Genomic DNA, 111,143 nt, shown 5'->3' on the forward strand with positions numbered 1-111,143 from the left:
GTAATCGACGACTCATGAAGAAGCCCCCGCTTGCGGGGGCTTTTTTATTGGGTTGACACTCTGTGGGGCCGTCTATAGAATTGCGCCTCCTTTTAACGGGCGTATTGCGCCCGGTGGGAATAGCAGCCTGGAGTCTGAAATCCAATGCAAAATCAGCAAATCCGTATCAGGTTGAAGGCTTTCGACCATCGCCTGATCGACCAATCCACCCAGGAAATCGTGGAAACCGCGAAACGTACTGGTGCTCAAGTGCGTGGTCCAATTCCACTGCCTACCCGTAAAGAGCGGTTCACCGTTCTGGTCTCCCCGCACGTCAACAAGGACGCGCGTGACCAGTACGAGATCCGTACTCATAAGCGCGTACTGGACATCGTCCAGCCAACGGATAAAACCGTTGATGCTCTTATGAAGCTTGATCTTGCGGCAGGTGTGGAAGTGCAGATCAGCCTCGGCTAAGACTCGGTCTTAGTCGTGTAACGCTCTGAAATGGGCGGCCATAGCGGGTGAAAGCCCCGTACACTCATGAGGTTTACAACATGACTATTGGTGTAGTCGGTCGTAAATGCGGTATGACCCGTATTTTCACCGAAGAAGGTGTCTCCATTCCGGTCACGGTCATTGAGATCGAGCCGAATCGCGTCACCCAGTTCAAAACTGAAGAAACCGATGGCTATCGTGCAGTGCAAGTCACTGTAGGTGAGCGTCGTGCTTCGCGCGTGACTGCTGCTCAAGCAGGTCACTTCGCTAAAGCGAACGTTGCTGCCGGTCGTGGTGTTTGGGAATTCCGTCTTGAAGAAGGCGAGTACCAAGCTGGCGATCTGATCAATGCAGAAATCTTCGCTGCTGGCCAGCTGGTAGACGTTACCGGTCAGTCGAAAGGTAAAGGCTTCGCCGGTACCATCAAGCGTTGGAATTTCCGCGGTCAAGATAACACCCACGGTAACTCCGTTTCCCACCGCGTCCCGGGCTCTATTGGCCAGTGCCAGACTCCTGGTCGTGTATTCAAGGGCAAAAAAATGTCCGGTCATATGGGCGCTGAGCGCGTGACCGTGCAGTCCCTGGAAGTAGTGCGCGTCGACGCTGAACGCAATCTGTTGTTGGTCAAGGGTGCTGTTCCTGGCGCTACTGGCGGCAACCTGGTTGTACGTCCGGCGGCCAAGGCTCGCGGTTAAGGGGAAGCTGACATGCAATTAAATGTAAATGACGCTCAAGCGATCGAAGTTTCCGAACTGACATTTGGCGGCGAATTCAACGAGACGCTGGTTCACCAAGCAGTCGTGGCCTACATGGCCGGCGGCCGTCAAGGTAGCAAGCAGCAAAAGACCCGTTCCGACGTTTCCGGTGGCGGCAAGCGCCCATGGCGTCAGAAAGGTACTGGCCGTGCTCGTGCCGGTACTATCCGTAGCCCAATCTGGCGTGGCGGCGGTACCACTTTCGCAGCTCGTCCTCAGGATCACTCCCAGAAGCTGAACAAGAAGATGTACCGCGCAGCAATGCGTTCCATCCTTGCTGAGCTGGTGCGTACTGATCGTCTGGTCGTGGTTCAGGATTTCGCTGTTGAAACTCCGAAAACCAAAGATCTGCTGGGCAAACTGAACAACATGAGCCTGACCGACGTTCTGATCGTGTCGGACGCTGTTGATCAGAACCTGTACCTGGCTGCTCGTAACCTGCCACACGTTGATGTTCGTGACGTGCAAGGTTCCGATCCAGTTAGTCTGATCGCATACGACAAAGTGTTGATCACTGTGTCGGCCGTGAAGAAATTCGAGGAGCTGCTGGGATGAACCAGGAACGCGTATTTAAAGTTCTGCTTGGCCCGCACGTTTCCGAGAAGGCTACGGTTCTGGCAGACAAGAAAGGCCAGTTCGTTTTCAAGGTTGCTACTGACGCAACCAAGCTGGAAATCAAGAAGGCCGTCGAAAGCCTGTTCAGCGTGAAAGTGGAACGCGTTACTACCCTGAACGTTCTGGGTAAGAGCAAGCGTACCGCTCGCGGTCTGGGCAAGCGTAATGACTGGAAGAAGGCAGTTATCTCCCTTCAGCCAGGCCAAGATCTCGATTTCAGCAGCAGTGCTGAGTAAGGAAGGGGTGCATCATGGCAATCGTTAAATGCAAACCGACTTCCCCTGGCCGCCGTTTTGTGGTCAAGGTGGTCAACCAGGAGCTGCATAAAGGCGCTCCTCACGCACCGCTGCTCGAGAAGAAATCGAAGTCTGGTGGTCGTAACAACAATGGCCGCATTACCACTCGTCACGTTGGTGGTGGTCATAAGCAGCATTACCGTCTGGTCGACTTCCGTCGCAACGACAAAGATGGCATCGCTGCCACTGTCGAGCGTATCGAATACGATCCAAACCGTACTGCTCACATCGCTCTGCTGCTGTACGCAGATGGCGAGCGTCGCTACATCATCGCCCCTAAAGGCGTGAGCGCTGGCGACCAGCTGATCGCAGGTGCTCTGGCGCCGATCAAGCCGGGCAACGCTCTGCAACTGCGCAACATTCCAGTTGGTAGCACCGTACACGGCATCGAACTGAAGCCAGGTAAAGGCGCGCAAATCGCTCGTTCGGCTGGTGCTTCGGCTCAGCTGGTCGCTCGTGAAGGTGTCTACGTGACCCTGCGTCTGCGTTCTGGTGAGATGCGTAAAGTGCTGGCTGAATGCCGTGCGACCCTGGGCGAAGTCTCGAACTCCGAGCACAGCCTGCGTTCGCTGGGTAAAGCTGGTGCCAAACGCTGGCGTGGCGTTCGCCCAACCGTTCGTGGTGTTGCCATGAACCCGGTTGACCACCCACATGGTGGTGGTGAAGGTCGTACCTCTGGTGGTCGTCATCCGGTATCGCCATGGGGCTTCCCGACTAAGGGCGCGAAGACTCGTGGTAATAAGCGTACCGACAAAATGATCGTCCGTCGTCGCAAGTAAATAGAGGGATACGACAGTGCCACGTTCTCTGAAAAAAGGTCCTTTTATTGATCTTCACCTACTGAAGAAGATCGAAGTGGCGGCGGAAAAGAACGATCGCAAACCAGTTAAGACCTGGTCGCGCCGTTCCATGATCCTGCCACAAATGGTCGGTCTGACCATTGCTGTGCATAACGGTCGTCAGCATGTTCCAGTTCTCGTGAACGAAGACATGGTCGGCCACAAACTGGGCGAGTTCGCCGGTACCCGTACATATCGCGGGCACGTGGCTGACAAGAAAGCCAAGCGTTAAGGGGTAAGGAATGATGGAAGTAGCCGCTAAGTTGTCGGGCGCTCGAATCTCCGCCCAGAAAGCCCGCTTGGTCGCCGACCAGATCCGCGGGAAGAAGGTGGGCGAAGCGCTCAACCTGTTGGCTTTCAGCAGTAAGAAAGCCGCCGAGATCATGAAGAAAGTGCTGGAGTCGGCCGTAGCCAACGCCGAGCATAACGAAGGCGCAGACGTTGATGACCTGAAGGTCTCCACCGTTTTCGTCAACGAAGGGCGTTCGCTGAAGCGCATCATGCCACGTGCCAAAGGCCGTGCTGATCGCATCGTCAAGCGGTCTTGCCATATCACTGTCAAGGTTGCTGACAAGTAACGGAGTCGAAGAGATGGGTCAGAAAGTACATCCCATTGGCATTCGCCTGGGAATCGTCAAGGAGCACACCTCCGTCTGGTACGCAGACGGTCGGACTTATGCGGACTATTTGCTCGCAGATCTGAATGTGCGTGAGTATCTCCAAGACAAACTAAAAAGCGCGTCCGTAAGCCGTATCGATATCCATCGTCCGGCTCAAACTGCACGCATCACCATCCACACCGCTCGTCCCGGCATCGTGATCGGCAAGAAAGGTGAAGATGTTGAGAAGCTGCGTCAGGACCTGACCAAGCAAATGGGTGTGCCTGTGCACATCAATATCGAAGAGATCCGCAAGCCGGAGCTCGACGGTATGCTGGTTGCGCAGAGCGTAGCTCAGCAGCTGGAGCGTCGCGTAATGTTCCGTCGTGCTATGAAGCGCGCCGTACAGAACGCCATGCGCATTGGTGCCAAAGGCATCAAAATCCAAGTGAGCGGTCGTCTCGGCGGTGCTGAAATCGCACGTACTGAATGGTATCGCGAAGGTCGTGTGCCACTGCACACCCTGCGTGCCGATATCGACTATGCCACCTACGAAGCTCACACCACTTACGGTGTGATCGGTGTGAAGGTTTGGATCTTCAAAGGCGAAGTAATTGGTGGTCGCCAAGAAGAGCTGAAGCCGCAAGCACCTGCGCCTCGTAAAAAAGCTGCTAAGTAAGGGGTACGCCAAATGTTGCAACCAAAGCGTACGAAGTTCCGCAAGCAAATGACCGGCCACAACCGTGGTCTGGCATTGCGCGGTAGCAAAGTCAGCTTCGGCGAGTTCGCGCTGAAGTCTGTTGCTCGTGGTCGTCTCACCGCTCGTCAGATCGAGTCAGCGCGTCGTGCTCTGACCCGTCACGTAAAACGTGGTGGCAAGATCTGGATCCGTGTATTCCCGGACAAGCCTATTTCCAAAAAGCCTCTCGAAGTTCGGATGGGTAAAGGTAAGGGTAACGTCGAATACTGGGTAGCCCAGATTCAGCCAGGCAAAGTCCTGTATGAAATCGAGGGTGTTTCTGAAGAGCTGGCGCGTGAGGCTTTCGCCCTGGCTGCTGCAAAGCTGCCGCTCGCCACCTCCTTTGTTAAACGGACGGTGATGTGATGAAAGCGAATGAACTTCGTGAAAAATCCGCACAGCAGCTGAACGAGCAACTGCTCGGCCTGCTGCGCGACCAGTTCAATCTGCGTATGCAGAAAGCAACTGGCCAGTTGGGGCAGTCTCATCTGCTCTCGCAAGTTAAGCGTGACATCGCTCGCGTGAAGACTGTGCTCAACCAGCAGGCAGGTAAGTAATCATGGCTGAAGCCGAAAAAACTGTCCGTACGCTGACTGGCCGTGTTGTCAGCGACAAGATGGACAAGACCATCACCGTTCTGATCGAGCGTCGCGTTAAGCACCCTATCTACGGTAAATACGTTAAGCGTTCGACTAAGCTGCACGCGCACGACGAAACCAATCAGTGCCACATCGGCGACAAAGTCACTATTCGTGAAACTCGTCCGATGGCCAAGACCAAGTCTTGGGCCCTGGTTGATGTTCTCGAACGCGCTGTGGAAGTCTAAGGGCTAGGGGTCGGAGAAATTATATGATTCAGACTCAATCCATGCTCGATGTGGCCGATAACAGCGGCGCTCGCCGCGTTATGTGCATCAAGGTGCTGGGTGGCTCCCATCGTCGTTACGCTGGTATCGGTGACATCATCAAAGTTACCGTCAAGGAAGCAATTCCTCGCGGCAAGGTGAAAAAAGGCCAAGTGATGACTGCTGTTGTAGTCCGCACTCGCCATGGTGTTCGTCGCGCAGACGGCTCCATCATCCGCTTTGATGGCAACGCTGCTGTTCTGTTGAACAACAAGCAAGAGCCGATCGGCACCCGTATCTTTGGGCCAGTGACCCGTGAACTTCGCAACGAGAAGTTCATGAAGATCGTCTCGCTCGCCCCAGAAGTGCTGTAAGGAGATCCGACATGCAAAAGATTCGTCGTGACGACGAGATCATCGTGATCGCCGGCAAAGACAAAGGTAAGCGCGGTAAGGTGCTTAAGGTTCTGGCTGACGACCGTCTGGTCGTCGGTGGCCTGAACCTGGTCAAGCGTCATACCAAGCCTAACCCGATGTCGGGCGTACAGGGCGGTATCGTCGAGAAAGAAGCGCCACTGCACGCTTCCAACGTCGCCATTTTCAACAGCGAAACCAACAAGGCTGACCGCGTTGGTTTCAAAGTAGAAGATGGCAAAAAAATTCGTGTCTTCAAGTCGACCCAAAAAGCGGTTGATGCTTGAACACTGCTAGGTAGAAGACCATGGCACGACTAAAAGAGATTTACCGGAAGGAAATCGCTCCGAAACTTAAGGAAGAGCTTAAGCTTTCGAACGTGATGGAAGTTCCGCGCGTTACCAAAATCACCCTGAACATGGGTCTGGGCGAAGCAATCGGCGACAAAAAAGTCATCGAGCATGCTGTTGCTGACCTGGAAAAGATCACCGGCCAGAAAGTCGTTGTGACCTACGCTCGTAAATCCATCGCTGGCTTCAAAGTCCGCGAAGGATGGCCGATCGGCGTCAAAGTGACCCTGCGCCGTGAGCGTATGTACGAGTTCCTGGATCGTCTGCTGTCGATCTCCCTGCCTCGGGTTCGCGACTTCCGCGGCCTGAATGCCAAGTCCTTCGATGGTCGTGGCAACTACAGCATGGGCGTTAAAGAGCAGATCATTTTCCCGGAAATCGATTACGACAAGATCGATGCTCTCCGCGGTCTGGACATTACCCTGACCACCACTGCTAAGAACGATGACGAAGGCCGCGCTCTGCTGCGTGCTTTCAAATTCCCGTTCCGCAACTGATTGGAGTAGGAAAATGGCCAAGAAGAGCATGAAAAACCGTGAGCTGAAGCGTCAGCTCACCGTTGCCAAGTACGCCACCAAGCGTGCAGCGCTGAAAGCTATCATCGTGGATCTGAACGCAAGTCCAGAAGCTCGTTGGGAAGCTACCGTAGCTCTGCAGAAGCAGCCACGTGATGCAAGCGCTTCGCGCATGCGTAACCGCTGCCGCCTGACTGGTCGTCCGCACGGCGTTTACCGCAAGTTCGGCCTGGGCCGTAACAAGCTGCGTGAAGCTGCAATGCGTGGTGACGTACCAGGTCTGGTTAAAGCCAGCTGGTAATAGCTATCAAAGTCTCGGTGTTCGGGCTCGCAAGATCCCGATCACCGGTGGCCTTGAACGTGAATCAAGCCCCTTTTGGGGCTTGATTCATTTCTGGGGTGTGTCTAGAATGACCGGCTCGCCTGAGCCCGTGTTTTTTGCCCGGAATTTCTCGGCGACAGTTGTAGCCGCAAGGCTAATTCTTTTTGTATCAGGAGCATCTAGCCCATGAGTATGCAGGACCCGTTAGCGGACATGCTAACTCGAATCCGTAATGCCCAGATGGCTGAAAAGTCCGTCGTAAGCATGCCGTCTTCCACGCTGAAGGTGGCTGTAGCAAAAGTCCTGAAGGACGAAGGTTACATCGCGGGTTATCAGATCAGCAGCGAAATCAAACCTCTGCTGTCCATCGAGCTGAAGTACTTCGAAGGCCGTCCGGTTATCGAAGAAGTGAAGCGCGTTAGCCGTCCAGGCCTGCGTCAGTACAAGTCCGTTGAAGAACTGCCGAAAGTACGTGGCGGTCTTGGCGTGTCTATCGTCTCCACCAACAAAGGTGTGATGACTGATCGTGCTGCGCGCGCTGCCGGTGTCGGCGGCGAAGTTCTTTGCACTGTGTTCTAAGGGGGGATAAGCATGTCTCGCGTCGCTAAGAACCCCGTTAAGCTGCCAGCTGGTGTCGAAGTTAAATTCGCCGGCCAACAGCTTTCGGTGAAGGGTGCCAAGGGCACTCTCGAACTGAACGTACACTCGTCCGTTGAAATTGTTCAGGAAGCTGGTGAGCTGCGTTTCGCTGCTCGCAACGGCGACCAACAAACTCGCGCAATGGCCGGTACCACTCGTGCTCTGGTAAACAACATGGTCCAAGGCGTAAGCCAAGGCTTCGAGCGCAAGCTCCAGCTGGTCGGTGTTGGTTACAAGGCACAGGCAAAAGGCACAGTGCTGAACCTGGCCCTCGGCTTCTCGCATCCAGTGGATTACGAACTGCCGGAAGGCATCACCGCTGAGACTCCTAGCCAGACCGATATCCTGATCAAGGGCATCGATAAGCAGCTGGTAGGTCAAGTGGCCGCTGAGATCCGCGACTTCCGTCCACCAGAGCCTTACAAAGGCAAAGGTGTGCGCTACGCGGACGAAGTCGTCCGTCGTAAAGAAGCCAAGAAGAAGTAGGGCATAGCAAATGACCGACAAAAAAGTTACTCGACTGCGTCGCGCTCGCAAAGCACGCCTGAAAATGCACGAACTCGAAGTCGTGCGTCTCTGCGTGTTCCGCTCTTCGCAGCACATCTACGCCCAGGTCATTTCGGCCGACGGCAACAAAGTCCTGGCAAGTGCCTCGACTTTGGATAAAGAACTGCGTGATGGCGCCACTGGCAACATCGACGCGGCCACTAAGGTTGGCCAGCTGGTCGCTACGCGTGCTAAAGCCGCTGGCGTCTCGCAGGTGGCTTTCGACCGCTCTGGCTTCAAGTACCACGGCCGCGTCAAGGCGCTGGCTGATGCTGCTCGTGAAGCTGGGCTGGAGTTCTAAGTTATGTCAAATAACGACCAAAAGCGCGACGAAGGCTACATCGAGAAGCTGGTTCAAGTTAACCGCGTAGCCAAAACCGTAAAAGGCGGCCGTATCTTCACTTTCACCGCGTTGACCGTGGTTGGTGATGGTAAGGGCCGTGTTGGCTTCGGCCGTGGCAAGTCGCGTGAAGTGCCTGCTGCGATCCAGAAGGCAATGGAAGCTGCTCGCCGCAACATGATCCAAGTTGACCTGAACGGCACCACTCTGCAGTACGCAATGAAGTCCGCCCACGGCGCTTCCAAGGTGTACATGCAGCCTGCTTCTGAAGGTACCGGTATCATCGCTGGCGGCGCTATGCGTGCTGTCCTCGAGGTAGCTGGCGTTCAGAACGTTCTGGCCAAGTGCTACGGCTCGACTAACCCAGTAAACGTGGTTCACGCCACTTTCAAGGGTTTGAAAGCAATGCAGTCCCCTGAATCCATTGCCGCCAAGCGTGGCAAAAGCGTCCAGGAGATCATCTGATCATGGCTACCGTAAAAGTAACGCTGATCAAAAGCATGACCGGCCGTATCCCTAACCACAAACTGTGCGTTAAGGGTCTGGGTCTGCGTCGCATCGGTCACACTGTAGAAGTCCAGGATACTCCCGAGAATCGCGGGATGATCAACAAGGCTTACTACATGCTGCGTGTCGAGGGTTAATCGATGAAACTCAATGATCTGAGTCCAGCGCCGGGTTCCCGTCGCGAAAAGCATCGTCCGGGCCGTGGTATCGGTAGTGGTTTGGGTAAGACTGGTGGCCGTGGTCACAAAGGTCAGACTTCCCGCTCCGGTGGCACCATTGCTCCAGGCTTTGAAGGCGGTCAACAGCCGCTGCATCGTCGCCTGCCGAAGTTCGGTTTCGTTTCCCTGAAGGCCATGGATCGCGCAGAAGTGCGTCTGTCCGAGCTGGCTAAAGTGGAAGGCGACATCGTCACCGTGCAGTCCCTGAAAGATGCCAACGTGATTAACCAAAACGTTCAGCGTGTGAAAATCATGCTGTCCGGCGAAGTTACTCGCGCTGTGACCATCAAGGGTATCGCCGCCACCAAAGGTGCGCGTGCGGCTATCGAAGCAGCTGGCGGCAAGTTCGAGGAATAAATGGCTAAGCAAGGTGCTCTCTCTGCGCTCGGCAAAGGCGGTATGTCTGAACTTTGGGCTCGTCTGCGTTTTCTGTTCTTGGCGATTATCGTCTACCGAATAGGCGCACACATCCCGGTTCCAGGTATTAACCCTGACCGACTCGCAGACCTGTTTCGACAGAATGAGGGGACCATTCTTAGCTTGTTCAACATGTTTTCCGGCGGCGCGCTGGAACGGATGAGCATCTTTGCACTGGGGATCATGCCGTATATCTCGGCATCGATCATCATGCAGCTGATGACAGCCGTCAGCCCGCAGTTGGAGCAGTTGAAGAAGGAAGGTGAAGCTGGCCGTCGCAAGATCAGCCAGTACACCCGCTACGGCACTGTCATCCTGGCCCTGGTTCAAGCTATCGGCATGTCCGTTGGCTTGGCAGGTCAGGGTGTTGCGTTCACTGGTGACTTTGGCTTCCATTTCGTCGCGGTATCCACTTTTGTGGCTGGTGCGATGTTCATGATGTGGCTGGGTGAGCAGATTACTGAGCGTGGTGTTGGCAACGGTATCTCGATGTTGATTTTCGCAGGTATCGTCGCCGGTCTTCCGAGAGCGATCGGGCAGTCTTTCGAGTCTGCGCGTCAGGGTGATATCAACATTTTTGCCCTGGTTGCGATCGGTTTGCTGGCAGTAGCGATTATCGGTTTTGTGGTGTTCATTGAGCGTGGTCAGCGTCGTATTGCTGTTCATTACGCCAAGCGTCAGCAGGGCCGCAAGGTATTTGCTGCGCAGACCAGCCACTTGCCGCTGAAAGTGAATATGGCCGGTGTTATTCCTGCTATCTTCGCGAGCAGCATTTTGCTGTTTCCGGCTTCGTTGGGTGCCTGGTTCGGTCAGTCTGAAGGTATGGGCTGGTTGCAGGACATCTCGCAGTCGATCGCTCCTGGTCAGCCGTTGAATATTCTGCTGTTTAGTGCAGGGATTATTTTCTTCTGCTTCTTCTATACGGCGTTGATGTTCAATCCGAAAGACGTAGCGGAAAACCTGAAGAAGTCCGGTGCCTTTATTCCGGGCATCCGTCCAGGTGAGCAGTCGGCGCGCTACATTGATGGCGTTCTGACTCGTTTGACCATGTTCGGTGCTCTATATATGACGGCCGTCTGCCTGTTGCCCCAGTTCCTGGTGGTTGCTGCAAACGTTCCGTTCTACCTTGGCGGGACCTCGTTGCTGATCGTGGTCGTGGTTGTTATGGACTTTATGTCGCAAGTACAATCGCACCTCGTTTCCCACCAGTACGAATCCCTGATGAAGAAAGCCAACCTGAAGGGTTACGGCAGCGGCATGCTGCGCTAATCCATAAGGTTCGAGGAGTTGGTGATGAAAGTTCGTGCATCGGTGAAAAAGCTGTGCCGTAACTGCAAGATTATTCGCCGCGAAGGTGTTGTTCGAGTAATTTGCAGCGCGGAACCGCGTCACAAACAGCGCCAAGGCTGAGTGTGATTGTGCTTCAAGCCCGGCAGCTAGTGCGCTGCCGGGTTGATTATTTGTTATTACAGCGATATTATCTCGCGCCCTATTTCTTGGCTTCCGGGGCGTAGGTAGCTGTCAATTGGAGTCCCACTGAATGGCCCGTATTGCAGGCGTTAACATTCCAGATAACAAGCATACTGTTATCTCGCTGACCTACATCTATGGTGTTGGTCGCACTACTGCGCAGAAAATCTGCGCGGTGACTGGGGTCAACCCAGCTGCGAAGATCAAGGATCTGAGCGACGAGCAAATTGAACAGCTGCGTGGCGAAGTGGCGAAGTTCACCACTGAAGGTGACCTGCGTCGCGAAATCAACATGAAAATCAAACGCTTGATGGATCTGGGCTGCTACCGCGGTCTGCGCCATCGTCGTGGTCTTCCAGTGCGCGGTCAGCGTACCAAGACCAACGCGCGTACTCGCAAAGGTCCGCGTAAGCCGATCCGCAAGTAATCGCACCAGCGAATCGACAGGAATTTAGTCATGGCAAAACCTGCTGCTCGTCCTCGTAAAAAGATTAAAAAGACAGTGGTTGATGGCATCGCCCACATCCACGCGTCTTTCAACAACACCATCGTGACCATCACCGACCGTCAAGGTAACGCTCTTTCCTGGGCAACCTCCGGTGGTTCGGGTTTCCGCGGTTCTCGCAAGTCCACCCCGTTCGCTGCTCAAGTAGCTGCTGAGCGTGCTGGTCAAGCTGCGCTGGAATATGGCCTGAAAAACCTCGACGTCAACGTCAAGGGTCCAGGTCCAGGTCGTGAATCCGCAGTCCGCGCTTTGAACGGCTGTGGCTACAAGATCGCCAGCATCACCGACGTGACGCCAATCCCGCACAACGGGTGCCGTCCGCCGAAGAAGCGCCGCGTGTAATCCAGGAGATTGTAAAGAATGGCTCGTTACATTGGTCCAAAATGCAAACTGGCTCGTCGCGAAGGCACCGATCTCTTCCTGAAGAGCGGCGTGCGCGCTATCGAATCCAAGTGCAACATCGAAGCAGCTCCTGGCATCCACGGCCAGCGTCGCGGTCGTCAATCCGACTACGGCACCCAGCTGCGTGAAAAGCAAAAAGTTCGTCGTATCTACGGCGTACTCGAGCGTCAATTCAGCGGCTACTACAAACAAGCAGCTGGCAAGAAGGGCGCAACCGGCGAAAACCTGTTGCAACTGCTCGAATGCCGTCTGGACAACGTTGTGTACCGCATGGGCTTCGGTTCTACTCGTGCCGAATCCCGTCAGCTGGTATCGCATAAGTCGATCAGCGTAAACGGTCAGACCGTTAACGTTCCGTCCTACCAGGTTCGTGCTGGTGACGTGGTCTCTGTTCGCGAGAAAGCAAAAAACCAACTTCGCATTGTCCAAGCTCTCGATCTGTGTGCTCAACGTGGCCGCGTAGAATGGGTAGAAGTAGACACTGAGAAGAAGTCGGGCGTTTTCAAGAACGTTCCAGCTCGCAGTGATCTGTCCGCCGACATCAACGAAAGCCTGATTGTCGAGCTCTACTCCAAGTAAGGGCTAGAAAATAGGTGCATCCATGCAGATTTCGGTAAATGAGTTCCTGACACCCCGCCACATTGATGTGCAGGTTGTCAGTCCAACCCGCGCCAAGATCACCCTCGAGCCTCTCGAGCGTGGTTTTGGCCACACCCTGGGCAACGCGCTGCGCCGCATCCTGTTGTCCTCAATGCCCGGCTGTGCAGTAGTCGAGGCCGAGATTGACGGTGTGCTCCACGAGTACAGCGCCATCGAAGGTGTACAGGAAGACGTAATTGAAATCCTGTTGAACCTTAAAGGTCTGGCTATCAAGCTGCACGGCCGTGACGAAGTTACGCTGACCTTGTCGAAGAAGGGTTCGGGGGTGGTTACCGCTGCCGATATTCAGCTGGATCATGATGTCGAGATCGTTAATCCCGATCACGTAATCGCTAACCTGGCGTCTAACGGCGCCCTGAACATGAAGCTCGTAGTAGCTCGTGGTCGTGGTTATGAACCGGCCGACTCGCGTCAGAGCGATGAAGACGAAAGCCGCAGCATTGGTCGCTTGCAGCTCGACTCTTCGTTCAGCCCGGTTCGCCGTATCGCATACGTGGTGGAAAACGCCCGTGTCGAGCAGCGTACTAACCTGGACAAGCTGGTTATTGATCTGGAAACCAACGGTACTCTGGATCCTGAAGAGGCTATCCGTCGTGCTGCAACCATCCTGCAACAGCAGTTGGCTGCGTTCGTCGACCTCAAGGGTGACAGTGAGCCAGTGGTAGTCGAGCAGGAAGACGAGATCGATCCGATCCTGCTTCGCCCGGTTGACGATCTGGAACTGACTGTACGTTCGGCTAACTGCCTTAAGGCGGAAAACATTTACTACATCGGCGACCTGATTCAGCGTACCGAAGTAGAACTGTTGAAGACTCCGAACCTGGGCAAGAAATCCTTGACTGAAATCAAGGACGTTCTGGCCTCCCGCGGTCTGTCCCTCGGCATGCGCCTCGACAACTGGCCGCCTGCAAGTCTTAAGAAGGACGACAAGGCGACTGCCTGATCGTCGTAATCACCGAACGTTGTGTTTGGTAAGGAATGAACCATGCGTCATCGTAAAAGTGGGCGTCACCTGAGCCGCACCAGCTCGCACCGCAAGGCCATGTTCCAGAACATGGCGGTGTCGCTGTTCGAGCACGAGCTGATCAAAACTACACTGCCGAAAGCTAAAGAACTGCGCCGCGTTGCCGAGCCGCTGATCACTTTGGCCAAGACAGACAGCCTGGCTAACCGCCGTCTGGCTTTCGACCGTACTCGTTCGAAAGCTATCGTTGGTAAGCTCTTCAACGACCTGGGCAAGCGCTACGCTACCCGTGAGGGTGGCTACCTGCGCATCCTCAAGTGCGGTTTCCGCGCTGGCGACAACGCTCCTATGGCGTACGTTGAACTGGTTGATCGTGCTGTCGGCGGTGAAGCTGTATCCGCTGAGTAAGACGTCAGTCTGAAACAAGGAACCGGGCCTAGTGCCCGGTTTTTTGTGCCTGCATATATTGGATATTTCTATCGTTAGCTAATGTGTAATGCATTGGATCTTGTAACACTGGTGGTCAATACTCTTTGTCAGCCGATTAGCCGGCAGTTTCACAGACTGACAGAGGAAGATTGAGCATGAGCCAGACCAAAACTCTTACTACCGCAAGTGGCGCTCCTGTCGCTGATAACCAGAACTCTCGTTCCGCCGGCCCTCGGGGCCCTCTGCTTCTCGACGATTTTCACCTGATCGAAAAGCTCGCCCATTTCAACCGCGAGAATATTCCCGAGCGTCGCGTGCACGCCAAAGGTTCGGGTGCGTATGGCACTTTCACCGTTTCTCGCGATATCACCGAATACACCAGCGCCAAGCTGTTCGAGGCGGTAGGCAAGAAGACCCCGACCTTCCTGCGTTTTTCCACGGTCGGCGGCGAGCGTGGTTCGGCGGACACCGAGCGTGACCCACGCGGCTTTGCCCTCAAGTTCTACACCGAAGAGGGCAACTGGGACATCGTAGGGAACAACACCCCGGTGTTCTTCATTCGCGACCCGCTGAAGTTTCCCGACTTTATCCACACCCAGAAGCGCCTGCCCCAGAGCAATCTGAAAAGTGCCCAGATGATGTGGGATTTCTGGTCCCATTCGCCCGAGGCGCTGCACCAGGTGACCATTCTGTTTTCCGATCGGGGCATTCCAGATGGCTACCGCCACATGCATGGCTTTGGCAGCCACACCTACAGCCTGATCAACGCCAAGGGTGAGCGGCACTGGGTCAAGTGGCACTACAAGACCAAGCAGGGCATCAAGAACTTGGCACCGGCTGACGCAGCGCGCCTGGCCGGTACCGATCCTGATTACGCCCAGCGCGACCTGTTCAATGCGATCGAGCGCGGCGATTTTCCGAAATGGAGCGTGTGCATCCAGGTCATGACCGAAGCTCAAGCCGCCGCGCATTACGAGAACCCCTTCGATGTGACCAAGACCTGGTCGCAGAAAGAGTTCCCGCTGATCGAAGTGGGGGAGCTGGAGTTGAACCGCAACCCGCTGAATTACTTTGCAGAGGTCGAACAGGCTGCATTCGGGCCTAGCAACATGGTACCTGGGGTAGGCCTCTCGCCGGACCGCATGCTGCAGGGCCGGGTATTCGCATACGCCGATGCGCATCGCTACCGTGTGGGCACCAACCACCAACAGCTGCCGGTGAACGCTCCATTGAGCCCGGTGAACAGCTATCAGCGCGACGGCTCCATGGCTTTCGGTACCAATGGTGGTGCGGCGCCTAACTACGAGCCCAACAGCTATGGCGATGCGCCGAAGCAGGCTCCACGTTATGCCGAGCCGGCCCTGGCACTCAGCGGTGCTGCGGACCGCTACGATCATCGAGAAGACACCGACTACTACAGCCACGCTGGAGCGTTGTTCCGTCTGATGAGCGATGAGCAGAAGGCATTACTGATCAACAACATCGCGGGCGCCATGGCTGGGGTGACGGCTGATGTGGTTGATCGTCAGCTGCAACATTTCTACAAGGCTGACCCGGCTTACGGCGAAGGTATCGCCAAAGCTTTGGGCGTATCGCTCAAGTAAGTCTAAATAAGAAGCAGAACCGCCCTCATTAGGGCGGTTTTTGCGTTATTTCTACTGGTTTTCTCAGATATTCTTCACTTTTCTGGCTTTTTATAAGTGACCTGGAAGTCAGCTTGGTTCAAACTATCGGCTTTCAAGCAGGGAGATGTAGGGCGATGCAAGGTCACCCGGACGTAATCGATTACCTCAACACGTTGCTGACGGGCGAACTGGCAGCACGCGACCAATATTTCATTCATTCGCGGATGTACGAAGACTGGGGCTTTACCAAGCTCTACGAGCGTATCAACCATGAAATGGAAGAAGAGGCGCAACACGCCGATGCCCTGATACGCCGCATCCTGATGCTCGAAGGCACACCGCGCATGCGCCCCGATGATCTCGACACTGGGACCACCGTGCCGGAGATGCTGGCCAGCGACCTGCGCCTGGAATACAAGGTCCGCGCCGCGCTGTGCAAAGGCATCGAGCTGTGCGAGCTGCACAATGACTATGTCAGCCGTGACATTCTGCGTATTCAGCTGGCAGACACCGAAGAGGATCACACCTACTGGCTGGAGAAGCAGTTGGGCCTGATCAAATCCATCGGGTTGGAAAACTACCTACAGTCGCAGTTCTGACTGCAGAAGGGCGGTGATGCCGGTTCGCGAGCAAGCTTGCTCCTACGGTAGATGCGTCAAATCTGAGATGTAAAAAAGCCCCTGTCACCTCACGGTGACAGGGGCTTTTTCATCGGCCTCAGGCGCGGTCGCGGGTCAGCAACGGCTTGAGGTAGTGCCCAGTGTGGGATTGCGGCATGTCCGCAACCTGCTCCGGGGTGCCCACGGCAATGATCTGGCCGCCCTTGGAGCCGCCTTCCGGCCCCAGGTCCACCAGCCAGTCGGCGGTTTTGATCACATCCAGGTTGTGTTCGATCACCACCACGGTGTTGCCGTGGTCGCGCAGGCGGTGCAGTACGTCCAGCAACTGCTGGATATCCGCAAAGTGCAGGCCCGTGGTCGGCTCATCAAGGATATACAGGGTCTTGCCGGTGTCCCGCTTGGACAGCTCGCGAGACAACTTGACCCGCTGCGCTTCGCCGCCGGACAGGGTCGTCGCCGACTGCCCCAGCTTGATGTAGGACAGGCCTACATCCATCAGGGTCTGTAGCTTGCGCGCCAGGGCAGGCACCGGGTCGAAGAACTCCCGGGCTTCCTCGATGGTCATCTCCAGCACCTCGTGGATGCTCTTGCCCTTGTACTTGATTTCCAGGGTTTCGCGGTTGTAGCGCTTGCTCTTGCACACGTCGCAGGGCACGTAGATGTCCGGCAGGAAGTGCATTTCCACCTTGATCAGCCCATCGCCCTGGCAAGCCTCGCAGCGCCCACCCTTGACGTTGAAGGAAAAGCGCCCGGGCCCGTAGCCCCGGGAGCGTGACTCGGGTACCCCGGCGAACAGCTCGCGGATCGGGGTGAACAGCCCGGTGTAGGTCGCCGGGTTGGAGCGCGGAGTACGGCCGATCGGGCTCTGGTCGATATCCACTACCTTGTCCAGGTGCTGCAGGCCGTTGATGCTGTCGTGTGGCGCGGCTTCCAGGGTGGTGGCGCCATTCAGCGCAGTGGCGCTCAAGGGGAACAGGGTGTTGTTGATCAGGGTCGACTTGCCCGAGCCCGATACCCCAGTGACGCAGGTCAGCAGGCCGATGGGGATCTCCAGGTCGACATTGCGCAGGTTGTTGCCCCGAGCGCCCTTGAGGGTCAGGGAGAGCTTCTTGTTGCGCGGCGTACGCTTGGCCGGCACCACGATCTTCACCCGGCCCGAGAGGTATTTGCCGGTCAGGGAGTCCGGATGGGCCATGACCTCTGCGGCGGTGCCTTCGGCAACGATTCGCCCGCCGTGCACACCGGCCCCTGGGCCGATATCGACGACATAGTCGGCCAGGCGAATGGCGTCTTCATCGTGTTCTACCACTATCACGGTGTTGCCGATGTCGCGCAGATGTTTCAGGGTTCCCAGCAGGCGATCGTTGTCCCGTTGATGCAGGCCGATGGACGGCTCGTCGAGGATGTACATCACCCCCACCAGGCCGGCGCCGATCTGGCTGGCCAGGCGGATACGCTGGGCTTCGCCGCCGGACAGGGTGTCCGCGCTGCGGTCCAGGGTCAGGTAGTCGAGCCCGACGTTGACCAGGAACTGCAGGCGCTCGCGGATTTCCTTGAGGATCTTGTCGGCGATTTCGCCACGGCGCCCGGTGAGTTTCAGGGTGCCGAAATAATCGGTGGCGTCGCCGATGGGCAGGCTGGTGACTGCCGGCAGGGTTTTCTCGCCCACCCACACGTGCCGCGCTTCGCGACGCAGGCGGGTGCCACGGCAATCCGGGCAGGGCTGGGTGCTGAGGAACTTGGCCAGCTCTTCACGCACGGTGGCCGACTCGGTTTCCCGGTAGCGGCGTTCCAGATTCGGCACTATCCCTTCGAACGGGTGGGAGCGCTTGACGATGTCGCCCCGGTCGTTGAGGTACTTGAAATCGACGTTCTGGGTGCCGCTGCCGTGCAGGATGACCTTCTGCTGATCCGCCGGCAGTTGGTTGAACGGTACTTCCAGGCTGAAGCCGTAATGAGAGGCCAGCGAACCGAGCATCTGGAAGTAATAGACGTTGCGCCGGTCCCAGCCGCGTATCGCCCCTTCGGCCAGGGTCAGTTCGCCATTGACCAGGCGCTTGATGTCGAAGAACTGCTTGACCCCCAGACCGTCGCAGGTCGGGCAGGCACCGGCCGGGTTGTTGAAGGAGAACAGCTTGGGTTCCAGTTCGCTGATGGCATGGCCGCAGATCGGGCAGGCGAAGCGCGCGGAGAAGATCATCTCCTCTCCCGGCTCGTCGTCCATCGGCGCCACCAGGGCAATCCCGTCCGCCAGCTTCAAGGCGGTTTCAAAGGATTCGGCCAGGCGCTGCTGCAGGTCGGCGCGGACCTTGAAGCGGTCGACCACCACATCGATGGAGTGCTTCTTCTGTTTATCCAGCTTGGGCAGCTCGTCCAGCTCGAACAGCTTGCCGTTGACCCGGGCGCGAACGAAGCCCTGGGCTCGCAACTCTTCGAAGACCGACAGATGTTCGCCCTTGCGCTCGCGGATCACCGGGGCCAGCAGCATCAGCTTGCTGCCTTCGGGCTGGGCCAGCACCAGGTCGACCATCTGGCTGACGGTCTGGGCTTCCAGCGGGATGTCGTGGTCCGGGCAGCGTGGAGTACCGACGCGGGCATAGAGCAGGCGCAGGTAGTCGTAGATCTCGGTGATGGTGCCGACGGTGGAGCGCGGGTTGTGGGAGGTGGATTTCTGTTCGATGGAAATCGCCGGCGAGAGGCCTTCGATGGTGTCGACATCGGGCTTTTCCATCATCGACAGGAACTGTCGGGCATAGGCCGAGAGCGACTCGACATAGCGGCGCTGGCCTTCGGCATACAGCGTGTCGAAAGCCAGTGACGACTTGCCGGACCCAGACAGCCCGGTGATGACGATCAACTTGTCCCGCGGCAGGGTCAGGTCGATGTTCTTCAGGTTGTGGGTGCGGGCCCCACGAATCAGAATCTTGTCCAAAAGTGGCCTCGATCGGCGGGCGTAAAGGCAGGAGTATAAAACCAAACACTGGATGGATGCACACTATCGTTCGGCGCTTTTTTGATCGCTGGCATGGGCTGCGCGGCAAAGCGTCGCCATATACCCCCTCAATCGATCCGACTGGTAGAATCGCCGCCGGTTCACATGAGGTTTATCCATGCACGATCCCCACAACGAACGCATGAGTGGCAGCGAGACCCGCGCGGCAAGCGGGCTGGCCCTGGTGTTCGCCTTCCGTATGCTTGGCATGTTCATGGTACTGCCGGTCCTGGCGACCTATGGAATGGATCTCGCAGGAGCGACCCCGACCCTGATCGGGCTGGCGATTGGTGCCTATGGCCTGACCCAGGCAGTGTTCCAGATTCCCTTCGGGATCATTTCCGACCGTATCGGTCGTCGTCCGGTTATCTACCTGGGGTTGATCGTGTTCGCCCTGGGCAGTGTGCTGGCGGCCAACGCCGATTCGATCTGGGGGGTGATCGCTGGGCGTATCCTGCAGGGCGCCGGCGCAATTTCCGCGGCGGTGATGGCGCTGCTTTCCGACCTGACCCGCGAACAGCACCGGACCAAGGCCATGGCCATGATTGGCATGACCATCGGCCTGTCCTTTGCTGTGGCCATGGTGGTGGGCCCGCTGCTGACCCGCAGTTTCGGTCTTTCGGGGCTGTTCCTGGCCACCGGGGCCATGGCTCTGGTGGGCATTCTGATCATCGCCTTCATGGTGCCGCGTTCAACCGGGCCGCTGCAGCACCGGGAATCCGGAGTGGCGCGCCAGGCGCTGATCCCGACCCTCAAGCACCCCGATCTGCTGCGCCTGGATCTTGGTATCTTCGTGTTGCACGCGATGCTCATGTCGAGCTTCGTGGCCTTGCCCCTGGCGCTGGTGGAAAAAGCCGGCCTGCCCAAGGAGCAGCACTGGTGGGTCTACCTCACCGCACTGCTGATTTCGTTCTTCGCCATGATTCCGTTCATCATCTACGGCGAGAAGAAACGCAAAATGAAACGAGTTCTGTTGGGCGCGGTCAGTACGCTGCTGCTCACCGAGCTATTCTTCTGGGAGTTCGGCGACAGCCTGCGGGCGCTGGTGATTGGTACCGTGGTGTTTTTCACCGCGTTCAACCTGCTGGAAGCGTCCTTGCCGTCGCTGATCAGCAAGGTTTCGCCGGCAGGTGGTAAAGGAACGGCGATGGGGGTGTATTCCACCAGCCAGTTCCTTGGTTCGGCACTGGGCGGCATCCTAGGCGGCTGGTTGTTCCAGCATGGCGGTTTGTCGGCTGTGTTCCTTGGATGCGCAGTCCTGGCTGCACTCTGGCTGGCCTTTGCTGTTACCATGCGCGAGCCCCCGTATGTGACGAGCCTGCGCTTGCCGTTATCGCCCGAAGCGATCCGCGAAGCCGGCCTGGTCGAGCGCCTGAAGGCCGTTGTTGGGGTAACAGATGCCGTAGTGGTGGCCGAAGAGGCCGCCATTTACATCAAATTGGACACCGAATTATTGGATCGCACGACCCTCGAGCAACTGGTCAATCCAGCGCCGTCGGCGAGCGAAGCCTAGGAGAACGTTATGGCCCGTGGGGTTAACAAAGTCATATTGGTCGGCACTTGCGGCCAGGATCCCGAAGTTCGCTACCTGCCTAACGGTAACGCCGTGACCAACCTGAGTCTGGCCACCAGCGAGCAGTGGACCGACAAGCAGACCGGTCAGAAGGTCGAGCGCACCGAGTGGCACCGCGTGTCGATGTTCGGCAAGGTCGCGGAGATCGCCGGTGAATACCTGCGCAAAGGTTCGCAGGTCTACATCGAGGGCAAGCTGCAGACCCGCGAGTGGGAAAAAGACGGTATCAAGCGCTACACCACCGAAATCATCGTCGACATGCAGGGCACCATGCAGCTGCTGGGTGGCCGTCCACAGGGCGACCAGCAGGGCCAGGGCGGCATGTCCAATTCCGCACCGCGTCCTCAGCAGTCCCGTCCTGCTCCGCAGCCGCAGCGTGAGTCGCGTCCAGCGCCACAGCAGGCCGCTCCGCAGCCGGCTCCGGACTTCGACAGCTTCGATGACGATATTCCGTTCTGATCGCGTTGTTTCGCGTTCAGCATCGATGAAAAAGGGGCCCCGTATGGGGCCCCTTTTTTATGCCGGTAGACTTACAGCTCGACCCGGCGCAATCGTCCGCTCAGGGCAACCACCTGCTGATCCGCAGTGGGAATCGGCCGCCCACTCAGGCCCATGCCTTCACTCACCAGCACCGCGTCTCCGACGCAGCACAGGTTGGAAGGGGTATCCAGCCCCTTGGCCAGCACCTGCACACTGCGTTGCGGCAAATCACAGCGCAGCAGGCGGCCGCTGAAGCGGGCGAAGCCGCCGTGCAGCACTTCGCCGGACCACTCGGGCGGCAAGGGCTGCAATAGCCGGTCGCACAGCTCCAGCACCAGGATCTGGCCCTGGGCCGTGATCGCGAGCCCGGTGGGCAGTTGCAGCCCGCGAATCAGCACCTCGATCCTGCCGCTCTCGGGCCAGACCCGGATCACCTGGCCCGCCTTGTCGGCGAAGTCGATACCCATCCGCGCCGGGTCGCGGCGCAGCTCGCCGGAGAACAGGCTGATCAGCACGGCATCGGTCTGCGGCTCGTGCACCAGGGTCACCGGCACGGCTTCCTGGCCCTGATCCAGATCAGGCAGTTGCGCCAGGACCTGTTCGCCGCCTTCGGTGAATTCCACCAGTTGGTTGCTATCGGGCTTGACCGCCAGCCAGCTGCGGCGCGACGGGTGATAGCACAGCGAGTTGAGGTTGCCGCGACTGTGAAACAGGGGCTCGGGTGGGCTGTATTGCAGGTCCAAGAGCTTGGAACCGGCGACGTAGTCGGTTTGGCTGGCCAGGCAGAGCCCGCCGCCCAGGGCGATGTCCGACAGGCCCATGATTTCGTCGCGAAGCATGCGCGATTGCATGTTCATCGAACGAAAACCCTGGGCCAGGACCTGCGGTGGCAGATAAGCGCCCGGCTGTTCCGGGTCCGGGCGCAGGCGGCTGATGCGGCCACTGAATGGCTGGTCCGGCAGGCCTGAGCCGGCTTCCGCCAGCAGCAGGCTGCCATCGACTTGCAGGCAGAGGCCGCGGGGGTTCAGCAAGCCTTCGGCGACCACCTGGCTGGGGCGCAGGTTTTCCTGCGCTTGGCCGGGGATGAGAAATGCAATTGGCATACGGATTCTCCCTCGCGATTGGCGCGAACCCATCACTGCAGTGGCTGCCAGGGCTCATTGGTGAACCAGCACTTGAGCAAGGCTCTCTGGCTGGCGGACATCGAGCGCACCACCGGCATGTACAAGGTCGTGCCGAGGTATTGCGAGGAGGTGCGGGCCAGGATCATCTGGCGAGCCCCCCAGACCGCGTCCTGCTGATTGAGTGCGATGTAGCGGGACATGGCGGGGAAGGCCAGGTAGTGAAAACGCAGCACGTTCTTGTACACCTGGTCCCAGGTGACGGTGCTGCCCGGCGCGATCCCGAAATCGGTGATGGCGTATTTGCGCAGGTTGATGAAAAAACCGTTGGATTTTCCGTGCTCGACTGCGCAGGTCAAGGTGACAAATCCAGCCTGTGCTGCCGAGCCGGGCTTGAGGCTGACCTTGAAGCTCACGCTGGATTGGCCGGCCTTGACTGTTTGTCTGGGCTCGAACTCCAGGAAGTCCCAGAACTGAGGATCTTTGTAAGGGGCATCCGTGCTGCCGTTTGAGGGGCCGGAGCTGATGGTGATCACGGTGTCTTCGGTGACGGGTTGTCCATGCTGGCTCAAGTTCAGGGTGATCTCGAGGCCCTTGGGGTAATCCTCCAGATACAAATTGCGTTGATCGGACGTCAGGCGATAGGTCTGTTCAATGGCGTTGATATTGATCGGTTTGGGCTCGGGGTCGGAGGGGTAGTAGCGCGTCAGCGGTGCCTTGATGGCAATTGGCTCCTGATTGGCCAACTGGCGTTGTGTGGGCGTCAGCGGCAGGTCAAGGATGCCGCCATACACGTAGTAGTCCGACAGCGGAGTCTTGAGCGGATCCAGGGTCGTCAGTGTCGTCGAGCCAAGGTTGATCGAGACATCGCCGAAGTTCGCATTGGGGCCGATGGGCGAGGTGTTGTCGGTTCGAACGCTGCGAAACGCCTGCTTGGGAATGATATTGAGCATGTCGATGCTCAACAGATTGTTCTCGAGCACACTCGCGTAGCCTGCGCTACGTGACGATGGATTGATGAGCTGGCGCCCGCCGGTGACGATCAGTGGTTCTCCGGCAAAGGCCGGAGCCAGGGTGCCGACCACGCGGCCAATGCTTGGGTTGGAGGTGTACTGGTGGGCGGCGTAGTCGGCGTCCAGTTGCGCCGTGGTCATTTTCGGGCACATCTCGAACATGACGAAGCGCACGACGATGCCGGTCGCACCGGGGGCCTCGATGATGGAGCGCAGGAGCGGATTGTCCTTGTTGTAGCTGACGATCTGCTCGCGAGGAAAAGTGACCTGGAAGCTGCCGCTGATACGGTTGGACCCCGGTGCATCCAGCTCCGGGTCGAGAATCCGGATGGTCACGTCATAACTGCTGCACACCGTATTGCCCTTGACCAGCAACTGCGGGGGCGTGCTATTGCCGATCTGCAGGCCACCGAGAAAAATCTGCGAACTGATACTGCCGGTGGGGTCCAGGTCGACCATCATCGGCCCGGTCACTGGCGGGGCGCCGGTGATCGGGTCCGTCGAACCCAGCAGGTAGAAAGGTTCGCCGACGAGATCGCCCTGGGTGCTGATGTTGCCGGGCGTGCCCTGGGAACTGATGGCGACGCTGTCCAGGGTGACGACATGCTGCCCGTAGTGGTTCCAGCCACCGGCGGTGTAGTAGTGGCCTGTCGGCGCATTGATCATCTCGGTCAGTTGCTCGTCGCTGTAGACCTCGGCCTCGGGGTACAGGGTCGAGGTGGTCAGGTCGAAGAGTGAAAGTGTCTCTTTGCTGTGGGGATTTGTGGGGTCGCTGGGAATGGTGGGCGAGTTGTTGGGCAGGCTGACGTTGGCCTCGATCCCGCCCCAGAAGTTCAGCCGTGGGCCATTGAGAATACTCATGATTCACTCCTTGCTCTTGGTGGTTGGGCTGCTGGGGGACCGGGCGAACTTGAACAGGTAGGAAAAATCGGCCTTTTGCAGGCTGTTGATCGGCGTTGCCATGGAGTGGCAGTTGGTGCAGCTGCTGTTGGGTTGGATGTAGCTTTCCATGGTCACGTTGGCCGACAGTTCTGGGGTCGTCTGACCCATGGGCGCGCCAGGGTTGGACGGGGTACTCCATTGGGTGGTGATCAACTGGTAGTACTTGAATACGGAGGCCTGTACCTGCGGCAGCGCCTGGTACTCGCTGTTGAGCTTGTTGGTGGCTTCGGTCAAGGGCGTGAAGCGATCCAGGGGGTTGGGGGTGGTGAAGCTCATCCCCGGTTTTGGCGTGCAAGTCATGTGGCCATTTTGCAGGGTCCAGTTGCAGGGGGTCTGATTGACCTTGTCGGCAGGCGCCTTCGCGTCGAAGTAGGAGTACGCGACCCCTTGTTGCGGCTGATTGACCCACTGGTTCCCCTGCTTGACCTTGGGCGGCACGTTGTCGACCTGCTCGAAGGTCGACCAGATCCACTGTGGAAACCCCTCGACCTTGTTGATGATGTGCAGCCCCACTAGGCCTAGCGTCGCTTGAGCCGTACCGTTGGCCACGCCTTGGGCGTCGAACGTGGTGATCTGGGCCTGCATGTGCAGGTAGCGGCTGGGGTCATCCTTGGCGGTGAGTATCCGCCAGCTGGATTTGATCTCGTTGGTCGCGTTGGGGAAGTTGATGTTGCTGGCCTTGGCCACGACATCGGCGTTGTAGAACTGGTTGCTGACGATGTAGTCGTAGGAGACCTGGTTGGCGGCAATCTGGTAATAGGTCGGATTGCCGTTCTGGTCGATCAGCCAACCGCCCACGGCCTGGTTGTCGTTGGCCGTTGCGGTGTTCTTGCGCCCTGCGATATTGATCAGCTTGAGGACCTTGGCCATGGGTGCCGAGTCCCACGGCCCCGGGTCTTGCCCCTGGGGCAGGAAAACCTCATTCACGCCTTTGTAGCTCTGCCACACGGTATCGCCAGGGCTGCCCAGAGGCTTGCTGCAATCGGCAACCCCGCGCTGGCCCGCCTTGGCCGGCCAGTTCAGGTTGATGAACATCTGCCAGCTGTACTGATCGAAAGCCTGTTGGGAGGCGCCGGCAGCAGGCACCACGGCATTGGGCGGGCAAGTGGTCTGCGCTTCCGGCGTGCTGGGCTGCAGGGCGCTGGCTTGCTGGCTGCCCAGGCCAAGCAACAACAGGGCGGTGAAACGGCTCCAAGTGTTCATGAGGCGGCTCCTGTCATGGCGAGGGAGGCGAAAGTTGGTTCCACTGCGGCCGCGCACCGTTCTTCAGCGATGGCGGTGGCGTGAAGAGCTGGCAGTCCGGCGGGTTGGCCGGGCACATCTTCGCCACCTGGTCCCAGGTCTTGGCCGGATCCGGTTTCTCGGTGCGCCAGTTGAGGTAGTTCTGGCTGACGATTGGCGCGTTGGCGACGCTGGCATCGCCGGAAAAGTAGAACGACTGCGGATGCTGATAGGCCGGCTGGCCCGGGCCGTCGCTGCTGGCCTTCTTGTAGAACGCATAGCCGAACAGAATCGGGCTCGGCTTGACCGGGATCTCCAGTGCGTAGGCCTGCACGCTGCCATCCAGATGCTGGCTGCGGGCGGCGCTGTAGGGCAGGTGCTTGATGAAGTCCCGGCGCGGCGGATGGTTCATGGGCGAGAACATGCAGCAGGCCGGCATGTCCTTTGGCCTGTCCTCGGGGTAGGTGAGGAAGTAGGCCTTGTTGCCCAGGGAAACGAAGGAGCAGGTGTAGTTGTTGTCCTTGATCGGGAAGATCGGCAGGCAGTACTTCTCGTAGTGCTCCATCATCGCCCCGGTGCCATCCTTGTCGGCGGGCACATAGTCGTTGTCGTAGTAGCTGGTGCCCCGGGACACGGTGTAGTCGGCGGGTTTCAGAGTGCTGGGCGGGCTGCTGTAGGGCGGTGGGCTCTTCACGTAGTTGGCGGTGACCCGATACATGATCCAGTCGCTGACCCAGGTTGTCGGGTAGAGCGGATCGGCCGGCTCGCCGGGTTTGCGCTTGGCGATGCAGTTGTTGGTCTTGGCGTCGCAGCCCTTGTCGTTGTGCACGCCCATGTTGAAGTAGACGTTGTCGGGGTATTCCTGGGCCCACAGTGTCTGGCCGGCACCCAACAGCAGGGCCGCCAACAGCAGGCGCTTGAGGAAGCTGGTATTCATCTGACTCTCCTTTGCAAAAGCCGGGCGCCGTTGAGCGCCCGGGGTTCCATTGCAGGGCCGTTGCGGCTCAGCCTTGCTGATAGTCGTCGAGGTTCAGTTGGATCGGCGGGTAGCCGGTGCTCACCAGGTCCTTGGCCCAGATCTCCAGCACCTGGCGTCGGCTCTGGGGCAGGTCCCGGGTGATGGGCATGGCCAGGGTGCTGGCCTCCTGGTACTCCTTGCTGATCAGGGTGATGAACTGCTCGATCGCGCCCTCGATGCGTTGCAGGGAGTTGAGCGGCATGTACTTGTTCATGATCGGGTAGAGGTAATAGAAGGGCTGGAGGATTTGCGGAAAGATGAAGCCGTTCCAGATCCGCACGTTGGCGTCGTCGAACTTGCAGACACCGTTCCAGTAGGTGATGAAGTCCTTGAGCATCTGCGGCTCTTGCGGCAGCACCCGTAACGGCGAGAGGAAGTCGGTGAAGGCGTCGGTGTAGGAGAAGCTGAACGGAATGCCCGCCGGATCGTCCTGAATGAAAAAGCGCAGGGTGGGGAAGCCCGGCGCCACGGCCTGCACCGTCAATTGGGCAATGCCGTCGGCATTGGTCGTGATGCTGGTCAGGCTGTAGTTCACGGTGGCGCCCAGGCCGGCGTCATTGTCCAGTGTCCCGGTCATCGGTTGCGGGTTGTCGAATTTCAGGCAGGGCCTCAGATCGACAGCGGCCGGTGTTTTCAGGAACTCCTGATAGGTGATGGCGTTGCTGACCGGCTCATCGCACGCGCTGCTATCCCTCACCATCATGGCGCTCAGGCGCCTGCCGCTGCCCTCCCTGAGCAGGCTCGGATGCTGCGAGCCGTCGCTGAACTGGGGCATGCCCGGCTGGTTATTCGCTCGCGCATCGGGATAGTCGGTGATCAGCACGAAATCCGCCGGATTGCTGAACGCCAGGTAGTAGTTGCTGGTGGTCAGCATGAAGGCGTTGTTGTACTCGGCGACCCACAAGGTGGTGCCGGCCGGTGCCGGTTGGCCGTTGCTCTGCACCATGATGTTCAGCGTCCGTCTGTCACCGACGTCGATGAAGCTGCCGCTCTCGATCACTTCCGCGGTCCACATCTGCTGTTGGGCGGCGATGGTGTCGGTGCCCTTGAGCCGCAGCGCCAGGTTGCCTTTTTTCAGCAGTGCCTGGGCGCCGGCGTCCAGGGGCAGGTCCAAGAGGCCGGAGCGCTTGTCGAAGGCCGATTGCTGATACTGGTCGAAGCCGATGCTGGTCAGGGGTTCGAAGTTGCTGCCCTGCTGGACCCCCAGCTCGTAGTCGCCGACATGGAACTTGGCGGCGACCGGAATAGCATTATTGCGGCCATCGAGATCGGGGGCGGCCGGGCCGTCATGGACGGCCGGGTAGATCGGAAAGGTATTGCCCAGGTCCAGCGATAGCGTACTGCCGTTGAGCTGGGCACTGAGCACGCCCAGGTTGACCCGCTGGTCTTTTTGGTGGATCACCGTATCGCCCGGAACCTTCTTGTAGAAGGGCACCGGATCCTTGGGCGCCAGGCGCTGGCCGCCCGGCGCGGTGGGGAACTCGTTGGCGAACCACAGGCCCAGGGTGCCAGCAGTGCGGCTGTAGGCCGGGTTGAAGAAGGTTTCGGTCGGGTTGTCCAGGCCCATTTGATAGAGCATCTGCAGCCTGGACATGTCCCAGGGCGCCTTGGAATGGCTGTCGACGTTCTTGAAGTCGTTGAACAGGCCGTTCTGGTCATAGACCGTCAGGTAGGTGGTGAACCTGATCATCAGGCCCTGGGCGTTCTGGCTGAGCATTTCATCCTGCAGGTTTTTCAGCAGTTTTGAGTCGCCGATGACCCATTCCAGCTGGTCCTTGGGAAAGCAGGTCTGCCAGGTGGCCGTGACGTAGACCAGGCCGCCAAAGGCGCCCCAGTTGAAGTCGAGAAAGCGGTTGAGCATGCGGTAGGTGTGTTTCAGGGTCAGGCCACAGGTGGCGTCGCCGAGCACCAGCTTGTCGAAGTACAGGGCGGTGAAGGTGTTCTGCCAGGGGCTGACATCGACAAAGCGTGCGGCGGTCGGGCTCGGGTTGCCGAAGGGATTGCCCAGCAGTTGGTAGGACTTGTTGATCAGCGGGTCGCTGTCGATGTAGCTGTCGACCTTGGATTCCCCGCCGATGATCACCGAGCGCAACTGCTGGTAGTTCACGGTGCCGCAGGCGTTGTCACCGAACAGATCCCATTCGGCGGGAATCATCGGGTAGCTGTTGGGATCGCCATTGGTGGGCACCTGCAGCACGTAGTCCGGAACGTTCTGGTAGGCCAGCGGGGCGATGGCCCATGGCATCAGCGTTTGCGGGGCATTCTTGTCGTTGATCTCGTATTTGTTCAAGAAGCGCCAGTTCATCTGCATCTTCACCGCGTCATACAGCGGCAGTACATCGTTGTTGTTGAAGGTCGGCGGGTTCCAGAACATGAAACCGTTGAGGTAGATCCGTGGAAAGTTCAAGACGCTCATGGGCTGCTCTCCTTAGCGTTTCCACTGGGCGCGTTTGAGCGACCAGACATAATCCAGCTTTTGATAACCGATGAAGTCGTTGTCCGGCAGTACGCTGGTGGGGTAGAGGATTCCGCCTGTGTGGTCGATGTTGAACGAGAAGAAGCTGTTCTTCTTCGTCGAATAGGCCGCAGTGCTGTGGCAGGCCAGGCACGATGAGGTGCCCTGGAATGCCGACTCCAGCTGGGAGTTGGCCAGCAGCTTGGGCTCGGCCTGGTGGCGGTCGTACTGCACGCCGATCAGTTCGTACTGCGCCAGATTCGGGTACTGCTGCTGGTAGCTGCTGTTCACCGGCTTGGCTGCCTCGGTGGGGCCGGTGGTGTTGGTCATGGGCTTGGGCGGCGTGTCGTTGGTGACGGTGTACTTGGGGTTGTTGCGGTTCTCGAAGGTGGTCCAGACCCAGTCCGGGGTCAGCTTGTTGATCACGTGCATGCCGCTCAGGGCGGCATAGCCCACCTGATACTGGCCGGTGCTGTCCACGTAATAGGCCTGGGAGATGTAGTACCCGTCCTGGGTCAACAGGGTCTTGAAGTTCTGGTCGGTGCCAATCCAGAACCAGGAGGTCTTCAGTTCCCAGGCCGTGCTTGGGAAGTCCAGGTTGCTGGTGAGTTTGGCCAGGCCATCCCGGTTGTAGATCTTGTTGGTGACGATGTAGTTGAAGGTGTCCTCGCCCATCAACAGGTGAAAGCGTACCAACTGTTCGTGTTTCGACGGTGGGACCGGCGGATCACTGCGCATCTTCAAGGCCAGGCCATCCACCTGCTGGATGCCGTTCTGCGGGCTGCCTGCCATGTCGTTGCCGAGAAACTGAAACAGCCCTTTGGGGTCCATGTTTTGTTTTTTTGCCAGCTCCGGCACTTCGCTCGGCAGGTTCTCGTGGTCCGAGTAGGGCAGGGGGGGGGCCCCCTTCAACAGATAGACCTGATCGGAAGGCTTGAATGTCTCCCAGACCAGATTGCTCTGGTTGGCAGCCGGCTGGTTGAGGCACACAAACCAGTTCCACGCCATGGTTTCCGGGCTCTGCTTGAAGGTGCTCAGGGTGCCGGCCTGGTCACCATTGAACGTCAGGAAGTTGCTGCAATTGAAGGTGGGCGTGGTCTGTGCGTGAGCGAGGCCGCTCAACACACCGAGCACGACTATAGGGATGGTTCGCCGCATGGAATCTCCTTGGCCTGAGCCGTATCGTCATAGGGGCGCCCTAGGAAATGCTCTAGGAGCAGGTGCTTTACCGCGGTGGCCGGCAGGTGCGCCGGCAGGGGTAAATCGCAATCGGTGATGAGCAGGGGCCCTACCTCGGCACTGCTGGGCAAGCGTCCGTGGCTGCCGCGAATCAGTGAGGTGTCCAGGGGAATCAGGTCCATGTAGTAGCGAAAGCCGAGCTTCTTCTGCAGCAGCCGGCGAGCGACCCGCAGCTTGGGAAAGCGGATCGCCGGGTCGATGAACAGCTCCAGTGGGTCGTAGCCCGGCTTGCGGTGGATATCCACAGTGCGGGCGAAATCCGGGGCCAGGCGGTCGTCGAACCAGTAGTAGTAATCGAACCAGAAGCCCGGGGCGGCCACCGCCACCAGTTCGCCGCTGCGTGGGTGATCGAGCTGGCAGGCCTGCTGCTCGCTCCTGTCCAGCACCTGCTCGATACCAGGCTGGCGCAGCAGCAGGGCCTTGACCCGGGCGATGTCCTCGGGCTGGCGCACATAGACGTGGGCGATCTGGTGGTCGACCACGGCGAAGGCCGCGCTGGCGCCGGGGTCCAGCAGTTCCCAGCTCAGTGACCGACGTATTTGCAGCAGACCTTGCTCGCGCAGCACGCGGTTGATCGAGATGGACTGCTGCACCGCCTCGATCCCGTATTCGGAGACCAGCATCACGGCCGCGCCTTGCTGCTGGGCAAAATCCAGCAGGCGCCCGACTTCATGGTCGATGGCCCGCACTTCGTCGCTGATGGACGGATGCTCCGGCCCCAGGCGTTGCAGGCTGTAGTCCAGGTGCGGCAGGTAGATCAGTTGCAGGTCGGGGCGGCTGATCTGGAACTCGGCGATGGCACAGTCGACGATCCAACGGCTGGAGGCGATCCCCGCGGCCGGGCCCCAGAAGCTCGGAAAGGGGAACTCGCCGATCTGCTGCTCGATGCGCTCGTGCAGCCCTGGCGGCGACGAATAGAGGCCGAACATCTTGCGCCCATCGGCCGGGTAGTGGGGGCGCGGGGTGATGGCCGCCTCCACCTGGGCGTACATGTTGAACCACCAGAACAGCTGGCTGCAGCGCAGGCCGGGGATCTCCCGTTGCAGCGCCTGCCAGACCTTTTCACCCTGAATCAGCGCGTTGGGCTGCAGCCAGAAACGCACCTCGGCCTGATCGCGGAAATACCAGCCGTTGCCGACGATGCCGTGTTCCGAAGGCGGCAGCCCGGTGAGGATCGAGGCCTGCACGGTGGAGGTCACGGCGGGGAACACCGGGCGCAGCCGGGCCATCCGCGCCCGCTGCAGCAGGTTGTTGATCCGCGGTGTGGCCGGCCCCAGCAGGCTGGGTGTCAGGCCCACCACATTGATCAGCAGCAAGGGCTGGCGTGGGCGTTCAGAAGGCATGGGCCGGCGCCTCCAGGGCAGACGAGTGGGCACGCAACAGATGCCGCTGGCGCAGTTGGCCCTCGACCCATTGCAGTTCAGCGGCGATGCCTTGCAGCAAGGCCTGCTCGCTATCCGGGCGCAGCGCACCGGGCAGCACGTTCCAGCTGTAGGTTTCCACCTCCAGCACCGGCTGGAAGTCCGTGTGCGCGGCGAGAAAGTCGAAGGTGCGCAGCAAGGCCTGCTGGCTGCCGCTGAGCTCGGCCAGTAGAAACTGTTCGCTGAACAGCGGCACATGAAAGTGAATGCGCAACTCGGGGCATTGCCCCAGGGCCGGTTCGGCGGCGTCCAGGGCCCCGCTCAGGTCGGCCCAGGCCAGTAGCTGCCCGGCCACATTCCGGGCCTTGACCTGATGCAGGTAGGTGGCTTCGGCGAAGTTGCCCAGGGCCTGCAGTATCTGCTGGCGGCGTGGGCGATCGGCAAACGGCAACTGGCAGATCAGGGCGTTGGACAGCTGGATCTTGCCCACCGGAACCCGTGCATCCAGCAGCCGTTGCAGGGATTGGTAGCAGTCTTCGAAGACCACCGCCTGATGGCAGACGTCGAAGCACAGCGCCAGGTAGCCATGATGGGGATCGGTGGCCTGCCAGTGCTTGAAAAAGGCCAGGGCCTGATCGGTGTTTTCCAGCACGCAATCCGGCTCCATCTCCAGGCACACCAGGATCTTCCTGCCGCTGCTGCGATGCAGGCTGGCCAGCTCGGCGGTCAGTCGCCGCAGGTGGGTTTCGGCCTGTTGCTGCTGGGCCTCGTCCCAGGTGGCGGCATAACCGAAGGGCACGCTGGAAATCACCCCCTGCTGGCAATCCAGGGGCAGAGCGGCGGCCAGCAGATGCGCCAGTTGCAGGCTGTATTCCAGGCGCTGGGGTTCGGCCCAGGTAGGCCGGTAGACCTCGGCCTTCACCGCGCCTTCATGGAACTGGCCATAGGGGAAGCCGTTGAGCGAGGTCAGCCGCAGGCCACAATCGTGCAGCAGTTCGATGAAGGCCTCGCGCACCTCTGGCACCTGAAGTTCGGCGGCGGCCTGGGCGCTGATCCACAGGCCGCTGTCCTGCACCGCCAGCCCACGTTGACGCCGCACGCCCTGGAAATGCTCCTGGATCGACGCCCGCAGGCCGGCCACGTCACGGGCCGGGTGCACGTTGCTGCAATAGCCGATCTGCGCGGCGTTCCAGCCGGCCCGGGTACTCATTTGACCACCGGTTCCTGGCCCCTCAGGGCCGAGTTGTCCTGCCACTGGCGGCGCTGGTCGATCGGTAGCGGGGTGCTCACCAGTTGCTTGTCCAACTGCCCGCTCTGGGCGAAGAAATCCACCGGGTTGTGGAACAGCACCTGCTCCACCTGGGCTTCGCTGAAGCCGGCGGCGAGCATGGCCTGGCCGGTCTTGGGCACCTTGAGCGGGTCGCTGATGCCCCAGTCGGCAGCGCTGTTGACCACCATTTTTTCGCTGCCGTATTGCTGCAGCAGGGCCACCATGCGCTGTTCCGACATCTTGGTGTTGGGGTAGATCGAATGCCCGCGCCAGCAGTCGCTGTCCAGCACCAGGGGCAGGGTCAGTTCGTTGAGGTGGTCGATGATCACCAGGTTTTCGGCGATGCCCACGTCGCGGATCACCGCCAGGGTGCGCTTGGTGCCGCCGATCTTGTCGCGGTGCGGGGTGTGCACCAGCACCGGCAGGTTGAACTGTCTGGCCAGTTCCAGTTGCGCGGCGAGAAAGCGATCTTCTTCCGGGGTGATGTCGTCGTAGCCGATTTCCCCTACCGCTACCACGCCGTCCTTGACCAGGTAGCGCGGCAGGATCTCCAGCACTTCGTTGGCCACCGACAGGTCGTTGGCTTCCTTGGGGTTGAGGCCGATGGTGCAGAAATGGTGGATGCCGAACATGCTGGCGCGAAAGCGCTCCCAGCCCAGCAGCGTGTCGAAGTAGTCGATGAAGCTGCCGACGCTGGTGCGCGCCTGGCCTTGCCAGAACGCAGGCTCGATGACCCCGGTGATGCCGGCGGCGGCCATGTTCTGGTAGTCGTCGGTGGTGCGGCTGACCATATGAATGTGCGGGTCGAAGTACTTCGCCATGGTGGCTCCTTGCTTGAGTGCGGGAAAAATCGTGGGCTCAGTTGGCGGAGTTCAACCGCCTGCCGGGAAGTGGTCGCGCCATTGCGCAGGCAATCGTCCCTGCTGGTACAGGCCTCGCAGGCGCTGCAACTGGGCCGGGCTCAACAGCTCGAAGGCAATGGCCTGGGGCAGGCCGTCGGCGACCTCGCGTTCGGCGGCCAGCTGTTCTTCCATCAGGTCCAGGGCCAACTGGTTGAGGTCGACGCTGCGCCGTTCTGCCAGGCCGTGGATGCGGCGGCTGTCCAGGCCCATGCCCAGGGTCTTGAGCACCAGTTGGTGGAAGGCCCGGTCCGGGTAGTGGCGCGCGGCAAAGGGGTTGTCCAGGGCGATGGCGGCGAACACCTCGCGGTTGTTGGTGCGCCCGGCCTGGAGCGCCAGGTCGAGGCTGGCGCCCTGGCTGTCGAGGTCATCCAGGGCTTTGAGCAGGGCAGCCTTTTCCTGGTCGTCGCCCCAGAGAAACAGCTGGCGCAACAGGGCCAGTTGCCCGGCGCCGGCCTGCTGCTCCAGCAACTGCGCAAGCAGCAGCGCCCGGGCCAGTTGAGTGCGGTTGCAGTCCGGGCTGGGGGCCAGCGGTGCGCTCGCCAAGCGGCGCCGACACTGACTGCTGAGCAGCATCAGGGTGTTGGCCGAGGGCTGCCGGGCCAGTTGTTCCCGGGCTTGCTGCCACCAGCTTCGGCTGTCGTTGTCCAGATGCCGCTCCAGCAATTGCTGGCGCTCGGCGAAGGCGCTATGGCGAATGACAAGCGCCGGCGGCGCAGGGGCGATGGGGTCCATGTTCATGTCGGCTTGATCCAGCGTTGAAGGTGGGGAAGCAGAAAGAACACCAGCACACACAGCAGGCTGCCCAAGGGCTGGTTGGCCACCGCCAGCACCAGGGCGTCGAACAGCGGCAGGGCGGCCAGCCCGGCACCGATGAACGCGCGGATCTGCCGTTGTTGCGGGTTGGCCAGGTGGCGCCGGTAGTGCCAGCCCAACCAGCCCAGCCATAGCAGCAGGACCAGCCAGAACACGCTGTTGCCGGCATAGGCGGCCAGGAGCAGAGGGCTGAGCATGAGCAGCAGCGGCAGGCGGCTGAGCAACTGGTTGCGATGCTCCAGGCGGGCCAGGTAGGTCAAGCCGGCGATGTAGGTGCCCAGCAGCGCGGCGCACAGCCACAATGGCTGGGGCGGCATGGCCAGGCTGGCGGCGGCGGTCAGGTACAGCGCCGAGCGGCAGCCGCCCATCAGCCAGACGCTGTGGGGATATTTCTTGTGCAGAAGGTTGTAGCCAAGGATAAACAGCAGCAGCAATCCGGCGCTGGCCAGCAGCCAGTGTGGCTGGGCAATCATCCGGCTCAGGCCGAGGACCGCCAGCGCCGCCAGCAGCAGCAACGCGGCAGTGGCCAGGCGGACCTGGGCGCGGCTGACCAGGCCGAGAACGATCGGCCGCGGGTTGTGGTGCTGCTGGTCCCAGTCGGCGTCCATCAGGTCGTTGAGCAGCATGCCCGCCAGGTAGAGCGCCGAGAGCGCCACCAGCAGCAGTGTCCAGACCAGCGGCGAGGGCGGCGCCAGGGTGGTAGCGCTGCTGGCCAGCAGTGCGGCGGCCAGGGCGTTGGTCCAGACCGTTGGCAGGTTGGACACCCGACCCAGGGTCAGCCAGGTGGTCAGCGACGACTGGGTCATTGCGCGCACCCCGGGCCCCAGGCGAAGTCCGGCCCGCCGAAACCTGCCAGGCGCAGCAGGGCCTGTTCCATCAGGGGCATGTCGATCTGGTGCACATCCACCGACTGGCCCAGGCGGTTGAGCATCGGGATCGACAGCTGGCCCCCCAGGTGCTGGCGGAACTCCTCCAGGCCCACCAGGATCGGCGAACGCCCCTGGCTGTCCCGCTGGCTCAGTTCCGGCGGGCACAGGTTGAAGCCGAGCCTGTCCAGCAGTCGCAACAGGCGCTGGCAGTCGGCGTCGCAGAGCAGGCCAATGGCGTTGGCATACAGCGCATCCAGGGCCATGCCCACGGCCACCGCTTCACCGTGGCGCAAGCGATGCTGGCTGAGGTTCTCCAGCTTGTGGGCGGCCCAGTGCCCGTAGTCCAGAGGGCGGCCATTGCCCCGTTCGAACGGATCGCCGGCACCGGTGATATGGCCCAGGTGCAGTTCGGCGCAGCGGCGAATGGCGTAGCGGCTGGCGTTGTGCTCGAAACCGGCCAGGGCTTCGGCCTGCTGCTCCATCCACTGGAAGAACGCGGCATCCTTGATCACCGCAACCTTGACCGCTTCGGCCAGGCCGGCAATCTGGTCCCGGTGGGAAAGGCTGAGCAGCAGCTGGAAGTCGTTGATCACCGCTGTGGCCGGGTAGAAGGCCCCCAGCAGGTTTTTCTGGGCGAAGGCGTTGATGCCATTCTTCACCCCGATGCCGGCATCGTTCTGCGCCAGCACGGTGGACGGGATGCGGATCAGGCGCATGCCCCGGTGGAAGGTGGCGCAGGCATAGCCCACGGCGTCCAGCACTGCGCCGCCGCCCAGGGCCAGCACATAGCAGTGGCGATCCAGGCCGTGTTCCAGCATCTGCGCGTACAGCAGTTGGAGCACGTCCGGGGTCTTGCTCAATTCGCCCGCCGGCACCGCGATCGGTGCGGCCTGCAGATGCAGGTCGGCGGCGTGGGCGCTGAAGTAGTGGTCGATCTGCTGCGGCAACTGGGGCGAGCAGAGCAGCAGCTGTTCATCGACAAACACCAGCACCGTGGTGCGCCCCGGGTTCTGCCGGGTCAATTGCTGGTGCAGGCAGGGGTTGTCGGCCCGGAAGATGTGATCGGTGAACAGCACCGGGTAGTGGTAGCTCACCTGGAAGCGGCCCTCCAGAGGCAGCGCCTGATCGTGCCGGGGCTGGGCCAGGCGGCTCTTGAGCAGGCTGCGGGTGCCGAGGAACAGCCCGGGCAGCACCATGCTGGCGAGAATGGTCGCCAGCAGGGCGTTCTGTTCCACCAGTAGGCTGCCGATGGCGGCATAGGCCAGGGCCAGCCCGGCGTTGGCCAGGGTGGTGACCAGGAGAAACTGGCGCAGCGGATAACGTTGCATGCCGGCGGCCAGCACCGAGGTCTCTGCCAGCACCGGCACGCCACGCAGGCACACCAGGGACAGGGTGCTGAGGCGATAGGCCAGTTGCCCCGGTTGCCAGGTCCTGAGCCCCAGCCAGTTGGACAGTAGGCGGAAGTAGCCGGCCCCCAGCCAGTAGCCGAGGCTGGCCCCCAGGCACAGGCCGATGAAGATCACCAGGTAGCCGCCAATGGCACCCAGGGCCGCCACGGCCAGCAGTGCCACCAGGCTGGAGGGCACGGGCAGCAGCACGTCCAGGGCCAACAGGGTTACCAGCAGCAGGGCCAGGCTCAGGCGTTGTACGGGATCGGTAGGAAGGAAGGTGCCCAGGTGACTCAGCAGCTGTTGGATCTGCTGTTCAAACAACAGGAAACTGGCGATAACCAGGATCGAGAATAGTAATAACGAGAGCCAGTAATTTTCGGCCGCACCCTTGAGTGAAAAGGCACGAGACAACGAGCTGCGCTTCATCAAGCGTCCCTCTTGATTGATATGACTGGATTCCGTGTCAGTGTCAGCTGGGTAGGGCAGGAGGGCGTCTGGTTATTGAATTCCTCGACGGTTTTTATTGGTCTTCTGGCGACTGAAGAACACTTCAGTGGCGAGTAGCTATCAACTTAGTCAAGGCCGAGGGTTTTGCAAGTAAGTTGAACGAACGGGCTAGCACGGTATTTCTTCAGGCGCCGGGGCAAGTGCGTATTTAATCCGGGGAGGCTCTGCTGAAAGCCTTGCAAGAAGTTTGGCGCAGCTTGTTTTTGCTCAATGAATGCGGGGAGGTGGCATAGGCGGCGGGCAGTTTTTTGCTTTGTTATAAATATTATGAAATTTGGATATATAGAAAAATCCGTTTCAAAAGCGTACTAAGTAATGTGCGTTGTCGGCTCTTGTGGGGTTTTGAATTTTTTTTCAAATCAGGTTTTGAAATAACGAATTAAACCTTGATTACTATTAGTCAGCTATTTAATGGCTTGCTTATTAATCTGGAGGTTTTTTAGTTGCTCTATAAGAGTTGTTCGAGTCGATTGCTGGGGCTTGCTTTTTTGGTAACAAGAATCATTCGTACATTTGGCGGTTAACTTGTCGATCCTGCAACTATTGGCATTTCCCGCTATTAAACTCTCGGCAAACAGCGGAGAACTTAAATCCGGGAAATGCCCTGTGCCATGCAGGTGCGGTGATCAAGCCGCAGGGGGCTGCCCAGCCGCCAGAAATTGCTCGGTGGACAGCACGCTGGCATAGGCGAACGCCAGTGCCGCCATCACCGCACTTTGCACCTGGGCGGCGGGCACGCGCTGGCCCGCGAACTCCAGGTCGAGAGTGGCGCAGGCGTCATGGATCACCTTGACCGGGTAGCCCAGGTCGGCAGCGGCCCGGGCCGTGCCTTCCACACACATGTGGCTCATGTTGCCGACGATCACCAGTTCCTCGATGCCCTGCTGCGTAAGCAGCGATTGCAGGTCGGTGTCGCGGAACGCGTTGACGAAGTGCTTGAGCACCACCGGCTCATCGGCGTGGTTCTGTACCTTGGGGTGCAACTGCGCTCCTGGGGAACCGGGGGTGAAGAAGGGGGCGTCGTCGGAGGTGAATTCGTGGCGGATGTGCACCACGGGTTCGGCGTTCTGGCGAAATGCCTGGATCAGCCGGGCGGCGTTGTCCGCCGCGGCGTCGACGCCGATCAGGGGCCACTTGCCGTCGGCGAAGTAGTCGTTCTGGATATCGATTACGATGAGTGCCTGTCTGGCCATGGGTCATACCTGCGGGTGAGTGATTGACGTGGTCAGTATCTCTGCCGGTCGTTCCTTCGAGGATTGGCCGCACCGACATTAACCGGGGGAAAACTGACAGTGGGCATTCAAGGCACGCACGCCGAATTGGGGGTATTGCTCTATCCCGGCGTGCAGATGGCGGCGGTACATGGCCTGAGCGACTTGTTCGAGGTGGCCAATCGGATTGCCGGCGAACAGCCCCAGGCGCAGTTGCCGCGGTTGCGCGTCAGCCACTGGCAGGCCACCGGCGAACGGCCTCCGGTGCGGGTCCACGACAGCCTGGCCGAAGCCCCCGGGGCCTTGCTGGCGGTATTGATCCCGCCTTCTCTGGCGGGCTTCTCAAGCCATCAGTCATCTCCCGCCCTGATGAACTGGCTACGCCAGCAGCACGCCGCCGGAGCCACCCTGGGCGGGGTCTGCGTGGGCTCGATCCTGCTGGCCGAAAGCGGCCTGCTCGATGGCCGCAGCGCCACCACCCACTGGACCTCGGCCCAGGCCTTCGCCGAGCGTTATCCACAGGTGCGCCTGGAAGCGGAAAAACCCATCGTCGATGACGGCGACCTGATCACCAGCGCCGGGCTGATGGCCTGGGCAGAGCTTGGTCTGCGCCTGGTGAACCGCTTGCTGGGGCCGAGCATCGCCAGTGCCACGGCGCGTTTTCTGGTGATGGAGCACAGTGCCAGCGCGAGCCAGTGCGGCAGCAATTTCGCGCCGATCCTCAGCCATGGCGACGGGGCGATTCTCAAGCTCCAGCACTGGCTGCAGGCCAATGGCGCGGTGGATGTTTCGCTGCCGGTAATGGCTCAGCAGGCGGGGCTTGAGCCGCGCACCTTGCTGCGACGCTTCCGGGCGGCCACCGGCCTCAAGCCCACCCAGTACTGCCAGCATCTGCGGGTGGGCAAGGCCCGGGAACTGCTGGAGTTCACCAACGGCAGCATCGACCACATCGCCTGGACCGTGGGTTATCAGGACCCTGCCACCTTTCGCAGTCTGTTCCGGAAAATCACCGGGCTGGCGCCCAGCGAATACCGCAATCGCTTCGGTGCCACCTCAGCTGCTGCGGGCCGGTTGCCGTAACCCGGCTGCGGCCAGTCCAGTGGCCGGCCACTGTCCGGGCGCATCGATAGCGAAGACGCTTTGGGTCAGCGCGTGTGACCCATGGGGCAGTTGAAGCGAACTTGCCGGACGTTTGCTGATCAGTTCCTTACAGACCCTGCTGAAGGAGCCCTGCGTTGTGTTGAATTTCAAGACCGCGATCTTGCTCGGGGTGCTGCTCGTTCTGGGCAGCAGCGAGCTGAGCGCCGCTACCACCGCTACAACACCCCCGGCCCCGGCCAAGCCCGAACTGCTGGTGGAAGGCGGCCTGCTGGGCGCCATCAGTTCGAGCATCGACGATGTCCAGGACAAGCTCGACCTCAATGAAAACCTGATCGACGCCTGGCGCCTGCGGGCCGACCGCGCGGCGGACGAAGTGGGGCGCCTGGTGAACCAGCCCTCGGACCGTTCGGGCTGGAGCGTGGCCGGGGATTTCCTCACCTTGTCCGGCACCTGGCTGGGCAGCTTCGCCCTGCTCACGGTGCTGGGTGGGCTGCTGGTACGGCGGCTGAGCCAGCGGCCCTGGCTGCAAGCCCGGCCCCGAGGCCAGGGCCTGTTGGAATACCTGCTGCCTTACACCTTGCCGGCCTTGGTCTGCCTGCCGTTGACGCTTTACGCCAGCCATTCCCTGAACGGTTCGGTAGGGCGGGCGCTGGCCCTGTGCCTGGCCTACGCCACCAGCAGCGGCATCGTCTCGACCTCGGTGCTGTTATGCCTGATCGTGATGTTCAACGTCGGGCACAAGCGGCCCGCGGTGCGGATCATCCGTGGCTACTGCCCGAAACCGCTGTTTCTGATCGGTTTCCTTGCGGCCCTCAGCGATGCCCTGACCAGCCCGCAGATCGCCCGCCAGCTGGGGGGCAATATCACCAGCAGCGTGGCGGTGTTCACCGGCCTGCTGGCCTCGCTGATCTTCGCGGTGCTGGTGATCCGCCTGCGCCGGCCGGTGGCGCACCTGATCCGCAACCGCTCCCTGGTCCAGCGTCTGAAACAGCCGGCGTTGCAGGAGTCGCTGCGGATCTTTTCCGGGCTCTGGTACTGGCCGATCCTGCTGATGGTGCTGGTCTCGGCGGTGAGCCTGATCGGTGCCGGCGAAGACAGCCAGCAGGCCCTGCGCTGCGCCTTGCTGACCACCGTGCTGCTGATCGCCACAGTGTTCCTCAGCACCGTGCTGCAGCACCTGTTCAAGTCCCGTAGCGCCCAGACGATTCAACGCAGCAGCGCCTACAAGGAGCGTTTTCTGAGTCTGTTGCACGCCCTGCTGCGGATCGTCATGGCCATCGCCTTCATCGAGATCCTCGGGCGCATCTGGGGGATCTCGCTGTTCGAGTTCGCCCAGCGCAATACCGTGGGCCGGGCCATCAGCGACTCCCTGAGCAGCATCGGCCTGATCTTCCTGGTGACCTGGCTGCTGTGGGTGGTGCTCGACACGGCGATCCAGGAGGCCCTCAAGCCACCGGCCAACAAGCGTTCGGCGCGTCAGCCCAGTACCCGGGTCAAGACCATCCTGCCGCTGCTGCGCAATGCGATCAAAATCATCCTGGTGGTGATCTGCGCGATCACCACCATGGCCAACCTGGGGATCAACGTCGCGCCGCTGCTGGCCGGTGCCGGGGTAGTGGGCCTGGCCATCGGCTTCGGTTCCCAGCAACTGGTGCAGGACGTGATCACCGGCCTGTTCATCATCATCGAAGACACCCTGTCCATTGGTGACTGGGTGGTGCTCGACTCCGGCCATGCCGGCACCGTCGAGGGCCTGACCATCCGCACCCTGCGCCTGCGCGACGGCAAGGGTTTCGTGCACTCGGTGCCGTTCGGCCAGATCAAGGCGGTCACCAACCAGTCGCGGCAGTTCGCCTATGCCTTCTTCTCGGTGCAGTTCACCTACGACACCGATGTCGACAAGGCCATCGAACTGATTCGCGAAGCCGGGCGCTCCATCAGCGAGGACAGCTTCCTGCGCTACAACCTGCAAGGCGGCCTGGACGTGTTCGGGGTGGACAAGATGGACCTCAATGGCGTGGTGCTGACGGCCCAGTTCCGCACGGTGTCCGGCGGCCAGTACGCGGTGAGCCGGGCCTTCAACCAGCGCTTGAAAAAGCTTGTGGATAACTGCCCCTGGGTGCACTTCGCCCAGACTTACCCACAACCGGTGGTGTTGCCGGCGCGGCGGGTTCCTGAAGACGAACCGGAACAGGACGACTCGGCGCTGCTGCTCCCCGAATCCCCCCGCCCGCAATGAGTGTGCAACGACGGCCAGCGTAAGGGCCGGCGGATATGGCGCAGGGCTCACGGGCCCTTTCGCCGGCAAGCCGGCTCCTACGAGGGTGGGCGTGGATTGTCTGGAAGGGCGCCTGCTGCCTGTTTAGGAGCTGGCTTGCCAGCGAAGAGGCCGCTGGATATGGCGCAGGGCTCACGGGCCCTTTCGCCGGCAAGCCGACTCCTATGAGGGGGGGTGGATTGTCTGGAAGGGCACCTGCTGCCTGTGTAGGAGCTGGCTTGCCAGCGAAGAGGCCGCTGGATCTGGCGCAGGGCTTACGGGCCTTTTCGCCGGCAAGCCGGCTCCTACGGGGGGAGGTCAGTGCCGGATGAGCTTGTTGCGCAGGGCCTGGGCGGCCTGGGGGTCCAGCTCCAGCCACAGGTGCTGGGTGCCGCCGATGTCGGCAGCCGCCGGCAGGCCGTCGCGGAACACCAGGCGGTTGCCGCTCAGGGCCGGGACCTTGGGCCCGGGCAGCAGGGTCCCGGCAAGGTTCAGCGGGTCCACGCCGCACACCGCGATCAGGCTGCCGTCATGGGGCCGGCGGCGCACTTCGCGCAGCAGCGGGATGGCTTCCGGCAGGGCGAACTGCTCGCCGGCCAGGCCGCTGACGAAGCGCCCGCCGCGAATGTCTCCGCGGGCTTCCAGGCGATGGAAGGTACGCAGCAGATCGCGCCAGCTGGGCAGCCAGTCGGCCTCGCGCTCCAGCAGGCGCCAGAACACCACGCCATAGCGGCGTAGCAGGGTCATGGCCACGTGCTCCAGGGTGGCGGCGCTATCCTCGCTGGCGGCGCGGCGCAACAAGGCCCAACGCCCCGCGTCGTCCATTCCTCCGACGAAGGCGCCGCGACCCCGTCGGCTGCTGCGGTTCTGGCGCTTGCTGGCCGGGGTGATCAGGGCCCGCAGCCCGGCGAAGCTGTCGGCATTCACCCATCCGGCGCCCACCAGTTCCTGCAGCACGGTTTCCAGTTCGCTGCGCAGCAGGTGGGCTTCCTGCAGCAGTTCATCGAAAAACAGTGCGCCCAGCTGGCTCAGTACGGCGTGAACCTTCTGCGCCTTGGGTGACAAGTCACTGCTGTCGATGGGGCAGGTCAGGGCGTTCCAGAGCGCCACGCGGGCCCGGGGCAGCAACACGATGGGGGTGCTGCGCAGGGCGCTGCCGGCGATCTTGCCGCTGCTGTTGATCCGGCTCCAGACCACCTTGCCGCTGCGGCACAGGTCATCCAGCCAAGTGGCGGAGTAATCCTTCAGGCGCGCCGGCAGCAGGTCGCTGTCCCAGGCCGAGGCCGCTGCGGGGTAGCCTTCGAATTGCGCGACCACCTCGGCCAGCATGGCGCTGCCCTGGCCCTGGGTACCCGGCGACAGGTGCTGCCAGTCGAACAGAAAGCGCATGAAATCCTGCAAGGCCACCGGTTCGATTTCCCGGCGCAGGCGCTTCACCGTATAGCGGTGGATCCGCGCCAGCAGGTGACGTTCGCACCATTGTTCTTCATCGCCGCCGGGGCTGAAGCGCCCCCGCAGCACATAACCTTCGCTCTCCAGCTGGATCAGCGCCTGGTGGATGCTGGAAGCGGGCAGGCCCAGGGGCGCGGCGATCTGCGCCAGGGTCAGGGGGGCGAAGCCGCTGAGGCGGGCGCGAATCAGCTCCACCAGGGCCGGCTGTTCCTCCCAGGCCTGGTCGAAACCGGGCACCGGTTGTAGCGCGGGGTGCAAGGCGGCCTGAGGGTACAGCGCCCGCAGACAGCAGATGCGCTCCAGGGCCAGCCACAAGCCGCCGCCCGGGCCGGCCTGCAAGCGGCAGGCGCGGCCCTGGCTGGAAAGGGCTTGCAGCCACTCGGGCCAGTGGAGGTTGGCTTGGGCCTCGGCTTCGCTGATACAGGCCAGGCTCATCAGCGCTTCGTGCATTTCATCGGCACTGGCCGGGGCTGGCCAGGCTTCGGCGGCCACCGCGGCAATCGCTTCGGCATCCAGGGCGCCCAGGTCGTCGGTGGCTTGCGGGTCGCTCCAGCGTCGGGCCAGCACCGCCTGGGTACGGCGTTCCTCCAGGGGCGCGTCATCGAGAAAGGTGTAGGGCTTGGCGCTGAGGATTTCCGCCGCCAGGGGCGAGGGCGCCGGCAGTTCGCGGCTGAGCAGGCGCACCTGGCCCTGTTCCATGCGCCGCAGCAGGTTCAACCAGCCTTCGCTGTCCATGGCTTCGTGCAGGCAGTCGTCGAGGGTCTGCTCCACCAGTGGATGGTCGGGAATCTCGCGCTCGCCGGCCAGGTTTTCCAGGCAGGCGATCTGGTCGGGAAACACGCTGGCGATCAGGTCTTCGCTTTTCATGCGCTGGATCTGCGGCGGCACTTTGCGCCCGCCGCTGTAGCGCGGCAGGGCCAGGGCCACCCCCGCGTTCCAGCGCCAGCGTACGCCGAACAGCGGTGCGTCCAGCAGCGCCTGGACCAGGATGTGTTCGGCGCTGTTGCTGTGCAGGTAACGCCAGACCTCGTCCAGGGCGAAGCTGTGGCTGGTGGACAGGGAAAGGACGATCGCGTCCTCGCTGGCGGCGGCCTGCAGTTCGAAATTGAAGGTGCGGCAGAAACGCTTGCGCAGGGCCAGGCCCCAGGCGCGGTTGATGCGGCTGCCGAAGGGGCTGTGGATCACCAGTTGGGTGCCGCCGGACTCGTCGAAGAAGCGCTCCATGATCAGCGTGTCCTGGGACGGCAGGGCGCCCAGGGCCAGGCGCGCCGGTGCCAGGTAATCCACCAGTTGCTCGGCGCTGGCCAGGTTCAGTCCCAGTTCGTGGTGCAACCAGTGGATGGCCGCTTGCAACTGGCCGGGCGTGGCGCCGAGCAATTCGTCGAGCTGGGCCAGCAGGCGCGCCACGGCACTGGAGAGTTCGGCGCTGCGCCCGGGGGCTTCGCCGAGCCAGAAGGGAATGTTCGGCGGCTGGCCCTGGGCATCCTCGACCCGCACCTTGCCGGTTTCCACCCGCAGGATGCGGTAGGAGGTGTTGCCCAGCTGGAACACGTCGCCGGCGATGCTTTCCACGGCGAAGTCTTCGTTGACGCTGCCAATGTTCAGCCCCTGGGGCTCTAGAAGCACGCTGTAGTCGGCGTTGTCGGGGATGGTCCCGCCGCTGGTCAGCGCGGTCAGTTGGGCGCCTCGACGGCCGCGCAGGGTGCGGGCCAGGGCGTCGCGGTGCAGGTAGGCGCTGCGCAGGCCCTGGCGTCCATTGAAGCCCTCGGCGAGCATCTGCAACAGCGCCTGGTAGTGGGCCTGATCCAGGTCGGCGTAGGGCGTGGCCTTGCGCAGCATGTCCAGCAGCGCGGCTTCCGACCACTCCTGGCAGCTGACTTCAGCGACGATCTGCTGGGCCAGCACATCCAGGGGGGCATGGGGTATCAGTAGCCTGTCCAGTTCGCCCCGGCGCACGCAGTCGAGCAGGGCGGCGCATTCGATCAGATCGTCGCGGGTCAGGGCGAACAACCGGCCCTTGGGCGTGCCGCCCACCTGGTGACCGGAGCGGCCGACCCGCTGCAGGAAGGCCGAGATCGAGCGCGGCGAGCCGATCTGGCACACCAGGTCGACATCACCGATATCGATCCCCAGCTCCAGGGAAGCGGTGGCGATCAGCACTTGCAGGTCGCCGGCCTTGAGCCGCTGCTCGGCTTCCAGGCGCTGCTCCTTGGCCAGGCTGCCGTGGTGCGCGGCCACCGCCTGCTTGCCCAGGCGCTCGCTGAGGTGGCGGGCCAGGCGTTCGGCCAGGCGCCGGGTGTTGACGAATATCAGCGTGGTGCGGTGTTCCCGGGCCAGGTTGGCGAGGCGTTCGTACACCAGCTCCCAGACGTCATTGGCCATGACCGCCGACAGCGGCACCGGCGGCACTTCGATGTCCAGGTCCCGGGGCCGGGCGTGGCCGATATCGACGATTTCGCAGGGGCGGCCGTGGCCCACCAGAAAGCGCGACACGGCTTCGATGGGCTTCTGCGTGGCGGACAGACCGATGCGCAGCAAGGGTTCGGCGCACAAAGCCTGCAGGCGTTCCAGGCTCAAGGCCAGGTGGCTGCCGCGCTTGCTGCCGGCCAGGGCGTGGATTTCGTCGACGATCACGCTGCGGGTGCTAGCCAGCATCCTGCGCCCGGAATCCGAACCCAGCAGCACGTAGAGGGATTCCGGGGTGGTGACGAGGATCTGCGGCGCGCTCTTGCGCATGGCGTTGCGGTCTTTCTGCGGGGTATCGCCGGTGCGCACCGCGGTGCTGATGGACAGTTCCGGCAAGCCCATGCGGCGCAATTGCTCGGTGATGCCTGCCAGTGGCTGCTGCAGGTTGATCTGAATGTCATTGCTCAAGGCCTTGAGTGGCGACACATACACCACCAGGGTGGCGTCCGGCAGCTGGCCACCGCCGGCCAGCCCCTGGCGCACCAGGTCATCGATCACCGCGAGAAAGGCGGTCAGGGTCTTGCCGGAGCCGGTGGGCGCGGCGATCAGGGTCGAACGGCGCTGGGCGATCAGCGGCCAGGCGCGGGCCTGGGCCGGGGTCACAGCGGCAAAGGTATGCTTGAACCAAGTGCTGACAGCGGGGTGGAAGCCGTCCAGCACCGGATTCACGGATTGGGCAAGGTTCATGGATGGATTTATGCGGCCGCTCCCGGCAACTTGCAAGCACCGTTGATTCCATGGGGCCTCGACACTTTCTGAGTGACGCTTGCGCCACAAACCCGCAAAATGCAACGATTCCGGCAATTATCGGCGGCCAGCCCCGAGGGGCTGGCCGACTCCAACCATCGTTCTGAACAGACTGGGCCTGCTGACTCTATGCGAATGCGCCTTATGTTACTGGGCGGCGGAAATGCCCTTGGGCAGGCGCTGATTCGCCTGGGTGCGGAGGAAGACATCGGTTTCCTCGCCCCCCGTCCGCCGCAAGACGGCTGGGATGCCGCGAGCCTTACGCAACTGCTCGACGACACCCGCCCGGATGCCTTGATCAACCTGGCTTACTACTTCGACTGGTTTCAGGCGGAGAGTGTGAGCGAGGGGCGCTTGAGCGGCCAGGAGCGGGCGGTCGAGCGCCTGGCAGAGCTGTGCCGGCATCACAACATCATTCTCCTGCAACCTTCGAGCTACCGGGTGTTCGACGGCTCCCGGGCGACTGCCTACAGCGAAAAGGACGAGCCGGTGCCCCTGGGCCTGCGCGGCCAGGCCCTGTGGCGGATCGAGCAAAGCGTTCGTGCCACCTGCCCGCAGCACGTGCTGCTGCGTTTCGGCTGGCTGCTGGATGACAGCCCGGACGGCATTCTCGGGCGTTTCCTGGCCCGGGCCGAATCCCCGGACGAACTGTTGATGGCCGACGACCGGCGGGGTAATCCGACCCCGGTGGACGATGCCGCGCGGGTGATCATCTCGGTGCTCAAGCAGCTCGATTGCGCCGCGCCGCTTTGGGGCACTTACCACTACGCCGGCCAGGAAGCGACCACGCCCCTGGCCCTGGGGCAGGCGGTGCTGACCGAAGCCCGGCAATTGCACCCGCTGGCCATCGAGGCGCCCACCGCCCAGGCCCATGCCGCCAGCGCCGATGCCGCCGAAGAACCGCAGCACGCAGTACTGGCCTGCAAGAAAATCCTTCATACCTTCGGGATCAAGCCGCGCGCCTGGCGTGCCGCGCTCCCGGCTTTACTGGATAGGTTTTATCGTCATGGCTGAAGGCCTCGTATTGATCACCGGCGGTGCCGGTTTCATTGGCTCGCACCTGGCCGATGCCCTGCTCGCCAAGGGCTACGCGGTGCGGGTGCTGGACGACTTGTCCACCGGCAAACCGAGCAACCTGCCGTTGGCTGATCCGCGGGTCGAACTGATCGAGGGCAATGTGGCCGATGCGTCGCTGGTCAGCCAGGCCATGCAAGGCTGCTGCGCTGTGGCGCACCTGGCAGCGGTGGCTTCGGTGCAGGCCTCGGTGGACGACCCGGTACAGACCCACCAGAGCAATTTCATCGGCACCCTGAATGTCTGCGAGGCCATGCGTGAGCACGGCGTCAAGCGAGTGCTGTTCGCTTCCAGCGCCGCGGTCTATGGCAACAACGGTGAAGGCCAGTCCATCGACGAGGACACGGCCAAGGCCCCGCTGACCCCTTATGCCTCGGACAAACTGGCCAGCGAGTATTACCTGGATTTCTACCGGCGCCAGCACGGGCTGGAACCGGCGATCTTCCGCTTCTTCAACATCTTCGGTCCGCGCCAGGATCCGTCTTCGCCCTATTCCGGGGTGATCAGCATCTTCAGCGAACGGGCCCAGCAAGGCTTGCCGATCACCGTGTTCGGCGATGGCGAGCAGACCCGGGATTTCGTCTACGTCGGCGATCTGGTGCAGGTGCTGGTGCAGGCCATCGAGGCACCGCAGTTGGAAGTGGGGGCGGTCAACGTTGGCTTGAACCAGGCCACGACCCTCAAGCAGATGCTCGCGGCCCTGGCCGAGGTGGTGGGTGCCTTGCCACCCATCAGCTATGGCCCGGCCCGGGCGGGCGATATCCGTCATTCGCGGGCTGCCAACCAGCGCTTGCTGCAGCGCTTCAAGTTCCCCGAGCCGACCCCGATGAGCGTCGGCCTCGCCCGCCTGATGGGGCGCTGAGGGAAAACACGCACATGAAAAAGGCGCCTCGCAAGGCGCCTTTTTTATTGCTGGCGGGTTTAGAACTTGTAACCCAGGCCCACCATGTAGACCCATGGGTCGACGTCCACATTGACCTTGGCACGAGTGCCGGCGGCCAGGGCGTTGTTGTCCACGTAGGCGCGGGTATCGATGTCGATGTAGCGTGCCTGGGCGTTGATCATGATGTTGTCGGTCAGCATGTAGTCGGCACCGATCTGCCAGGCCAGGCCCCAGGAGTTCTTGGCGCGGAAGTTGTCGAAACCTTCGGACTGGGCGCGGCTGCCGACGTGCTCGTCGTAGATCCAGGTGTAGTTGATACCGGCACCGACGTAGGGTTGGAACACCGACTTGTGGTCCAGTGGGTAGTACACCACGCTCAGGGTCGGTGGCAGGTGCTTGAGAGTACCGAGCTTGCCGTTGGCCGGAGCCAGGGACGTATTGCGGATCTTCACGTCGTGTTCGAACGGGGTGGCGGCCAGCAACTCGATACCGATGTTGTTGGTCAGCATGTAGGCGAAGTTCAAGCCCAACTGAGTGTCGCTGTCCATGGTCGCCTTGCCGCCCAGGTTGGCGCCAGCCAGTGGGCCGCTGTCGACCTTGACGTCGGAGCTGTTGGCTTTGGGTTTGACGGTAATCGCACCAGCACGAACGATGATGTCACCGGCTTCGTGGGCGTTGGCAATCGGGGCGGCGAGTGCGAGCGCGATCAGGGAGGCGCTAAGCAGAGACTTGTGCATGGGAGCTCCAAAGGACGATTCAAATTGGCTATGTCCAATGGTAAGGATCGTCAAGTTGACCACCTTGACTCAGCTCAATGAAATGGCAAACCCCGGTTGGCGGGGTGAACTATTCTTTTGCCCCGCACTCTTTTGACGTTCCCCGGGCGTCGCTCGCGCGCACTCTTTTACTCCGGCAACTCGTAGACGTAGATCTTCTGCGCCGCCATCTGGTAGCCGGCATCCGCCAGCTCGCTGGTGGAGGGTTTGACCTGCATGTCGCCTTCGATCCAGTACGGTTGGTACAGCTCATCGAGCTTCACCCCGACTTCGCTGGTGACGTGGACGATCTGGTTCGACGGCGGTGGCGGTACGTGGATGCAGGCGCCGAAGTAGGGCACCAGCAGGAAGTCGGTGGTGCGCCCTTCCTCGTTCACTTCCAGGGGCACGATGTAGCCGGGCAGGCGTACCGATTGACCATCGAGGCTCTTCACCACCGGTGCATTGGGCAGGTCCTGCTTGGCGGCCGGGGCCGATTCGGCGGCCAGCGCATCGCTCATCTGCGACAGGTCGTGCAGCGGCTTCATGTTCGGCACTTCCGGCGGCGCGTCCGGCGGGATCATTTCCGACCAGGTCAGGTCCTTCGGAGCGCCCGCCGCCCACAGCGGCGAGCTGAACAGCAGCGACAGGGCAAGCACAGAGCGCAGCAAGCGTTGGGTCTTCATAAACCAGGGCTCATAAACGAATCGACAGGCCATCGGCCAGGGATTGCCGGTAGGCGCGCCAGGCCGGCACGCTGCCCATCAGCAGCGCGGCAATCAGAATACCGCCCAGCAGCGTCCACTCATACTGGCTGGGCCAGGACAGTGGCAGGTACAGGCCGTAATTGGACTGCACGTAGCCCTGGGCCAGGGCGATGCCCAGGTACAGCAGGCCGAGCCCGGCCAGCACCCCGAACAGCGCCAGGGCGAAGGCTTCGAAGATCAGCAGGGTCGCAATGTGCCAGGGGCGCGCGCCCACCGAGCGCAGGATGGCCATCTCCCGCCGGCGCTCATTGAGGCTGGTGAGGATCGCCGTGAGCATGCCGATCAGGCCGGTCAGGACCACGAACAGCGACACCACGAACAAGGCTTTCTCGGCGGTGCCCATCAGGCTCCAGAGCTCCTGCAGGGCCACGCCGGGCAGGATCGCCAGCATCGGCTCGCCGCGGAATTCGTTGATCTCCCGTTGCAGGGCGAAGGTCGAGATCTTGCTGTTGAGGCCCAGCATGAAGGCGGTGATGGCCTGGGGCGTCAGGTCCATGTTGCGCGCCTGGTCGGCGCTGATGCGCCCCTCGCCACGGGCCGGCACGCCGTTGTGCCAGTCGATATGAATCGCCTCCATGCCGCCCAGGCTGATGTGCAGGGTGCGGTCCACCGGAGTGCCGGTGCGCTTGAGGATGCCGACCACGGTGAAGGGCTTGTCGTCGTGCTTGACCAGGCTGATGGCCGCCACGCCGTGGGCCAGTACCAGCTTGTCCCCCAGCTTGTAGTGCAAGGCTTCGGCGACTTCGGCCCCCAGCACCACCTCGAAGGGGTCGCTGGCGAAGGCCCGGCCCACCGCCAGTTGCAGGTTCTGCTGGTGACCGTACTGGTAGTGCTGGAAGTAGGCGTCAGTGGTGCCCATCACCCGGTAGCCGCGGTGGGAGTCGCCCAGGGAAATCGGGATCGCCCACTTCACCTTCGGGTTGCTGGCGAAATGCTCGAAGCTGTCCCAGCGAATGTTGTTGGTGGCGTTGCCGATGCGGAATACCGAGTACAGCAGCAGGTTCACCGAACCGGAGCGGGCGCCGACGATCAGGTCGGTGCCACTGATGGTGCTGGCGAAGCTGGCCCGGGTTTCGGTGCGCACCCGCTCCACCGCCAGCAGCAGGCAGACCGAGAGGGCAATGGCGAAGGCGGTGAGGATTGCGGTAAAGCGACGGTTAGCCAGGCTGGCCATGGCTAGACGGAACAGATACATCTCAGACCTCTGCGGGCTTGGCGGCGCGATTGAGTTCGGCCAGCGACAGGTTGCGATCGAACAGCGCTGCCAGGCTCTGGTCGTGGCTGACGAACAGCAGGCTGGCCCCGGCTTCGCGGCATTCGGCGAACAGCAACTGGAGGAAGGCTTCCCGGGCGTCGTGGTCCAGCGCCGAGGTCGGCTCGTCGGCAATCACCAGTTCCGGCTGGCCGATCAACGCCCGGGCTGCGGCGACCCGTTGCTGCTGGCCGATGGATAGCGAATCGGCGCGGCGACCGAGCAGTTCCGGATCCTTCAGCCCCAGGTGGGCCAGCAGGGTGGCTGCGGCCTGGTCGACGCTGCCGTGGCGCTGTGCGGCGCGGCCGGCCCGTAGCTTGGAGAAGTGGCAGGGCAGCTCGACGTTCTCGCGCACCGAGAGAAACGGCAGCAGGTTGAACTGCTGGAAGATGTAGCCGGTGTGATCGACGCGAAAGCGGTCGCGGGCGCCGGCCGAAAGCTCGGTCAGCTCCTGGCCCAGCAGGCGGATGCTGCCCTGGTTGGGTTTCTGCACGCCGCCCAGCAGGCCCAGCAGGGTGGTCTTGCCGCTGCCGCTGGGGCCCTTGAGGAACAGGGTTTCGCCGACTTCCAGGCGAAAGTCCGGGATGTCCAGTAATGGTGGATGACCGGGCCAGTTGAAGCCCAGGTTGGACAGTTCGATAAGTGCTTGGGTCATGTCGGGTCGATCATCGGATGAGTGTTGTAGCCGCCGAAGGCAGCGGCTACAGGGTTGGCGCTCAGAACTTCAGGGTGGCGGCCGTGGCGCTGGCTTCGACGCCCTGCTGGCCATTCGGCGAAATGAGTTGTACCTGAATTTTCTGGGTGGCGGGGAAGGTCTTGAAGATCTGCCCCAGATCGAGGCTCTTCAGGGCATCCGGCTTGGCGCAGGTGAACTGGTAGTGGGCGTGGATCTCGCTGTGCTCATGGTGATGCTCGTGGCCAGCGGCGTCCTTGGCATCTTCATCGTGGTCGTCGTCATCGTGATCATCGGCATCGGGCTTGTCGCCGAACAGCGGGCTCTCCAGCTCCTGCTTGGCCACCACGCACGCCGCTGCCTTGGGCAGGCTGAACAGCACCAGCGGCTGTTCCAGCTGGGTGCGGGCGGCAGCCACCTTGGCCTTGTCGGCATCGGTGCTCGGAGCATGTTCGAAGCCCACCAGGTTCATTGCCGGGCTTTCCAGTTCCAGTTCCAGGGTCTGGCCATCGAGCACTGCGTTCAAACGGCCGACTCCATGTTCGTGGGCGCCGAGGCTGCCATGTTCATGCTCGTGATCATGGGCTTGCGCGGCCTGGGAGGCGGCCAGCGGCAACAGGGCGAACGGCAGGGCGAGTAGCAGACGGCGCATAGCAAGTCTCCGGAGCGAAGATGAAATAAATGTTATGTGATCTTATAACAATCGGTCGCTGAGTTTGACCGTCCGCTTGGCGTTGCGCAAGACGCGTGGGAGCATGCTCGTCAGAAAAATTCAGGAGCACAGCAATGTTGCGGATTCGTGGAAGCATCGGCGACTGGCCGGTGGATTTGACCCTGGAACTGGACGAAGGCGACTGGGCGCAACTGGGGGCGCAGTTGCAGGCGGCCAAGCCCGAGAGCGTCGCGGTGGCGGCGAAGCCGGCCAGCCAGGACGATGCCTTGTGGCAGGCCACCAAGGAGTTGCTGCGCAAGGCCGGGCAGCTCAGTGGGCCGGAGTTGCTGGAGCAACTGGAAGGGCTGGCCGGCAGCGCGGCGGCGGGCAAGCGCTTGTTGGTGCGCTTGCGCCACTGCGCTGAGGTCAAGGTGGTGAGCGGCGCGGATACTCCGCTCTACAGCTGGGTGCAATGACCCTGTAGGAGCCAGCTTGCTGGCGAGCGCGTTCGACCTGTGAACGCTTTCGCTGGCAAGCCAGCTCCTACACAAGCCAGCTCCTGCGGCTCAGTACAGGGCGGCGAACAGCTTGCGGCGGTAGGCGGTCACCAGCGGGTGGTCGTTGCCCAACAGGTCGAAGACTTGCAGAAGGGTCTTGTGGGCGATGCCTTCGTTGTAGCTGCGGTTGCGCATGAACAGCTTGAGCAGGGCTTCGAGCGCCGCTTCATATTGCTGGCGCGCCAGTTGCTGGATCGCCAGTTGATACAGCGCTTCATCGTCCTGCGGGTCCTTGGCCAGGCGCGCCTTCAACTCGGCGGCATCCGGCAGGTCCGCGGCCTGCTTGAGGAAGGTGATCTGCGCCTTGGCCCCGGCCAGGGCCGCTTTGTGCTCATCGCTCTTGACCGCGTCGAGCACGGTCTGGGCTTCACCCAGCTCGCCACGCTCGGCCAGGCAGCGGGCATAGAGGATCAGCGCCTTGGCGTTGCTGTTGTCTTCGCCCAGCAGCACCTTGAGCAGGGCCTCGGCATCGCCGATACGGCCTTCGGCAAACAGGGCTTCGGCCTGTTCCAGCGGGTCGGCGGCCGGCGGTGGCGGCATCTGCACATGGGGTTCGAGCATGGCCCGCACCGCGGACTCCGGTTGCGCACCGGCAAAGCCGTCTACTGGCTGGCCGTCCTTGAACAGCACTACGGTTGGCAGGCTGCGGATGCCGAAGCGGGCGACGATGTCCTGCTCGATATCGCAGTTGACCTTGGCCAGCAGCAGTTCGCCCTGATAGCTCTCAGCAATTTGCTGCAGCATCGGCATCAGCGCCTTGCAGGGCGCGCACCACTCGGCCCAGAAGTCCACCAGGACCGGCTTGTGAAAGGAGTTCTCGATCACCGACTGGTCGAAGTCAGCGGTGCGGGCGTCGAAGATGTAGGGCGTTTCCTGACTCATGGGGGATCTCGAATAAGCGGGAATGGAAGCACTATAAAGGCTGGCCGGGAGGCTGAAAATCGCTATCGCCGCTGTGCGTGATAGAGGCTCACGTTGCGAAATTCCCAGGGTTCGGCCAGGTCGGGCAGGGTGAGGGCATTGAGCATTTCCAGGCGCTGATAGAGCGGGTGCTGGAAGTCCCGTACGCGGGAGTCCGCCACCAGGGCCTGGCGGCCACGGCTGAGGAATTGGTCCAGTAGCGGTAGGTTGGCCCGGTCGTAGAGCACGTCTGCCACCAGGATCAGGTCGAAGCGGTCGGCCTCGGCGAAGAAATCCATGGAATAGCTCAGCTCGACGCCATTGAGTTGGGCATTCGCCCGGCAGGCGGCAATGGCCAGCGGGTCAAGGTCACAGGCCACCACTTCCCGGGCCCCGGCCTTTGCCGCGGCAATCGCCGCCACGCCGGAACCGGCACCGAAATCCAGCACCCGCTTGCCCGCGACCCAATGCGGCTGCTCGGCCAGGTAGCGCGCCAGGGCCAGGCCGCTGGCCCAGCAGAAGCTCCAGTAGGGCGGCTCGTGGAGGATGCGCCGGGTTTCTTCCGGGGTGAAGGCGCGGTCCATATTGTCGGCGTCGATCAGCCAGAGTTTCAGCGTGGTATCGGGCAGCTCGCAGGCTACCAGTCGCGCGTCACCCAGCAGTTCGCCGAGGGCAGCTTGCAGGTCGAGCGGGACATTCATGGGGCTTTGATAAATTGCAGTTGGCCCAGGGCCTGGCTGGTGGGCTGGTCGATGCGTTGTGCCGGCAGGTGCAGGATCAATTGGCCGGACTGGCTGGCGCGGCCGCGCAGTTCGACCCGGGCTCCGACCGGAAAGGCTTCGGCGGCAAAGCGCAGGCGGAACGGCAGGGCCTGGCTGGTGCCGCTCAGGTTGCTGCTGGCCAGCAGGCGTTGCGGACGGCCGCGCTCATCGATCACCAGCAGTGCCAGCTCGACGTCGGCGCCGGCCGGTACGCCCTCCAGGGTGCCGCTCAGCTCGCGCTGGTAGGCCGGCAAGGGGCCTTGATCGGCCGGTTCCTGATTTTTTTTCACCGCCTGCTGCTGTGACGTGGAGGGGGCCGCAGGTTTTTGCGCATCGCTGCTGCAAGCGACCAACAGGCTGACAAGACTGAGCAGAACGAGCGGTCTGAGCGGCATCTGAAGCTCCAACAAGGCGAATTTCCGTGTGCGAAACATAATAGTCGGTCTGTATACCGTAAAGGCTATGGCTTGTCTTGCCAGTGGGATGCGCTACCATGGCCCTCCCTTTTTTTGTTGCCTGCCACCATGCACTGTCCCTTCTGCGGTGCCAACGACACCAAGGTCATCGACTCGCGTCTGGTCGCCGAGGGCGAACAGGTGCGCCGCCGGCGTGAATGCCTGGCCTGTGGTGAACGTTTCACCACCTTCGAAACCGCCGAACTGGTGATGCCGCGCCTGATCAAGACTGACGGCAGCCGTCAGCCCTTCGACGAAGAAAAACTGCGCGCCGGCATGCAGCGCGCCCTGGAAAAACGCCCGGTGAGTGTCGAGCGTCTGGAGGCGGCGCTGGTGCACATCAAGCACAAACTGCGTGCCACCGGCGAGCGCGAGGTCAAGTCCCTGGTCGTGGGTGAGCTGGTGATGACCGAGCTGCAAAAACTCGATGAAGTCGCCTACATCCGCTTCGCCTCGGTCTATCGGCGTTTCCAGGACCTCAACGAATTCCGCGAAGAGATCGACCGTCTTGCCCGTGAGCCGGCCAAGCAATGAGCCAGCCTGCCGAGCAAGCGATCCTCGACGCCCACTACATGGCCCGTGCTCTGGAACTGGCACGCAAGGGGCGCTACTCGACCCATCCCAACCCGCGTGTCGGCTGCGTCATCGTGCGCGACGGCCAGGTGGTGGGCGAGGGCTGGCATGTGCGGGCCGGCGAGCCCCATGCCGAGGTGCATGCCCTGCGCGCGGCCGGTGAACTGGCCCGTGGCGCCACCGCCTATGTGACCCTCGAACCCTGCAGCCATCACGGGCGTACGCCGCCCTGCGCCGACGCCCTGGTGAATGCCGGCGTGGCACGGGTGGTCGCGGCCATGCAGGACCCCAACCCGGAAGTGGCCGGCCGTGGCTTGCAGCGCCTGGCCCAGGCCGGTGTCGACACCCATAGCGGTGTGCTGGAAGGCGAGGCGCGGGCGATCAATAAAGGCTTTCTGAAACGCATGGAGCACGGCTTGCCTTATGTGCGGGTCAAGCTGGCCATGAGCCTGGATGGCCGCACCGCCATGGCCAGTGGCGAGAGCCAGTGGATCACTGGCCCTGCGGCGCGCTCTGCGGTGCAGCGCCTGCGGGCCGAGTCCAGTGTGGTGCTGACCGGCGCAGACACGGTGCTGGCGGACGACGCGCGGCTGACCGTGCGCGCCGCCGAATTGGGCCTGGATGCCGAACAGACCGCCCTGGCCATGAGCCGGCCGCCGCTGCGGGTGTTGATCGACGGCCGCCTGCGGGTGCCTCTGGATGCGCCATTCTTCAAGGCCGGCCCAGCGTTGGTTGCCACTTGCGCAGCCGTGGAAGAGCAATACGCCAACGGCCCGGAATGCCTGATTGTTCCCGGCCCCGATGGCCAGGTGGATCTGCGTCGCCTGCTGTTGGAACTGGCGGCACGTGGGGTCAATGACGTGTTGGTGGAAGCCGGCCCGCGCCTGGCAGGGGCCTTTGCCCAGCAGGGCCTGGTGGACGAGTACCAGATATTCGTCGCCGGCAAGTTCCTCGGCTCCTCTGCGCGGCCCTTGCTGGACTGGCCGCTGGCGCAGATGGGCCAGGCGCCCTTGCTGAAGATCATCGAAATGCGTGCGGTGGGCGATGACTGGCGAGTCACTGCCATCCCGGCCCCGCCAGCGAGCGTATAATTCCCGACTTTCGCCTACCCGGCGGCCCTGTTCTCGAGGAGGACTCCATGTTCACCGGCATCATCGAATCCATCGGCAGCATTCGCGCATTGACCCCAAAAGGCGGAGATGTGCGGGTCTATGTAGAAACCGGCAAGCTTGATCTGGCCGACGTCAAACTGGGCGACAGCATCGCGGTGAACGGCGTCTGCCTGACCGCTGTTGAACTGCCTGGCGATGGTTTCTGGGCCGATGTCAGCCGTGAAACCCTGGACTGCACCGCCTTTCACCAGTTGAAGGCCGGCAGCCGGGTGAACCTGGAGAAAGCCCTGACCCCGACCACCCGCCTGGGCGGTCACCTGGTCAGTGGCCATGTCGACGGCGTCGGTGAAGTGGTGGCGCGGGAAGAAAATGCCCGGGCCATCCAGTTCCGCATCCGCGCACCGAAAGAACTGGCCAAGTACATCGCCCATAAAGGCTCGATCACCGTCGACGGCACCAGCCTGACGGTCAACGCGGTCAATGGCGCCGAGTTCGAGCTGACCATCGTTCCCCACACCCTGGCGGAAACCATCATGGCCGACTACCGGCCGGGTCGGCAGGTCAACCTTGAGGTGGACCTGCTGGCGCGCTACCTGGAGCGCCTGCTGCTGGGCGACAAGGCGGCCGAGGCCACGGGCGGCACCATTACCGAAAGTTTTCTGGCCGCTAACGGCTATCTCAAATCCTGACTCAAGGGGGTGCCGAGTGGCGCTCAACAGCATCGAAGAACTGGTTGAAGACATCCGCCAAGGCAAGATGGTCATCCTCATGGATGACGAAGACCGCGAGAACGAAGGCGACCTGATCATGGCCGCCGAGTGCTGCAAGGCCGAACACATCAACTTCATGGCCAAGCACGCCCGCGGCCTGATCTGCATGCCCATGAGCCGCGAGCGCTGCGAGCTGCTCAAGCTGCCGCTGATGGCGCCGCGCAATGGTTCGGGCTTTGGCACCAAGTTCACCGTCTCCATCGAGGCCACTGAAGGTGTGACCACCGGCATCTCCGCCGCTGACCGCGCCCGTACCGTGCAGGCCGCCGCTGCCAAGGACGCCAAGGCCGAAGACATCGTCAGCCCGGGCCACATCTTCCCGCTGATGGCCCAGCCCGGCGGCACCCTGGCCCGCGCTGGCCACACCGAGGCCGCCTGCGACCTGGCACGCATGGCCGGTTTCGAGCCTAGCGGGGTGATCTGCGAAGTGATGAACGACGACGGCACCATGTCCCGTCGCGCCGAACTGGAAGCCTTCGCCGCCGAGCACAACATCAAGATCGGCACCATTGCCGATCTGATCCACTATCGGATGATCCACGAACGTACCGTTCAGCGGATTGCCGAGCAGCCGCTGGATAGCGAACTGGGCCAGTTCAACCTGGTGACCTATCGTGACTCCGTGGAAGGCGACGTGCACATGGCCCTGACCCTGGGCGAGATCTGCGCTGAAGAGCCGACCCTGGTACGGGTGCATAACATGGATCCGCTGCGCGACCTGCTGATGGTCAAGCAACCGGGCCGCTGGAGCCTGCGGGCGGCCATGGCCACGGTGGCCGAGGCCGGCAGTGGCGTGGTGCTGTTGCTCGGGCACCCGCTGGATGGTGATGTGCTGCTGGCACATATCCGTGAAACCGCGGAGCACCAGCCGGCGAAGAAACCCACCACCTACAGCATCGTCGGTGCCGGTTCGCAGATCCTGCGCGACCTGGGCGTACGCAAAATGCGCCTGATGAGTGCGCCGATGAAGTTTAATGCGATATCCGGTTTCGACCTGGAAGTTGTAGAATACGTGCCCTCCGAATAAAAGCCGCCTGTTTCCGGCAGCCTATTCGCGGTTCAAATATCACTGAAGAGCGTGTACTAGACACGCTCTGGCTCTTTAAGAGATTTGTCGAATGACCCTGAAGACCATCGAAGGTACCTTCATCGCCCCTAAAGGCCGCTATGCCCTGGTGGTCGGCCGTTTCAACAGCTTCGTCGTCGAAAGCCTGGTCAGCGGCGCGGTTGACGCCCTGGTTCGCCACGGCGTGAGCGAAAGCGACATCACCATCATCCGTGCTCCTGGCGCCTTCGAAATTCCGTTGGTCGCGCAGAAAGTCGCACAGAAGGGTGAATATGCGGCGATCGTCGCCCTGGGCGCGGTCATTCGTGGCGGTACTCCGCACTTCGAATACGTGGCCGGCGAGTGCACCAAGGGCCTGGCCCAGGTGTCCATGGAGTTCGGCGTGCCAGTGGCCTTCGGCGTGCTGACCGTTGATTCGATCGAACAAGCCATCGAACGTTCCGGCACCAAGGCCGGCAACAAAGGTGCTGAAGCTGCCCTGTCCGCCCTGGAAATGGTCAGCCTGCTGGCGCAGTTGGAGGCCAAGTGATTAGCGACGAAAGCGATCGTTTCAACCCGCGCGATCCCAAGCCTGCCAACGCCGGCAAGCCATCCAAGAGCGCCAAGCGTCGCGAAGCCCGTCAACTCGCGACTCAGGCGCTGTACCAGTGGCACATGGCCAAGCATTCGCTGAACGAGATCGAAGCGCAGTTTCGGGTCGACAACGATTTCACTGACATCGACGGCGCCTACTTCCGCGAGATCCTGCACGGGGTCCCGGCCAACAAGAACGAGATCGACACCGCGCTCGTGCCTTGCCTGGACCTGGCCATCGATGAGCTGGACCCGGTTGAACTGGCGGTTCTGCGCCTGTCCACCTGGGAACTGCTCAAGCGCGTCGATGTGCCATACCGCGTTGTGATCAACGAAGGTATCGAACTGGCCAAAGTCTTCGGTTCCACCGATGGCCACAAGTTCGTCAACGGCGTTCTCGACAAGCTGGCACCACGCCTGCGCGAAGCTGAAGTGAAGGCGTTCAAGCGCTGAATCGCGCTTGCGGCTGCCATGGGCGAGTTTGAGCTGATCCGTAACTTCTTCGCTGCCGCGCCTTGTGCGCAGGGCGGCGAGGGTGTTGCCCTGGGGATCGGCGACGACTGCGCCTTGCTGGCAGTTGCCCCTGGCGAGCAGTTGGCGATTTCCACCGACACCCTGGTGGCCGGTGTGCATTTCGCCGATCCCTGCGAGCCCTTTCTTCTTGGCCAACGCTCCCTGGCGGTGGCTGTCAGCGACCTGGCCGCCATGGGCGCCACGCCACTGGCCTTTACCCTTGCCCTGACCCTGCCGACGGTAAGCACCGATTGGCTGCAGGCCTATGCCCAGGGCTTGAACGCCATGGCGCAGAACTGCGGGGTGCGTCTGATCGGTGGCGATACCACCCGCGGCCCCTTGACCCTGACCCTGACGGTATTCGGCCGGGTACCTGCCGGCCTGGCCCTGACCCGCAGCGGTGCTCGGGTAGGCGATCTGCTATGCGTCGGCGGTGACCTGGGCAACGCCGCCGGCGCCTTGCCGCTGGTCCTGGGCCAGCGCAGCACCGAGCCGGCGCTGGCTGAGCCACTGCTGGCCCATTACTGGTCGCCGCAACCGCAACTGGCCCTTGGCCAGGCGCTGCGGGGCAAGGCCACGGCGGCGCTGGACATCTCCGATGGCTTGCTGGCCGATTGCGGCCATATCGCCACGGCCTCGGCGGTTGGTTTGCAGGTCGAGGTTCAGAAACTGCCGCTGTCGCCGGCGCTGCTGGGCTTTCTCGGCCAGCAGGGTGCTCGCGCCGCGGCCCTGAGTGGCGGTGACGACTACGTCCTGGCCTTCACCCTGCCACCGGCCGAACTGGCGCCGCTACTGACGGCCGGCTGGCCAGTGCGGGTGGTCGGGCGAGTGGTAGCCGGGCAGGGAGTGACGCTGCTGGACGCCGATGGGCAGGACATCACCCCCGGCACCCGGGGTTATCAACACTTTCCGGAGACACAGTGACAGATCATCCCAAACAGGTCCCGGCGGAGTTCGTACCGCCGTCGGTGTGGCGCAACCCCTGGCATTTCCTGGCCTTCGGCTTTGGTTCCGGCACCTTGCCCAAGGCCCCGGGCACCTGGGGTTCGCTGGTTGCGCTACCCTTTATCCCGCTGTGGCAGATGTTGCCGGACTGGGGCTACTGGCTGATGCTCGGCATCACCATGCTGTTCGGCTTCTGGCTGTGCGGCAAGGTGGCCGACGATCTGCGGGTGCATGACCACGAAGGCATCGTCTGGGATGAAATGGTCGGCATGTGGATCACCCTGTGGCTGGTGCCCGAAGGCTGGTACTGGCTGCTGGCAGGTTTCCTGATGTTCCGCTTCTTCGACATTCTCAAGCCCTGGCCGATTCGCTGGATCGACCGGCATGTGCATGGCGGCGTTGGCATCATGCTCGACGACATCCTCGCCGGGGTGTTCGCCTGGCTGGCGATGCAAGGGCTGGTGTGGTGCTTCAGCTGAGGAAATAGGCATGGGTGTGTGCCGCGCGCTGCTGGTATTACTGGTTGCCTTGAGCTGTTGTTGCGTCCGGGCCGCGGAGCCGCAGGCGCAGCCCAGGCACATTCGCATCGCCAGCGAGGTCTGGAGCGATTACACCGAAGCCAACGGCGAGGGGCTGGGCTGGGACATTCTGCGGGAAGTCTTCGAGCCGCTGGGTGTGACCATCGAACGTTGCAGCGTGCCTTATACCCGTTCGGTCGGGCTGGTACAGCGCGGTGAAGTGGACGCCCACATGGGGGCCTACCGCGATGAGTCGCCGGGTGTGCTTTACCCTCACTGGAACTACGACACCGATCACATCTACGCCCTGGGGCTGGCCAGCAACCCCGAGTTGAGCCTGGCGACTATCGCCAGTTATCGACTGGTCTGGGTGCGCGGCTACAAGTACCAGGATTACCTGCCCAATGTCCGCCGTTACAACGAGATCCGCCGGCGCATCGGCATCCTGCCGATGCTGCTGTACAGCCGTGCCGACTATTACATCGATGCCCAGACCGAGATCGACTACGTGCTGGGGCAGGCCTCCGATCCGAGCCAGTTCAAGCGTACCCACCTGACCGAGCTGCCGCTTTACCTGGGGTTCGCCAGCAACCCGCGCGGGCGGGAAATGCGCGAACTGTACGACCAGCGCATGGCGCAACTGGTGAGCACCGGGCGTTTGCGGCCGATTTTCGAGCGCTGGAAACAGCCTTATCCCTTTGACGGGAGCCCCTAGCCGGCGGTGCGTTGATCAAACTTATCGATCTTTATCTCCGATAATTCAGCCTAAGCGTCCAGTGGAGGCTGCTGTTACAATGCCGCCTCTGCGAATCTCCAGTCCTCATACAGATCAGGAGCACAACAGTGCCCGTCGTTTTTGTTGCTGCTTGCAAGCTGCCTACGCCTTTTGCGCAATTCACCATGCATGGTTTTCTCGATGAAGCTACCGGCCGCGAGCATGTGGTGCTCAGCCTGGGCGATATCGCCGACGGCGCGCCGGTTCTCGGCCGCTTGCACTCCGAGTGCCTGACCGGCGATGCGTTGTTCAGCCAGCGTTGCGACTGCGGCTCGCAACTGGAAGCCGCCCTGCAGGCCATTGCCCGCGAAGGTCGTGGGGTGTTGCTGTACTTGCGCCAGGAAGGCCGGGGTATCGGCCTCTTGAACAAGATCCGCGCCTATGAACTGCAGGACGGCGGGGCCGACACCGTGGAAGCCAACGAACGCCTGGGCTTTGCCGCCGACCAGCGCGACTACGCCATGTGCCTGCCGATGCTGGAGCACCTGGGGGTCAAGTCCCTGCGCCTGATGACCAACAACCCGCGCAAGGTCAAGGCCTTGACCGAGATGGGGATTCAGGTCGCCGAGCGCGTACCGCTGCACACCGGCCACAACCCGCACAACAAACTCTACCTGGCGACCAAGGCCAGCAAGCTCGACCACATGATGGGCAACGAGCACCAGGGCGAGGTTGACCGCGCGTGACCCGGGGCCAAGTCAAGCGGCGCCTGACCGTCAGTTGGTGGCAATACCTGGCCCTGGGCCTGTTGCCGTTGTTCGTGATCAACGCGCTGTTCGGCCAGGGCGAGCCCATCCTGCCGGTGCTGGCGATGCCGTTCTTCATTGCCGGGGTGGCATCGATGTTCGTCAGCCTGCGCTTCTTCGGCGGCTACAAGCACGCCCTGATCGCCACCCAGAAAGCCCTGGACACTCCCGAGGAACCGGCGGCCTGGATCAACCTTGCGGCCAGCCGGCGGGTGGCGTTCCTGGCGGCGTCGCTGCCGGCCTGGATCGGCACCCTGGCGGTGTTCGTCGGCCTGGAAGCGGTGCCGCTGATGCTTCTGGCGGTGTCCACGGCGGTGCTGTTCTACCTCTATCGCATTCCGCGTCAACTGGGCTGATGCTGCGCTGGCTGGCGGTCCTGTGCCTGCTGGCCAGTGCTCCGGCGATGGCGGCGCAGCGGGTGGTGAGTCTTGCGCCATCGCTCTCGGAAATCGTTGTAGAGCTAGGCGCCGCCGAGCTGCTGGTGGGCGTGCTGGATGCCGGTGAACGGCCCGCGCCGCTCAAGGACCTGCCTTCGGTGGGGCGCTACGGCCAGCTGGATATCGAGCGCCTGCTGAGCCTCAAACCTGATTTGCTGTTGCTCTGGCCGGGCAGTGTCGGCCCGGCCCAGCGCGATCAGCTGGCGCGTCTGGGGATTCCCACCCTGGTTGCCGAACCCCATGACTTCCCGCAACTGACCGCGCAGATTGCCGAGATCGGCGAGCGCCTGGGTCGCCCGGCTGCCGGCCGCGAGCTGGCCGCCGAGTTGAACGGGCAACTGGCTGCATTGCGCGTCCGCTATCACCGCGAACCGCCGTTGCCGGTGTTCTATCAGGTCTGGGACCAGCCGCTGTACACCGTGGGCGGTGGGCAGATCATCAGCGACGCCTTGAGCGTCTGCGGCGCGCGCAACGTGTTTGCCGACCAGCACCTGCCGGCGCCCCAGGTCAGTATCGAATCGGTGTTGCAGCGCAATCCGCAGGCGATCCTGGCCACCGCCCAGGGGCAGTTGGATGCCTGGAAGGCCTGGCCGCAGATCGCGGCGGTGCAGCAGGGGCGGTTGCTGCTGGTAAGGGACAAGGGCTTGGAGCGGCCCAGCGGGCAGATGATTGCCGCGACGGCCAGGCTCTGTGCCTTGATCGCACCTGAGCGCTGAGCCCCTTCGCCGGCAGACCTTGCCCTAGGGGGCCTGTAGGAGCCGGCTTGCCGGCGAAGGCGGCGGACCTTACAGCTCAGGTGTCCAGGTCACGCCGAACATCCAGGTACGGCCTTCGCTGCGGTAGCCATAGTCGTTGCCGTTGTACTCGTAGAGCGTGCGGCTATAGGACTTGTCGAAGATGTTGTCGAGTTTCAGGTCCAGCTTCACTTCCTGATTGATCGCCCAACTGCTTCGCAGTCCGAGCAGGCCGTAGCCGCCAATCGGAACCTGCTTTTTCGTGCTCAAGTCCTCACGGCTCTTGCTCACCAGTTGCCAACTGGCACCTAGCGCCAATTGGTCGAACTGCCGGTCTAGATCCAGATTCAAGGTGCGGCGGGCACGGCGCGGCAGTTGATGGCCATCCTTGCGATTGCGCGGATCAATGATCGCGGTGCCGATGCTGGTCTGCCAGCCGAACAGTTCCTGTTTCAGGGCCGCTTCGAAACCGTTGATTCTCGCTGCGCCAACGTTTTCCGGGCGTTGGGCTATGCGGTCATAAATGATTGCGTCCTTGATATCGGTGCGGAAGAGCGAGGTCTCCAGGCGAGTGCTTTGCGTCAGTTGGTTACGCCACTGCAATTCATAGCTCTTGGAGTGTTCCGGCTTGAGGTCGGGGTTGCTGAAGCCGGGGTAATACAGGTCGCTGAAGTTGGGCGCTCGGAAACCTTCGCTATAGGAGAGCAGCAAGTCATTGTCCGGGTTGAGCGGCAGGGTAAAGGTGCCGCTCCAGGTGTTCTGGCTGCCATATTGCTGGTTCTGGTCGCGGCGCAGACCCAGCTCGGTGGAGAAACTGTCACCGCGAAAGCGGTGCTGAATGAAGGCCGCCCGGCTCCAGCGGCTGTCTTCGGCAAATCGCGCCGGGCTGGTATTGAGCCGGTCTTCGTACCAGTCAGCGCCGAGGATCAGGCTGTTGTGCTCGTCTAGGCGCAGATCGTTCTGCCAGTTCAGCGAGTCCCGGTAGGTATTGAATACGTTTCGTTCGTCACTGAGTTTGTCGCGCTTGAGGTCGCGGTTCTCGCTATGCCCCAGCTCTACTCGCGACGTCCAGTAATCATTGATGTGCGCATCGAGATAGCTGCTGACGCTGCTGACACTGAAATCGGTGTAAGGATCCTGGGCGAAGATGTCGTAGCTTGAGTCGTAGCGCCCGAAGGGGTTGTCATAGCGCGTGCGACCACGGTTATCCAGCAGGTTGAGGCCTACCTCCAGGTCATCGTTCAGCGCATGGCTGAGGGTGAAGCTCAACGACTTGTTGCGGTAACCATCATGGTCGGCATCGCTGGGGAACGATTCGTGGGTCCAGTCGATCCCGGCGGTTTCATCCAGGTTGGCGCCGAGGCTGAAGCGGGTCTGGGCGTCGCCACCGGAAAGGCCCAGGCTGCGCTCCCAGGTCTGGTTGCTACCAGCGGCGACACGCATGCGCCCATGCAGCCCCGAGTCGGCGCCGCGCCGGGTGAAGATCTGGATCACCCCGCCAATGGCGTCGCTGCCATAGATCACCGAGCGCGAGCCACGCAGCACTTCCACCCGTTCAATCTGCTCGAAGCTGATGAACTGCAGGTTGCTGTCGCCGGAGGATGAACTGCTGATGCGCTGGCCATCCACCAGCACCAGGCTCTGGGCCGAGTTGGTGCCGCGAATAAAAATGTTCGGCAGGTTGCCGCGGCCGCCGCTCTGGGCAACCTGGACCCCGGGCACCCGTTGCAACAGGTCGGTCAGGCTGGTGGGTTGCAGGCGGTCGATATCTTCCCGGGTGAACACGGTGTTGGCGGCGCTGCTGTCGTTGCGAGCTTCCACCTGGCGGTTGGCGCTGATCAGCATCTCCGGCAGTTTCAGGGCCTGATCGCGGTCGGGGGTGTCGGCAAAGAGTTCGGCGCAGGGCAGAAGGCAAAGTGGCAGGGCCAGGCGAGAGAGTTTCATGGCTATTCCGTTAGCGCGGCTCAGCCTTCGCCGCAGTGTGTGAAGCCGGATAAGGAAGGGAGCAAAAGCGACGCCCGCATGGCGGGCGTGCAGCAGCGGCTAAAGGTAGCCGCTGTGGGTCAAGCCAGGCCCAGCAGCGCCAGGCGCTGGCGCACCGAAGCTTCGATGCCGGCTTCGTCGAGGCCGCATTCGGCAAGCATCTGCGCCGGTTTGGCGTGCTCGACGTAGGCGTCGGGCAGGCCCAAGTGCAGGATCGGCTTGAGGATGCTCTCGCGGGCCAAAAACTCGCTGACCGCACCACCGGCGCCGCCCATGATGGCGTTCTCTTCGATGGTTACCAGCAGTTCATGGCTGCCGGCGATCTCGCGCACCAGGGCTTCATCCAGGGGTTTGACGAAGCGCATGTCGACCACGGTGGCGTCGAGCTTCTCGGCCACTTGCAGGGCTTCGGCCAGTTGCACGCCGAACACCAGCAAGGCCACTTGCTTGCCCTGGCGGCGGATCACGCCCTTGCCGATCTCGATCGGTTCCAGGCTCTTGTCGATCGGCGCGTTGGGGCCGGTGCCGCGCGGGTAGCGCACGGCCGCAGGGCCGTTGTACAGGTGCCCGGTGCTGAGCATCTTGCGCAGTTCGTTCTCGTCGCTTGGGGTCATCACCAGCATGCCGGGGATGCAGCGCAGGTAGGAGAGGTCGAAGCTGCCGGCGTGGGTCGGGCCGTCTTCGCCCACCAGGCCGGCGCGGTCGATGGCGAACAGCACGTCGAGGTTCTGTACCGCCACATCGTGGATCAACTGGTCATAGCCGCGCTGGAGGAAGGTCGAATAGATCGCCACCACCGGCTTGGCGCCCTCGCAGGCCATGCCGGCCGCCAGGGTCACGGCGTGCTGCTCGGCAATTGCCACGTCGAAGTAGCGCAGCGGGAAACGCTCGCTGAAGGCCACCAGGTCCGAACCTTCCTTCATCGCCGGGGTGATGCCCACCAGGCGCGGGTCGGCGGCGGCCATGTCGCACAGCCATTCGCCGAACACGCCGGAATACTTCGGCCCGCCGGCCTTTTTCGGTACGGCCGCCGGGGCGTCCAGGGGTTCCAGCTTGGTGATGGCGTGGTAGCCGATCGGGTCGACTTCCGCCGGGGCGAAGCCCTTGCCCTTCTTGGTCACCACATGCAGGAACTGTGGGCCCTTGAGGTCGCGCATGTTGCGCAGGGTGGCGATCAGGGTCGGCAGGTCATGGCCGTCGATGGGGCCGATGTAGTTCCAGCCCAGTTCTTCGAACAGGGTGCCGGGGACCAGCATGCCTTTGGCATATTCTTCGGTGCGGCGGGCGATTTCCCAGGCCCCGGGCAGGCGCGACAGCACTTTCTTGCTGCCTTCGCGCATGCTGGCGTAGGTGCGGCTGGAGAGAATCTTGGCCAGGTAGTTGGACAGCCCGCCGACATTGCGCGAGATCGACATGTCGTTGTCGTTGAGGATCACCAGCATGTTGGCGTCCACTTCCGGCGCGTGGTTCAGGGCTTCGAAGGCCATGCCCGCGGTCAGGGCACCGTCGCCGATCACGGCGATGGCCTTGCGCTCGCTGTTCTGCAGGCGGGCGGCGATGGCCATGCCCAGGGCTGCGCTGATGGAGGTGCTGGAGTGGCCGACGCCGAAGGTGTCGTATTCGCTCTCGGAGCGCCGCGGGAAGGCGGCCAGGCCGTCTTTCTGGCGCAGGCTGGCCATCTGCTCCCGGCGTCCGGTGAGGATCTTGTGCGGATACGCCTGGTGACCCACGTCCCACACCAGCCGGTCGTCCGGGGTGTCGAACACGTAATGCAACGCGATGGTCAGCTCGATGACCCCGAGGCCGGCACCGAAGTGCCCGCCGGTCTGGCCGACCGTGTAGAGCAATTCCAGGCGCAACTCATCGGCCAGGGTTTCCAGCTCGGCTTCGCCTAACCGGCGCAGGCCGTCCGGCGTCTGGGCGCGGTCGAGCAGCGGCGTGGTCGGGCGTTTGCGGGGAATCTCATGAAACGTCGTGGGCATCAGGCGAATCGTTATAGGTATAGAAAGAGGCGGCAGTTTACCTTATGCATCGCAAGCTGCCCACGCAGAGCGCCGAACTTGGCCGATATGCGGTCCTGTTACGGACCGCCGATCAGCTGCGGCGTTCGACGATATAGCGCGCCAGCTCGCGCAGCGGCTCGGCCGCTGCGTCAAACGGACGCAGGGCATGCAGCGCCTGGTCGCGCAGTTCCAGGGCGTACTCCTTGGCCGCGGCCAGGCCCAGCAAGGCCGGGTAGGTCGGCTTGTCCCGGGCGATATCGGCGCCCTGGCGCTTGCCCAGGGTGGCGGTATCGCTTTCGACATCGAGAATGTCGTCCTGCACCTGGAACGCCAGGCCAATGGCCTGAGCGTAGGTTTGCAGGGCCTTGAGCTCGTCCTTTTCGGCCCGGCCGCTGGCCAGGGCGCCAAGGATCACACTGGCTTCGATCAGTGCCCCGGTCTTGTGCCGATGCATGTATTCCAGGGCCGGCTGGTCCAGCTTGAGCCCCACGGAACCGAGGTCGATGGCCTGGCCGCCGACCATGCCCGCCGGGCCCGCGGCCTGGGCCAGGGTGGTGACCATGCGCAGGCGGATCTCGGCACTGGCGTCGCTCAGGGCCGGGTCCAGCAGGGCGCTGAAGGCCAGGCTCTGCAGGCCGTCGCCGGCGAGGATCGCGCAGGCTTCATCGAAAGCCTTGTGGGTGGTGGGCTGGCCGCGGCGCAGGTCGTCATCGTCCATGGCCGGCAGGTCGTCGTGCACCAGGGAATAGGCGTGGATCAGCTCCACCGCGCAGGCGGCGCCGTTGGCTTGCTCGGGCTTGCCGCCCAGGGCCTCGCAGGCGGCGTAGGCCAGCAGCGGGCGTACGCGCTTGCCGCCATTCATCACGCTGTAGCGCATGGCTTCATAAAGGCGGGCAAGTTCGGGGCTGGGGGCGGTGAACAGGGTGTGCATTGCAGCGTCGACGCGGGCCTGGCTGGAGGCCTGATAGGCGGTAATCATTCCGGCTGTTCCGCATCGAAGGGCTGTTCCGCCAGCTCGCCATCGCGCTCCAGGAGAATCTGCACCTTTTGCTCGGCCTGGGCCAGGGCTGCCTGGCAATCGCGGGTCAGGCCGATGCCTTGCTCGAAGGCGGTCAACGAGTCTTCCAGCGACAGCTCGCCGTTCTCCAGACGCTCGACCAGGGTTTGCAGGTCGGCGAGGGATTGTTCGAAATCTAAGGCAGCTTTTTTGCGGGCCATGGCGGCTATCCCGGTTGACGTTAAACCGGCGCGACACTAGCAGACAGCGGGGTTTCGGGCAAATGAGAAGCGCCCGCTGGCGGGCTTCGGGCGGGGGGCGTTCGGGTAGGGATCCTGGGGTTTGCCCGACGCGCGTTGCTCCTGGAAGTGAAGGGAGTAATGGCGCGGTAATGGCACTTGCTGCGGGGGTTTCAGGGCATTGCCGATTCCCTCGCAAATTCCTTTTTCGGCAATTGTGCAACAGGCGCCAAATCGCTAATCTGCGGCCTTTCCAACGCCCTTTGTTGCCGGGCACTCTTTCTGAATATTTGCAGCCGCGCCGAGGATCTGGCGCCAGGGTTTCCCCATGCATGGCAGGACGCATTACATGCGCGCTCTATCCTCCCTTCTGCTGACCTTGCTGCTGGCCGGGCCGGCATTCGCCGAGCCTTCTGCCGAGCTGCAGGAACCCCTGGCCGGCTGGCGTTATTCCGGCCTGCTGGACCGCACCGAGCAGGATCGCGTGGCCTATCCGACGCCGCCCATCGACCGCGGCATCCAGCGCAACCGGACCCTGATCGAAGGCCAGCTCAAGGCCATTGGCCATTTGCGCCAGCCCCACAGCCTGTCGGTCAACGGCAATCCGTTGAATCTCTACACCGACGAGCAGGGTCGTTTTGCCCGGCCCTATGCGTTCGGTGCCGGCTCCAACAGCGTCGAAGTGCGCAGTTCCGAGGGCAAGTCCCTCAAGCGCGTGCAGTTCTATGAAGCCAACCTGAACAAGACTCCACCGCGCATTCGCGTAGTGCTGGGCTGGGACGACCCCAAGGCCGAGCTGGACATGCACATCATTACCCCGGACGGTCAGCACGCTTTCTTCGGCCACCCCGGCCTGACCAATGGCGGCGGCCTGGACCCGGACGGCGTCGATGGCCCGGGCCCGGAAATGTTCACCATGACCGCACCGCTGCGGGGCACCTACCTGATCTACGTGAACTACTGGGGCAACTTCGGCAGCGGCGGGTACAACTTCGACGAAGGCAGCAATCAGAACGAGGTGATCACCTCGCAGATCAACCTGATCCTTAACGAAAACACCGTCGATGAGAAACGCGAGACCTTTATCGTGCCCATGCGGGCCATCGGCGACCTGTTGCTGGTCAAGTCTTTCAACTATTGAACATCCCGCACCACGGATGAATTGGGCTTTGTGAATCATGAGCGAAAACACAGCATCCCCGGCAGCCGGCGTGCCCGGTACTGAACAACCCGCCAGCAAGCGGCGCTGGCCGGTCCTGGTCATGGGCCTGTGCCTGGTGGCGGCCGCGGTCACCGGCGTGGGCTGCAAGCCCAAGACTCCGGTGGCGGAATTGGCCGGCGACAAGCTGGGCCTGAGCCGCCCCGACGGGCTGCTGGAAACCCATTCCCTGGCGCAGTTGCCCAAGGACCTGCTGGCGGTGCCTTTCCTCAAGGAAACCCTGACCGAGGATTTCGTCTTCTATTACCAGACCCACGCCGACCGCCTGGGCCTGATCGGCAGCCTGCGGCGGATCATCTACGAGCATGACCTGAAGCTGCAGGACAACCTGATCGAGCAATTGTTCGACCAGCCGGCCGACGTGGCGCTGTGGCGCGGCGCCGATGGGCGTCTCAAGGACTTCCTGCTGGTGATGGACCGCGGCGGCCTGGCCAAGCTGCTGGAGCCCCTGGCCAAGGTGGCCCTGGATGACACCCAGTTGAGCAAGCTGGCGGACCTGAAGGTCGGTGGCGATGCGGTGACCCTGTACCAGTTGAATTACAACGCCAGCCGGTCCCTGGCATTCGCCTCCCACGGCGACAAGCTGGTGGTGCTGTCCAACCCCGCCAAGCTGTATGACCCCGCCACCGGCGCCGACGACGAGCATGGTGCGGTGTCCACCACCGCCCTGGAGGCCCTGCTCAACGGCGACAAACTGTTCCCCGAGGCCTTTGGCCTGGAAGCGCGCAAGCCTGAAGTGCAGCAGCGGCTGGCAGTCAACTCCAGTGTTTTGGCCATGGGTTACCAGCGCTTTATCCCCAACTTCGCCGGCCTGCGCTTCGACATGGACGACAAGGGCTGGCACAGCTACCTGGCCATGCAAGAGCAGGACAACCAGCCGGCGTTCGACTTCAAGCCGATCTGGCAGGCCATGCCCATGGGCGCCAGCGCCTGCGTAGCCTTGCCCCTGGCGGCGGAGCAGCAGAAACCGTTGCTGGTCAAGCTGGGCGCCGAAGAAGCGGTGGCCACCACCCTGACCGAACACATGGCCGGGACCGCCGGCCTGTGCTGGTACGCCGACTCGCGGCTGTACACGCCGCTGCTGGTGGCCAGCCTCAAGGACAAGGACAACGCCAAGCTCGATGCGGAGCTGGGCAAGTTGTTCGGCTCCATGGTCGGCACCCGGGAAAGCAAGGTGGCGGAGCGCATCTTCCCGGTGGTCGAGCAGCAGAACGGCGACGTGCACCAGTGGCAGCGCCAGGTCAGTTCCAACTTCGGCCAGTACCCGGCCAAGGAAGCCAAGGACCCGCAAACCATCACCGGTCGCGCCTTCATGCAGGTCAGCCTGGCCCGCCATGGCTCGACCCTGGTGTTTTCCCTGGATGACAAGCTGGTGAACAAGGCCCTGGGCACCCTGGACAAGCGCTTCCCGCCGCTGGCGGACGTGGTGCCCAAGGATGCACTGATGCCGGTGTACCTGGGCCCGCAGTCCCTGGCGCAGTTGATCCAGCAGGAAACCTTCGACAGCCTGCCCCAGGACATGGAACCGGTGTTCAACAACGCTGCGCAAACCTACCTGGTGCCCAAGCTGCGCACCCTCGGCGGTTATGGCAAGTACGCCCTGACCCTGCCCGAAGGCAGCGAGCCCGACGGTCACTGGCAATGGCTGCCTCTGCAATGGCGTGCCCTGTGAGTGCACTGCGCAAAGGTCTGAGCAGCCTTGGCCTGTTGGCCTTGTTGCTGAGCAGCGCCGTGGGCGCGACCCAGGCGCCGCCCCTGGACGTGCAACAGTCCCAGGTGTTTCGTGCCTGGTTCGTGCGCATCGCCCAGGAGCAGTTGAGCCAGGGCCCGAGCCCGCGCTGGTACCAGCAGGACTGCGCGGGCCTGGTGCGCTTTGCCGCCAACGAAGCGCTCAAGGTCCACGACAACAAGTGGCTGCGGGCCAACGGCATGTCCAATCGCTACCTGCCGCCGGAGCTGCAACTGAGCGAAGGCCAGCGCGGCCTGGCCCAGCAGTGGCAGCAGGGCGGCGGCCAGACCGGGCCCTACGTCAATGCCATCAAGCTGATCCAGTTCAACAGCCATCTGGTGAGCCGTGACCTGGGGCAGGCGCGCCCCGGTGACCTGTTGTTCTTCGACCAGGGCGACGACCAGCACCTGATGATCTGGATGGGCCGCAACATCGCCTATCACACCGGCACCACCACTCCCACCGACAACGGCATGCGCTCGGCTAGCGTGCAGCAACTGATGACATGGAAGGACACTCGATGGATACCCGACTCAGCCAACCCCAACTTCATCGGCATCTATCGACTGAACTTCCTCACCCAATGAGCGAATCCCGTATGTCCCGTTTTCTGTTTCGCCTGACACTGGCCTTGACCCTGCTCACCCCCGTGGCCCTGGTCAACGCCGAAGACTCGGTGCCGTCCAGCGACTATGCGGCGGTCTCCGGCGAGAGTTTCTTCCTCCTGGCCGATAGCAGTTTCGCCAGCGACGAACAGGCCATGGTGCGCCTCGAAGCCCCGGGCCGTGACTACCGGCGCTTTCGCATGGAGCCTTATGGCGGCGCGGACATCCGGGTGTACCGGATCGACCAGCCGCTGGACTTTCTCAAGCGCCAGAAGAACCTGCACCGAGTGGTCAGCGACGGCCAGTTCAAGGGCGAGGGCCTGTCCAATACCCTGGCCTACCTGTGGGACAACTGGTACCGCAAATCCCGCCGGGTGATGCAGCGCGCCTTCTCCTACGAGTCACGCAAGCAGGTCACCGAAGAGGTGCCGGAACTGAAGGTGGGCAACTCCATGCTGGCGCCGACGCCGTATGACGCCCAGCCGCAATTCGCCCTGATCCCGGGTCTGCCCCTGGTGACCCAGTTCCGTTATCCGCTGTGGCAGGCCAAGCCGATCCAGCCGCCGGCCGGGGTAAACCTGTCCGGTTCCTCCAGCCAGTTCATCAACGTCGCCCCGGGCAACGTCTACATCCCGCTGGGGCAGCTCAAGCCCGGCCTGTACCTGGTGGAGGCCCTGGTGGGCAAGTACCGCGCCACCACCATGGTTTTTGTTTCCAACACCGTGGCGGTGAGCAAGATCGCCGGCGACGAACTGCTGGTCTGGGCCGCGGGCAAGCATGAAGGCAACTCGGTACCCAAGGTCAATGTGCTGTGGACCGACGGCCTCGGTGTGATGAACAGCGGCGCCACCGACGAACAGGGCCTGGTGCGCCTCAAGCACGTCAGCCCCGAGCGCTCCTACGTGATCGGCGAAGACCAGGAAGGCGGGGTGTTCGTCTCCGAGAACTTCTATTACGACAGCGAAATCTACGACACCAAACTGTATGCCTTCACCGACCGGCCGTTGTATCGCCCCGGGGACTGGGTATCGCTGAAGATCGTCGGTCGCGAGTTCAAGAACGCCCGGGACTCGGTACAGCCGGGTGCCGGCACGGTGAACGTCAGCGTGCTGGATGCCGCCGGCACCGCCCTGCAGAACATGACCCTGAACCTGGATTCCAAGTCCGGCACCCAGGGCCGCTTCCAACTGCCGGAAAATGCCGTGGCCGGTGGTTATGAACTGCGTTTTGGCTACAAGGGCCAGGTCTACAGCAGTGCCTTCCGCGTGGCCGAGTACATCAAGCCGCACTTTGAAGTTTCCCTGGCCCTGGCCAAGCCGGACTTCAAGACCGGCGAGCCGGTGAAGGGCAACCTGGTACTGCTCTACCCCGACGGCAAGCCGGTGGCCAACGCTCGCCTGCAACTGAGCCTGCGGGCCCAGCAGCTGTCCATGGTGGACAACGAACTGCAGTACATGGGCCAGTTCCCGGTGGAGTTGACCAGCGCCGAGCTGACCACTGACTCCAAGGGCAGCGCGACCCTCGACTTGCCGGCGGCGGACAAGCCCAGCCGCTACATGCTCACCGTATTCGCCAGTGATGGCGCCGCGTATCGGGTCAAGACCACCAAGGAAATCCTCATCGAGCGTGGCGCGGCAAGCTTCAGCCTCAGCGCGCCGCAGCGTTTCAGCGCTGCCGGCGACAAGGTGCAGTTCAGCTATGCCAACCAGAACACCAGCGAGCAGAGCAAGAACGTCAAGCCGAGCCGCTACGGCTGGGTGCGCATGGAGGACCAGTCCACCGGTGAGGGCAAGCTGGCTGCCGCCGACAGCGGTTTCGCCCTGGCCTTCGAGCGCCCCGGTACCTACAACCTGACCCTGCGCGACGAGCATGATCGTGTACTGGGCGGCACCAGCCACTCGGTCACTGGCGAGGGCGTGAAAGCGGTGCCGGGCACCGTGGAAATCGTCCTCGACAAGCCCGAGTACAAGGCTGGCGACGAAGCCCTGGCGCTGATCACCTTCCCGGAGCCGATCAACGACGCCCTGCTGTCCCTGGAGCGGGACAAGGTCGAGGCCACGGCGCTGCTGTCCAAGGGCGGCGATTGGCTCAAGGTGGAAAAACTCAGCCCCACCCAATACCGCGCCCGGGTGCCGGTGAAGGACGGCTTTGCGCCGAACCTGACCTTTTCCGTGCTCTACACCAAGGGCGGCGAGTACAGCTTCCAGAACGCCGGGATCAAGGTGCTGACGCCGCAGATCGATGTGGCCATCCATACCGACAAGGACAAATACCAGCCGGGTGACATGGTCACCGTCGACCTGTCTACCCAGTTCGCCGGCAAGCCGGTGCCCGCACACCTGACGGTCAGCGTGGTGGACGAAATGGTCTACGCCCTGCAACCGGAAGTGGCGCCGAGCATCGACCAGTTCTTCTACCACCCGCGGCGCAACAACGTGCGCACCAGCGCCAGCCTGTCGTTTATCAGCTACGACGTGGCCCTGCCGGGCAGCCCCACCGCCCCGGGCAAGGCCAACCGCAGCGAACGCGGGGTCAAGGTGCTGGAGCGTCCGCGACGCGAAGACGTCGACACCGCTGCCTGGCAGCCGGAGCTGGTCACCGATGGCAACGGCAAGGCGCGTTTCACCTTCCGCATACCGGATTCCCTGACCCGTTGGCGCATCACTGCCCGGGCCATCGCCGATGACGGCCAAGTGGGGCAGAAAAAGCAGTTCGTGCGTTCCGACAAGGCCCTGTACCTGAAGTGGAGCGGTCCGACCCGCTTCCGCACAGGTGACAAGCCGGACCTGGGGGTATTCGCCTTCAGCCAGTCCGAACAACCCACCAAGGCCGAACTGGTGATCCGTTACGCCGGTGAGTCCCAGCGCCTGCCGCTGACCCTCAACAGCGGGATCAACTATGTGGCGCTGCCGGCCATTGCCCCGGGCAATGGCGAATGGAGCGCCGAGCTGGTGCAGGGCGGCAAGACCGTGGATGCCCTGGCGGTGCGCCTGGTCAGCAGTGCGGCCGGCTGGCAGAGCGTGCAGACCCAGAGCCTGGACGTGGTCACCATCAGCACGCCGCTGGGCCTGCCGGCCGATGCTGCGGACATTCGCCTGCGCCTGGACGACAGCCCGCAAGCGCTGTTCCGTTCGGCCCTGGATGACCTGCTGGAATACCCGTATGGCGGCGTCGAACAGACCGCCAGCCAGTTGCTGCCGTTGAGCGTTGCCTACCCGGCGCTGGCCAGCAATCCGCAGATCCGCGACCGGCTGCGGCTGATGATGCAGAACAGCCGTCTGCGCCTGGTGCACATGGCCGGGCCGGAAGCGGCATTCACCTGGTGGGGCGAAGATGCCGAGCCGGATGCCTTCCTCACCGCCTACGCCTATTACGCCGACTGGAATGCGAGCAAGGTGCTGGACCTGAACCTGCCGCCGGAGCACTGGCAGCGGGTGCTGGAGGTCTACGCCAAGCAGGCTGGCAATACGCCATTACTGCAACGGGCGCTGATCCTGTCGTTCGCCCGTGAAATGAAACTGCCGATCAACACCCTGGTCAGCGGCCTGATGGACGACCTGGCCAAGGCCGGTAGCGGCCCGGCAGCCAGCATGCAGGACAACGACAGCGACAGCCTGGTGATGGACGATCCGGATTCGGCCCTCGGCCTGGCCAGCGCCCGGGTGCTGGCCGCGGCCCTGGCGCGGGATGCCAAGGTCACGCCACCCGCGGCGTTCGTCGCCCAGCTGGAAGCGGCGCAGCAGCAATTGGATATCAGCTCCCAGCCGTTCACCCAGGCCCTGAGCCTGTCGCTCAAACCGTTCGACCAAGGCGCGGCGCGTGCCTTGCTGCAACGCCTGCTGCCGTCGCAATCGACCCTGGAACGGGCCCTGGCCCTGACCTGGCTGCAGCGCAGCATCGCCCAGTCGACCCCGGCGGTGGCCTTGAACCCGGGGCAGGGCTGGCAACAGCGCCAGGGCGCCAGCGGTGAAAGCTACTGGCAGTGGCAAGGGGCGCAGGTGCCGACGGTACTGGCCCTGGGCTCTGTGCCGGAACGTCCGCTGCGGGCGTCGGTGAGCTACCTGAGCAAGCTGGACATGGGCACGCCATCGCCGGTGAACATCACCCGCCGCCTGTTGCGCCTGGTGCCGGGGGACGAAGCCTTCACCTTCAAGCTGGAACCGGTGGGCAACAAGCCGATCGCCAGTGACGGCCTGTACCTGGACGAAGTGATCATCGCCAACGAAGGCAACCGGCCGCTGCTGTACGGCATGCTGGAAGTGCCGCTGCCGCCGGGCGCCGATGTCGAGCGCACCACCTGGGGCATCAAGCTGGCCGGCCCGGCCGGTACGGAAGCGGCGTCCCTGGAGAAGGCTCGCTCCGAGCCGGGGCAGATGAGCTACGCGGTGCCGCTGGATGCGTTGAACGACAGCAGCGAAGTGCGCTTGCGCCATCTGGTTCGCTTCTCCCAGAAAGGCCAGTTCAACCTGCCGCCGGCGCGTTTCTACCAGGTGTACGCACCGGAGCATCAGGCTCAGGAACGTACCCCGGCCCTGGGTCAGGTCACGGTCAAATAACATGGCGCGGTGCTGGGCCTGGCTATGTCTGTGTTTGCTTCCTGGGTGGGTGACGGCCCAGGACGAGCCCTTGCGCCTGGCCTGGAAAAACGCCCCGGACAGTGAGCTGGTGAGCCTGAGCAAGACCCAGGTTCTGTCTCGCGAGCCGTTGCCCAAGGATCTGCAAGCGCCCCTGGGCAGCGTCTGGAAACTCTTCGTCTACGCCTGGTTGGTGGACACCGGCGCCCAGGAGCCGGCCTATGCCTGCCAGGGCAAGTCCAAGGAAGAGGTCTACTGCTGCTCGGTGGGCGCCAGCATCGCCCGCGATCAGGCGCTGGTACGTTCCTGCGGTTTGTATTTCGAGCCCCAGCGCCTGCAATTGTCCGCCGCAGACTGGCGCCATTACTGGCAGGCCCGCAACGCCCCCGACTGGTTGCAGGACCTCAACCAGCTGCAGCCCCAGACCCGGGTCCCGGTGGCGCAACTGCTGCAGGTGCTGGCGCTGTTGCCGGCCCGGGACACGGCCCGGCGCGTGCTGCTGGATGTGGTGCTCAATGCCGGCGACGGCGCTGTAGTGGGCGCCTTGGGCGGGCGCTTGCGGGTCAAGACCTGGAGCTGGCTGGCGGATCAGGACCCGCAGTCGCGCCAGGGCGGTTTTGCCGGCTGGCTGGTGGATGGCACACCGCTGTGGGTGGGCGGGCGAGGCACCAGTCAGCGGGTGTTGAAGGATTATGCCCAGGCCCTGAACCAGGCGCTGCCGGACAACCCGCCTGTGGATAAAGGCCGCTGTGTGGAGGTCAGCCTGTTTTCCCGCTACCCGCTCAAAAGCGTCAGCCAGGGCGGCCAGCCGGCCAAGCCGGGTGCCTTGCAAGGGGATTACCGGGTGGAGTTTGCCAACGGCAACCAGCTGGATATCCACAGCGCCGGCGAGCTGTTTCTACAGCAAGACCCTGCGGCCCAGCGACTGGTGGCGCGCCTGGACCGTGAGGAATATGTCGCTCGGGTACTGCAGCGCGAAGCCAGCAGTGAGCCAGGGGAGGCCGCCAAGGCGCTGGCCGTGGCCATCCGTACCTACCTGTTGCAGAACGCCGGGCGCAGCGGCGAATGCCTGAGCATCGACGATAGCAGCAACCGCCAGCGGGTCGCGCCGCGCCCGGCCACTGCCCAGGCCCGGGCCATTGCCGCCTGGACCAGCGACCTGGTGCTGGCCGGCACTCAAGTCACCTACCACTCGGACCTCAAGGCGCCGGACAAGCTGTCCTGGCAGCAGGCCGTGGAGCAGGCCCGGTCCGGGCAACGCTACGACGCCATCCTGCTGCACGCCTATCCCCGGGCCAGCCTCAGCCGCTGGGACAACCCCGTGGCCTCCTGCGAACCCTTGCCGGCGGCCCAGGAGTGGCTGCTGCAGCAGCGCCGGCGCTGGCGCCAACCGCTGGAGCAAGAGGTCGGCTACAACGAAATCAGCCAGTTCGCCGTGTGCCGCCTGAGTTTCGGCCGGCCTTACGTCGACCGTGAACGGCAACGCATCTATGTGCGGGGCGTGCTCTCGTTGCAAGACCGCCTCGACCTGACTCACGAATACCTGCACCTGGCCTTTGAAGCTCATCCCAACGGCCAGGATGAAACCTACATCGAAGGGCTCGCCCGTCATCTTTTATTGGAATAGGCCATGAAACTTCCTGCTCCCCCGGTCCTCCTGTTCCTTTGTGGAATGTTCAGCCTGCCCATGGCCCTGGCCGACAGCGGCATCCAACTCGACACCCCCAAGGGCGGCTGGCGCACTCGAGCCATGGATGGTGAACAGTACATTCAGGAGGTCAACTACCCGGCCTCCTCGGTGAATACCCCCCAGGGCCAGGCCGATACCGCGCGTATTCGCGGGCAGATCAAGGGTGCGCCCAAGGCGAACAAAGAGCCTGGCAAGCTGATCGTCAATGGCGTCAGCATGCCGCTCAAGTTCGATGAGCAAGGCAGCTTCGACCGGCCGTACGCCTTTCCCAACGGCAGCAACAGCGTCGAAGTGCGCAGCCCGGATGGCCAGCAACGCAAGCGCGTGCAGTTTCTCAACACCGGCGGTGGCGTGACCCCGCCTAAGTTGCGCGTGCTGCTGTCCTGGGACAGCGACAACACCGACCTTGACCTGCACCTGGTAACCCCGGACGGCGCGCACATCTGGTACGGCGACCGCGTGGCTCCCAACGGCGCGACCCTGGATGTGGACGTGACCACGGGCTACGGCCCGGAGATCTTCTCCATGCCGGCGCCGCTCAAGGGCCAGTACCTGGTCTACGTGAACTACTACGGTGGCGGTTATCGCAGTGACGACGATGAAGACGGTGGCCAGGAAAATGCCGTGCAGCCCCTGACCACCGCCCAGGTCACAGTGATTACCGAGGAAGGCACGCCGGATGAAAAGAGCGAGACCTTTGTGGTGCCGATGCGCGCCCCCGGGGAACTGACCCTGGTGCGCAGTTTCAGTTATCCATGACCGGGCTCAACGGATGCGCTTTCCCGGCCATCCGTTCATTGCCCTGAGACAATACGGGCCCCCGGTGTTTGCCTTGCAATGAATCACCATTCATTGGCAGGGAAATGCAGAACATGGGTGCTTTTCAATCGTGGTTGAAGTGCTGTGTAGTGGCCGGAAGCTGTGCCTCCAGCCTGGTGTTGGCCGCGGGCGCCGACGGTTTGCAGCGGGTCAAGGTAGACCTGGTGGCGCCGCCCCAGGTGCATGTTCATGAGCAGGCTGTCAGCGGGCCGCCGAAGGTCGTGCAGTTCCGCATGAGCGTGGAAGAGAAAAAGATGGTGGTGGACGATCAGGGCACCACCCTGCAGGCCATGACCTTCAACGGCTCCATGCCGGGGCCGACCCTGGTGGTGCACGAGGGCGACTACGTCGAGCTGACCCTGAGCAATCCGGCCAGCAACACCATGCCCCACAACATCGACTTCCATGCGGCCACCGGTGCCCTGGGCGGTGCGGCGCTGACCCAGGTGCTGCCGGGGCAGGAAGTGGTGCTGCGTTTCAAGGCTGACCGCAGCGGGACCTTCGTCTATCACTGCGCGCCGCCGGGCATGGTGCCCTGGCACGTGGTTTCGGGCATGAGCGGGACCTTGATGGTGCTGCCGCGCGAAGGCTTGCAGGACTCCGCCGGCAAGCCCTTGCACTATGACCGGGCCTACACCATCGGCGAGTTCGACCTGTACATCCCCAAGGACAAGGACGGGCATTACAAGAGCTACCCGGACCTGGCCTCCAGCTACCAGGACACCCGTGAAGTGATGCGTACCCTGACCCCGAGTCACGTGGTGTTCAACGGCCGTGTCGGCGCCTTGACCGGAGCCAACGCCCTGACCGCCAAAGTCGGCGAAAGCGTGCTGTTCATCCACTCCCAGGCCAATCGCGACAGCCGTCCGCACCTGATCGGCGGCCATGGCGACTGGGTCTGGACCACCGGCAAGTTCGCCAACGCCCCGCAACGCAACCTGGAGACCTGGTTCATCCCCGGCGGTTCGGCCCTGGCGGCGCTCTACACCTTCAAGCAGCCGGGCACCTACGTTTACCTCAACCACAACCTGATCGAGGCCATGGAGTTGGGAGCCCTGGCTCAGGTCAAGGTCGAGGGGCAGTGGGACGATGACCTGATGACCCAGGTAAAGGCCCCCGGGCCCATGGCTCCGGCCAAGTAGCAGCCGGGGCTCAAGCCCCGGCACCTGGCATCAGAGGTTCAGGGCGAACTTCAGGTAGCCCGGGTACACCTGGCGCCAGTCGTCCTGGAAGGTATGGCCTTGCTCATGCTCATGGCTGTGGACCTGGTTGCCGGGTTCCAGGGCCTGTTGCGTGGCGGCGGTGAGCTTCTGGTTGCTCTCGTGCTCCTTGGCCCCATGGACGATGACGATGCGCTTGTCCCGGGCCTTGGTTTCGCCGAAGGGAATCCGGTAGCCGCCGGGTGACAGCAGCAGCGCGCCGCTGTAATGCTGCGGGTACTCGGCGATCAGGTGCGAGGCGTGCTCGGCACCTTGGGAGAAACCCATCAGGACGATGCGCGAGCGATCGATACGGGTCTGCTTTTCCAGTTTCTTCAGCGCTGCGCTGACCGCCTCTTCGGTCGGCGCTACTGAGTGCTGCTGCCACATGAACTGGTGCTCATCGCGCTTGAGAGTGCCGTTGATGCCCACCAGCACGGCGTTCTCTCCCACAAGGTCGGTGCGCATGTCGATGCCGTCGCTGCCTTCGGTACCGAACCCCGACAGCCAGACCACTACCGGCCAGCCCTCGCTCGGGGCCTTGCCCTGGGGAATGCTGAAGGCCGCAAGGCCCGCATCCCTGGCCTTGGCCGGGTAGTTCTTCTCGGCGGCCTGCAACAGCTTCTTGTAGGCCGGGTCCTGCTGCAACGACTCCAGTTCGTCGTCTTCCTTGAGCAGCACCAGCTGCCAGAAGCCACGCTCGCGGGCCTGGTCGAGGTATTCGGCGGCGCGCTTGTTCTTGTCCATGGCCGCCAGGCTGCCGGCGGCCTGGTAGGAGGCGTAGGCATTCGTCGGGTCGAGGCGGGCAGCGGTCAGGTAGTAGGCGAGGGCGCCGGCGTAGTTGTCGTGCTGGCTCTTCTCATTGTCCCCGGCCTCGATGAAATCCGCTGGCGTGGCTTCGTCCAGATAGAGGTTGGCCATGCCGGCCAGGCCTTGCCAACGCCCCTTGGCGACGTCCTGTTGCGCATCGGCATGGGCCCAGGAACTGCTGAGGCTGAGGGCGCTGAACAGCGAGAGAAATGACAGGGGCAGGCGTACTGCGGCCGGCAACGACATGACTGAGAGTCCTTTTTCAGTGAAGGAGGTCCCGGGCCGTTGCCCGAAACGGCGCGCAGCTTAGCATGGCGGATCGTCCGGACGGACGACCCGTGCTGTGGCTGGAGTCAGCGCCGAAGCGGTGGGTCAATCGCTCTGGTCGGCGGTGGAAATCACTTCATCGATCTTCCAGCAGCCTTTGTCCTTGATCATCCGCACATCGACGATCTGGGTGGTATCCGGGGTGTTGCCCAGCGTCACTTGCTCCTTGGCGCTGGAGCCCTGGACTTGCGGTTCGCTGACCTTGATCTGGGTCAGCCACTCATCCATGTAGTCCTGGGCCTTGAGGAAGTAGTCCTCTTCCAGTCCGTCGGGGCTGGCCATCTGTTTCTTGATCTTGGTGATCAGCGAGTCGGAGACGTACTTCTTCATTTCCGCCACGTTGTCGGTCAACGGATCCTTGTCTTCGCTGAAGGTTTGCAGGTACCAGCTATAAAACGCCTGGGTTGCGGGCTTTGGCGAACTGGCGCAGTCGGCCAGGGCGACCGACTGATGCATGGCGACCGCTGCCAGCAGCGAGCAGAACAGCATTCTCATGGAGGACCCCTTACGGATGGCGATAGATTTTGTAGGCAGGTTTCTGCACCCGGTAGGAATGCCCCGGGTAGAAACCGTGCAGTTGCTTGAAGTCTGACACCCAGAGTGTGCCGTTGAACATCGCCATGTGACCGTGGGGGTGCCCGGGAATGGGCTGGATGATCACCACATCGCCCGCTGCGGGCGTCTGGCCGGCCGGTTGCTCGATGAAACCGGCAGACGTCAATGATGAGCCGAAGTCCTTGGCCGAGTGCTTCCTGTGCAGAATCACCCCACCGCCACCGGCTTCGATCGCCTGGCGGGTGTAGGCGGCACAGCGTCCGGTACTGCCGGCGTGAGCATGCGCGTTCAAGTGATCGATAGCGGCTTGTTTATTCCACATTCCTTGTCATCCGAGAGTCCTGGAGAGCGGCGAGTTTATTCTTGCCCGAGGGTGCCGGAAATACTGGCTAAGTGCCTTATTTGCTGCCTTTGGGGGACGTATCACAGTTACCCCATTGATCGGCAAAACCGCGCAGGAGCCAGGCGGCCTGGCCGCTCAGTCCGGCTGCAACTCCAGGGCGCTGCGCGATACCGTGTGCACTCGGTTGCGCCCCCGGTCCTTGGCGCCATACAGGGCTTCGTCGGCCAGGGACAACAGGCGCTGCAGGTCGTAGCCCCGGGTTTCACTGCTGACCACACCGATGCTGACGCTGAGCAGCCCGGGTTCCAGCAGAGGCAAGCGGGCAAACGCCTGGCGAATCCGCTCGGCTACCGTTACTGCGGCCTGCTCATCGGTCGCGGCCAGGAGGCAGGCGAACTCTTCACCGCCAATGCGGGCAAATACGTCTTTTGTACCCAGGGTTTCTGCAAGCACCTGGCTGAATGCGACCAGCACCTGGTCGCCGGTCTGATGACCGTAGGCGTCATTCAGACGCTTGAAATGGTCCAGGTCGCACAGCAACAAGGCCATTGGTGCGCCCCGGCGCTGGCATTCGATCAGCATTCGCTCGCCATTGACCATGAACGCCCGGCGGTTGCCGATACCGGTCAGGGCGTCGCAGAAGGCCGCCGCCTTGAAGCGCAGTTCGACTCGTTCCTTGACCATGCACAGGGTCACGTAGGCAATACCGATCACATACAGCATCGACTCGAACAGCATGAAGGAGAACAGTGGCACCCCGGCACCGTAGCCTTTGAGCGCCTGATCCATGGCCACGCCCTGGTCAATGGCGGCACGCACGATGTAGTACGTGGTGTGCAGCAAGGTCAGGACCACCGCCGGCATATAGGCGACCTCCAACTGCTGGCGGCTGCGCCAGAACTCCAGCAGGGTCAGCACGCCATAACCCGCCGCCAGTAGCGAGTACACCGAGACCCGAACCGGCATCGACTGATAGAACACCGGCACCCCGCACAGGATCAGCCAGATGCCGGCCCCGGCGAGCACGCCCGGGACATGGGGGGAGCGCCCGGCGAAGACCCGCATCGCCGTCCAGTTGAGGCTGGCACTCAGTAGCAGGACCACATTGCCGAGGATTTTCGGCACGAAGTCCATGCCCATGTCGCGCAGGCTGACCAGAACCACGCCCAACGCCGCCAGCAGCATCATGCCGCCCAGATAAGCCAGCGGCCGCTCACGGGTTTCCCGTAGCCAGGCGTGGAAGGTCAGCAGGCTCATCAGAAAGAAAATGAACACCGAGACTACGAGTAGGGTGGGGATGTGCAGGACCATGTCCGGGATTCTCGTTAACGTCGCGCTCAAGGGGTCGGAGTCGAGGCTGGTCGCAGCAGAGCGGGCGAATTGCCATCAATGGGCGGGATTGTAGCGAGAACTTCAGGAGCCCGGTGCGGAGCTGCAAGGAGTGAAGGGCCTAGCGGAACCTCCCGCAAAGCGCGTTGCCCTGGTAACCGTGCGCGATTGGCCCGAGGAACATGAATGGGCCACAGGCGTAGAAGTCCGAACTGACTTTCTGGTTTACATACAGCAACGCAGCTTCGGCGCCGTTTATATCGTTGCCGTACGAGGTGGAGCTGTAGGACTCGCAAACCGGCAGTTTCAGCGGGATTGGCAGGATCACGAGCAAAACGGTTGTGCCGCACCACTGGCGTTCGGCGGGGCTCTTCTGAGTGCGGGTGATGACCGGGGTCATGGAGTGGCCCACCAGCGTTTGGTGAGCGTCGGTCTTGGTGACTTGCCTTTCGGGCATATCCATCCAGGCACCCACGCACCCGCTAAGACCAAGGGCTGTCAGCGTCGCCAGCAATGCACCGTTGATGGCTCGCCGCAGCGGTTGAAATTTCACCGCAGGGGATCTTGTGGGAGCTGCAAAGCTGCGTAGGTCGTGCATCCTGCACCTGCTGTCGGAGTGGCCGGCCCTTCCCGTGCCCGGGTTCCAGGCATTAAAAAGCCGGCTTGTGGCCGGCTTCTCGGGGACTGGCTTGGTTCATTTTTGGTAAACCGCACCAGCCTTCAAAACGTACACCCAGCTCTTGCGGCTGGCTGTGGGACTGGGCGAGAAAGTCATCCGCTTCGTCAGGCGCTCTGACCGCTTGAAGGGTCGATGCGCAAATGTGGGGCGCAGCATACGCATATTCGCCGGGAATTCCCAGTGCGAAGCGCGTTCCAGAGGCCTTGAAGCCGTAAAAAGTGCGAAGAATATGTTGCTGGATGCGTGATCGGCCGAGGAAGCGGTTCACCGGCAAGCCGGCGCCAGCAGGCAACGGGTGCTGCGTGCGGGCATAAAAAAGCCCCGGATGACCGGGGCTCTTTCTTGAAGCTTGTCGCTCCAATCGTGCAGTTGCTTCTTAGCCTTTGTAGGCAGCAACCGACTTCAGGATCTCGGCGCGGGCTGCATCGGCATTGCCCCAACCGTCGATCTTCACCCACTTGCCTTTTTCGAGGTCTTTGTAGTTCTCGAAGAAGTGCTTGATCTGTTCCAGCAGCAGGGCTGGCAGGTCGGTGTATTCCTTCACGTCGACATACAGCTGGGACAGCTTGTCATGTGGTACCGCGATCACTTTGGCATCGCCGCCGCCGTCGTCGGTCATGTTCAGGATGCCCACTGGACGGGCACGGATCACCGAGCCTGGCGCTACTGGGTAAGGGGTCACGACCAGAACGTCGAGGGGGTCGCCGTCGTCAGCCAGGGTGTTGGGGATGAAGCCGTAGTTGGCCGGGTAGAACATCGGGGTGGCCATGAAGCGGTCAACGAACAGGCAGTCGCTGTCTTTGTCGATTTCGTACTTGATCGGCGCGTGGTTGGCCGGGATTTCGATAGCGACGTAGATGTCGTTCGGCAGGTCTTTGCCCGCCGGAATCTTGCTGTAGCTCATTGGGCGTTGCCCCCGTTAGTTGACCAAATGACTTGGCCGGATTGACCAAAAAGTGGCGGCGATTATAGACACACTCCGCTACCGATGCCACGTGCCAAGGGTCGTAGAACCTTGGTTGTACTGTGTTGCGGGCGTGTTCGGGTTTGCCGTGCGACCGGCGGCCTGCTCGTCAGGTAACCGGTCTTCAGGTGAACAGCTTAAATAGCGCGACAGGACATTAGTGGTGTGTTTGATAGACCGGATCTTCTGCTTGAAGTTGCTGTAACCGGGCCAGTGGATTCTGCCGATAAAACAGCTGTAGCTGTGCATAGACTTTCGGATAGGCCGCCACCAGCAAGTCCGGGGCACTGAAGAAGTATTCGCTGGTGACGGCGAAGAACTCCGCCGGGTTTTCCGCGGCATAGGGGTCGATGGCGGTTTCTGCGTCCGGGTTGCGGTCCAGCTGGTGGTTCAGGTCGTTGTAGGCACTTTGCATCACTTGCGCCCACTCGCTGACCCGCATGTCGCTGTGCAGCGGCGGCAGGCCGTTGGCATCGCCGTTGAGCATGTCCAGCTTGTGGGCCAGTTCGTGGATCACCAGGTTGTAGGCTTCCCAGCCACCGCTGGCCAGGACTCCGGGCCAGGCGAGGATGATCGGCCCCTGCTGCCAGGCTTCGCCGCTGTGCTCGCCATCCCATTCGTGCTCGATACCGCTGGCGTCGCGATGGCGTTGCGGGCTGAGAAAGTCGTCGGGGTAGAGGATGATTTCGTGGAAGCCCTGATACCAGTTCAGGTCGCCCAGGTGCAGCAGCGGCAGTTGCGCCTGGGCCGCCAGCAGCAGGCGCTGTTCCTGATGCAGTTCCACGCCGGGCAGGAGGGTGAGGTGCTTGTCGTCGAGGAACAGCACGCTGGCTTCCCGTAGCCACTGGTCCTCGGCGGCGCTGATGCCGTCGAGGAACGGTAGTTGCTGGCGTACTCGTTGCCAGGTGTCGTCGCTGACCGGATGCTTGGCCAGCCGGCGCTTGCGGCGCCAGGCGCTGAGGGACCACATGGCGTTTAGCGGGTTTCGGCTTTTTCGGTACCACGGCCAAAGCGGCTGCGCAGCACGCCAATGATCATCGGCACCAGGGACAGGAGGATGATGGCCACCACCAGCAGCGAGAGGTTTTTCTTGATGAAGGGCACGTTGCCGAAGAAGTAGCCCAGGGTCACCAGGCCGCCGACCCAAAGGATGGTGCCGGCCACGCTGAAAGCGAAGAACCGTGGGTAAGGCATGCGCGCCACGCCGGCGACGAAGGGCGCGAAGGTGCGGATGATCGGCAGGAAGCGCGCCAGGGTCACGGTCTTGCCGCCGTGCTTTTCATAGAAATCGTGGGTTTTCTGCAGGTAGTCGCGGCGGAAGATCTTCGAGTCGGGGTTGCTGAAAAGCCGTTCCCCGGCCGTTCGTCCAATCACGTAGTTGGTGCTGTCGCCAAGGATAGCCGCCAGCATCAGCAGGCCGCCCAGCAGCACCGGGTCCATGCCGCCGCCCGCGGCCACCGCGCCGGCGATGAACAGCAAGGAGTCGCCGGGCAGGAAGGGGGTTACCACCAGGCCTGTCTCACAGAAAATCACCAGGAACAGGATGGCGTAGATCCAGGGCCCGTAGTTGGTCACCAGCATGTCGAGATAGACGTCGAGATGAAGGATTAGGTCGATCGGGTTGAAATCCATTGGGGCACCTGTGATGACAGCCTGGCTCGGCAGGCCTGTGCGATGACTCGGAGAAAGGGACTACAGGGGTGTGTAGCTTTTCTTACGATCCGAAAAGGTCGGCATTATAAGGGCTGATAAGTGAAATGCGTGTTCAGATTGTAGCGGGGCGTTTCGGCTTGGCCGGCGCTTGGTGAATCGCCGGGGGGCGGGTGAGCGCGTCGGGGGCGCACATACCAAAGCGGCCCTGGGGCCGCTGTCTGCAGAGTCAGTCGTCGCTGAGGGGCAGGACGTAGTTCTTGAACTCGGTATCTTCGCGAAAACCCATGGACTCGTAGGTTTTGCGTGCCACTTCGTTGTTGCTGCTGGTGGACACCCGCAGGCGCACGGCGTTGGTTTCCTTGGCCATCTTCTTTGCGGTGCGCATCAGGTTGTCGGCCACCAGCTGGCGCCGGGCGTCTTCGGCAACGTAGATGTCGTTGAGAATCCACACACGCTTGAGGGACAGGGAGGAAAAGCTCGGGTACAGCTGGCAGAAGCCCAGCAATTTGTTGCTGTCGTCGTCGGCCAGGGCCAGGTAGATCACCGACTCCTTGCGCCGCAGGCGTTTTTCCAGGAAGGCCCGGGACGAATCCGGGTAGGGCAGTGCGCCATAGAATTCGCGGTATTTGACGAATAGGGGGGTCAACAGATCCAGGTGCTCGAGGGTTGCTTGAGTAATCCGCATGGTGGCTCTCAACTTCAAGTGGATGTGACGGCACAGGTTGGATGACTCGGGCAGCCGTGTTGCGATGCTGCCCAAAGCGGCGAAAAAGCGCAATCGTCTTGCAAAATCACGCTTGGGGCGGGCCCAGGAGGAAGTTGCCCTTCATATCTGCCGGCTCGTCGCTGTCCAGGGTCTGCACTTGCGCCTCGTCTTTGAGGTTCACCCCCGACAGTTGGCGGCGGCAGGCTTCACGCATCAGGTACAGCAGGCGATGAGCGGCCATGCCGTAGCTCAGGCCCTCCAGGCGCACATTGGAGATGCAGTTGCGATAGGCGTCGGTGAGGCCGATTTTCGGCTGGTAGGTGAAATACAGCCCCAGGCTGTCGGGGGAACTGAGCCCCGGGCGTTCGCCGATCAGAATCACCGTCATCTTCGCCCCCAGCAGTTGCCCGACCTCGTCGGCCACCGCTACCCGGCCCTGTTCCACCAGTACCACGGGCGACAGCGACCAGCCTTCGGCGGCGGTCTGCTCCTCCATGCGTGCCAGAAATGGCAGGGTATGGCGATGCACCGCCAGGGCCGACAGGCCGTCGGCTACCACCACTGCCAGATCGAACCCGCCGGGATGGGCGCTGGCGTAGTCGCGCAGGGCCTGGGCCGACTCGTCACTGAGCCGGCGTCCCAGGTCGGGGCGTTGCAGGTAGCTGTGGCGGTCGGTGGCGGCGCTGTGCAGCAGCAGGCTGTCACGGCCCCGCTCGGCCAATTGGGCGCTCAGGCCGGCGTGGTCGAAGGGCAGGTGCACGGCGTCCCGGGCCTGGGCGTGGGCGTATTGGAAGTCCAGCTGAGCATCGGTGGGCAGGCTGGTGCCGGTGCGGCCCAGGGCAATGCGTGCCGGAGTCAGGCGGCGCAGTTCCAGCCAGGGGTTCTGCGAATCGGTCGGGTGTTTTTGCATGAGCCTGTTCCTTATCCCAACTGGGCCAGCGCCTGGCGGAAAGCCGGCGGCAGGTTGTTGCCGAAATGCACCTTGCCGTCGGCCTGGGTGAAGATGCCGGTCCTGGCCAGCCATTGCTCGAATTCGGGAGCGGGCTTCAGGCCAAGGGTCTGCCGGGCATAGAGCGCGTCGTGGAAGGACGTGGTCTGGTAGTTGAGCATGATGTCGTCGGACCCGGGGATGCCCATGATGAAGTTGATCCCCGCCACCCCCAGCAGGGTCAGCAGGTTATCCATGTCGTCCTGGTCGGCTTCGGCGTGGTTGGTGTAGCAGATGTCACAGCCCATGGGCACGCCCAGCAGCTTGCCGCAGAAGTGGTCTTCCAGGCCGGCGCGGATGATCTGCTTGCCGTTGTACAGGTATTCAGGGCCGATGAAGCCGACCACGGTATTGACCAGGAACGGCTTGAAGTGCCGGGCCACGGCGTAGGCGCGGGTTTCGCAGGTCTGCTGGTCGATGCCGAAGTGGGCGTTGGCCGACAGGGCGCTGCCCTGGCCGGTCTCGAAATACATCAGGTTCTGCCCCAGGGTGCCGCGGTTCAGGCTCAGGCCCGCCTCGTAGCCTTCCTGGAGCACGTTGAGGTTGATGCCGAAGCTGGCATTGGCCGCTTCGGTGCCGGCAATCGACTGGAACACCAGGTCCAGGGGCACGCCGCGATTGATCGCCTCGATGGAGGTGGTGACGTGGGTCAGCACGCAGGCCTGGGTGGGGATCTCGTAGCGCTGGATGATCGCATCGAGCATTTCCAGCATGGCGCAGATCGAGGCGATGCTGTCGGTGGCCGGGTTGATGCCGATCATCGCGTCGCCGTTGCCGTACAGCAGGCCGTCGAGAATGCTGGCGGCGATGCCCGCTGGCTCGTCGGTGGGGTGGTTGGGCTGCAGGCGGGTGGACAGGCGCCCGCGCAGCCCCAGGGTGCCGCGAAACTTGGTCACCACGCGGATCTTCTGCGCCACCAGGATCAGGTCCTGCACGCGCATGATCTTCGACACCGCGGCGGCCATTTCCGGGGTCAGGCCCGGCGCCAGGGCTCGCAGGCTCTGTTCGTCGGCGGCGTCGCTGAGCAGCCAGTCGCGAAAGCCGCCCACGGTCAGGTGGCTGACCGTGGCGAAGGCCTCGCGGTCATGGGTATCGATGATCAGCCGGGTGACTTCGTCGGACTCATAGGGGATCAGCACTTCTTCGAGAAAGTGCTTGAGGGGGATATCCGCCAGGGTCATCTGGGCGGCGACCCGCTCGCCGTCGTTGAGGGCGGCAACCCCGGCCAGAAAGTCGCCGGAACGGGCCGGGCTGGCCTTGGCCATGACGTCCTTGAGGCTGTCGAAGCGATAGGTCTGAGAACCTACGCTGTGGGAAAATTGGGCCATCTCAGTCTCCGTTTCAACGATGTAGGGGCGTTGCCGAGTGCTGGCGGATCATCAGGATGCCACCTTCTTCAGCAGGTTTTCCAGACGGTTGCCGGCAGCCCGGTGATGGAGGATGGCAAAGGCCTTTTCCGCCACCAGGCTGCCGCCTTCCAGCGGCGGCAGGCCACCGCTGTAGATGTTCGAGATCACGGTGTATTCATAGCGAATGTCGGCATTGCCGCTGAACTGGGCGGCAGCGCGGCGCGCCTGGTCGTCCGGCAGGCGGTAGCCCAGGTAGGCGGACATGCTCCGCGAGGCCAGGGCATCGCCGCCGGGCCGCTCGCCGATCAGCACGATGATCAGTTGGGGTTGCAGGGCCTCGCCCACCGACTCCGCCAGCTTGACCCGGCCATAGGGCGCGAGGATCGGCTGGCCGATGCGCAGCTCGCGGCTGTGCAAGCCGTCCAGCAGCACCGGCAGCAGCTCGGGAATGTTGTGGTGGATGGCCTCGGCACTGAGGCCGTCGGAAATCACGATCTGCACGTCGTTGTATTCCGGTTTAAGGCGCCGCAGCACTTCCTCGGTCAGCCGCGCGCCCAGCTCCGGGTCTTGCAGGTGGGCCAGCTTGTCCGGGGCGGCGGTGCGCAACTCACGCAGGGCAATGGCGCCGATTTCGGTGGGGCGCAAGTCGACGTAGATTGCCTCGCGTGCCACTGCCAGGTTGGCGCGTACAGTACGCGACACGCTGTTGGCCGGGCGCGGCCCGGCGTTGTCGAAGCCGTAGGTGGCCGGGGTGGATTCCAGCAGGCGCTGGAAGTCGATGTCCGACGGGCAGAAAATCCTCGGGTTGCCCCAGTTCGGCCCGCGTTCCACGTTGCCGTGGGCGTCTTCCTGGAAAATCCCCTTGCCCAGGGCCCAGCGCAGGTATTCCGGTGCCGGTGCCAGGTCGTGCACCTCGCGCAGGGTCTGGTTGTCGTGGGCGCTGGTGTCGAAGTAGGCGAGCATGCGGTCGGTGCTCAGGTACACGTCCATGAAGAAGTTGGCACCGGCCGCGGTCAGCAACTCGGTGGCCATCTGTTGGCCTTCCAGGGTCACCTGGGAATGCAGGGTGTAGCAGGGCGCCATGCCCATGGGCAGGCCCAGCAATTTGCCCATGAACTGGTCCTGCAGGCAGGAGTAGGTCATCTCGAAGTTATCGAGGTGGGTTTCCGGGCCGATGAAGCCGGTGACATTGTTCACCATGTACGGCCGGTAGCGCCGGGCGAGCCCGTAGCACAGGGCTTCGCAGGTGGTCATGTCGATGCCTTCGTGCTTGCCGTAGGTCAGTTCGCTGCCCTGGCCGGTCTCGAAGTACATGAAGTTTTCCGCCACGTCCCGCAGCGGGCCGCGCTCGGCCATGGTCTGCCAGGCCTGGTCCAGCAGTTGTACGGTGACGTCGAATTCGTCGGTCAGGGTGCGTTCGGTGCCCGCCAGGCTCTGGAACATGATCTCCACTGGGGCGCCCTGGTCGAGGCAGGCCAGTTGAGTCTTGATGTGGGACAGCACGCAGATTTGGGTGGGGGCTCCGGTTTCCCGGCGCAGCTTGTCCAGGTGGTGCAGCGTGGCGCTGATGTTGTCCACGGTGTCGATGGCCGGGTTGAGGCCGATCAGTGCATCCCCCGAGCCCATGCTCAGGCCGGTGTAGACCAGCAGGGTGATGCCGCTGAGGTTGTCGGTGGGATGGTTGGGTTGCAGCCGCGACGACAGGGTGCCGGGCAGGCCCACCAGGGTCCGGGCCTTGGCGGCCGCGCCACTCTTGAGCTTTTTCGACAGCAGGATCAGTTCATGCACATCCAGCAGCTTGGCCAGGGCGGCCACCATCACCCCGGTCAGGGCGCGGCCGATGCGGCGTATTTCGGTGCCGTGGCTGCGCAGCAGGCGATCTTTCAGGGCGCCCAGGGTAAGAGGGGCGATTTCCCCGAACACCTCGTGGTCGATGTCGTAGTTGACCTGCATGACACTGTCGATATGGCCGTGGCGGTCGGTCAGCGGGTGCTGGAAATAGTGATCCAGGGTCAGTTCCGAGAGCACCTTGCGCGCTGCTTCGCGGGTGATTTCATCCACGGCGGCCAGCCCCGCCACGCGGTCCCCGGCCTTGCTGATGTCGGCGGCGCCGAGCACTGCCTTGAGGCTGTCGAAGGCGATCTCGCGATCCAACACCCGGGTGCCGTAGCCGCGTTCGGCCGGGACGACGGGAAGGCGGATGTGCCGCAGTTCGGTGAGTGACATGGCAAGACTCTCCTTGGCCGGCATCGGCATCAGTGCACACCGTAAAAGGCGACGGGCACTATGTGCTGATGGGGTGTTCCCAGATTGATGAAGTGCGCCGAACGTTCACGTACTTCGTCGATGACGATCAGGTTGCAAGAACTGCGCCCCCAATCCGTGGCGTAGTTGCCCAGGACCTTGCCGACGTTGCTCTCCAACAGCAGCACCAGCGGCCATTGGGGAGCCGGGCGGGCAGTGCCCAGGGCCCGGCACAGCAGGGCGCCGAGGTGGCGTATTTCTTCCAGCCCCGGCGCCTGGCCGCCATCGAGCAGTTGCAGGCAGGCACCGTCGCGGCTGCTAAGGGCCAGTTCCAGGGCCGCCTCCAGTTGCTGCCGGGAGGCGCGCACCGATAGACGGGCAACGATGGGCAGGTCCTTGAGCGGCAGTGCTTCGGGCCGGGGCAGGAACAAGGTGCTGCCGGAGATTTCGGTGTTGTGCAGGGTCAGCCCGTAGACCGTGGCCCGGCCACGGTTTTCCGGAACCAGGCGGCGGGCGTCACGCACCAGCCGCGGCTGGCGGGCAATGGCCAGGGCCAGGTCGATGCCCAGGTCGCCGTAGTGAGTGGTGCCGGGCAGGGTTTCACCCTGCAAGTGCCGATACAGCAACTCGCCGACGCCACCGGAAAAGGTCAGCGCCACATCGGGTTCGTGAGCCGGCAGGTTCAGTGGCAGTTGCTCCGTCAACCGGCCCAGCGGGCTGGCGAAGAACACTCGGTCCCCCGCCACGAGCGCCAGCAGGGCGTCGATGTACCAATCCAGCACGGCGCGCAGTTGTGAGCTGTCGAGCAGTTGCCCGGATGTTTTGCCAATCGCCAGGTGATCGAGCAGGGCCCGGCCGAACTCCGACATTCCGCTGAGCCGATAGCTGCCCGGCTCGAATTGCAGGTGCCGGGCACCGATGAAATGGCAACCGCTGGCCAGCACATTGCCCTCCAGGCCCCAGGCGGCATTGGTGGTGCCACCGCCGATATCCAGGTTGAGCATGGGCTGCTGCGCGTGAAAGCGGCTCAGGGCCGAGCAACTGCCCATGAACGCCAGCCAGGACTCCAGGCCGCCATCGTCGGCACGGGTGATCAGTGCGTTACCGATCAGTTGCCCCACCAGTTGCGCCAGGGCCTGGGCGTTGTGCCGACGGGCCGCCAGCCCGGTGATGATCACCCCGCCGGAAAACAACTGCTGCGGGCGCACGTCCGCCTGTTCAAGCCAGGTTTCGATCAGGCCGCGGATCGCGGCTTCATCGATGACCTCATCCTTGAAGGGCGTGAACACCGGGTCGCCGCGAAACAGCACCCGGGGTTCGTTGAGGGCCATGCGCCCGGTGATGCAGTGGCTGCTGAGGCTGGCCTGGGCAATCAGCACGCTGCTGGTGGTGGACCCGAAGTCCAGCCCCAGCAGCAAGACCTGGGCGCCGCCGGTGAAGGCTTGCATGCAGGCGTTCCTCGCCGCGCCGGAGTCAGACCGTGGCCTTCTGGCCTGCCGGTTCCGGGGTTTCCAGGGCCGTGCCGCCCAGGTACTCGCCTTCGCCGATGATTCCGGCAGCCCGGTCCTGGGCTTCCAGTTGCAGGGCCTTGGGCACCGACAGCCAATAGGCCAGCCCCACCGCGACGAAGCCGGCGCTGATCTTGCCGATCAATACCGGGAGGATGATGGTCGGCTGGAAGTTGGCGGTGAAGGACAGGTGGTCCCCCAGCAGGAAGGCGGCGCAGACACCGAAGGCGATGTTCACCACCTTGTCCTTGGGCGGCATGAAGCGCACCAGGCGGAACATGGCCAGGATGTTGGCGATGGTGGCCAGCATGCCGGCACTGCCTACCGCGCTGAGGCCAATCTTGCCGCCGAGGTTTTCCAGGGGCTTGCCCAGGTACTTGCGCAGCAGGTAGACCATGGGGAAAGCGCCGGCCAGCATGATGCCGATGTAGCCGGCGGTTTCCAGGGCGCGGGTCTGGTCCTCGGCGTCGGCGATGATCGGGTGGAAACCCCAGCCGCCGAACACCGCGGAGAAGGCCCCGGTGAAGTACTCGACGATGGAGAACACCAGTACCAGCTTGATCGCCGCGTCCATGGCCCGGCCGAAGATGATGAAGCCCTTGATCATCATGTCCGGCAAAAAGCGCAGGCCCAGGGCCAGGGCCACGACGAAGATCAGGATCGGCAGCAGGTTGGCGAAGATGCTGCCCAGGCCCAGGGCCAGTTGGTAGCTGGCTTCGCCGCTGGTGCTGACCAGTTCGCGTACCTGCGGGTTGCTGAAGGCCAGGATCAGGCTGGCGATCATTACGCCCACGGGAATGGTGAGGATCCCGGACATGATCCCCAGGGCCATGTACTTGTGGTCGCGCTTGTCGAGCATCGCCAGGCCCATGGGGATCGAGAAGACGATGGTGGCGCCACCCATGAAGCCGGTGATCAGCGCCATTACCAGCGCTTCCTTGCTGGCGGCCAGGGCCGAGGCCAGCTGATAGCCGCCCATGTCCGAGGCGATGATCATGGTCGCCGCCAGGGCCGGATCGGCTCCCAGGGAATTGAAGAACGGTCCGAAGACGGTTTCGATGACCACGGTGAGATAGGGGATGGAGGCCATGATGCCCGCGGCCGGCACGAAGATGTAGCCGGTGGCGTGAATGCCTTCCATGAATTCCTTGCCCAGGCCTCGCTCGCTGTCATAAATGGCGGCGAAGGCGCCAAGTACGGCGCAGAGCATGATGAGGTAGAGCACGTAGTTGCCGATCTGATCCATTGCGTTTGTCCCTTGTTATTGTTTTTCAGGCAGGGTCTGTGCACGACTGGTTTGGCGCAGAACTTCCGACAGCAGTGTCCCGTCCGGCAAGCCGTCGGCACCGGATCAGAGCAGGTGAACCTGTGCGGCAAGGCCGCGAAAAGGCCTCCCGGCGGCCTGGGCCGCCGGGAGGATCGGTCAGAAGAAGCCCAGCGGGTTGATGTCGTAGCTCACCAGCAGGTTCTTGGTCTGTTGGTAGTGGTCGAGCATCATCTTGTGGGTTTCACGGCCGACGCCGGATTTCTTGTAGCCACCGAATGCGGCGTGGGCCGGATACAGGTGGTAGCAGTTGGTCCAGACGCGGCCGGCCTTGATCCCGCGGCCCATGCGGTAGGCGCGGTTGATGTCGCGGGTCCAGACCCCGGCACCCAGGCCGAACTCGGTGTCGTTGGCGATCGCCAGGGCTTCGGCTTCGTCCTTGAAGGTGGTGACGCTGACCACCGGGCCGAAGATTTCCTCCTGGAACACGCGCATCTTGTTGGTGCCCTTGAGCAGGGTCGGCTGGATGTAGTAGCCGCTGGACAGGTCGCCCTCGAGTTTTTCCACCTTGCCGCCGGTGAGCAGCTGCGCACCTTCGTTCTTGGCGATGTCGAGGTAGGAGAGGATCTTGTCGAACTGCTGCTCGGAAGCCTGGGCGCCGACCATGGTGTCGGTATCCAGTGGGTCGCCACGCTTGATCTGCTCGATCTTCTTCATCACCACTTGCATGAATTCGTCGTAGATCGACTCCTGCACCAGGGCCCGGGATGGGCAGGTGCAGACTTCACCCTGGTTGAAGAATGCCAGCACCAGGCCTTCGGCGGCCTTTTCGATGAACTTGGGCTCGGCCTGCATGATGTCTTCGAAGAAGATATTCGGCGACTTGCCGCCCAGTTCCACGGTGGACGGAATGATGTTCTCGGCGGCGCACTTCATGATGTGCGAGCCCACCGGCGTGGAGCCGGTGAAGGCGATCTTGGCGATGCGCTTGCTGGTGGCCAGGGCTTCGCCGGCTTCGCGGCCAAAACCTTGCACCACGTTGAGCACGCCCGGTGGCAGCAGGTCGCCGATCACTTCCATGAGCACGGTGATGCCCAGCGGGGTCTGCTCGGCGGGCTTGAGTACCACGCAGTTGCCCGCTGCCAGGGCCGGGGCGAGTTTCCAGGCGGCCATCAGGATCGGGAAGTTCCACGGAATGATCTGCCCGACCACGCCCAGGGGTTCATGGATGTGATAGGCCACGGTGTTGCCGTCGATTTCCGCGGCGCTGCCTTCCTGGGCCCGCAGGCAACCGGCGAAGTAGCGGAAGTGGTCGGCGGCCAGGGGAATGTCGGCGTTCAGGGTTTCGCGCACGGCCTTGCCGTTGTCCCAGGTTTCGGTGATGGCCAGCAGTTCGAGGTTCTGTTCGATGCGGTCGGCAATCTTCAGCAGGATCAGCGAGCGCGCCTGTACCGAGGTCGCGCCCCAGGCGTCAGCGGCGGCATGGGCGGCGTCCAGGGCCTTGTCGATGTCTTCGGCAGTGGAGCGGGGGAATTCGGCAATCGGCTGGCCGTTGACCGGCGAGGTGTTGGTGAAGTACTGGCCTTTGACAGGCGCGACGAACTCGCCGCCGATGTAGTTACCGTATTTGCTCTTGAACGAAACGATAGCGCCTTCAGTACCGGGGTGTGCGTAACGCATGGTGGGTATCTCCTGGCTTTTATGCTTATGGGGGAGGACGCGCCGTGGCGCATATCAAGCGTAGAGCAAAGGTCGGGCCAGCGTGGTGCAGGCCATATGGATCAAGGGTTTGCGGATGTTTCGAGGGGCCCGCTGCGGGACGCTGTGGCGGATCTGGTACAGGCTTGAGTGACAGTTTGTAACCTAAGTGGCACAACCTGTGACTCGGGAGTCAAGCCGGCATTGCAATGCAGCAGCGCCTGGAGGATGCTGGTTCGCGTGTCGAATCTTGTCGGACAAGTCTGATGAGCATTCCTCCTTCGTAGTCGATTGCAGCCCGGCAGTGGCGACAGTATTTCGTCTGAGCGTGACAGCGCAGCAGGAGAATAATAAGAAATGCACACTAGCAATTACTTGAGCCGGCATGCCCAGCAGGTGCTCACCGTAGCCCAGGGCAAGGCTCATTTGCAGGGCCCGGGCAGTGACCCTTCCATTGCCCGCTCCTGGCTGCGTTGCCTCGAGGACTATCATCTCGACCCGGCCCAGGTCATGGCCCCTACGGTGCTTGAACATGGCCGCCTGTTGGAGAGCCGCGAGCGCCTGCAAGATGTCTTGCAGATTGCCGGCACCGAGATGGCCAACCTGCACCAACAACTGTCCGGCGCCGGGCATGCGGTGCTGCTCACCGATGCCCGGGGCGTGATCCTCAACTGCATTACCGCCCCCAGCGAACGCAAGATCTTCGAGCATGCCGGGCTGTGGCTGGGCGCCGATTGGAGCGAGGCCCGGGAGGGCACCAACGGCATCGGCACCTGCCTGGTGGAGCGTCAGCCGCTGACCATTCACCAGGGCGAGCATTTCCGCGGCCGGCACACGGGCCTCACCTGCTCTGCGAGCCCGGTGTTCGACCCCCATGGCGAGTTGCTGGCGGTGCTGGATGTGTCGTCGGCGCGCCAGGACGTGTCCCGGCAGAGCCAGTTCCACACCATGGCCCTGGTCAATCTGTCGGCGAAGATGATCGAGAGCTGCTATTTCCTGCGTTATTTCGAGAACCAGTGGCTGCTGCGCTTTCATCTGCAGGCGGAGTCGGTGGGGCTGTTCAGCGAGGGCCTGCTGGCGTTCGATGGCGATGGCCGGATCTGTGCGGTGAACCAGAGCGCCCTGAACCTGCTGGGGCATATTCGCGGCGGGTTGCTGGGCAAGCCGGTGGAAAGCTTTTTCGACTGCTCCCTGGATGAACTGCTCGGCCGCGCCAGTATCAATGCCAGCGCCAGTTGGCCATTGCGCACCCGGGACGGGCGACGCCTGTTCGCCTTGTTGCGCGGCCAGCCACAGCCGGCCGCACAACCCGCGGTGCTGCGGGCACCGCAGGCCATTGCGCCGGCGCGGCCCTCGGGGATCTGCCTGGGGGATGACGGCCTGCAGAACGATTTTCGCCGCGCCTCGCGAGTGTTCGAACGCGATGTGCCGTTGCTGATCAATGGCGAGACCGGCTCCGGCAAGGAGGCCTTCGCCAAGGCGGTGCACCAGGGCAGCGCGCGGGCGGACAAGGCCTTTGTCGCGCTCAACTGCGCGGCTATCCCGGAAAGCCTGATCGAGAGCGAGCTGTTCGGTTATCGCGGCGGCAGCTTTACCGGGGCCCGCAAGGAGGGCATGCGCGGCAAGTTGCAGCAGGCCGACGGCGGTACCCTGTTCCTCGATGAAATCGGCGATATGCCCCTGGCCCTGCAGACCCGTTTACTGCGGGTACTGGAGGATCGGCTGGTGGTGCCGATCGGCGGCGAGCCGCAACCGGTCAACGTGCGCATCATCAGCGCGACCCACCGTGACCTGCTGGAGCGGGTGCGCGACGGTAGCTTCCGTGAGGACCTGTATTACCGGCTCAATGGCCTGGAGATCGCCTTGCCGGCCTTGCGCGATCGCAGCGACAAATCCCAATTGCTGGATTTTCTCCTGGCCGAAGAGGCGGGCGGCCAGCCGGTGGTGCTGGAGGATGCGGTGCGCCAGAGCCTGTTGAGTTATTCCTGGCCGGGTAACGTGCGGCAACTGCGCAACGTGCTGCGCACCCTGGCGGCCTTGTGTGAAAACGGCCGCATTGGCCTGGATGATCTGCCGCCGTTGATCCGCCACAGCCGCCCGGCGCCGCTGGACGAAGCAATAGCAGAGGTGCCGGAGCGGCCACTGGAGGATGCCGAGCGGGTGGCGTTGCTGGCGGCCCTGGAGCAGCAGCGCTGGCACATGACCCATACCGCCGAGCAGTTGGGCGTGAGCCGCAACACCCTCTATAGAAAGCTGCGCAAGCACGGCATCGCGCGCTAGTCCGGGCTGTCGGCCGCTGCTGGCCCGTCGGGCTTGCGCCGGCGCAGGCCAGCAGCAACCTCCCGGTCAGCTAATGGGTGCGATTTGCAGCCCTCTACGCTAACCTGCGCCGATGTTTTTCGAGGTCGACTATGCACATCCATATTCTCGGTATCTGCGGCACTTTCATGGGGTCGATGGCGGTTCTGGCCAAAGAGCTGGGCCATCACGTCACCGGTTCCGACGCTAACGTGTATCCACCGATGAGCACCCAGTTGCAGGCTCAGGGCATCGAGCTGACCCAGGGCTACGATCCTGCCCAGCTGGACCCGGCGCCGGACCTGGTGGTGATCGGCAATGCCATGTCCCGCGGCAACCCGGCGGTGGAGTATGTGCTGAACAAGGGCCTGCCCTATGTGTCCGGCCCGCAATGGCTGGCCGACCATGTGCTGCAGGGGCGTTGGGTACTGGCGGTGGCCGGGACCCACGGCAAGACCACCACCAGCAGCATGCTGGCCTGGGTCCTGGAGCATGCGGGCATGAGCCCGGGCTTCCTGATCGGCGGCGTGCCACAGAATTTCGCCGTCTCCGCGCGCTTGGGCGGTACGCCGTTCTTCGTGATCGAGGCTGATGAGTACGACAGCGCTTTTTTCGACAAGCGCTCGAAGTTCGTCCACTACCGCCCACGGACCGCGATCCTCAATAACCTGGAATTCGATCATGCGGACATTTTCCCTGATCTTCCGGCTATCGAGCGGCAGTTCCACCATCTGGTGCGGACCATTCCCAGCGAAGGCCTGGTGATCCATCCCACCACCGAGCCGGCCTTGCAGCGGGTGATCGAGATGGGCTGCTGGACCCCGGTGCAGACCACCGGCGCCGGTGGCCAGTGGCAGGTCAAGTTGCTCAGCGCCGACGGTTCGGCCTTCGAGGTGATGTTCGAAGGCGTGAGCCAGGGCGTGGTGGAGTGGGAGCTGACCGGCCAGCACAACGTCGCCAATGCCCTGGCCACCCTGGCTGCGGCACGCCATGTGGGCGTGGTGCCGTCGATGGGCATTGCCGGCCTGAGCGCGTTCAAGAGCGTGAAGCGGCGCATGGAGAAAGTCGCCGAAGTGCATGGCGTGACCATCTACGATGACTTCGCCCATCACCCGACGGCCATCGCCACTACGCTGGATGGCTTGCGCAAGCGGGTTGGCGATGCCCCGGTGATCGCCATCATCGAGCCGCGCTCCAATTCCATGAAGCTCGGCGCGCACCGCGATGGCCTGCCGGAAAGCGTCAACCAGGCCGATCAGGTGATCTGGTATGCCCCGGCCAACCTGGGCTGGGACCTGGCCGCCACGGCGGCCTTGTGCACGGTGCCGTCGATTGTCAGCGACTCTCTGGAAGGCATCATCGAGCGGGTGAAGAGCCAGGCTAAGCCGGGCACCCAGGTGGTGATCATGAGCAACGGCGGCTTTGGCGGCCTGCACGGCAAACTGGCCGAGGCGCTGCGATGAACAACGGCCCGGAACGCATCACCCTGGCCATGACCGGTGCCTCGGGCGCCCAGTACGGCCTGCGCCTGCTGGACTGCCTGGTGCGTGAGGACCGGGAGGTGCATTTTCTGATCTCCAAGGCTGCGCAGTTGGTCATGGCCACGGAAACCGATGTGACCCTGCCCCCCAAGCCGCAGACCATGCAGGCCTTCCTCACCGAATACACCGGTGCGTCGGCGGGGCAGATCCGCGTTTATGGCAAGGAGGACTGGATGTCGCCGGTGGCCTCGGGCTCCGGCTCGCCGGCGGCGATGGTAGTGGTGCCGTGCTCCACCGGTACCTTGTCGGCGATTGCCACCGGTGCCTGCAACAACCTGATCGAGCGCGCCGCGGACGTGACCCTCAAGGAGCGCCGGCAGTTGATTCTGGTGCCTCGCGAGGCGCCGTACTCCAGCATTCACCTGGAGCACATGCTCAAGTTGTCGAACATGGGCGTGACCATTCTGCCGGCCTCGCCGGGCTTCTATCACCAGCCGCAGACCATCGATGACCTGGTGGATTTTGTCGTGGCGCGGATTCTCAATCTGTTGAACATCCCGCAGGACATGTTGCCGCGCTGGGGCGAGCATCATCTGAGCAGCGATGAGTAAGTCGCTGCTGGTGCTGTTGGCCGCCCTGCAACTGGGCGGATGTGCCACGGCCCGGACCTTGAATGCCGCCCAGCCCGGGGCGCCGGTGGTGTATTCGGGGACGCGCCTGGACTTGTATGCGATGCAGGGTGGGTGCTGCGCCATGGACCGCTTTGGCGCCGAGGCACCGAGCTATCCTGGCGTGGATCTGCCCGCCAGTGCCCTGCTCGATACCCTGTTGCTGCCGCTGTCGGTGCTGATGGTATTGGGGGTGGGGTTTCAGGCAACGGGCGGGTTGTAGTGCTTCGCCGGCAAGCCGGCTCCTACAGGTGCGTGCAGGAGCGGCTTGCGGGGCGAGCGATTCATTTGCCCAGCTTGCGTAGTTCGTCGGACTCGACGATCCGCGTGCCGCTCTGCTCTTCAAGCGCCAGGCGCCACATGGCCCGGGCCAGTTGGCAGGCTTCGATCCCGCGGTACTTGCCCGGGATCAGCCGCGACAGTGGTCCGGCCAGCTGTTCGCCCAGGCGCGGTTCGATGCGATCCCCCAGCAGCAGTGATGGCCGGCAGATGGTCAGTTGTGGCCAGCCCTGCTGTTTCAGCGCTTCCTCCATTTCACCTTTGACCCGGTTGTAGAAGATCGACGACTTGGGGTCGGCGCCCAGGGCGCTGATCACGATCAGGTGCCGTGCGCCCAGCTCCCGTGCACGTTTGCCGAAGGCCACCACCATGTCCAGGTCCACCGCGCGAAAAGCGGCCTCGGAGCCGGCCTGCTTGAGGGTGGTGCCCAGGCAGCAGAAGGCGATTTCCACTTTGCCGCTGAGCTGCGGCAGGAATACGGCGGGGTCGCCGACCGGGTTTTCCAGGCGTGGGTGTTCGCTCAGTGGGCGTCTGCTGGGTGCGAGGACGCGGGTGATGGTGGGCTCGTTGAGCAGACGATCGAGCAGTTGTTCCCCGGTCAGGCCGGAGGCGCCGGCGAGCAGGATATGCTGAGGCGTCAAGTACATGGTCATTCCCCCTTGATACTGTTTCAGCTTAGTTGCTCTGCGCTTCCTTGCTGCTTATAGAGACACTCTGCAGGGCCTTTCGTGCCTGCTGTTTGCGCAATTGTTGCCAATGGGCAATGACGCCTCTGGGCGCCCAGATCTGCGGTTCCGACGCTTCGAAGTTGTCTGCTTGCTCACGCTCGGCAACGATGCCCCGGGCCAGCTTGAATGCATGCTCCAGGTCGTCGGTCTGGTTCAGCGCCTGGGCGAACAGGGCATCGCCAAAGTAGGTGAAGTCGGCCTCTTCCGAGCAGCCGAAGGACACTCGGTCTGCCTGGGAGGCGGTCATGATCAGGGTTCGCTCATCCTTGAGGGCCGGGATGAAGCCGCCGGAGTAGCAGGAAGAGATGACGATGATCTTGTCGCGGTTCTTCAGCGGGGCCAGGGCCGTGGCCAGTTCGTCGGCGGGCAGGTCTGCCAGCTCCAGGCGCGGCTGGTCCAGCACCAGTTCGTGGGCGCTGGTGCCGTGGCTGGTGAGGTAGATGAACACCAGGTCTTCCGGGCCGCTGCGTTCGGCCAGGGTCTGTGCGGCGCGGCGCAGGTTTTCCCGGGTGGCCATGGGCCGGTTCATCAGGTGGTCGCGGTGATTGACCAGGCGGATCTGGCCGTAGGCGCCGAAGCGACTGGCGAGCATGTTGCTGACATAGTCGGCCTCGCGCAGGAACACGCTCTGCTTGCCGTCGCCGGCCAGGGTCAGGCTGTAGAGTTCGATGGCCGGGGTGGAGGCGGGCACCGTATCGAGGGCTTCCTTGAGCAAGCGGCCCTGGACCAGCAGCGCAGTTTCCAGTGGGTCTGGCAGTAGCTTGCCATCGGCATCGCGAACCCGCAGGCCGTTGTTCCACACACCGCTTTGCACGCTGCCATCGCGCAGTACCAGTACGCCGTGGCCTTGGTAGTTGTCACTGTCGAAGCCGCCAACGTAGAAGCTGCCATCGCTGAGGTTGAGCCGCCCCTCGCCGCTGAAGCGCCAGTCGCTGAAGGTGCCGACATAGTGGCTGCCGTCGGCGCCGGTCAGTTCGCCCTTGCCACTCAGGGCGCCTTCCTTGAACTGGCCGATCCAGACGTCGCCGTCGGAGTTTTCGTAGCGCCCCTTGCCGTTGAGCTGGTTGTGCTTGAAGCCGCCGACGTAGATGTCGCCTTCGGCACTGTTGAAGGTGCCGTTGCCTTCCAGCTGGCCGTTGACGAAGTTGCCGGTGAACTGGTTGCCGCTGGCGTCGCTGCGCTGGCCTTCGCCATTGGGCTTGCCCTTGGCGAACTGGCCCTGGTACTGGCTGCCGTCGTCCAGTTCCAGGCGCCCGAGGCCCGAATACAGGTCGGCCTTGAATTCGCCGCGGTAGGTCATGCCGTCTTCTTTGAGGGTGCCTTCGCCATCCCGGCGGCCGAGCTTGAAGCCACCGCTGTAACTGCTGTCCTTGGTGGTCAGGGTGCCCTGACCATGGAACAGCCCTTGCTGGAACTGGCCGCGATAGACCTCGCCGTTGCTGCCGTGCCACTCCCCCTGGCCATGCCACTGGCCCTTGTCGAACTGGCCGGCGTACCAACTGCCGTTGGGGTAGTCGATGCGTCCTTGTCCCTGGAGCAGGCCATTGACCAGGTCGCCTCGATAGCGCCCGCCGTCTGGCAGGCGGGCATCGGGCGGCAACAGCGATTCGCCGTCGCCACAGGCACTGAGCAATAGGGTCAAAACCAGGGGTGCAAGTGGGCGCATAACGGGTTCCGGATAATTAGGGGACCGAGTATGCCGCAGCGGTGTGTCTTATATATAGAGAGGTTGAGCGAAACAGCGTGAGCTGTTTCGCATCGGAGGGGTTTCACACGAAGCAGAGCGACAGCGGTTCGGCGATATAGGCCGGTTTTTCCTGGCCGTCGATTTCCAGGGTGGCGGTCGCCTTGAGCAGCCACTGACCGGGTTTCTTTTCGGTGACGTCAGTCAGGTCGACCTTGAGCCGCACCTTGGAATTGACTGGCACCGGCTGGATGAAACGCACGCTGTCCAGGCCGTAGTTGACCACCATCTTCAGGCCCTGGGGCAGCACGAGGATGTCTTCCATCAGTTTGGGGATTAGCGACAGGGTCAGGAAACCGTGGGCAATGGTGCTGCCGAACGGGGTCTGTGCGGCCTTGACCGGATCCACGTGGATGAACTGGAAGTCACCGGTCGCCTCGGCGAAGAGGTTGATGCGCTCCTGGTCGATGGTGAGCCATGGGGAACGTCCGAGTTCCTTCCCGACATAATCTTTGAGCTCTGCAACAGGAACATGGGGCATTGAGACTCTCCTTGGATCAACGATTTATTAGTATTCGACGTTGTGTGGTGCGCTCTGAAACTTCCACTTTAGATCATCATGGCGATCCTTCCCGGTAAACATCCATGCTTTTGGCGAATGCCGGTTCATAGCGCCTGCGTGCTTATAATGCGCGACGGGATCTGGCTGGAGAGGCGGTATGTTGTTACGCGGTTTGACATGGCTGGTGCTGTTCCAATTGCTCGGGACGGCGCTCAATCACCTGCTGTTGCCCGTGCTTCCCGGGCCCATCATCGGCCTGTTGCTGCTGCTGGTTTTCCTGGTGGTGCGCGGTGAAGTGGGCGAGCCGCTGAATCTTGCAGCTGGCAGCCTGCTGCGTTACCTGCCGTTGCTGCTGGTACCGCCTGCGGTGGGGGTCATGGTCTATGCCCGGGACATCGCCGCGGACTTCTGGGCCATTACCGGTGCGCTGGTGTTGTCCCTGGTGATCTCCATGGCCTTTGTCGGCGTGCTGATGCAGCGCCTGGTCAAGCGCCAGGGCCGGCAGGAGGATAGTCAGTGATCTTCGATTGGCAGGGGGCCTGGGCGGCGGTGATCCATCACCCGCTGTTTGGCATCGGCATCACGCTGGGTGCCTATCAACTGGTGCTGGCGGCGTTCGAGAAGACCCGCTGGATGTTCCTGCAGCCGGTGCTGGTGTCCATGCTGCTGGTGATCGGCGTGCTGGTCGGCTGCGGCCTGAGCTATGCCGAGTACCGCAAGAGCACCGAAATCCTGAGCATTCTGCTGGGGCCGGCGACGGTAGCCCTGGCGGTGCCGCTGTACCTCAACCTGCGACGGATCCGCCAATTGTTCTGGCCGATATTGGCTACGCTGGTGGTGGGCGGCGTCGTGGCTACCAGCCTGGGCGTACTGCTGGGATGGTGGTTTGGTGCCGAGCACATGATCCTCATGACCATGGCGCCCAAGTCGGTGACCTCGCCCATTGCCATGCTGGTGGCCGAGCAGATTGGTGGTGTGGCGGCGCTGGCGGCGGTCTTTGTGCTGATTACCGGGGTGATCGGAGCGATATTTGGCCCGGGCCTGCTCAACCGTCTGGGGGTGCATGGCCCGGAAGCGCGGGGCATGGCCCTGGGCATGACCGCCCACGCAGTGGGCACCTCGGTGGCCTTGCAGGAAAGCGAGGAGTGCGGCGCCTTTGCGGCGCTGGCGATGAGTCTGATGGGTGTGGCCACGGCGGTGTTGCTGCCGTTGGCGGTATCGTTGCTGGTTTAAGGAAGGAAGTATGAACCTGGCGCTTTTTCCTCTGAATACCGTGCTGTTTCCCGACTGCATTCTCGATCTGCAGATTTTCGAGGCGCGTTATCTCGACATGATCGGGCGCTGCATGAAGCAGGGCAGCGGGTTTGGGGTGGTGTGCATCCTTGAAGGGGAGGAGGTCGGGACGGCCGCCCAGGGCTATGCGCAAATTGGCTGTGAAGCCTTGATCACCGACTTCCACCAGCAGGACAACGGGCTGCTGGGAATCAGGGTCAAGGGCGGTCGGCGTTTTCGCATTCTGCAAAGCGAAGTGCAGAAAGACCAACTGACGGTGGCCCGGGTGCAATGGCTGCAAGAGGCCCCCGAACAGCCGTTGCAGGATGAGGATGCGGACCTGATCGCGCTGCTCAGGGCCTTGGCCGAACATCCGATGGTCGAGGCCCTGGATATGGGGCTCGAGGCTACGGGGCAGCTGTCACTGGCCAATCAGTTGGCCTACCTGCTGCCTTTTTCCGATCAGGACAAGATCGACCTGCTGCAACTGGATGACCCACAGCAGCGTCTGGATGCCATCCAGCAGTTGCTGGACGAACTGCAAGGCGAACTCTTCGCCTGAGCCGCAGCCTGGAATGACGGCCGCAGCTTGCCTCTGGCGCTTTTAATAGGCGTACCGCAGCAGGGCGTGAGGCAAGTGCCGTGTCGCCATGTATCCGCACATCAATAGCATGACCGGCAGTAGCAGCCACCAGGCCCTGGCTGGCATCGGCTTGAGCGGGCCTTGCCATTGGCTCAGGGTCAGGCTGGCGGCGCAGACACAGGCCGCGAGCATGGCGCCGGCGAGAATGTCGGTGGGCCAATGGGCCCCCAGATAGACCCGCGACACTGCAATGGAGGCCGCCGGCAGGCAGCCTAGCAACAGCCAGGTCAGGCGCATGCGGGGTGGCTGGCCACGGCCGGCCAGAACTGCCAGGGTCAAGAACAGGGCGAAGGAGCCGGAAGAGTGGCCGCTGGGCATGCTGAAACTGGTGAGAGGTTCGCTCAGCACTTCAGGGCGTACCCGTGCGAAAAACCATTTGCCGCCGGTGTTGGCCAGGGCAGTACACAGCAGGGTCGCTCCGGCGAACGCGGCCTGGCGCCATTGGCGCAGGGCCAGGAGCAGCAGGGTCAGCACTGCGCTGAGGATGAACATGGCGCGGAACTCGCCGATCTGGGTGACCATGACCATGATCTTGTCCAGAGCCGGGTCCCGGTGCTCCTGTACCAGGGCGATCAGGCCCTGGTCGAACTGCGTCAGGTACGGATAGCCGATGAACAGCCCTGCCAGAATCAGCAGGCTCAGGCCGGACATCAACAGGGTTGCCCGGCGATGGCGCCGCAGGCTGCTGTTGACGCTCAGGCCGACAAGCACCACCAGGCTGCCAATGACGATGCCCGCCTGGGGCCAGAAGCCTTCGGGCAGGGGCAGGCGAATGGCCGCACCCGTGGCCCAGCCCGGCAGCAGATAGGCCAGTGACCAGCCCGCCGCCGCCAGCAGGCTGACGGCGAGGAAGCGTGGGAACGGCATGTCGAACATTCCGGCCACCATCGGCAGCATCGGTCGTAGCGGGCCGATGAAGCGGCCCACCAGCAGGCTGGCGATGCCATAGCGCTGGAAGTAGGTTTCCGCACCGCTGATCCATTCGGGGTGATGACGAAGGCCGGGCAGGCGGCGAATGCCTTGGTGGAAATGTCGCCCCAGCAGATAGGACATCGCGTCCCCCAGCAATCCGCCGGCAGCCCCCAGGAGCAGGGTTTCCCCCAGGGACAGGGCGCCATTCCCGGCAAGTACCGCAATCGCGAATAGCAGGACCGTGCCCGGCACGATCAGGCCCACGATCGCCAGGCATTCCATGCAGGCCACGATGAACACTGCAGCCGCCAGCCATTGGGGGTTGCTGGTTAGCCAGGCGGTCACGCTGTCGAGCCATGGGCCCATAAATTCAACTCCGTTGTTGTTTTTTGCAGAGGTGGGACGGTGGTGTCAGCCGAGCACCAGGTAGTCGCGCCCTTCGACCTGGCCGCGACGCATAGGGTTGCGCGTGCAGTAGGGGGCGTAGGCGGCATCGACAAAGCGGTACATCAGGTGTTCGTCACGCCCATGGGGGATGCCCAGGCGGGTGGTCTGGAGGATGTGTGGCACGGCGGCGCCCACATCTTCGACGAAGAGGATCTCGTGATCGAAGCGTTTCGCATCCCAGGCCGGAACCTTCAGGCCCAGGGCCTTGCACAGCAGGGTCTGGCCGGCGCAGAGCTTTTGCGCGGGGCGCGGCCGGCCACTGGCGTCCGGATTGTTCAGCAGCATCTGCGCCAGGCTGGCAGGGCCGGAGACTTCATCGACCCAGGGATAGGCGGACTTGATCAGTACGGCATTGCCAGGGCCCTGGGCACTGAAGTTCAGGGAGTCGCCGCCGCGGGCGTAGTACATATAGATGTGGCCGCCGTCCAGAAACAAAGCCTTACGCTTTTCTGTGTAGCCGAGGGAGGCGTGGCTGCCTTTTTCCTCGCAGTAATAGGCTTCGGTTTCGATAATGCGCGCGGACAGCCACAGATCGCCGACTTTATGGCGGATCACTTTGCCCAATAGTTCACGGGCCAAAAGCTCGGCATCACGGTCGAAAAAGCCGTCCGGCAGGGCTTTTGGCAGTTTTGCAGAGGTCAGAATGGACATGGTGGCGAAGGGTTATCGCGGAAAAGGTGATGCAATGGTAACAACTCCAGGCTTAATTCAGGCTGAACGCCGGGTATTTGCACTCCATTTCGACCATCCGCCCGTGACCGCTGTCCGTGGGCGGGCGCGACAGCTATAATCAGCCGCTTTCCTCTTTGCCAAGACCACACCAGACCATGACTGAGTCCGTTCTTGACTACATGACCCGCTTGGGTCGCGCTGCCCGCCAGGCCTCCCGGGTGATCGCCCGTGCCACCACCGCGCAAAAGAATCGTGCGCTGCTGGCGGCTGCCGATGCGTTGGACGCGGCGCGACCGGAGCTGACCGCAGCCAACGAGCAGGACCTGGCCAACGGCCGGGCCAATGGTCTGGAGCCAGCTCTGCTGGATCGCCTGGCGCTGACCCCGGCGCGTATCGACGAAATGATCGAAGGCCTGCGTCAGGTGGCCAAGCTGCCTGACCCCATCGGTGAAATCCGCGACATGCGCTACCTGCCGTCGGGCATTCAGGTGGGCAAGATGCGTGTACCCCTGGGGGTGATCGGCATCATCTACGAGTCGCGCCCGAACGTGACCATCGATGCGGCCAGCCTGTGCCTGAAGTCGGGCAACGCCACCATCCTGCGCGGCGGTTCCGAGGCGATCCATTCCAACCGCGCCATCGCCACCTGCATTCAGCAGGGCCTGGCGGCGGCCGACCTGCCGCCTCACGTGGTGCAGGTAGTGGAAACCACCGACCGCGCTGCGGTTGGACCGCTGATCACCATGCCCGAGTTCGTCGACGTGATCGTGCCCCGTGGCGGCAAGAGCCTGATCGAGCGGGTCAGCCGTGATGCCAAGGTGCCGGTGATCAAGCACCTGGACGGCGTCTGCCATGTGTATATCGATGTTGCGGCGGACCTGGACAAGGCCATTCGCATTGCCGACAACGCCAAGACCCAGCGTTATGCACCGTGCAACACCATGGAAACCCTGCTGGTTCACTCCGCCATTGCCGAGCGCGTATTGCCGCCATTGGCCGCAATCTACCGCGACAAGGGCGTCGAGCTGCGTGGTTGTGCGCAAACCCGCGCACTCCTCGGTGCCGGTGTGTTGGAAGCAACCGAAGAAGACTGGCGCACCGAGTACACCGCGCCGATCCTCTCGATCCGTGTGCTGGACAACCTGGAGCAGGCCATCGAGCACATCAATACCTATGGCTCGCACCACACCGATTCGATCGTCACCGAGAACTTCAGTGATGCCCGCCGCTTCCTTAACGAAGTGGATTCCAGTTCGGTCATGGTCAACGCCTCGACGCGCTTTGCCGACGGCTTCGAGTACGGCCTGGGCGCGGAGATCGGCATTTCCACCGACAAGCTGCACGCCCGTGGCCCGGTTGGGCTGGAAGGGCTGACCAGCGAGAAATACGTGGTCTTTGGCGACGGTCACGTGCGTACTTGATGGGCAAACGTATCGGTCTGCTGGGCGGCACCTTCGATCCAGTGCATATCGGCCACTTGCGTGGCGCGCTGGAGGTGGCGGAATCCATGCAACTCGATGAGCTGCGCCTGGTACCCAGTGCCAGGCCGCCCCATCGGGATACACCGCAGGTGTCGGCCCTCGATCGTCTGGCGATGGTCGAGTGTGCGGTGGCGGGCGTTTCACCCCTGGTGGTGGACGACCGGGAGCTGAAACGGGACAAACCGTCCTACACCATCGACACCCTGGAACAGATGCGGGCCGAGCTGGCCGCGGATGACCAGTTGTTTCTGTTACTGGGCTGGGACGCATTTTGCGGCCTGCCCACCTGGCATCGTTGGGAAGAGTTACTCCAGCATTGCCACATCCTGGTGCTGCAACGCCCGGATGCTGACAGCGAACCGCCGGATGCCTTGCGCAACCTGCTGGCAGCGCGTTCGGTGAGCGACCCCTTGGCCCTGCAAGGGCCGGGGGGGCACATTGCATTCGTCTGGCAGACGCCGCTTGCGGTGTCCGCCACCCAGATCCGTCAACTGCTGGCCAGCGGTAAGTCGGTACGTTTCCTGGTGCCTGACGCGGTCCTGGC

At 62.7% G+C, this 111,143-nt stretch carries 113 protein-coding genes (1 of these 113 running past the window's edge); 65 read left to right on the forward strand and 48 right to left on the reverse strand.

The window, feature by feature from the left end:
* The first annotated feature begins 144 nt into the window (after window positions 1–144).
* From rpsJ to bfr, 30 genes are all read left to right on the forward strand, one after another.
* On the forward strand, window positions 145–456 hold the full coding sequence (gene rpsJ / locus KCG88_RS28870; RefSeq protein WP_003186070.1) for a 30S ribosomal protein S10: 312 nt from the start codon (window positions 145–147) through the stop codon (window positions 454–456).
* An 80-nt stretch (window positions 457–536) separates the two neighbouring features.
* Window positions 537–1,172 (forward strand): 50S ribosomal protein L3, encoded by a 636-nt coding sequence (rplC, locus tag KCG88_RS28875; RefSeq protein WP_007924205.1) that lies wholly within the window; start codon window positions 537–539, stop codon window positions 1,170–1,172.
* 12 nt (window positions 1,173–1,184) lie between these two features.
* Window positions 1,185–1,787: a 50S ribosomal protein L4 gene (gene rplD / locus KCG88_RS28880; RefSeq protein ID WP_007924200.1), complete on the forward strand. Its 603-nt coding sequence runs from the start codon at window positions 1,185–1,187 to the stop codon at window positions 1,785–1,787.
* Window positions 1,784–2,083, forward strand: a complete 300-nt coding sequence (gene rplW / locus KCG88_RS28885) for a 50S ribosomal protein L23 (RefSeq protein WP_002555488.1) — start codon at window positions 1,784–1,786, stop codon at window positions 2,081–2,083. The genes rplD and rplW overlap by 4 nt, the downstream gene beginning before the upstream one ends.
* 14 nt (window positions 2,084–2,097) lie before the next feature.
* The gene (gene rplB / locus KCG88_RS28890; protein ID WP_011063775.1) at window positions 2,098–2,922 is read left to right on the forward strand and encodes a 50S ribosomal protein L2; all 825 of its coding nucleotides are present in this window, start codon (window positions 2,098–2,100) and stop codon (window positions 2,920–2,922) included.
* 16 nt (window positions 2,923–2,938) lie between these two features.
* Complete coding sequence (gene rpsS / locus KCG88_RS28895; RefSeq protein WP_002555486.1) at window positions 2,939–3,214, forward strand: 30S ribosomal protein S19; 276 nt, start codon at window positions 2,939–2,941, stop codon at window positions 3,212–3,214.
* Between the two features lie 13 nt (window positions 3,215–3,227).
* Window positions 3,228–3,560 carry a 50S ribosomal protein L22 gene (rplV, locus tag KCG88_RS28900; RefSeq protein WP_003103908.1) on the forward strand — a complete coding sequence of 111 codons (333 nt, stop codon included), beginning with the start codon at window positions 3,228–3,230 and terminating at the stop codon, window positions 3,558–3,560.
* A gap of 13 nt (window positions 3,561–3,573) precedes the next feature.
* Entirely contained in the window at window positions 3,574–4,260 is a 687-nt protein-coding gene (gene rpsC / locus KCG88_RS28905) for a 30S ribosomal protein S3 (protein ID WP_007924192.1), read from the forward strand.
* Between the two features lie 12 nt (window positions 4,261–4,272).
* Window positions 4,273–4,686, forward strand: coding sequence for a 50S ribosomal protein L16 (gene rplP, locus KCG88_RS28910; RefSeq protein WP_003228729.1), 414 nt, complete (start codon window positions 4,273–4,275; stop codon window positions 4,684–4,686).
* Window positions 4,686–4,877 carry a 50S ribosomal protein L29 gene (gene rpmC, locus KCG88_RS28915; protein ID WP_002555481.1) on the forward strand — a complete coding sequence of 64 codons (192 nt, stop codon included), beginning with the start codon at window positions 4,686–4,688 and terminating at the stop codon, window positions 4,875–4,877. Before rplP ends, rpmC begins: the two co-directional genes overlap by 1 nt.
* A gap of 2 nt (window positions 4,878–4,879) precedes the next feature.
* Complete coding sequence (gene rpsQ, locus KCG88_RS28920) at window positions 4,880–5,146, forward strand: 30S ribosomal protein S17 (protein ID WP_003194644.1); 267 nt, start codon at window positions 4,880–4,882, stop codon at window positions 5,144–5,146.
* Between the two features lie 23 nt (window positions 5,147–5,169).
* Complete coding sequence (gene rplN, locus KCG88_RS28925) at window positions 5,170–5,538, forward strand: 50S ribosomal protein L14 (RefSeq protein WP_011063774.1); 369 nt, start codon at window positions 5,170–5,172, stop codon at window positions 5,536–5,538.
* Window positions 5,539–5,549: 11 nt separating this feature from the next.
* Window positions 5,550–5,864, forward strand: a complete 315-nt coding sequence (gene rplX, locus KCG88_RS28930) for a 50S ribosomal protein L24 (RefSeq protein WP_010443924.1) — start codon at window positions 5,550–5,552, stop codon at window positions 5,862–5,864.
* Between the two features lie 20 nt (window positions 5,865–5,884).
* Window positions 5,885–6,424 (forward strand): 50S ribosomal protein L5, encoded by a 540-nt coding sequence (gene rplE, locus KCG88_RS28935; RefSeq protein WP_003210069.1) that lies wholly within the window; start codon window positions 5,885–5,887, stop codon window positions 6,422–6,424.
* A gap of 13 nt (window positions 6,425–6,437) precedes the next feature.
* Complete coding sequence (rpsN, locus tag KCG88_RS28940; protein WP_003228726.1) at window positions 6,438–6,743, forward strand: 30S ribosomal protein S14; 306 nt, start codon at window positions 6,438–6,440, stop codon at window positions 6,741–6,743.
* Window positions 6,744–6,950: 207 nt separating this feature from the next.
* On the forward strand, window positions 6,951–7,343 hold the full coding sequence (gene rpsH, locus KCG88_RS28945; protein WP_011063773.1) for a 30S ribosomal protein S8: 393 nt from the start codon (window positions 6,951–6,953) through the stop codon (window positions 7,341–7,343).
* 12 nt (window positions 7,344–7,355) lie between these two features.
* The gene (gene rplF, locus KCG88_RS28950; RefSeq protein ID WP_007924185.1) at window positions 7,356–7,889 is read left to right on the forward strand and encodes a 50S ribosomal protein L6; all 534 of its coding nucleotides are present in this window, start codon (window positions 7,356–7,358) and stop codon (window positions 7,887–7,889) included.
* Window positions 7,890–7,899: 10 nt separating this feature from the next.
* The gene (gene rplR, locus KCG88_RS28955; protein ID WP_003186037.1) at window positions 7,900–8,250 is read left to right on the forward strand and encodes a 50S ribosomal protein L18; all 351 of its coding nucleotides are present in this window, start codon (window positions 7,900–7,902) and stop codon (window positions 8,248–8,250) included.
* A gap of 3 nt (window positions 8,251–8,253) precedes the next feature.
* On the forward strand, window positions 8,254–8,754 hold the full coding sequence (rpsE, locus tag KCG88_RS28960) for a 30S ribosomal protein S5 (RefSeq protein ID WP_007924184.1): 501 nt from the start codon (window positions 8,254–8,256) through the stop codon (window positions 8,752–8,754).
* A 2-nt stretch (window positions 8,755–8,756) separates the two neighbouring features.
* Entirely contained in the window at window positions 8,757–8,933 is a 177-nt protein-coding gene (gene rpmD / locus KCG88_RS28965) for a 50S ribosomal protein L30 (protein WP_003176408.1), read from the forward strand.
* A 3-nt stretch (window positions 8,934–8,936) separates the two neighbouring features.
* On the forward strand, window positions 8,937–9,371 hold the full coding sequence (gene rplO / locus KCG88_RS28970; protein ID WP_007924183.1) for a 50S ribosomal protein L15: 435 nt from the start codon (window positions 8,937–8,939) through the stop codon (window positions 9,369–9,371).
* Window positions 9,372–10,700: a preprotein translocase subunit SecY gene (secY, locus tag KCG88_RS28975; protein ID WP_003210064.1), complete on the forward strand. Its 1,329-nt coding sequence runs from the start codon at window positions 9,372–9,374 to the stop codon at window positions 10,698–10,700. It begins immediately after the preceding gene.
* Window positions 10,701–10,724: 24 nt separating this feature from the next.
* Entirely contained in the window at window positions 10,725–10,841 is a 117-nt protein-coding gene (gene rpmJ / locus KCG88_RS28980; RefSeq protein ID WP_002555468.1) for a 50S ribosomal protein L36, read from the forward strand.
* 130 nt (window positions 10,842–10,971) lie between these two features.
* Window positions 10,972–11,328, forward strand: a complete 357-nt coding sequence (gene rpsM / locus KCG88_RS28985) for a 30S ribosomal protein S13 (protein WP_003186020.1) — start codon at window positions 10,972–10,974, stop codon at window positions 11,326–11,328.
* A gap of 30 nt (window positions 11,329–11,358) precedes the next feature.
* Entirely contained in the window at window positions 11,359–11,748 is a 390-nt protein-coding gene (gene rpsK, locus KCG88_RS28990; protein WP_007924177.1) for a 30S ribosomal protein S11, read from the forward strand.
* Between the two features lie 18 nt (window positions 11,749–11,766).
* The gene (gene rpsD / locus KCG88_RS28995; protein WP_210713634.1) at window positions 11,767–12,387 is read left to right on the forward strand and encodes a 30S ribosomal protein S4; all 621 of its coding nucleotides are present in this window, start codon (window positions 11,767–11,769) and stop codon (window positions 12,385–12,387) included.
* A 22-nt stretch (window positions 12,388–12,409) separates the two neighbouring features.
* Window positions 12,410–13,411, forward strand: coding sequence for a DNA-directed RNA polymerase subunit alpha (gene rpoA, locus KCG88_RS29000; RefSeq protein WP_007970428.1), 1,002 nt, complete (start codon window positions 12,410–12,412; stop codon window positions 13,409–13,411).
* A 42-nt stretch (window positions 13,412–13,453) separates the two neighbouring features.
* On the forward strand, window positions 13,454–13,840 hold the full coding sequence (rplQ, locus tag KCG88_RS29005) for a 50S ribosomal protein L17 (RefSeq protein WP_007924175.1): 387 nt from the start codon (window positions 13,454–13,456) through the stop codon (window positions 13,838–13,840).
* Between the two features lie 176 nt (window positions 13,841–14,016).
* Entirely contained in the window at window positions 14,017–15,465 is a 1,449-nt protein-coding gene (locus tag KCG88_RS29010) for a catalase (protein WP_210713635.1), read from the forward strand.
* Between the two features lie 155 nt (window positions 15,466–15,620).
* Window positions 15,621–16,085 carry a bacterioferritin gene (gene bfr / locus KCG88_RS29015; RefSeq protein WP_210713636.1) on the forward strand — a complete coding sequence of 155 codons (465 nt, stop codon included), beginning with the start codon at window positions 15,621–15,623 and terminating at the stop codon, window positions 16,083–16,085.
* Window positions 16,086–16,203: 118 nt separating this feature from the next.
* On the opposite strand, the gene uvrA is transcribed toward bfr, so the two are convergent.
* A complete protein-coding gene (gene uvrA, locus KCG88_RS29020; RefSeq protein WP_047289536.1) occupies window positions 16,204–19,038 on the reverse strand; it encodes an excinuclease ABC subunit UvrA in 2,835 nt (944 codons plus the stop codon).
* A gap of 178 nt (window positions 19,039–19,216) precedes the next feature.
* On the opposite strand from uvrA, the gene KCG88_RS29025 reads away from it, so the two are divergent.
* Window positions 19,217–20,611: an MFS transporter gene (locus KCG88_RS29025; RefSeq protein ID WP_011063768.1), complete on the forward strand. Its 1,395-nt coding sequence runs from the start codon at window positions 19,217–19,219 to the stop codon at window positions 20,609–20,611.
* Window positions 20,612–20,620: 9 nt separating this feature from the next.
* Window positions 20,621–21,130 (forward strand): single-stranded DNA-binding protein, encoded by a 510-nt coding sequence (locus tag KCG88_RS29030; protein ID WP_011063767.1) that lies wholly within the window; start codon window positions 20,621–20,623, stop codon window positions 21,128–21,130.
* A 71-nt stretch (window positions 21,131–21,201) separates the two neighbouring features.
* Here the strand turns inward: KCG88_RS29030 and KCG88_RS29035 are convergent, their stop codons facing one another.
* From KCG88_RS29035 to KCG88_RS29095, 13 genes are all read right to left on the reverse strand, one after another.
* Window positions 21,202–22,254, reverse strand: a complete 1,053-nt coding sequence (locus KCG88_RS29035) for a hypothetical protein (RefSeq protein WP_210713637.1) — start codon at window positions 22,252–22,254, stop codon at window positions 21,202–21,204.
* Between the two features lie 32 nt (window positions 22,255–22,286).
* The gene (locus tag KCG88_RS29040) at window positions 22,287–24,146 is read right to left on the reverse strand and encodes a hypothetical protein (RefSeq protein ID WP_210713638.1); all 1,860 of its coding nucleotides are present in this window, start codon (window positions 24,144–24,146) and stop codon (window positions 22,287–22,289) included.
* A 3-nt stretch (window positions 24,147–24,149) separates the two neighbouring features.
* Entirely contained in the window at window positions 24,150–25,430 is a 1,281-nt protein-coding gene (locus KCG88_RS29045) for a hypothetical protein (RefSeq protein ID WP_210713639.1), read from the reverse strand.
* Window positions 25,431–25,443: 13 nt separating this feature from the next.
* On the reverse strand, window positions 25,444–26,385 hold the full coding sequence (locus KCG88_RS29050) for a hypothetical protein (RefSeq protein WP_210713640.1): 942 nt from the start codon (window positions 26,383–26,385) through the stop codon (window positions 25,444–25,446).
* Window positions 26,386–26,452: 67 nt separating this feature from the next.
* Complete coding sequence (locus KCG88_RS29055) at window positions 26,453–28,882, reverse strand: hypothetical protein (RefSeq protein WP_210713641.1); 2,430 nt, start codon at window positions 28,880–28,882, stop codon at window positions 26,453–26,455.
* Between the two features lie 12 nt (window positions 28,883–28,894).
* On the reverse strand, window positions 28,895–30,079 hold the full coding sequence (locus tag KCG88_RS29060; RefSeq protein WP_210713642.1) for a hypothetical protein: 1,185 nt from the start codon (window positions 30,077–30,079) through the stop codon (window positions 28,895–28,897).
* A complete protein-coding gene (locus tag KCG88_RS29065; protein ID WP_210713643.1) occupies window positions 30,058–31,503 on the reverse strand; it encodes a nucleotide pyrophosphatase/phosphodiesterase family protein in 1,446 nt (481 codons plus the stop codon). The genes KCG88_RS29060 and KCG88_RS29065 overlap by 22 nt, the downstream gene beginning before the upstream one ends.
* Window positions 31,493–32,731 carry a metabolite traffic protein EboE gene (gene eboE, locus KCG88_RS29070; RefSeq protein ID WP_210713644.1) on the reverse strand — a complete coding sequence of 413 codons (1,239 nt, stop codon included), beginning with the start codon at window positions 32,729–32,731 and terminating at the stop codon, window positions 31,493–31,495. The genes KCG88_RS29065 and eboE overlap by 11 nt, the downstream gene beginning before the upstream one ends.
* A complete protein-coding gene (locus KCG88_RS29075) occupies window positions 32,728–33,612 on the reverse strand; it encodes a TatD family hydrolase (protein WP_210713645.1) in 885 nt (294 codons plus the stop codon). The genes eboE and KCG88_RS29075 overlap by 4 nt, the downstream gene beginning before the upstream one ends.
* Window positions 33,613–33,663: 51 nt before the next feature.
* Window positions 33,664–34,431 carry an EboA domain-containing protein gene (locus tag KCG88_RS29080; protein ID WP_210713646.1) on the reverse strand — a complete coding sequence of 256 codons (768 nt, stop codon included), beginning with the start codon at window positions 34,429–34,431 and terminating at the stop codon, window positions 33,664–33,666.
* Entirely contained in the window at window positions 34,428–35,312 is an 885-nt protein-coding gene (locus KCG88_RS29085; RefSeq protein ID WP_210713647.1) for a UbiA family prenyltransferase, read from the reverse strand. Before KCG88_RS29085 ends, KCG88_RS29080 begins: the two co-directional genes overlap by 4 nt.
* Window positions 35,309–37,192, reverse strand: a complete 1,884-nt coding sequence (locus KCG88_RS29090; protein WP_047337917.1) for a 3-dehydroquinate synthase — start codon at window positions 37,190–37,192, stop codon at window positions 35,309–35,311. Before KCG88_RS29090 ends, KCG88_RS29085 begins: the two co-directional genes overlap by 4 nt.
* Window positions 37,193–37,899: 707 nt before the next feature.
* Complete coding sequence (locus KCG88_RS29095) at window positions 37,900–38,466, reverse strand: cysteine hydrolase family protein (RefSeq protein WP_047289524.1); 567 nt, start codon at window positions 38,464–38,466, stop codon at window positions 37,900–37,902.
* 99 nt (window positions 38,467–38,565) lie between these two features.
* Here KCG88_RS29095 and KCG88_RS29100 point away from each other — a divergent pair, with 99 nt between their 5' ends.
* Together KCG88_RS29100 and KCG88_RS29105 are read left to right on the forward strand one after the other, a co-directional pair.
* A complete protein-coding gene (locus tag KCG88_RS29100) occupies window positions 38,566–39,564 on the forward strand; it encodes a GlxA family transcriptional regulator (protein ID WP_210713648.1) in 999 nt (332 codons plus the stop codon).
* 157 nt (window positions 39,565–39,721) lie between these two features.
* Entirely contained in the window at window positions 39,722–41,824 is a 2,103-nt protein-coding gene (locus KCG88_RS29105; RefSeq protein ID WP_210713649.1) for a mechanosensitive ion channel domain-containing protein, read from the forward strand.
* A gap of 336 nt (window positions 41,825–42,160) precedes the next feature.
* On the opposite strand, the gene KCG88_RS29110 is transcribed toward KCG88_RS29105, so the two are convergent.
* A complete protein-coding gene (locus KCG88_RS29110; protein WP_210713650.1) occupies window positions 42,161–46,447 on the reverse strand; it encodes a DEAD/DEAH box helicase in 4,287 nt (1,428 codons plus the stop codon).
* A gap of 189 nt (window positions 46,448–46,636) precedes the next feature.
* Here KCG88_RS29110 and KCG88_RS29115 point away from each other — a divergent pair, with 189 nt between their 5' ends.
* Both KCG88_RS29115 and KCG88_RS29120 read left to right on the forward strand, forming a co-directional pair.
* Window positions 46,637–47,521, forward strand: coding sequence for a sugar nucleotide-binding protein (locus tag KCG88_RS29115; protein ID WP_210713651.1), 885 nt, complete (start codon window positions 46,637–46,639; stop codon window positions 47,519–47,521).
* Window positions 47,514–48,443, forward strand: a complete 930-nt coding sequence (locus tag KCG88_RS29120) for an NAD-dependent epimerase/dehydratase family protein (RefSeq protein WP_047289520.1) — start codon at window positions 47,514–47,516, stop codon at window positions 48,441–48,443. Before KCG88_RS29115 ends, KCG88_RS29120 begins: the two co-directional genes overlap by 8 nt.
* Before the next feature lie 59 nt (window positions 48,444–48,502).
* On the opposite strand, the gene KCG88_RS29125 is transcribed toward KCG88_RS29120, so the two are convergent.
* The 5 genes from KCG88_RS29125 to KCG88_RS29145 form a co-directional block, all read right to left on the reverse strand.
* A complete protein-coding gene (locus KCG88_RS29125; RefSeq protein ID WP_011063748.1) occupies window positions 48,503–49,201 on the reverse strand; it encodes an OmpW family outer membrane protein in 699 nt (232 codons plus the stop codon).
* A gap of 167 nt (window positions 49,202–49,368) precedes the next feature.
* Entirely contained in the window at window positions 49,369–49,890 is a 522-nt protein-coding gene (locus tag KCG88_RS29130) for a DUF3299 domain-containing protein (protein ID WP_047337937.1), read from the reverse strand.
* Between the two features lie 25 nt (window positions 49,891–49,915).
* Window positions 49,916–51,181: an ABC transporter permease gene (locus tag KCG88_RS29135; protein ID WP_047289519.1), complete on the reverse strand. Its 1,266-nt coding sequence runs from the start codon at window positions 51,179–51,181 to the stop codon at window positions 49,916–49,918.
* Window position 51,182: 1 nt separating this feature from the next.
* Window positions 51,183–51,893, reverse strand: a complete 711-nt coding sequence (locus KCG88_RS29140; RefSeq protein WP_019093216.1) for an ABC transporter ATP-binding protein — start codon at window positions 51,891–51,893, stop codon at window positions 51,183–51,185.
* A gap of 61 nt (window positions 51,894–51,954) precedes the next feature.
* On the reverse strand, window positions 51,955–52,563 hold the full coding sequence (locus KCG88_RS29145; protein WP_210713652.1) for a DUF2796 domain-containing protein: 609 nt from the start codon (window positions 52,561–52,563) through the stop codon (window positions 51,955–51,957).
* A gap of 134 nt (window positions 52,564–52,697) precedes the next feature.
* On the opposite strand from KCG88_RS29145, the gene KCG88_RS29150 reads away from it, so the two are divergent.
* On the forward strand, window positions 52,698–53,039 hold the full coding sequence (locus KCG88_RS29150; protein WP_047337911.1) for a hypothetical protein: 342 nt from the start codon (window positions 52,698–52,700) through the stop codon (window positions 53,037–53,039).
* A 90-nt stretch (window positions 53,040–53,129) separates the two neighbouring features.
* Here KCG88_RS29150 and trxA read toward each other — a convergent pair whose 3' ends face one another.
* The 3 genes from trxA to KCG88_RS29165 form a co-directional block, all read right to left on the reverse strand.
* Complete coding sequence (gene trxA / locus KCG88_RS29155; protein ID WP_011063742.1) at window positions 53,130–54,002, reverse strand: thioredoxin; 873 nt, start codon at window positions 54,000–54,002, stop codon at window positions 53,130–53,132.
* 62 nt (window positions 54,003–54,064) lie between these two features.
* The gene (locus tag KCG88_RS29160) at window positions 54,065–54,721 is read right to left on the reverse strand and encodes a 50S ribosomal protein L11 methyltransferase (protein WP_047289516.1); all 657 of its coding nucleotides are present in this window, start codon (window positions 54,719–54,721) and stop codon (window positions 54,065–54,067) included.
* Window positions 54,718–55,176: a lipoprotein gene (locus tag KCG88_RS29165; RefSeq protein ID WP_047337910.1), complete on the reverse strand. Its 459-nt coding sequence runs from the start codon at window positions 55,174–55,176 to the stop codon at window positions 54,718–54,720. The genes KCG88_RS29160 and KCG88_RS29165 overlap by 4 nt, the downstream gene beginning before the upstream one ends.
* A gap of 129 nt (window positions 55,177–55,305) precedes the next feature.
* On the opposite strand from KCG88_RS29165, the gene nrdR reads away from it, so the two are divergent.
* The 12 genes from nrdR (at window position 55,306) to KCG88_RS29225 (ending at window position 63,980) form a co-directional block, all read left to right on the forward strand.
* Entirely contained in the window at window positions 55,306–55,770 is a 465-nt protein-coding gene (nrdR, locus tag KCG88_RS29170) for a transcriptional regulator NrdR (RefSeq protein WP_019095943.1), read from the forward strand.
* Window positions 55,767–56,900 (forward strand): bifunctional diaminohydroxyphosphoribosylaminopyrimidine deaminase/5-amino-6-(5-phosphoribosylamino)uracil reductase RibD, encoded by a 1,134-nt coding sequence (gene ribD / locus KCG88_RS29175; protein ID WP_047337909.1) that lies wholly within the window; start codon window positions 55,767–55,769, stop codon window positions 56,898–56,900. The genes nrdR and ribD overlap by 4 nt, the downstream gene beginning before the upstream one ends.
* Before the next feature lie 47 nt (window positions 56,901–56,947).
* A complete protein-coding gene (locus KCG88_RS29180; RefSeq protein ID WP_011063737.1) occupies window positions 56,948–57,610 on the forward strand; it encodes a riboflavin synthase in 663 nt (220 codons plus the stop codon).
* Between the two features lie 16 nt (window positions 57,611–57,626).
* Window positions 57,627–58,718 (forward strand): bifunctional 3,4-dihydroxy-2-butanone-4-phosphate synthase/GTP cyclohydrolase II, encoded by a 1,092-nt coding sequence (gene ribBA / locus KCG88_RS29185; protein WP_047289512.1) that lies wholly within the window; start codon window positions 57,627–57,629, stop codon window positions 58,716–58,718.
* Between the two features lie 91 nt (window positions 58,719–58,809).
* Complete coding sequence (gene ribE / locus KCG88_RS29190; protein ID WP_016968455.1) at window positions 58,810–59,286, forward strand: 6,7-dimethyl-8-ribityllumazine synthase; 477 nt, start codon at window positions 58,810–58,812, stop codon at window positions 59,284–59,286.
* On the forward strand, window positions 59,283–59,783 hold the full coding sequence (gene nusB, locus KCG88_RS29195; RefSeq protein WP_047306286.1) for a transcription antitermination factor NusB: 501 nt from the start codon (window positions 59,283–59,285) through the stop codon (window positions 59,781–59,783). The genes ribE and nusB overlap by 4 nt, the downstream gene beginning before the upstream one ends.
* An 18-nt stretch (window positions 59,784–59,801) precedes the next feature.
* Window positions 59,802–60,767 (forward strand): thiamine-phosphate kinase, encoded by a 966-nt coding sequence (gene thiL, locus KCG88_RS29200; RefSeq protein ID WP_210713653.1) that lies wholly within the window; start codon window positions 59,802–59,804, stop codon window positions 60,765–60,767.
* Window positions 60,764–61,267: a phosphatidylglycerophosphatase A gene (locus tag KCG88_RS29205; protein ID WP_047289510.1), complete on the forward strand. Its 504-nt coding sequence runs from the start codon at window positions 60,764–60,766 to the stop codon at window positions 61,265–61,267. Before thiL ends, KCG88_RS29205 begins: the two co-directional genes overlap by 4 nt.
* Window positions 61,268–61,277: 10 nt before the next feature.
* On the forward strand, window positions 61,278–62,021 hold the full coding sequence (locus tag KCG88_RS29210) for a transporter substrate-binding domain-containing protein (protein ID WP_047289509.1): 744 nt from the start codon (window positions 61,278–61,280) through the stop codon (window positions 62,019–62,021).
* A gap of 128 nt (window positions 62,022–62,149) precedes the next feature.
* Window positions 62,150–62,767: a GTP cyclohydrolase II gene (gene ribA, locus KCG88_RS29215; protein ID WP_011063730.1), complete on the forward strand. Its 618-nt coding sequence runs from the start codon at window positions 62,150–62,152 to the stop codon at window positions 62,765–62,767.
* Window positions 62,764–63,183 (forward strand): hypothetical protein, encoded by a 420-nt coding sequence (locus KCG88_RS29220; RefSeq protein WP_011063729.1) that lies wholly within the window; start codon window positions 62,764–62,766, stop codon window positions 63,181–63,183. Before ribA ends, KCG88_RS29220 begins: the two co-directional genes overlap by 4 nt.
* Window positions 63,183–63,980 carry a cobalamin-binding protein gene (locus tag KCG88_RS29225; protein ID WP_210713654.1) on the forward strand — a complete coding sequence of 266 codons (798 nt, stop codon included), beginning with the start codon at window positions 63,183–63,185 and terminating at the stop codon, window positions 63,978–63,980. Before KCG88_RS29220 ends, KCG88_RS29225 begins: the two co-directional genes overlap by 1 nt.
* Window positions 63,981–64,049: 69 nt before the next feature.
* Here the strand turns inward: KCG88_RS29225 and KCG88_RS29230 are convergent, their stop codons facing one another.
* The 4 genes from KCG88_RS29230 to KCG88_RS29245 all read right to left on the reverse strand — a co-directional run bounded on the left by KCG88_RS29230 (window position 64,050) and on the right by KCG88_RS29245 (window position 69,202).
* The gene (locus tag KCG88_RS29230) at window positions 64,050–65,942 is read right to left on the reverse strand and encodes a TonB-dependent receptor (protein WP_210713655.1); all 1,893 of its coding nucleotides are present in this window, start codon (window positions 65,940–65,942) and stop codon (window positions 64,050–64,052) included.
* A 119-nt stretch (window positions 65,943–66,061) separates the two neighbouring features.
* The gene (dxs, locus tag KCG88_RS29235) at window positions 66,062–67,963 is read right to left on the reverse strand and encodes a 1-deoxy-D-xylulose-5-phosphate synthase (protein ID WP_210713656.1); all 1,902 of its coding nucleotides are present in this window, start codon (window positions 67,961–67,963) and stop codon (window positions 66,062–66,064) included.
* A 112-nt stretch (window positions 67,964–68,075) separates the two neighbouring features.
* Window positions 68,076–68,963, reverse strand: a complete 888-nt coding sequence (gene ispA / locus KCG88_RS29240) for a (2E,6E)-farnesyl diphosphate synthase (protein WP_047289505.1) — start codon at window positions 68,961–68,963, stop codon at window positions 68,076–68,078.
* Window positions 68,960–69,202 carry an exodeoxyribonuclease VII small subunit gene (locus tag KCG88_RS29245; protein ID WP_011063724.1) on the reverse strand — a complete coding sequence of 81 codons (243 nt, stop codon included), beginning with the start codon at window positions 69,200–69,202 and terminating at the stop codon, window positions 68,960–68,962. The genes ispA and KCG88_RS29245 overlap by 4 nt, the downstream gene beginning before the upstream one ends.
* Window positions 69,203–69,569: 367 nt before the next feature.
* Between KCG88_RS29245 and KCG88_RS29250 the strand changes: the two genes are divergently transcribed.
* The 7 genes from KCG88_RS29250 (at window position 69,570) to nirK (ending at window position 80,998) form a co-directional block, all read left to right on the forward strand.
* Entirely contained in the window at window positions 69,570–70,361 is a 792-nt protein-coding gene (locus KCG88_RS29250; protein ID WP_019092777.1) for a DUF2135 domain-containing protein, read from the forward strand.
* 37 nt (window positions 70,362–70,398) lie between these two features.
* Window positions 70,399–72,111 carry a DUF2138 domain-containing protein gene (locus tag KCG88_RS29255; RefSeq protein ID WP_047337905.1) on the forward strand — a complete coding sequence of 571 codons (1,713 nt, stop codon included), beginning with the start codon at window positions 70,399–70,401 and terminating at the stop codon, window positions 72,109–72,111.
* Window positions 72,096–72,755, forward strand: coding sequence for a DUF1175 family protein (locus KCG88_RS29260; RefSeq protein ID WP_015637191.1), 660 nt, complete (start codon window positions 72,096–72,098; stop codon window positions 72,753–72,755). Before KCG88_RS29255 ends, KCG88_RS29260 begins: the two co-directional genes overlap by 16 nt.
* The gene (locus KCG88_RS29265) at window positions 72,752–77,329 is read left to right on the forward strand and encodes an alpha-2-macroglobulin (protein WP_210713657.1); all 4,578 of its coding nucleotides are present in this window, start codon (window positions 72,752–72,754) and stop codon (window positions 77,327–77,329) included. Before KCG88_RS29260 ends, KCG88_RS29265 begins: the two co-directional genes overlap by 4 nt.
* 1 nt (window position 77,330) lies before the next feature.
* Complete coding sequence (locus KCG88_RS29270) at window positions 77,331–78,974, forward strand: DUF2300 domain-containing protein (protein ID WP_047337903.1); 1,644 nt, start codon at window positions 77,331–77,333, stop codon at window positions 78,972–78,974.
* A gap of 3 nt (window positions 78,975–78,977) precedes the next feature.
* Window positions 78,978–79,796 carry a DUF2135 domain-containing protein gene (locus KCG88_RS29275; protein WP_015637188.1) on the forward strand — a complete coding sequence of 273 codons (819 nt, stop codon included), beginning with the start codon at window positions 78,978–78,980 and terminating at the stop codon, window positions 79,794–79,796.
* 113 nt (window positions 79,797–79,909) lie between these two features.
* On the forward strand, window positions 79,910–80,998 hold the full coding sequence (nirK, locus tag KCG88_RS29280; RefSeq protein ID WP_210713658.1) for a copper-containing nitrite reductase: 1,089 nt from the start codon (window positions 79,910–79,912) through the stop codon (window positions 80,996–80,998).
* A 30-nt stretch (window positions 80,999–81,028) separates the two neighbouring features.
* Here nirK and KCG88_RS29285 read toward each other — a convergent pair whose 3' ends face one another.
* The 16 genes from KCG88_RS29285 to KCG88_RS29360 form a co-directional block, all read right to left on the reverse strand.
* Window positions 81,029–82,111, reverse strand: coding sequence for a dienelactone hydrolase family protein (locus tag KCG88_RS29285; protein WP_210713659.1), 1,083 nt, complete (start codon window positions 82,109–82,111; stop codon window positions 81,029–81,031).
* A gap of 126 nt (window positions 82,112–82,237) precedes the next feature.
* A complete protein-coding gene (locus KCG88_RS29290) occupies window positions 82,238–82,687 on the reverse strand; it encodes a DUF3828 domain-containing protein (RefSeq protein ID WP_011063716.1) in 450 nt (149 codons plus the stop codon).
* A 10-nt stretch (window positions 82,688–82,697) separates the two neighbouring features.
* Window positions 82,698–83,069: a hypothetical protein gene (locus KCG88_RS29295; RefSeq protein WP_047337901.1), complete on the reverse strand. Its 372-nt coding sequence runs from the start codon at window positions 83,067–83,069 to the stop codon at window positions 82,698–82,700.
* Between the two features lie 156 nt (window positions 83,070–83,225).
* A complete protein-coding gene (locus KCG88_RS29300; protein WP_210713660.1) occupies window positions 83,226–84,401 on the reverse strand; it encodes a GGDEF domain-containing protein in 1,176 nt (391 codons plus the stop codon).
* Between the two features lie 139 nt (window positions 84,402–84,540).
* The gene (locus tag KCG88_RS29305; RefSeq protein WP_047337899.1) at window positions 84,541–84,972 is read right to left on the reverse strand and encodes a hypothetical protein; all 432 of its coding nucleotides are present in this window, start codon (window positions 84,970–84,972) and stop codon (window positions 84,541–84,543) included.
* Between the two features lie 97 nt (window positions 84,973–85,069).
* Complete coding sequence (locus KCG88_RS29310) at window positions 85,070–85,459, reverse strand: hypothetical protein (RefSeq protein ID WP_210713723.1); 390 nt, start codon at window positions 85,457–85,459, stop codon at window positions 85,070–85,072.
* Between the two features lie 15 nt (window positions 85,460–85,474).
* Complete coding sequence (ppa, locus tag KCG88_RS29315; protein ID WP_011063696.1) at window positions 85,475–86,002, reverse strand: inorganic diphosphatase; 528 nt, start codon at window positions 86,000–86,002, stop codon at window positions 85,475–85,477.
* 217 nt (window positions 86,003–86,219) lie between these two features.
* Entirely contained in the window at window positions 86,220–87,032 is an 813-nt protein-coding gene (locus KCG88_RS29320) for a M90 family metallopeptidase (RefSeq protein WP_210713661.1), read from the reverse strand.
* Window positions 87,033–87,037: 5 nt separating this feature from the next.
* Window positions 87,038–87,694, reverse strand: a complete 657-nt coding sequence (locus KCG88_RS29325; RefSeq protein ID WP_047289487.1) for a DedA family protein — start codon at window positions 87,692–87,694, stop codon at window positions 87,038–87,040.
* 247 nt (window positions 87,695–87,941) lie between these two features.
* Window positions 87,942–88,400 carry a GNAT family N-acetyltransferase gene (locus KCG88_RS29330; protein ID WP_011063693.1) on the reverse strand — a complete coding sequence of 153 codons (459 nt, stop codon included), beginning with the start codon at window positions 88,398–88,400 and terminating at the stop codon, window positions 87,942–87,944.
* Window positions 88,401–88,506: 106 nt separating this feature from the next.
* A complete protein-coding gene (gene eutC / locus KCG88_RS29335; RefSeq protein ID WP_047289486.1) occupies window positions 88,507–89,331 on the reverse strand; it encodes an ethanolamine ammonia-lyase subunit EutC in 825 nt (274 codons plus the stop codon).
* Between the two features lie 11 nt (window positions 89,332–89,342).
* A complete protein-coding gene (locus tag KCG88_RS29340; protein WP_011063691.1) occupies window positions 89,343–90,737 on the reverse strand; it encodes an ethanolamine ammonia-lyase subunit EutB in 1,395 nt (464 codons plus the stop codon).
* Window positions 90,738–90,788: 51 nt separating this feature from the next.
* Complete coding sequence (locus tag KCG88_RS29345) at window positions 90,789–92,984, reverse strand: ethanolamine ammonia-lyase (protein ID WP_210713662.1); 2,196 nt, start codon at window positions 92,982–92,984, stop codon at window positions 90,789–90,791.
* A 29-nt stretch (window positions 92,985–93,013) separates the two neighbouring features.
* Entirely contained in the window at window positions 93,014–94,450 is a 1,437-nt protein-coding gene (locus KCG88_RS29350) for an ethanolamine ammonia-lyase reactivating factor EutA (RefSeq protein ID WP_210713663.1), read from the reverse strand.
* Window positions 94,451–94,475: 25 nt separating this feature from the next.
* On the reverse strand, window positions 94,476–95,756 hold the full coding sequence (eutH, locus tag KCG88_RS29355) for an ethanolamine utilization protein EutH (protein ID WP_210713664.1): 1,281 nt from the start codon (window positions 95,754–95,756) through the stop codon (window positions 94,476–94,478).
* Window positions 95,757–95,933: 177 nt separating this feature from the next.
* The gene (locus tag KCG88_RS29360) at window positions 95,934–97,454 is read right to left on the reverse strand and encodes an aldehyde dehydrogenase family protein (protein ID WP_011063687.1); all 1,521 of its coding nucleotides are present in this window, start codon (window positions 97,452–97,454) and stop codon (window positions 95,934–95,936) included.
* A gap of 375 nt (window positions 97,455–97,829) precedes the next feature.
* Here KCG88_RS29360 and KCG88_RS29365 point away from each other — a divergent pair, with 375 nt between their 5' ends.
* From KCG88_RS29365 to KCG88_RS29380, 4 genes are all read left to right on the forward strand, one after another.
* Complete coding sequence (locus KCG88_RS29365; RefSeq protein WP_210713665.1) at window positions 97,830–99,752, forward strand: sigma-54-dependent Fis family transcriptional regulator; 1,923 nt, start codon at window positions 97,830–97,832, stop codon at window positions 99,750–99,752.
* A 131-nt stretch (window positions 99,753–99,883) separates the two neighbouring features.
* On the forward strand, window positions 99,884–101,233 hold the full coding sequence (gene mpl, locus KCG88_RS29370; RefSeq protein ID WP_011063685.1) for a UDP-N-acetylmuramate:L-alanyl-gamma-D-glutamyl-meso-diaminopimelate ligase: 1,350 nt from the start codon (window positions 99,884–99,886) through the stop codon (window positions 101,231–101,233).
* Entirely contained in the window at window positions 101,230–101,862 is a 633-nt protein-coding gene (gene ubiX, locus KCG88_RS29375; RefSeq protein ID WP_011063684.1) for a flavin prenyltransferase UbiX, read from the forward strand. Before mpl ends, ubiX begins: the two co-directional genes overlap by 4 nt.
* On the forward strand, window positions 101,855–102,142 hold the full coding sequence (locus KCG88_RS29380; RefSeq protein ID WP_210713666.1) for a YceK/YidQ family lipoprotein: 288 nt from the start codon (window positions 101,855–101,857) through the stop codon (window positions 102,140–102,142). The genes ubiX and KCG88_RS29380 overlap by 8 nt, the downstream gene beginning before the upstream one ends.
* 61 nt (window positions 102,143–102,203) lie before the next feature.
* Here the strand turns inward: KCG88_RS29380 and KCG88_RS29385 are convergent, their stop codons facing one another.
* The 3 genes from KCG88_RS29385 to KCG88_RS29395 form a co-directional block, all read right to left on the reverse strand.
* The gene (locus tag KCG88_RS29385; RefSeq protein ID WP_047289482.1) at window positions 102,204–102,845 is read right to left on the reverse strand and encodes an oxidoreductase; all 642 of its coding nucleotides are present in this window, start codon (window positions 102,843–102,845) and stop codon (window positions 102,204–102,206) included.
* A gap of 28 nt (window positions 102,846–102,873) precedes the next feature.
* On the reverse strand, window positions 102,874–104,592 hold the full coding sequence (locus tag KCG88_RS29390) for a C13 family peptidase (RefSeq protein WP_047289473.1): 1,719 nt from the start codon (window positions 104,590–104,592) through the stop codon (window positions 102,874–102,876).
* A 103-nt stretch (window positions 104,593–104,695) separates the two neighbouring features.
* Window positions 104,696–105,151, reverse strand: coding sequence for a MaoC family dehydratase (locus KCG88_RS29395; RefSeq protein WP_011063680.1), 456 nt, complete (start codon window positions 105,149–105,151; stop codon window positions 104,696–104,698).
* Between the two features lie 178 nt (window positions 105,152–105,329).
* Between KCG88_RS29395 and KCG88_RS29400 the strand changes: the two genes are divergently transcribed.
* From KCG88_RS29400 to KCG88_RS29410, 3 genes are read left to right on the forward strand one after another with little or no spacing between them, the layout of a single operon-like run.
* Entirely contained in the window at window positions 105,330–105,692 is a 363-nt protein-coding gene (locus KCG88_RS29400) for a CidA/LrgA family protein (RefSeq protein ID WP_011063679.1), read from the forward strand.
* Window positions 105,689–106,405 carry an LrgB family protein gene (locus KCG88_RS29405; protein ID WP_047289472.1) on the forward strand — a complete coding sequence of 239 codons (717 nt, stop codon included), beginning with the start codon at window positions 105,689–105,691 and terminating at the stop codon, window positions 106,403–106,405. The genes KCG88_RS29400 and KCG88_RS29405 overlap by 4 nt, the downstream gene beginning before the upstream one ends.
* A gap of 10 nt (window positions 106,406–106,415) precedes the next feature.
* The gene (locus tag KCG88_RS29410) at window positions 106,416–107,006 is read left to right on the forward strand and encodes an LON peptidase substrate-binding domain-containing protein (RefSeq protein ID WP_047289471.1); all 591 of its coding nucleotides are present in this window, start codon (window positions 106,416–106,418) and stop codon (window positions 107,004–107,006) included.
* A 42-nt stretch (window positions 107,007–107,048) separates the two neighbouring features.
* Here KCG88_RS29410 and KCG88_RS29415 read toward each other — a convergent pair whose 3' ends face one another.
* Both KCG88_RS29415 and KCG88_RS29420 read right to left on the reverse strand, forming a co-directional pair.
* Window positions 107,049–108,365, reverse strand: coding sequence for a bifunctional DedA family/phosphatase PAP2 family protein (locus KCG88_RS29415; protein ID WP_210713667.1), 1,317 nt, complete (start codon window positions 108,363–108,365; stop codon window positions 107,049–107,051).
* Window positions 108,366–108,410: 45 nt separating this feature from the next.
* Window positions 108,411–109,097: a DNA-3-methyladenine glycosylase gene (locus KCG88_RS29420; RefSeq protein ID WP_047289467.1), complete on the reverse strand. Its 687-nt coding sequence runs from the start codon at window positions 109,095–109,097 to the stop codon at window positions 108,411–108,413.
* Between the two features lie 176 nt (window positions 109,098–109,273).
* Here KCG88_RS29420 and KCG88_RS29425 point away from each other — a divergent pair, with 176 nt between their 5' ends.
* Together KCG88_RS29425 and nadD are read left to right on the forward strand one after the other, a co-directional pair.
* Entirely contained in the window at window positions 109,274–110,539 is a 1,266-nt protein-coding gene (locus tag KCG88_RS29425; protein WP_210713668.1) for a glutamate-5-semialdehyde dehydrogenase, read from the forward strand.
* On the forward strand, window positions 110,539–111,143 hold the 5' portion of the coding sequence (gene nadD, locus KCG88_RS29430) for a nicotinate-nucleotide adenylyltransferase (RefSeq protein WP_011063673.1). Its footprint extends 40 nt past the window's final position; the window shows 605 of its 645 coding nt (coding positions 1–605); the start codon lies at window positions 110,539–110,541; its stop codon lies off the right edge, out of view. Before KCG88_RS29425 ends, nadD begins: the two co-directional genes overlap by 1 nt.

It is taken from the genome of Pseudomonas sp. MWU349 (genome assembly GCF_017947325.1).
GTDB lineage: Bacteria > Pseudomonadota > Gammaproteobacteria > Pseudomonadales > Pseudomonadaceae > Aquipseudomonas > Aquipseudomonas protegens.

What these genes read in the sequence shown, in the direction of transcription:
- KCG88_RS29425 (WP_210713668.1), top strand. Translation starts at nt 109,274, where the DNA reads ATGACTGAGTCCGTTCTTGACTACATGACCCGCTTGGGTCGCGCTGCC.
- KCG88_RS29320 (WP_210713661.1), bottom strand. Translation starts at nt 87,032, where the DNA reads ATGTGGTCCCTCAGCGCCTGGCGCCGCAAGCGCCGGCTGGCCAAGCAT.
- KCG88_RS29120 (WP_047289520.1), top strand. Translation starts at nt 47,514, where the DNA reads ATGGCTGAAGGCCTCGTATTGATCACCGGCGGTGCCGGTTTCATTGGC.
- rplW (WP_002555488.1), top strand. Translation starts at nt 1,784, where the DNA reads ATGAACCAGGAACGCGTATTTAAAGTTCTGCTTGGCCCGCACGTTTCC.
- ispA (WP_047289505.1), bottom strand. Translation starts at nt 68,963, where the DNA reads ATGATTACCGCCTATCAGGCCTCCAGCCAGGCCCGCGTCGACGCTGCA.
- KCG88_RS29110 (WP_210713650.1), bottom strand. Translation starts at nt 46,447, where the DNA reads ATGAACCTTGCCCAATCCGTGAATCCGGTGCTGGACGGCTTCCACCCC.
- rpsD (WP_210713634.1), top strand. Translation starts at nt 11,767, where the DNA reads ATGGCTCGTTACATTGGTCCAAAATGCAAACTGGCTCGTCGCGAAGGC.
- ribE (WP_016968455.1), top strand. Translation starts at nt 58,810, where the DNA reads ATGACCCTGAAGACCATCGAAGGTACCTTCATCGCCCCTAAAGGCCGC.
- KCG88_RS29260 (WP_015637191.1), top strand. Translation starts at nt 72,096, where the DNA reads ATGGCGTGCCCTGTGAGTGCACTGCGCAAAGGTCTGAGCAGCCTTGGC.
- KCG88_RS29140 (WP_019093216.1), bottom strand. Translation starts at nt 51,893, where the DNA reads ATGACCCAAGCACTTATCGAACTGTCCAACCTGGGCTTCAACTGGCCC.
- KCG88_RS29050 (WP_210713640.1), bottom strand. Translation starts at nt 26,385, where the DNA reads ATGAATACCAGCTTCCTCAAGCGCCTGCTGTTGGCGGCCCTGCTGTTG.
- KCG88_RS29360 (WP_011063687.1), bottom strand. Translation starts at nt 97,454, where the DNA reads ATGCGTTACGCACACCCCGGTACTGAAGGCGCTATCGTTTCGTTCAAG.
- rpmJ (WP_002555468.1), top strand. Translation starts at nt 10,725, where the DNA reads ATGAAAGTTCGTGCATCGGTGAAAAAGCTGTGCCGTAACTGCAAGATT.
- KCG88_RS29300 (WP_210713660.1), bottom strand. Translation starts at nt 84,401, where the DNA reads ATGGTCCTGCACATCCCCACCCTACTCGTAGTCTCGGTGTTCATTTTC.
- rplF (WP_007924185.1), top strand. Translation starts at nt 7,356, where the DNA reads ATGTCTCGCGTCGCTAAGAACCCCGTTAAGCTGCCAGCTGGTGTCGAA.
- KCG88_RS29340 (WP_011063691.1), bottom strand. Translation starts at nt 90,737, where the DNA reads ATGGCCCAATTTTCCCACAGCGTAGGTTCTCAGACCTATCGCTTCGAC.
- KCG88_RS29165 (WP_047337910.1), bottom strand. Translation starts at nt 55,176, where the DNA reads ATGCCGCTCAGACCGCTCGTTCTGCTCAGTCTTGTCAGCCTGTTGGTC.
- KCG88_RS29085 (WP_210713647.1), bottom strand. Translation starts at nt 35,312, where the DNA reads ATGACCCAGTCGTCGCTGACCACCTGGCTGACCCTGGGTCGGGTGTCC.
- rpmC (WP_002555481.1), top strand. Translation starts at nt 4,686, where the DNA reads ATGAAAGCGAATGAACTTCGTGAAAAATCCGCACAGCAGCTGAACGAG.
- KCG88_RS29245 (WP_011063724.1), bottom strand. Translation starts at nt 69,202, where the DNA reads ATGGCCCGCAAAAAAGCTGCCTTAGATTTCGAACAATCCCTCGCCGAC.
- KCG88_RS29025 (WP_011063768.1), top strand. Translation starts at nt 19,217, where the DNA reads ATGCACGATCCCCACAACGAACGCATGAGTGGCAGCGAGACCCGCGCG.
- KCG88_RS29160 (WP_047289516.1), bottom strand. Translation starts at nt 54,721, where the DNA reads ATGAATGTCCCGCTCGACCTGCAAGCTGCCCTCGGCGAACTGCTGGGT.
- ribD (WP_047337909.1), top strand. Translation starts at nt 55,767, where the DNA reads ATGAGCCAGCCTGCCGAGCAAGCGATCCTCGACGCCCACTACATGGCC.
- KCG88_RS29180 (WP_011063737.1), top strand. Translation starts at nt 56,948, where the DNA reads ATGTTCACCGGCATCATCGAATCCATCGGCAGCATTCGCGCATTGACC.
- mpl (WP_011063685.1), top strand. Translation starts at nt 99,884, where the DNA reads ATGCACATCCATATTCTCGGTATCTGCGGCACTTTCATGGGGTCGATG.
- rpsN (WP_003228726.1), top strand. Translation starts at nt 6,438, where the DNA reads ATGGCCAAGAAGAGCATGAAAAACCGTGAGCTGAAGCGTCAGCTCACC.
- KCG88_RS29255 (WP_047337905.1), top strand. Translation starts at nt 70,399, where the DNA reads ATGAGCGAAAACACAGCATCCCCGGCAGCCGGCGTGCCCGGTACTGAA.
- KCG88_RS29365 (WP_210713665.1), top strand. Translation starts at nt 97,830, where the DNA reads ATGCACACTAGCAATTACTTGAGCCGGCATGCCCAGCAGGTGCTCACC.
- KCG88_RS29210 (WP_047289509.1), top strand. Translation starts at nt 61,278, where the DNA reads ATGGGTGTGTGCCGCGCGCTGCTGGTATTACTGGTTGCCTTGAGCTGT.
- trxA (WP_011063742.1), bottom strand. Translation starts at nt 54,002, where the DNA reads ATGAGTCAGGAAACGCCCTACATCTTCGACGCCCGCACCGCTGACTTC.
- rpsH (WP_011063773.1), top strand. Translation starts at nt 6,951, where the DNA reads ATGAGTATGCAGGACCCGTTAGCGGACATGCTAACTCGAATCCGTAAT.
- KCG88_RS29095 (WP_047289524.1), bottom strand. Translation starts at nt 38,466, where the DNA reads ATGGCCAGACAGGCACTCATCGTAATCGATATCCAGAACGACTACTTC.
- rpsK (WP_007924177.1), top strand. Translation starts at nt 11,359, where the DNA reads ATGGCAAAACCTGCTGCTCGTCCTCGTAAAAAGATTAAAAAGACAGTG.
- KCG88_RS29415 (WP_210713667.1), bottom strand. Translation starts at nt 108,365, where the DNA reads ATGGGCCCATGGCTCGACAGCGTGACCGCCTGGCTAACCAGCAACCCC.
- rplE (WP_003210069.1), top strand. Translation starts at nt 5,885, where the DNA reads ATGGCACGACTAAAAGAGATTTACCGGAAGGAAATCGCTCCGAAACTT.
- dxs (WP_210713656.1), bottom strand. Translation starts at nt 67,963, where the DNA reads ATGCCCACGACGTTTCATGAGATTCCCCGCAAACGCCCGACCACGCCG.
- ubiX (WP_011063684.1), top strand. Translation starts at nt 101,230, where the DNA reads ATGAACAACGGCCCGGAACGCATCACCCTGGCCATGACCGGTGCCTCG.
- rpsE (WP_007924184.1), top strand. Translation starts at nt 8,254, where the DNA reads ATGTCAAATAACGACCAAAAGCGCGACGAAGGCTACATCGAGAAGCTG.
- KCG88_RS29295 (WP_047337901.1), bottom strand. Translation starts at nt 83,069, where the DNA reads ATGTGGAATAAACAAGCCGCTATCGATCACTTGAACGCGCATGCTCAC.
- KCG88_RS29010 (WP_210713635.1), top strand. Translation starts at nt 14,017, where the DNA reads ATGAGCCAGACCAAAACTCTTACTACCGCAAGTGGCGCTCCTGTCGCT.
- KCG88_RS29410 (WP_047289471.1), top strand. Translation starts at nt 106,416, where the DNA reads ATGAACCTGGCGCTTTTTCCTCTGAATACCGTGCTGTTTCCCGACTGC.
- KCG88_RS29075 (WP_210713645.1), bottom strand. Translation starts at nt 33,612, where the DNA reads ATGGCGAAGTACTTCGACCCGCACATTCATATGGTCAGCCGCACCACC.
- KCG88_RS29065 (WP_210713643.1), bottom strand. Translation starts at nt 31,503, where the DNA reads ATGCCTTCTGAACGCCCACGCCAGCCCTTGCTGCTGATCAATGTGGTG.
- nrdR (WP_019095943.1), top strand. Translation starts at nt 55,306, where the DNA reads ATGCACTGTCCCTTCTGCGGTGCCAACGACACCAAGGTCATCGACTCG.
- KCG88_RS29285 (WP_210713659.1), bottom strand. Translation starts at nt 82,111, where the DNA reads ATGTCGTTGCCGGCCGCAGTACGCCTGCCCCTGTCATTTCTCTCGCTG.
- KCG88_RS29330 (WP_011063693.1), bottom strand. Translation starts at nt 88,400, where the DNA reads ATGCGGATTACTCAAGCAACCCTCGAGCACCTGGATCTGTTGACCCCC.
- KCG88_RS29135 (WP_047289519.1), bottom strand. Translation starts at nt 51,181, where the DNA reads ATGTATCTGTTCCGTCTAGCCATGGCCAGCCTGGCTAACCGTCGCTTT.
- KCG88_RS29145 (WP_210713652.1), bottom strand. Translation starts at nt 52,563, where the DNA reads ATGCGCCGTCTGCTACTCGCCCTGCCGTTCGCCCTGTTGCCGCTGGCC.
- KCG88_RS29230 (WP_210713655.1), bottom strand. Translation starts at nt 65,942, where the DNA reads ATGAAACTCTCTCGCCTGGCCCTGCCACTTTGCCTTCTGCCCTGCGCC.
- KCG88_RS29250 (WP_019092777.1), top strand. Translation starts at nt 69,570, where the DNA reads ATGCGCGCTCTATCCTCCCTTCTGCTGACCTTGCTGCTGGCCGGGCCG.
- KCG88_RS29270 (WP_047337903.1), top strand. Translation starts at nt 77,331, where the DNA reads ATGGCGCGGTGCTGGGCCTGGCTATGTCTGTGTTTGCTTCCTGGGTGG.
- KCG88_RS29125 (WP_011063748.1), bottom strand. Translation starts at nt 49,201, where the DNA reads ATGCACAAGTCTCTGCTTAGCGCCTCCCTGATCGCGCTCGCACTCGCC.
- rpoA (WP_007970428.1), top strand. Translation starts at nt 12,410, where the DNA reads ATGCAGATTTCGGTAAATGAGTTCCTGACACCCCGCCACATTGATGTG.
- KCG88_RS29115 (WP_210713651.1), top strand. Translation starts at nt 46,637, where the DNA reads ATGCGAATGCGCCTTATGTTACTGGGCGGCGGAAATGCCCTTGGGCAG.
- thiL (WP_210713653.1), top strand. Translation starts at nt 59,802, where the DNA reads ATGGGCGAGTTTGAGCTGATCCGTAACTTCTTCGCTGCCGCGCCTTGT.
- rplD (WP_007924200.1), top strand. Translation starts at nt 1,185, where the DNA reads ATGCAATTAAATGTAAATGACGCTCAAGCGATCGAAGTTTCCGAACTG.
- KCG88_RS29275 (WP_015637188.1), top strand. Translation starts at nt 78,978, where the DNA reads ATGAAACTTCCTGCTCCCCCGGTCCTCCTGTTCCTTTGTGGAATGTTC.
- KCG88_RS29080 (WP_210713646.1), bottom strand. Translation starts at nt 34,431, where the DNA reads ATGAACATGGACCCCATCGCCCCTGCGCCGCCGGCGCTTGTCATTCGC.
- KCG88_RS29325 (WP_047289487.1), bottom strand. Translation starts at nt 87,694, where the DNA reads ATGGATTTCAACCCGATCGACCTAATCCTTCATCTCGACGTCTATCTC.
- rpsC (WP_007924192.1), top strand. Translation starts at nt 3,574, where the DNA reads ATGGGTCAGAAAGTACATCCCATTGGCATTCGCCTGGGAATCGTCAAG.
- KCG88_RS29345 (WP_210713662.1), bottom strand. Translation starts at nt 92,984, where the DNA reads ATGTCACTCACCGAACTGCGGCACATCCGCCTTCCCGTCGTCCCGGCC.
- KCG88_RS29390 (WP_047289473.1), bottom strand. Translation starts at nt 104,592, where the DNA reads ATGCGCCCACTTGCACCCCTGGTTTTGACCCTATTGCTCAGTGCCTGT.
- rplB (WP_011063775.1), top strand. Translation starts at nt 2,098, where the DNA reads ATGGCAATCGTTAAATGCAAACCGACTTCCCCTGGCCGCCGTTTTGTG.
- rpsJ (WP_003186070.1), top strand. Translation starts at nt 145, where the DNA reads ATGCAAAATCAGCAAATCCGTATCAGGTTGAAGGCTTTCGACCATCGC.
- KCG88_RS29045 (WP_210713639.1), bottom strand. Translation starts at nt 25,430, where the DNA reads ATGAACACTTGGAGCCGTTTCACCGCCCTGTTGTTGCTTGGCCTGGGC.
- rplC (WP_007924205.1), top strand. Translation starts at nt 537, where the DNA reads ATGACTATTGGTGTAGTCGGTCGTAAATGCGGTATGACCCGTATTTTC.
- rplP (WP_003228729.1), top strand. Translation starts at nt 4,273, where the DNA reads ATGTTGCAACCAAAGCGTACGAAGTTCCGCAAGCAAATGACCGGCCAC.
- KCG88_RS29420 (WP_047289467.1), bottom strand. Translation starts at nt 109,097, where the DNA reads ATGTCCATTCTGACCTCTGCAAAACTGCCAAAAGCCCTGCCGGACGGC.
- KCG88_RS29150 (WP_047337911.1), top strand. Translation starts at nt 52,698, where the DNA reads ATGTTGCGGATTCGTGGAAGCATCGGCGACTGGCCGGTGGATTTGACC.
- bfr (WP_210713636.1), top strand. Translation starts at nt 15,621, where the DNA reads ATGCAAGGTCACCCGGACGTAATCGATTACCTCAACACGTTGCTGACG.
- KCG88_RS29040 (WP_210713638.1), bottom strand. Translation starts at nt 24,146, where the DNA reads ATGAGTATTCTCAATGGCCCACGGCTGAACTTCTGGGGCGGGATCGAG.
- rplV (WP_003103908.1), top strand. Translation starts at nt 3,228, where the DNA reads ATGGAAGTAGCCGCTAAGTTGTCGGGCGCTCGAATCTCCGCCCAGAAA.
- KCG88_RS29035 (WP_210713637.1), bottom strand. Translation starts at nt 22,254, where the DNA reads ATGCCAATTGCATTTCTCATCCCCGGCCAAGCGCAGGAAAACCTGCGC.
- KCG88_RS29090 (WP_047337917.1), bottom strand. Translation starts at nt 37,192, where the DNA reads ATGAAGCGCAGCTCGTTGTCTCGTGCCTTTTCACTCAAGGGTGCGGCC.
- KCG88_RS29380 (WP_210713666.1), top strand. Translation starts at nt 101,855, where the DNA reads ATGAGTAAGTCGCTGCTGGTGCTGTTGGCCGCCCTGCAACTGGGCGGA.
- KCG88_RS29350 (WP_210713663.1), bottom strand. Translation starts at nt 94,450, where the DNA reads ATGCAAGCCTTCACCGGCGGCGCCCAGGTCTTGCTGCTGGGGCTGGAC.
- KCG88_RS29030 (WP_011063767.1), top strand. Translation starts at nt 20,621, where the DNA reads ATGGCCCGTGGGGTTAACAAAGTCATATTGGTCGGCACTTGCGGCCAG.
- rplN (WP_011063774.1), top strand. Translation starts at nt 5,170, where the DNA reads ATGATTCAGACTCAATCCATGCTCGATGTGGCCGATAACAGCGGCGCT.
- eutC (WP_047289486.1), bottom strand. Translation starts at nt 89,331, where the DNA reads ATGCAAAAACACCCGACCGATTCGCAGAACCCCTGGCTGGAACTGCGC.
- KCG88_RS29265 (WP_210713657.1), top strand. Translation starts at nt 72,752, where the DNA reads ATGAGCGAATCCCGTATGTCCCGTTTTCTGTTTCGCCTGACACTGGCC.
- rpsM (WP_003186020.1), top strand. Translation starts at nt 10,972, where the DNA reads ATGGCCCGTATTGCAGGCGTTAACATTCCAGATAACAAGCATACTGTT.
- eutH (WP_210713664.1), bottom strand. Translation starts at nt 95,756, where the DNA reads ATGGATCAGATCGGCAACTACGTGCTCTACCTCATCATGCTCTGCGCC.
- eboE (WP_210713644.1), bottom strand. Translation starts at nt 32,731, where the DNA reads ATGAGTACCCGGGCCGGCTGGAACGCCGCGCAGATCGGCTATTGCAGC.
- ppa (WP_011063696.1), bottom strand. Translation starts at nt 86,002, where the DNA reads ATGAGCTACAGCAAGATTCCGGCGGGCAAAGACCTGCCGAACGACATC.
- rpsQ (WP_003194644.1), top strand. Translation starts at nt 4,880, where the DNA reads ATGGCTGAAGCCGAAAAAACTGTCCGTACGCTGACTGGCCGTGTTGTC.
- nirK (WP_210713658.1), top strand. Translation starts at nt 79,910, where the DNA reads ATGGGTGCTTTTCAATCGTGGTTGAAGTGCTGTGTAGTGGCCGGAAGC.
- KCG88_RS29400 (WP_011063679.1), top strand. Translation starts at nt 105,330, where the DNA reads ATGTTGTTACGCGGTTTGACATGGCTGGTGCTGTTCCAATTGCTCGGG.
- KCG88_RS29385 (WP_047289482.1), bottom strand. Translation starts at nt 102,845, where the DNA reads ATGTACTTGACGCCTCAGCATATCCTGCTCGCCGGCGCCTCCGGCCTG.
- KCG88_RS29290 (WP_011063716.1), bottom strand. Translation starts at nt 82,687, where the DNA reads ATGAGAATGCTGTTCTGCTCGCTGCTGGCAGCGGTCGCCATGCATCAG.
- KCG88_RS29055 (WP_210713641.1), bottom strand. Translation starts at nt 28,882, where the DNA reads ATGAGCGTCTTGAACTTTCCACGGATCTACCTCAACGGTTTCATGTTC.
- rplQ (WP_007924175.1), top strand. Translation starts at nt 13,454, where the DNA reads ATGCGTCATCGTAAAAGTGGGCGTCACCTGAGCCGCACCAGCTCGCAC.
- secY (WP_003210064.1), top strand. Translation starts at nt 9,372, where the DNA reads ATGGCTAAGCAAGGTGCTCTCTCTGCGCTCGGCAAAGGCGGTATGTCT.
- KCG88_RS29225 (WP_210713654.1), top strand. Translation starts at nt 63,183, where the DNA reads ATGCTGCGCTGGCTGGCGGTCCTGTGCCTGCTGGCCAGTGCTCCGGCG.
- KCG88_RS29060 (WP_210713642.1), bottom strand. Translation starts at nt 30,079, where the DNA reads ATGCGGCGAACCATCCCTATAGTCGTGCTCGGTGTGTTGAGCGGCCTC.
- KCG88_RS29395 (WP_011063680.1), bottom strand. Translation starts at nt 105,151, where the DNA reads ATGCCCCATGTTCCTGTTGCAGAGCTCAAAGATTATGTCGGGAAGGAA.
- rplO (WP_007924183.1), top strand. Translation starts at nt 8,937, where the DNA reads ATGAAACTCAATGATCTGAGTCCAGCGCCGGGTTCCCGTCGCGAAAAG.
- rpmD (WP_003176408.1), top strand. Translation starts at nt 8,757, where the DNA reads ATGGCTACCGTAAAAGTAACGCTGATCAAAAGCATGACCGGCCGTATC.
- rplX (WP_010443924.1), top strand. Translation starts at nt 5,550, where the DNA reads ATGCAAAAGATTCGTCGTGACGACGAGATCATCGTGATCGCCGGCAAA.
- rplR (WP_003186037.1), top strand. Translation starts at nt 7,900, where the DNA reads ATGACCGACAAAAAAGTTACTCGACTGCGTCGCGCTCGCAAAGCACGC.